The sequence below is a fragment of the Telluria sp. ZT3P25 genome, assembly GCF_059685895.1.
Window position 1 is genome coordinate 56211 of sequence record NZ_JCASIJ010000002.1, and the last position, 115343, is coordinate 171553.

A 115343-nucleotide genomic window follows, 5' to 3' on the forward strand; every position below is an offset into this window, starting at 1 on the left:
TGATCAACGGGATCATCATGCGCCCTGCCAAAACCGTATCACCGCTGCTGTGGGTCCCGACCGGCTACTTCACGATGGCGCTCGGCTACGTGATGCTCACCAGCGTCACCGCCATCATGTTCAAGAATCTGGGCATGGACAACGGCCGCGCGGCCCAGTATTCGAGCCTGTTGATCCTGGCCTATACGGTCAAGCCGCTGTTCGCGCCGTTCGTCGAGATGTACCGCACCAAGAAGTTCTTTGTCCTGTGTTCGCAGCTCGCCATCGGCGCCGGCTTTGCCGGCGTGGCGCTGCTGATGGAACTGCCCGGCTATATGACCTTCCTGATGGCGATCTTCTTTGCGCTGTCGTTCATCGGCGCGACGCAGGACATCGCCAGCGACGGCGTGTACGTCACGTCACTCGACGCGCGCGCCCAGTCGCTGTACTGCGGCATCCAGAGCCTGTCGTGGAATATCGGCCCGATCGTCGCTGCCGGCGGCATGGTCTACCTGAGCGGCTACCTGCACACCCACGTGTTCGGCCATGATCCGGGCGTGTTCGGCCCGGACTGGATCGATGCCTGGCGCATCATCTTCCTGCTCGTCGGCGGCCTGACGCTGCTGATGGCGCTGTGGCACTGGCGCTTCATGCCTGAGGGCGCGCGCGCTGCCGATACGCCATCGAGCGCGAAGGACGCCGGCCGCATCCTGGTCGACGCCTTCGTCACGCTGTTCCAGAAGCGCGGTGTGTGGCGCATGATCGCGTTCGCATTTCTGTTTCGCTTCAGCGTCGGCCTGCTGGAAAAGATCGGCCCGTTCTTCATGGTCGACCCGGCCTCGAAAGGGGGCCTGGGTCTGTCCAACGAAATGCTGGGCCTGATCTACGGCACCTATGGCCTGGCCGCGGTGCTGGTCGGCTCGCTGCTGGGCGGCCTGTATGTCGCCAAGCGCGGCCTGAAATCGACGCTGTTCGTGCTGTGCTGCGCGATCAACATCCCGAACGTCGCCTTCCTGGTCATGAGCATTTACACGCCATCGAGCCTGGTGCTGATCACGCTGGGCGTGGCCATCGAAAAGTTCTTCTTCGGTTTCGGCGCGGTCGGCTTCATGATCTACCTGATGCAGCAGCTCGCACCAGGCAAGTACACGACCACACACTACGCGTTCGGCACTGGCCTCATGGGTCTGTGCGGGATGGTCACGGGCGTCATCAGCGGCCACCTGCAAGAGATGATGGGCTACGTCGCCTACTTCGGCCTGGTGATGGTCGCGACCATCCCGTCGTTCGTGGCCACCTGGTACGCGCCGTTCTATCACGATGACGGCAGCACGCAGGCAGCGGGCGTCGGCACGGATGGCAAGACGGTGCCGGCATGAAACGCACCGTGCTCGCCATGGCGCTGCTGACGCTTGCTGCCGGCGCCGGGTCTGCGGAGATCAAGGTCAATGCAGTGGGCTTCCTGCCGCAATCGTACAAGCTGGCCGTCATCCCGCAGGCGCTCCGTGCGAACCGGTTCGAGGTCGTCGACGCTGACGGCAAGGTCGTGCTGGATGGCGCGCTGGGCGCGGCGAGCCGCTGGGCGCCGTCGGGCGAGACCGTGCGCGTGGCCGACTTCAGTGCACTGACGCAGGCCGGCGCCTACCGCGTGCGCGTGGGCGGCCTGGTCTCCGATCCGTTCACGGTCACCCAGGATGCCTACCGCGCGCTGGGCGACGCTGCCCTGAAGGCGTTCTACTTCAACCGCAGCGCGCTCGCCCTCACGCCGCAATTTGCCGGCCCGTGGGCGCGACCCGCCGGCCATCCGGACGACAAGGTGCTGGTGCACGCGTCGGCGGCGTCAAAAGCGCGCCCGCAAGGCACGGTCATCGCCAGTCCCAAGGGCTGGTACGACGCCGGCGACTACAACAAATATGTGGTCAACTCGGGCATCTCGACCTACACGCTGCTGGCCGCGCTCGAGCACTTCCCGGAAGTCTTCAAGCGCGACATCGGCATTCCCGAATCCGGCAACGGCGTGCCCGACATCCTCGACGAGGCAATGTGGAACCTCGACTGGCTGCTGACGATGCAGGACCCGGCCGATGGCGGCGTGTACCACAAGCTCACCAACCTGCGCTTCGACGGGATCGTGATGCCGCACGCGGCATCGACCACCCCGCGCTACGTGGTGGCCAAGAGCACGGCGGCGGCGCTCGATTTCGCCGCCACGATGGCCACCGCCAGCCGCGTGCTGGCGCCGTACGACGCAAAGTGGCCGGGCCTGTCGCAGCGCATGCTGACGGCGGCGCAGGCCGCGTGGCGCTGGGCCGAAGCGCATCCGAACGTCGTCTTCAAGAACCCGAAAGATGTCGTCACCGGCGAATACGGCGACGCGCAGCTGGCCGACGAATTCGCGTGGGCGGCGGCCGAACTGTTCATCGCGACCGGGCAGAATAACTATGCGCAGGCGTTCATGCGCCGTGACGCCGCCTTGAGCACGCCGGGCTGGGACAATGTGGCGGCGCTGGGCTGGATGTCGCTGGCGCACCACCGCAACCACCTGAAACCCGGCATCGACCGCGCCCTGATCGAACGCCGCATCGACGTGCTGGCCAGCCAGCTCGCGAAACATGCCGATGGCGGCTACCGGGTGCCGCTGGCATCAAAAGACATCGTCTGGGGCAGCAATGCGGTGATCCTGAACCAGGGCATGATGCTGCTGCAGGCCTACCGCATCAACGGCACGCCGGCCTATCTGCAGGCGGCGCAGTCGAGTCTCGACTATGTATTGGGCCGCAACGCCACCGGCTACACGTTCGTGACCGGCTTCGGCGCTCGTCACGTGATGCATCCGCACCACCGCCCATCGATGGCCGACGGCGTGGCCGCGCCGGTGCCAGGCTGGCTGGCCGGCGGCCCCAATCCGGGCCAGCAGGACGCCAGGGATTGCCCGCCGTATCCGAGCAAGCTGCCGGCGCTGTCCTATCTCGACCACGCATGCAGCTACGCCGCCAACGAGGTCGCCATCAACTGGAACGCGCCGCTGGTGTACGTCACGGCGGCGCTGTCCGCGCTCACGCCCCACCTCATGACTGACTCTGCCACCGTTTCGCTTGCCGCGCTGCTGCGCGAAGAACAGCAACTGCAATTCGACCGCTTCGACGACGATACCGCGCGGGCCGTCGGTGCGCAGCTGGTCGCGCGCGCCGAGCGCGAACGCAAGACGGTCACGATCCAGGTCACGCGTGGCGACACCGTGTTGTTCAAACAGGCGATGCCTGGCGCTTCGCCCGATCACGCCGACTGGATCCGTCGCAAGAACAACCTGGTCGGGCGCACCGGCCACAGCTCGTTCTATACCCACAATGAAGTGCGCCAGAGCGGGGGCGACCATGATGCGCTGCCGGGCCTGGACATGCGCGACTATGCCGCCCACGGCGGCGCGTTCCCCGTCATCGTGCGCGGCCAGGGCGTGGTCGGCACGGTCACTGTGTCCGGACTGCCGGGGCCGGACGACCATGCGCTGGTGGTCGCGGCGCTGAAGGATTACCTGACGCCCCCTTCGCCGTAACGGCGCGGCTTTATTCGTCGGTCAGGCTGCGCGCGACTTCCTGTCGGTACATCTGCCAGGCAAAGCGCCACACCACCACGGTCACGATGAACAGCTTGGTCCAGACCAGTAGCCAGATCACGGTGGTCAGGTCGATGCCAGGGTAGGCCGCGCGCACTGCAGCGGTGGCGATCATGATCAGCACGACCGGCGCCAGCGCCAGCAGTAGTGGTCGCACGAGCTGGCGCCGCGTGCGGGTAAAGGGAGACGTCATCGTGGCCGGGAATGGGTTGTTTGCATCGCCCGTGCAGGATTGACCGGGACGAGCCTGACATCCTACCAGCCTGCGTGTCGAACCAGGACGACTACCAGGAGGCCAGCTTTACGCCGCTTTACATTTGCCACCCTGTTGTGCAGTCAGTACCAGTCCGTTAAAGAGATACGACTCGCCACAGGACAAACATCATGGTTTCCAGTATCAGCAGCAGCACCGCAACCCAGGCCACCTACGCACCGGCCGCCAGGAAAACCCCCGATGAGACGGTTGCCACCCCCGGCCCGGTCGCCACGACCGAAGACCAGACAGCCGCCAGCGCACCGACCCAGAGCGCCGAATCGGCCGCCAGCGCGCGCCTGGGCGACCAGTTGAATGCCCAGGCCGACGCGTCGCGCGTGCAGCGCGCCGTGGACGAAGCAGGCACTGAAAGCGACACGACAGCGGCAACCGGGAGCGAAGCGTCGAGCGAGGCAGCCGCAGAGGCAGGGGTAGAGGCAGGGACAGCATCGGCCCCGACCGGCGGCGCGGCGCCCGCTGCATCGACGGCCACGTCCACCACGGCATCAACGACCAACGACTACGTCGCCGAAGCCGACACCGATTCGGACAAGACCGTCAGCGACGACGAACAGGCAGCCTACGAAACCAAGCTGCGCCAGCAGGGCGAGGCAGCTGCCGAAACGAAGGCAGCCGCCGCAAAAGAAGCCGATCCACAGGATGCGCTGACGGCCGAAGTGCGCGCCACGTATGGCGTCGACAAGGCCGCCGAACCGGCGCTGAATATTACTGCCTGATGCCGGATCATGCTGCACTGCACCCGAAGTTATCAGCAGTAAAATCGAAATAAACGACGAAACGCGTTGTAGTCAGGTCGTCAACTACGGTAGAGTGTCGCATTCCGAGAAGTATTTCACGAGGCGGCGCATGCCAGAATTCAGCCCAACTACGCCCCCCGGATCGTTGATTGCCAACCATCTGCACGCCTGCTCTGCCAGGCTGCCGGATGCAATCTGGCACGCAACCAACCAACAATCACCCCCGCTGGTAACCACAACTTTGCGCAACGCACTTGTGGCGCCGGCGGCGCTTGCCCATGGCGCGGCGCATCCACCACGGCTGCGCGCGCCGGAGAACACCATGAACCAGTTCCAACCTGCCCTGCGCCTGTGCGCGCGCCGTTACATGTCGCACTGCCCCGAAGGATGATGTCGATGACCTCACTGCCACTGATCCTCCTCGTCCTTCTCCCCTTCGCGGGCGCCATCATTTCCGCCTGCCTGCCCAACACGTCGCGCAACCGGCCCGCCGCTACCGCCGGCGTGTTCACCCTGGCGGCGCTCATCATCGCCATCTCCAAATTCGACGAACTCGGCGCCGGCCAGGTGGTATTGGAGCGCTATGAGTGGCTGCCGCTGTTCGGCCTGGACTTCATCGTGCGCATGGATGGCCTGGCCTGGCTGTTCTCGATCATGGTGCTGGGCATTGGCCTGCTGGTGATCCTGTACGCGCGCTACTACATGTCCAAGAAAGATCCGGTGGCGCGCTTCTACGCCTACATGCTGGCGTTCATGGGCTCGATGATGGGCGTGGTCCTGTCCGGCAACCTGATCCAGCTGGTGGTGTTCTGGGAACTCACCAGCCTTACGTCCTTCCTGTTGATCGGCTACTGGCAGGACAGCAACGACGCCCGCCGCGGCGCGCGCATGGCGTTCACCGTCACCACCGCCGGCGGCCTGTGCCTGCTTACCGGCGTACTGATCCTGGGCCACATCGTCGGCAGCTACGAGCTCGATGCGGTGCTCGCCGCCGGCGACCAGATCCGCGCCCATTCGCTGTACCTGCCGGCCCTGATCCTGGTGGCGCTGGGCGCGCTGACCAAGAGCGCGCAGTTCCCGTTCCACTTCTGGCTGCCCCATGCGATGGCTGCGCCGACGCCCGTCTCGGCCTACCTGCACTCGGCCACGATGGTCAAGGCCGGCGTGTTCCTGCTGATCCGCCTGTGGCCGGCGCTGGGCGGCACGCCCGAATGGACCTGGCTGATCGGCGGAGCCGGCGTCATCACGCTGCTGCTGGGCTCCTTCTTCGCGATCTTCCAGAACGACATGAAAGGGCTGCTCGCCTATTCGACCATCAGCCACCTGGGTCTGATCACGGTGTTGCTGGGCATCGGCTCGCCGCTGTCGGTGGTGGCGGCGATCTTCCACGTGATGAACCACGCGATCTTCAAGGCGTCGCTGTTCATGGCTGTGGGCATCATCGACCACGAAACCGGCACCCGCGACATGCGCGTGCTGCGCGGGCTGCGCCGTGCAATGCCCGTCACCGCTGCGCTGGCGATCGTCGCATCGGCCTCGATGGCCGGTGTACCACTGCTGAACGGCTTCCTGTCGAAAGAGATGTTCTTTGCCGAAACCGCGCATGTGGGCGGCACCGAAGACTGGAAGATGTCGTATGCGGCCGTGGCGATGGGCATCTTCAGCGTGGCGTATTCGCTGCGCTTCATCAGCGTGTTCTTCGGCCAGCTGGCCAAGGACCTGCCGCAGGAACCGCACGAGCCGGTACGCTGGATGCGCTTCCCGGTCGAATGCCTGGTGGTGCTGTGCATCGCCGTGGGCGTGATGCCCGAGCGCGTGGTGGGCGACATCCTGGCCGTGGCCTCGAGCTCTGTGCTGGGCGCGGCCATGCCGGCCTACGACCTGGCGATCTGGCACGGCTTCAACCTGGCCCTCGGGATGAGCGGCGCGGCGCTGGTACTGGGCGCCCTGCTGTACTGGGTGCTGCTGCGCCGTCACGATCTGCGTGAACGCACGCGGGTGCCGGTGCTGCACCGCCTGAAAGGCGCGCAAGCCTACGAGAGCACGATGCTGGCGCTGTCGCTGGGCGCGACCTGGATCATTCGCCTGACCGGCACCCGGCGCCTGCAGCCGCAGCTGCTGGTCCTGATGTCGTTCATGATCGTGGTGCCGCTGCTGCTGGTCGATCCCTGGTTCAGCCTGCCAGCGGTGAACCTGCTGAATATCGAACCGCTGTTCGCCGTGCTGTGGCTGATCGGCGCCGCCTGCGCCGCCGGCGCGGCCTACAAGGCCAAGTACCACCGTCTGGCGGCGCTGAGCATGGTCGGCGGCACCGGCATCGTCACCGCAATCACCTTCGTATGGCTGTCGGCGCCCGATCTGGCGCTGACCCAGCTGATGGTCGAAACCGTGACCACGGTGCTGATCCTGCTTGGCCTGCGCTGGCTGCCGCCGCGTCTCGTGCCGAAGGTACTCAAGCTCACGAAGGCGCCGCCAAGCACCTGGTTCCGGCGCTCGCGCGACAGCCTGATCGCCGTCGGCGGCGGCCTGGGCATCGCCGCGGCCAGCTACGCGGTGCTGATGCGCAGCCCGCCGCCGTCGATCGGTGAATTCTTCGTGCTGCGCGCCCTGACCGAAGGCGGCGGCTCGAACGTGGTGAACGTGCTGCTGGTCGACTTCCGCGGTTTCGATACGCTGGGCGAAGTAACCGTGCTGTCGGCCGTGGCGCTGACCGTGTACGCACTGCTGCGCCGCTTCCGCCCGGCGACCGAATCGATCGCGATTCCCGTGCAGCAGGCCAGCGACGTCGATCCGACCAAGGACCAGGCGCCGGCCGCGCAGGCGCGCAGCGGCTACCTGATGATCCCGGCCATCTATCTGCGCCTGCTGCTGCCGGTGATGGGCGTGATGGCGGCCTACTTCTTCATGCGAGGCCACAACCTGCCCGGTGGCGGCTTCGTCGCCGGCCTGATTTTTGCCACTGCGCTGATCGTGCAGTACATGGTCGCCGGCACCGACTGGGTCGAATCGCACCTGCGCCTGCGTCCGCACCGCTGGATTTCGTGGGGTCTGTTCTGCGCCTGCTTCACCGGCATCGGCGCCTGGTTCCTCGGCTACCCGTTCCTGACCAGCCACACCGCCCACCTCGACCTGCCCGTGCTAGGCGAACTGCACGTGCCAAGCGCGTTCATGTTCGACCTGGGCGTGTTCCTGGTCGTCGTCGGGTCGACCATGCTCACGCTCGTCGCGCTGGCCCACCAGTCGCTGCGCAGCCACCGCCTGGCGGCCGACGCCACGCGGGTCACCATTCCACCTGCCAAGGAGATCCTCTGATGGAGCTTGTTCTTTCGCTTGCCATCGGCATCGTGTTCGCCTCCGGCATCTGGCTTGTCCTGCGTCCGCGCAGCTTCCAGGTGCTGTGCGGCCTGATGCTGATGTCGTACGCCGTCAACCTGTTCATCTTCGCGATGGGACGCCTGTGGATCGACGCGCCGCCGCTCACCCCGGCCGGCACCCTGGCCAATCCGGCCATCCTGGCCGACCCGCTGCCACAGGCGCTGGTGCTGACCGCGATCGTGATCGGCTTTGCCACCACCGCCCTGTACCTGGTGGTGATGATCGGTTCGCGCGGCCTGACCGGCACCGACCACGTTGACGGCAAGGAGCCCGATCTATGAGTCTGCACTGGACCCAGCACCTGATCCTGGTGCCGGTAATACTGCCGCTGCTGGTCGGCGCCGCGCTGGCCCCGCTCACGCAGGGCTGGCACCGCCTGAAGTTCTGGCTCAGCTACGCGTCGATCCTGGGCCTGGTGGCCAACGCGCTGGCGCTGGTCCACATGACCGACGGCGGCGCCTGGCAAGACGGCATGGGCATCTACCTGGCCGGCAACTGGAGTGCGCCGTTCGGCATCGCGCTGCTGGCCGATCGCCTCAGCAGCATCATGCTGCTGCTCACTGCCCTGCTTGGCCTGGCCTCACTGCACTTCACCAAGCAGCGCTGGGGCCGGATCGGCGTGCACTTCCACACGCTGTTCCAGTTCTTGCTGATGGGCATCAACGGCGCCTTCCTGACACACGACCTGTTCAACCTGTTCGTGTTCTTCGAAGTGATGCTGGCCGCCTCGTACGGCCTGGTGCTGCACGGGTATAACGCCGAGCGCATCCGCGCCAGCATGCAGTACATCGCGATCAACCTGGCTGCCGCGCTGCTGTTCCTGCTCGGCCTGGCGCTGATCTACGCGACCACCGGCACGCTGAACATGGCCGATGTGGCGGGCCGCGTGCCGCTGCTGGCGGGCGACGATCTGGCGCTGTTCAAGATTGGTGCCACGCTGATGGCGCTGACCTTCCTGACCAAGAGCGCGATGTGGCCGCTGGGGTTCTGGCTGCCGACCACCTACGCTGCTGCATCGCCGCCGGTGGCGGCCATGCTGGTGCTGATGACCAAGGTCGGCGCGTATGTGGTGCTGCGCCTGTGGCTGCTGATTTTCTCGGACGACGCCGGCGCTGCTGCCGGCTTCGGCAAGGATGCGCTGCTGTATGGCGGCATGGCCACCATCGTGTTCGGCGCCGCCGGCATGCTCTCGACCGACACGGCCGGGCGCATGGCCGGTTATGCCGCAATCATCTCGTCCGGCACGCTGCTGGCAGTGATCGGCTACGGCCAGCCGAACCTCGTCACCGCAGGTATCTACTACCTGATCGGCTCGACGCTGGCGGTGGCCGCGTTCCTGCTGTTGATCGAGCTGATCGACCGTATCCGCACGCCGCGCTCGGCGATGCTGGCGCTGACCATGGAAGCCTACGCGGTCGAAGACGCACCGGCCGAACCGGTCGGGCGCGGCGTGCCGGCCGTGATGGCGTTCCTGTCGCTGGCCTTTGCCGCCTGCGCGCTGATGATCGCCGGACTGCCACCGCTGCCGGGCTTCATCGCCAAGTTCGGCATGTTCCATGCGGTGCTCCATCCGCAGGTCGTGGCCACAGCCGCGAATGGCGTCATGACGGGGCCGACGACGATCCCGACCGCCGGCTGGGTGCTGATCGCGCTGATCGTGCTGTCAGGCCTGATCGCCGTGATCTCGATGATGCGCTTCGGTGTGCGCACGTTCTGGGCCAGCGGCGTGCTGGTGCCGCCCAAGCTGCACCGTACCGAAGTGATGCCGATTATCTTCTTGCTGGGACTGGCGATCGGGATGACGATCCAGGCCAATGCGCTGTTCGGCTACCTGGCACGTGCCAGCGACGCGATCCATCGCCCGGCAACCTATATCGGCCGCGTGCTGTCCGAACCGAGCCTGCCCGGGCCAGCCTCGTCGCCCGCCCCCACCATCAACCTGACACCGGAGGCGCCATGAAGCGCTGGCTCCCCCACCCCGTCGTCTCGCTCCTGCTGTGCGGCCTGTGGCTGCTGCTGAACCAGACGTTCTACCCGGGCCACGTCCTGCTCGGCGCCCTGCTTGGCATCGCCGCGCCGATCCTGACGCGGCACCTCAACCCGCTCGGCTACCCGCGCATGCGCGCACCCGTCGTGGCGCTGCGCCTGCTCGGCTTTGCCTCGGTCGAGGTCGTGCGCTCGTGCTTCAACGTCAGCCGCGTGATCCTGTTTGCCGATTACGCCAACCTGAAATCGGAGTTCATCCGGGTGCCGCTGACGATGCGCGACGAGTACGGCCTGGCCGCGCTATCGTGCCTGATCAACATGACGCCGGGCACGGTATGGACCGAGATCCAGCCCGAAAACCATGAGCTGGTTCTGCACGTGTTCGACCTGCACGATGCGGCCTGGTGGATCGACACCATCCAGACCCGCTACGAGCAACCCCTGATTGAAATCTTCGAGAAGAAAGGCCCCCATGGCGACCCTGCTTGAACTGTCGATCGGCTACGCCCTTGTGTGCGCCATGGCGGCAATGCTGCTGTGCGCCATACGCCTGCTGATCGGGCCCTCGGCCCACGACCGCGTGCTGGCGCTCGATACCCTGTGGATGTGCGGCATGCTGCTCGCGCTGGTGCTGGGTATCCGCTTTGGCACGCAAATCTATTTTGAGGTGGCGATGCTCATCGTGCTGGTCGGCTTTGTCTCGACCATCGCGATCGCCAAGTTCCTGATGCGCGGGGAGATCATCGAATGAATGGCATCGAACACTTGCCCGACTGGGCTGCCCTCGTCGTCTCGCTGCTGCTGATCGTTGGCGCGAGCATCGTGCTGATCGGCGCTCTGGGCCTGCTGCGCCTGCGCACCTTCTACCAGCGCATCCACGGCCCGGCCATCACGGTCACGATCGGCGCCGGCAGCCTGCTGCTGGCCTCCATGCTGTACTTCACGGTCGCGCAATCGCGGCCCGTCGTGCATGAAGTGATCATCACGCTATTCATCCTGCTCACGGCGCCCGTGGTGTCGATGATGATCATGCGCGCCGCCGTCTACCGCGACCTGCGGGCCCGCAGGCCCGATGCCGGCGCCACCGCCGGCGACGTCTACTCGATCGTCGACGAAGAATAAGTCACGGGCCGGGGCCGATCTGCGCCCCGGCTTACCTCTTCCGTAGAGTAAATACAACACTCCTGTCATGACGTTGGCGCATCGCAGCAATGATAGCGCTATCAAGTCACGCCGTCGCGCTTCGAGTCAGCGGCCCTGCGCAACTTCGAAATTTCCTGCGAGACACCGGCGCCACGCCGCAAGATTGCATTGCGTTGCAACATCGATATCTGGTTTACAAATTTCATAAGCTCGACAACACTAAAAAAAAGCGTGATGTTAGCGCTAACGAATCGAGGAGAAATGATGTCGGCAAGCAGCACATCCCCCGCCCTGCGCTGGGTCGTCATGGGTGTCAGCGGATCGGGCAAGAGCACCGTGGGGGCCATGCTGGCCGCCCATGACGGCGTCCCGTTCCTCGAAGGCGATGCCTATCACCCGCCCGCCAACGTCAGCAAGATGAGCGCCGGCATCCCGCTCGACGATGATGACCGCGCCGGCTGGCTGGCCAGCCTGGCCGGCGAAATCCGCGCCGCGCGTGAACAGGGCCACGGCCTGGTGCTGTCCTGCTCGTCGTTGAAGCGGCGCTACCGCGACCTGCTACGCGACGCCGATCCGGCGTTGCGCTTCGTCCATCTGGCCGGACCGCGCGAGCTGATCGCCACGCGCATGACATTCCGCCCCGGCCACTACATGCCGCCGTCGCTGCTGGAGAGCCAGTTGCGGATTCTCGAGCCGCTGCAGCCGGACGAAGCCGGCCTGACTCTCGACATCACGCTGGTGCCGCAGGCGCTGGTGGAACGCATCACGGCCAGCACCTGATCAGCGCAGCCCTTACCCATTTGCCAGCAGGCGCAGCCACCCACCCATAGAGGCGGCGCGCTTTCATCCAACGAGCATCGAGGAGACAACCATCATGCGCACACCCGTTCAACGCACTCTCATCAGCCTGGCCGTGGCCAGCGCCTGCTGGATGGTCGGCGCCGCCGCCCACGCCCAGCAGGCGCAAACCGAGCCTGCCATCGACACCACACCCGAGGCTACCGCGCCGGATGCCAGCCTGGCTGGCCCAGCGACAGCGGCAGCGGCAGAACCGGCCTCCACGTCCGTGGTGCGCATCTCGGGCTCGCGCATCGCTGCGCGCGGCTTCTCCCAGCCGACGCCCACCACGAGCCTGAGCGCCGCCGACCTTGAAAAGGCGGCCAAGCCGAACCTGTTCAACACGCTGACCGAACTGCCGGCGCTGCAGGGCAGTACGGGTCGCACGACCAGCACCAACAGCACCAGCAGTGGCATCCAGGGCCTGAGCTCCCTGAGCCTGCGCGGCCTGGGCACGATCCGGACCCTGACGCTGCTCGATGGCCAGCGCGTCGTCGGCGCCAACGTCACGGGCGTGACCGATGTGAGCCAGTTCCCGCAACTGCTGGTCAAGCGCGTCGACGTGGTCACCGGCGGCGCCTCGGCGTCGTACGGCTCGGATGCGGTCGGTGGCGTGGTCAACTTCGTCACCGATAAAACCTTCACCGGCTTCAAGTCGAACGTCCAGGTAGGCCAGACCAAATACGACGACGACCGCGGCGCCACGGTGCAGGCAGCCTGGGGCCGGGCGTTCCTCGACAACCGGCTGCACGTGACGGCCAGCGGCGAATTCACGAAAGAAAACGGGATCGAATCGCCCGGCATCGGCGGCGTGGGCCCGAACGGGCGCACCTGGTACCAGAACCCGGCCTATTCGGTACGGCCCCTGAACCAGACCGGTGACGGCTTGCCGCAATATCGCGTGATCTCGAACGCGCAGCAGTACCAGTATTCGAAATACGGCCTGATCACGAACGGCCCGCTGCAGGGCACCGCATTCGGCGATGGCGGCGTGCCGTACCAGTTCCAGTATGGCTCCAATGGCCGGCCCACCGGCACGGGCGCCGTTACCAATTGCGTCAATCCGTTCTGCATCGGCGGCGACTTGAGCGGCAGCGTGGGCTCGGGCACCAACCTGGCCATGAACTTCAAGCGCCAGGTGGCCTACACCCGCGTCTCGTACGACCTCGATGCCGACAACCAGGTCTACTTCACCGCCAACTACGGTCAGGTGGCTTCGCGCTTCTCGCCCAACCCGGGCGCAGCCAAGAACGCCAACCTGACCGTCCAGTGCTCGAACCCGTTCCTGCCGGCCTCGATCCTGGCCGCCTGCGCGCAGAACAACATCACCAGCTTCCAGTACGGCACGGCGAACGCGATCTTCCCCGACAACATCGACGTGCAGCCGACCCGCACCCAGCGCCGCTTCGTCATCGGCGCCGAGGGCCGGTTCGACCTGTTCGGCAAGTCGTGGGCGTACGACGCGTATGTCACGCATGGCGAGAACAAGACCAATCTCGATGCGAACAACATGACGATCAACCGCCGCTACAACGCCGCGATCGACGCCGTGCGGGCGCCGAACGGACAGATCGTGTGCCGCAATCCGGTAGCCGCCGCGTCGGGCTGTGTGCCGCTCAATATTATCGGCAACAACCCCGTCGATCCGGCTGCCTGGGCCTATATCGCGCCCGAGAACGGCCCGCGTCAGCGCACCACGCAAAGCCAGGACGTCGGCAGCTTCAATATCAATGGCGAATTGTTCGAGGGCTGGGCCGGTCCGGTGTCGGTGGCCACGGGCGCCGAATACCGGCGCGAGAAATACCGCGTACGCGGCGACGCCTACGGCAACGGCGTGTCGCCTGCTTCGCCGAACAACGCCATGTATCCCGTCGACCCGCTGCTCGATACCACGGTCGGCAACAACTGGTACGCCGGTAACTTCCACAACGGCGAGGGCAGCTACAACGTCCGCGAAGCCTACGTGGAGCTGAACATCCCGCTGCTGAAATCGGCCACCTGGGGCGAAGCGAACCTGAACCTGGCCGACCGCGAAACCAAGTACAGCACCGCCGGCAGCGTGGGCAGCTGGAAGATGGGCGCGACCTGGCAAACACCGGTCGATGGCCTGCGCCTGCGCGGCGTGACGTCGAAAGACGTGCGCGCGCCGAACCTGAGCGAGCTGTATGCCGCGCCGGTCGTCGTCAACAACGTCGTTCAGTACCAGGGCAACACGATCAGCGTGCAGGAACGCACCGTCGGCAACACGGCGCTGCGGCCCGAGATCGCCCGCAACAACTCGTTCGGCATTGTCCTGAGCCAGCCAACGTGGGCGCCGGGCTTTTCAGTGTCGCTCGACTACTTCGACATCAAGGTCAAGGGCGTGATCGCGGCGCTGACAATCCAGCAGGAAGTCGACCTGTGCGTGGCCGGCAACCAGGAAATCTGCGCGGCGATGGTGCTCAACAGCCCGGGCAACAACTACGTCACGCTGCAGAACTTCAACCTCGCTTCGCTGCAGACGAAGGGCTTCGATATCGAGACCTCGTACAGAACAGGACTCGAACGAGTGAACCTGCCGGGGCGCTTCACGTTCCGCGCGCTGGGCACGCGCAACCTGCACTTCATCACCGATACGGGCGTGGTCGGCACGATCCCGGTGGACGCAGCCGGCTCGAACATGAGCAACACGCCGAAGTGGAAAGTGCTGGCGCAGCAAAGCTGGGAGCACGACAAGCTCAGTCTGACGCTGACCGAGCGCTGGGTCAGCGACGGCACCTACCGCAACGACTTCATCGAGTGCCAGACCGGTTGCCCGGTGTCGACGCTGATCCACCCGACCATCTACAACAACCGGATGAAGGGCGCGACCTACTTCGATCTCGGCGGCAGCTACAACGTGTCCAAGCAGTTGCAGCTGTACTTCAAGATCGACAACCTGGCCGACAAGGACCCGGAACCGGCGCCGCAGACCAATGCCAGCTACGGCATCAACCCCGCGCTGTATGACGTGGTCGGGCGCACGTACCGGGCCGGCCTGCGCTACGGCTTCTGACCGGCCGACGGCATGCTCGATATCGTCTCGGTACTGCTGGCGGTGGGCCTGCTCACGCTCTTGATCGCGTGGGGCAAGGTCCAGCCGCTGCTGGCCTTCGTGGCAGCGTCGCTGCTGGCGGCGCTGCTGCTGGGGGTGCCGCTGGCGCGCATCCCCGGCGCCATCGAAAAAGGCATCGGCGACCTGCTTGGCTCCCTGGTGGTGATCATCTGCCTGGGCGCCGTGTTCGGCAAACTGATCGCCGACAGCGGCGCGGCGCGCCGCATCGCCACCTGTCTGGTCGATGCGCTGGGGCCGCGCCGGCTGCCCATCGCATTGACGATCACCGGCTTCGTGGTTGGCATCCCGCTGTACTACAACGTCGGCTTCGTGCTGCTGGTGCCGCTGATCTTCTCGCTCGTCTACAGTTCGGGACGTCCCGCCGTGGCGCTCGCAATTCCGCTGCTGGCGGGCCTGTCGATCGCGCACGGCTTCCTGCCGCCACACCCATCGCCGGTAGCGCTGGTGGCCGCGATCCACGCCGACATGGGCACCACTCTGCTGTACGGGATCCTGGTGGCGGTGCCGACCCTGATCATCGCAGGGCCGGTGTTCGCCATGACGCTCACGCGCATTCAGGCCAAGCCGGCCGCCATCTTCCAGGAGAGCCAGCAGGCGCCGATTGCGCAGCTACCCGGCGCGTTCAACAGCTTCGCCACCGCGCTGCTGCCGGTGGTGCTGCTGGGCGCGACGACGCTGTTGACGATGGCGCGGCCTGACCTCAATGGCGTGCTGGCGTTCTTTGCCAATCCGCTGGTCGTGATGCTCGTGTCGTATGCGGTGGCGATCGTCTCGCTCGGCCTGGCGCAGGGCCGCTCGTTCGTCACCGTGATGCAGGGCCCGGCCGAGGCGATGCGCGAGATCGCGCCGATCCTCCTGATCATCGCCGGCGCCGGCGCGCTCAAGCAGGTGCTGGTTGAATCGGGCGTCAGCGCCGATCTTGGCGCGCTGCTCTCGGGCTTGCCGGTGTCTCCGCTGGTGCTGGGCTGGCTGGTGGCGACCGTGATCCGCATCTGTCTTGGTTCTGCCACCGTGGCCGGCGTGACGGCCGGCGGTATCGTCGCCCCGCTTGTCCAGAGTTCGGGCGTCGACCCGAACCTGATGGTGCTGGCCATCGGCGCCGGAAGCCTGATGTGCAGCCACGTCAACGACTCCGGCTTCTGGATGTTCAAGGAATATTTTGGCCTGTCATTGCAGGACACGTTCCGCTCATGGACGCTGATGGAAACGCTCGTCGGTGTCTTCGGCCTGCTGTTCGTCCTGCTGCTGTCCCAACTTTTATCGCTGTGATCCGTTTCAAGGAAACCACCATGATGACCAGGATGTTTGCACTGTCGCGCGCCCTCGCGTTTTTGCTGTTTCTCTCCGCCACCGCATCTGCCGCGTCGCTGTCGGCCTACCCTGCCATGCCGGTCGACCCGCGTGCGATCGTCGTGCGCGCCACCGGTGACGGCGTCACCGACGACAGCGCTGCGCTGCAGGCAGCGATCAACAGCGCGGCCAACGAGGGCCAGGGCGGCGTCGTATTCCTGCCGTCCGGACGCTATCGCGTCACACGCTCGATTTTGATTCCACTGGCGGTGCGTGTGTATGGCGTGGGGCCCACGCGCCCTGTGTTCGTGCTGGCGGCGAATACGCCCGGCTTCCAGAAGGGTGTCGCGAACATGGTGATCTTCACCGGCGGCGACCAGTACAGCGTGGGCAAGGTGCCGATGCCGGTGCCGAGTGCCGTGCCGTTCAGTGCTGAAGACGGCAAGGCGGTACGCAACGCCAATTCATCGACCTTCTATTCGGCGCTGTCGAACGTCGACTTCGAGATCAAGGACGGCAACCCGGCCGCTGCCGCCGTGCGCATGCACACGGCCCAACACTCGAACCTGAGCCACATCGATTTCCATATCGGCTCGGGCCTGGCGGGCGTTTATCAAGTCGGCAACGTGGCCTACAACCTGCGCTTTCACGGTGGCCGCTACGGCATCCTGAGCGAGAAGACCTCGCCCGCCTGGCAATTCACGCTGCTCGATTCGACCTTCGACGGCCAGCGCGATGCGGCGATCCGCGAGCATGAGGCGAGCCTCACGCTGATCAATGTCGACATCCGCAACACGCCAGTGGGCGTGGAGATCAACCGCGGTTATGGCGACTGGTTGTGGGGCAAGGATGTGCGCTTCGAGAACGTCAGCCGCGCCGCGCTCATCGTCAGCAACGAGAACAATGTGTACACGCAGGTCGGTATGGAAAACGCCAGCGCGCGCAACGTGCCGACGTTCGTGCGTTTTCGCGACAGCGGCAAGACGCTGGCCGGCAAGGGCCGCGACTATCTGGTGAAGGAATTCAACTACGGCCTGTTCATCAAGCAGATGGGCGAGCCGGGCCAGTTCTCGACCAACTACAAGACGGCGGCGCTGCCGGCCAATGCGGCGTCAACGCGTGCGTTGCGCGCGCTGCCCGCATCAAATGACTGGGCCAATGTGCTGGACTTCGGCGCGAAGGGCGACGGCAGCACCGACGATACGGCGGCGCTCCAGAAAGCCATCGACAGCAAGCGCACGGTGTACCTGCCGCTGGGCTTCTACGTCGTCAACGACACGATCCGCATGAAGCCGGACACGGTGCTCATCGCGCTGCATCCGGGCCTGACACAACTCGTAATTCCGAATGGCGCGTCGCAGTACCAGGGCATCGGCAGCCCGAAGGCGCTCCTGGAAAGCGCACGCGGCGGCGACGGCATCGTCTCGGGCCTGGGCCTGGCCACCGGTGAGGTCAACAACCGCGCCGTGGCGCTGCTGTGGCGTGCGGGCGAACAGTCGCTGGTAGACGACGTGCGCATCCAGGGCGGCCACGGCACGCGCCTGTACGACGGCAGCCGCGCCGACCCGTACAAGAAGGACGCCAAATTCGACACGACCGCGCACTGGGACCGTCAGTATCCGAGCGTGTGGGTGACCGACGGCGGCGGCGGCACGTTCTCTGGCATCTGGTCGCCCAGCGGCTATGCGCAGGCGGGCTTCTACGTCACCAATACCACCACGCCCGGCAAGGTCTACGAGCTCTCGGCGGAGCACCACATCCGCGCCGAGATCGTTCTGGATAACGTGCAGAACTGGGAATTTTTGGCGCCGCAGACCGAGGAAGAAGTGCGCGACGGGGCCGATGCGGTATCGGTCGAGATCCGCAACTCGAAGAACATCCTGTTTGCCAACTACCACGGCTACCGCGTGACGCGTTCGTACAAGCCAATGCCGGCCGCGATCCTAATCACCAATTCCAGCGACATCCGTTTTCGTAACGTGCACGTGAACGGCGAGAGCGGCTTTGCCAGCTGCGACGACGCGGGCTGCGCCACCTATCTGCGCGCCAGCAAGTTCGCCTACGAAAACGCGATCCGCGACGTGACCAACAAGCTCGATGTGCGCGAACGCGAGTTCGCCGTGTTCGACTACAGCGGCGCGCAGCGCAAGGCGCCTGCGCCGCTGGGCAAGGTCGCCAAGCTTGAAAGCGGCTTCTATTCGATCGCCGGCGGCGCTGTCGATGCGCAGGGCAAGCTGTACTTCGTCGACCGTCACTGGAAACGCATCTTCAGCTGGACGAAGGATGAGGGCCTGGTCGTGGTGCGCGATGCGCCGCTCGATCCGGTCAACCTGGCGATCGACAGCAGCGGCAACCTGATGGTGCTTTCGTCCTACGGCCCGCAGGCGAGCGTGTATGCGTTCGATCCGCGCAAGTCCGGCCTGGACATGACGATGATCCAGCCCACGCCGGTGGCCACGCGCAACGGTGGCCGCATCGCGGTGCCCGTCAACTTCTGGCAGAACGGCGAATTCAAGGACCAGCTCAATCCCGATACCTACGAATTCACGACGCTGGCCGAGATGTTCGCGCGTGACGTGGCGCTCCCGAAAGCGAATGAATACGTCTCGCCCGACGGCAGCCTGGCGCTGCCGGCCTACCGCGTGCTGCGCCAGGGCGCGGCAGACCACCTGGGCTGGCGCTGGGCCGATTCACTGCAGACGCACGGTTTTGTCACGGCCCCGGTGGGCGGCCGCGTGGTGTTTACCAACGGCTCGGAAAACCGCACCTTCAGCGGTGTGGTGGGCGCCGGCGGCGGCATTACTGACCTCAAGCTCGTGGCCAACCGCGGCGGTGAAGGCGCGGCAGTCGCGCCGAATGGCGACGTGTACGTGGCCAATGGCCAGGTCTTCATCTACGGCAAGGACGGCAAGCAAAAGGGGCGCATCGACGTGCCGGAGCGCCCGCTGCAACTGCTGTTTGGCGGCGCGAACAAACGCACGCTGTTCATCCTGACCCACCACGCGCTGTACGCAACGCAGATCAATTAAGGACACCACGATGAGACGCATCACCAGGGCGCTGGGCGCAGCGCTGCTGCTGGCAGCGGCAGCGGACGGCATGGCCGAGGACCAGTTCAAGCTGCTGGTGCTGGCCATGCCCGGCAAATACCACTACGAGTACATCCCGATTGCGCGGGACAGCCTGGAGCGCATGGCCAAGCTGCACGCGTTCGAACTCACCTACACCAACAAGCCGCAGGTGTTCGAGGGTGACCTGACCCAGTATGCGGCCGTGATGTTCCTGAACACACCGGGCGAAGAGCTGAACGCGGCGCAGCGCGCGAAGTTCGAGGCCTATATGCGCGGCGGGGGCAACGCGATCGTCGTGCATCGCGCCGCGATTACACCGCCGAATGACTGGGTCTGGTACGAAAAAATGGTGGGCCGCTCGGTCGGCCCGCACCCGAAACTGCAGACGGGTGTGGTCACGGTCATCGACCAGAACTTCCCCGCCACCTTCGGCCTGCCCGCGCGCTGGATCTGGAGCGACGAGTTCTACGTCACGACCAATCCGTATCAGGTGAAGATCGACACGGTGCTGAGCGTGGACGAATCGAGCTACGACACGACGAAGATCTGGCCGGGGCAAACCGTCAAGGGCATGGGCAAGGACCATCCGATCGCCTGGCACCACCGGCACGAACAGGGGCGCGTGTTCGTCACCACGCTGGGCCACAACGGCGAGATGTACCGCGATCCGCAGTACCTGAATCATCTGCTGGGTGGGATTTACTGGAGTGCGACGGGGTTGGGGCAGAAGCGCTGATCAGGCGTTCAAACCGAGCTCGCTTTTGTGGTGCAGTAACGAACGTTGGACGCGTGGATGGCGTAGCCATCCACCCTACATGGAACGTATCGTCCGCGTAGGGTGGACGGCTATGCCGTCCACGCGTTCAAACCAGACTCGATTGGCGGCGCAACAACGCACATCGGGGCGTCAGCGTCGCTCAGCATCGTCGTCATCGCCACACCAGGCCTAATCGCTCGCGCGCTGCGCAGCAGCAGTGCTCGCGGCAGCACGCTGGACACGGCGCCATCCTGCGCGCGCAGCAGCGTACGCACGGTGCGGCCCAGGGCGCTCAGGTACAGCGTGCCGCCCACGCGGCGCCATTCCAGTTCGAGCGTGCCGGGATGCGCGCGCAGCAATACGGCCGCATCGATTGCCAGGTCATCGCTGGCCAGCGCCCCGCCTGCAAACGCGAGGCTATCCTGCGCGGTCGCGCCGGGATCGGAAGGAAAGCCGAACGGGCCGGCCGACAGCCAGCCGCTGAACAGCCAGGTGATGACGAGCACACCGCCGCTCAGGCCCAGCCAGTGGTGCCAGCCTTGCCAGCCTTTGTACGGCGACATGCGCCCGCCCGCGTAGCGGCGTTGCACGCGCAGCCGCTGGACGCCCAGCACCATGCCGGTCACGGCCAGCAGCAGTGCGACGCCGGACGTCGACATCACGGCCAGGCGCCATGCTTCGTTCTGCTTGCGCAGCGGCGTGACGTAGATCCAGTGGACGACAGCGCCAACCCAGTTCCAGGCGCGCTCGCTGCGTATCGTGTCGCGCACCAATTCGCCGGTGCGGCTCGAGACGTACACCACGCTGCCAACGTCATCGTCGGTCGTGACGCGCAGCAGTGGCTGGTGCACGCGCACCGCGCCGAACGTCCACTGGTCCACGTCGATGGCTTCGAACGACAGCGAACGCGCATCCGGCGCCGCGCTGCGCGCACTGCTCGACGCTACCTGCTCGTCGACCACCAGCACTGCGCCGTTGTCGGCCCACACCGAATTCCAGGTGCCATCATGGCCAAAATGCCAGGCCGGGCGGCCCGCGACCGTATTCAGGCGCACCGCATCGGGCATGCCCTTCAATGCCATCTCGCGCCACGCCGCATCCGCGCTCACCTGGACACGTTCCGGATCGAGCGGCGCAAGCCAGGTCCGACGCTCCGCTTCCGTCAGCTCGGGATACGGGACATACATCATCACGATGCCCGAGCCAAACCACAGCAGCACCAGCAGGCCGATACCGATCCCAAGCCAGCGATGCCACAGGTGCAGCTGGCGCTTCATCGAAGCCATCGCAATCCCGATCAGTAGCGCCAGTGGACCGTCAGCTCGGCATGCAGTGCGTGCGACAAGGTTGTTTTCGTCATCTGCTCTACTTTTTTGCCGGGGTTTCCGTGGGCTCGATCAGCACCAGCTTGCCGGTCTTGGGATCGCGATAGACTTCGCCGACGCGGTCGTAACCGCTGCCGTCTTGCGTGACGCCGCTCGCCGGGCGCTCGATCTGGCGGCCTTTCTCGACCGGTTGCGGCGGTTTGATGGCGCCTTGCGAGCCGGCGATCGCCGCGATCAGACCGCAGGCAAAGACCAGCATCACGTCGACCAGATTGACCAGGCTCGCGCGCGGGTCTTCGTCGCTCTGGTCGAAGCGCGCGTCGAGATGGCGGTACAGGCGCAGACGGCCACGTGCCGGGGCGCTCATGCCAGCGGCTCCATCGCGTCGAGCGTCTCTTCGTACCAGCGGCGGCGCAGCTTTCCGATCACCAGGCCGGCAATGCCGGCAACGAGGCCCAGCACGGTCGCATCGAAGGCAACCGTCACGGCGCTGGCCAGCTTGGCCGGATCGCCTTCACCCAGCGCGGCCAGGCCAGGCCCGAGCGGAATGATCGTGGCCATCAGGCCCAGCATCGGCGGGATGCGCGCCAGCAGGTCGGCGCGTTCGAGGCGGTGACGGGCAAGCTTCTGCACGTGCTCGACGTTGCCGGATGCCCGCAGTCGGGCCAGCCCGTGAAAGCGCTCGCCGACGGCGATGCCCGATTCGACCAGCGCAATGGCGCAGCCGGCCAGCAGCGCCACCAGCGAAGGCGTGAGCAGCCAGCTGACGGCGTCGTGCAACCAGGCATAGGACAAGTGATCGATCATGGAGTACTCCTTACAGGTTGGGGGATGCTGCGGCCGCGCCACAGGCCGAGCGCAAACAGGGCGAAGCAGGCGGCCAGGATGACCAGGACCTGCACGATGCGCAGGCCAGGGAGCGGCGCGGGTTCGGGTTGTTGGTTGAGTTCATAGACGCGCATGGCTGGCGGGGCTGCCGGTGCGGGCGCAGAAGGCGCCTGGCCCTGCTGCGCGTCGGCGCGTGGTAGCGCCTGCGGGGCCGACGCCGGTCCCGGCGCGCCGGCAGGCGCCGGGACCGCAAGCGCCGGCAGCATCTCACCGCGCGCCTTCGCCAGCGTCACGCCGAGCTGCTGCGCATCGCCGCGATCGAGTTGCGGCGCCAGCCAGCCCCACATCGGGTGATCGGGCGACGTGTGGCCGCTGCCCGGCAAGCCGTTGGCGGCAACCAGGCGCGCCAGCTCGCCGCCCATCGTGCGGATCGTTTCCGGGTCGGTCTTCCAGAAGCCTTTTTCGGCAGCCACCATGAATACGGCCAGCATGTGCGCCTTGACGTGCGCGTTGTGGCGCTGACCCAGAAATTCGGGCAGGCCGAGCTTGTGCGCATCGTCGAAGTAGACGGCCTTGACTTCGTCCCAGGCCCAGTTCTTCACGAGGTCCGGGCGCGTGACCTGCCAGCCCCACAGGTTCTCGATGAATTCCTGGCCCATCGTGCGTGCGCCCGAGTAGCCGTTGTCCATCAATGGACGCAGCCACGCGGGATTCAAAAAGCGCCCGCGCAATTCGCCCAGCAGCGCGGTGGCCAGCGGCTCGACGTCGGCCTGGCCTGGCTGCCCGTGCTGCAGGATCAATGCGTCCGGCACGCGGCCGGTGCGCGTCTCGACGGCCAGCGACAGGCCGCCCAGATAGTCGAAGGCGTCGTTGTTGTCGAGCAGGCCGTACAGATTGCTGGCGCGGCCGTGGTAGGTGCGGTGGATGCCGTCCAGCGCCACGTCGAACGCGCGGTGCTGCGCGTCGCCGTCGGCGTCCAGGCCGTACGCGTGGCCCATGCGGTTGCGATACGCGCGGCCGATTTCCTCGCGCTCGCGCCAGGCGCCCGAGCGTTCGGTTAGGCGGTTCACGCCGGTACCGTACGCGCCCGGCGCGTCGCCGAACACGCGCAGCGCGGCGCCCTGCCCCGCTTCGATGGTCGATGCGCCACCGGCGACCAGCGCGCGCTGGCGCACCAGCCATTCTCGTGCAACCCGGTTGTCCTGCACGGCTTCACTACCCCATGCGGCGCCCTGGAGCGGCGCCAGCGCGGCTTGCAGCGCCTCGCGCAGGGCCGGGTCCTGGCGCGCCATCGTCTCGGCGGACGCCGCCAGCGCCAGCCGGCCGGCGCGGTCGATCAGGCGGATCAGGTTCGGGTACAGGTCGCGAAACAGGCCAGACGTGGTCACCAGCGCATCGCGCCGCACAGCGCCTGGCACCAGGCGCACATCGGTGACGATGCCGCGCGCATTCCAGACCGGCTCGGCGCCCATCATGGCCAGTGCGAAGCCGACCATCACGCCCTCATCACGCACGGCGTCCGACGCCCACAGGATGATGCCTTCGCTGCCCTGCTCCCGCGCGGCGTCGCCCTTGCTGCGCGCCATCGCCTTGGCCGCCATCTTTTGCGCCAGCCCGAAACCCAGGCGCGTGGGCAGGATATCGCCATCGACCGCGTGGAAGTTGCGGCCGGTCGGCAGCGCCTCGGGTGAGCGCAGCGGGTCGTTGCCCTTGCCCGGCTCGATGTAGCGGCCATCCAGGCCCGCGAGCAGGCCGACCATCTCGCGTCGTGGCGAGTCGCGCAGCTTGTCGGCGATGGACGGATCGTCGATGCCGCTCTTGGTCATCGAATCGAGCATCAGGTCGAGCGACTTCTGGTCCCACGGCCGGCCGAAGACGTGCAGGCCAAACGGCATGAACTTCTCCTGCAGCTTGGTCAGGTAGTGACCGACCTCGTGCGCCAGCAAATCGTCATCGGCGGCATCGAAGCCGATGCCGCGCACTTCGAGCACGTCGGACATCGACGCTTCGAGTTCGGCGCGCAGGTTCAGCGCCACGACGCGTTCGCGCATCAGCTGTGCGGCCTGCGTCTTGAGTGACTCGGACGACGCGGCTTCGAAACTCTCGACGATCTGACGCAGCGACAGCAGCTCGTCGTACAGCGGCGTCGTCGCCAGCGGGGGCGTCAGGTGGTCGACGATGATCGCCAGGCCGCGGCGCTTGGCCTGCGTGCCCTCGCCCACGCCGTCGACGATGTACGGGTAAATGCCCGGCAGGTCGCCTGCGATCAGGCTGGGATAATCGTCGCTCGACAGGCCCACCGCTTTACCGGGCAAAAATTCAAACGTCGAGTGGCGCCCCACGTGCACGACGGCGTCGGCCTTGAAGCGGTCGCGGATCCAGTGGTAGAAGGCCAGGTACTGGTGCGGCGGCGTGATGCTGGTATTCGCATGCAGCAGTTCTTCATCGACTTCCCAGCCGCGCGGCGGCTGCGGGCCGATGAACACATTGCCGAACGTGAGGCCCGGCACCAGCAGCTTGCCGCTGTCGACCATCACCTTGCCCGGCGTCGGGCCCCAGCCACGCATGCCTTCGATGCCGTAGCCGATCAGGCGCCGATACAGCGGCGCGAGCGCCTTGCACGGACTGGGTTTACTGTCATCGAGGCAGGCGCGGTAGCCGTCTTCGAGCGCATGCAGGTCGCGCGTGGCCTGCACGCGCTGCGGATGGTCGACACCCTCGACCAGGTGCAGCAATTCCTTGATGATCGTCTCGGCCTGCTTGCGGCCCGGCGCGCGCTCGCCCTGCGCTTCGGCGACCAGCACGTCGGCATGCAGGCGGCCCAGCATGCCGTCCTTCATCTCGCCCTGCACGCGCGGTGCAAGCGTCGCGAACCAGCGCGCGTAGTCGGCCGCGCTGACGCTATTGACGGTGGCGCTCATCTCGCGCAGCGCGGCGCGGTCTTCAGGCAAGTTCACGCCGTGCGCCATGATCATGTCGAGCAGCGCTTCAGGCGTGGCGGGTAAATCGCCGACCGTGTAGCCGGCTGCCTTGAGCGCGTGCAGCATGTCGAACAGCGACGCCGGCACGTTCAGGTTGTCGGCGCCGATGTTCTGGCGGCCCGGCGGGTGGTTGTAATAGACCATCGCGACACGCTTGTCGGCGTTGCGCTTGGCACGCAGCGCCAGCCAGCGGCTCACGCGCGCCGTCATGCGATCGACTTCGGCCGGCAGCAGCACCGGCGGGCGGTTCTCGATGCCGGTCAGGCGGTCGCGTTGCGACTGGCCCAGCGCCGCCACCACCATCGGCTGGCCGATGCCCTGCAGTTCGGGCAGCGCGACGCGGTACTGGACCGAGTCCGGCGGCAGGCCATCGGGCGAAAGCTGCCACTGAATGGCGGTGCGGTCCGACAGGCGGATCGCCTTGAACACGGGGATATCGAGGCGTTTGAAGGCTTCGCTGACGACTTCGCGCCCTTCGGCGGCGCCGACGACGAAGTCCTGCAGCACCACCAGCGCCGCGGGCTTCGCTGGCGCGATCAGCTCGGGCAGGCGCACCAGCGCTTCGCGCGAGGCGCCGCCCCAGCGCGTGAGCAGCTGCACGCAGGCCTGCCCTTGTTCTTCGATGCGGCGGCACAGGGCGGCCGGCACCATGCCATCCATGTTCGCCAGGTCGAGCACGACGACGGTCGGGCGGTCCTTCAGACCCAGCTTGGCGGCGTTGCCCCAGGCGGCGGCATCCTGCAGCTCGTTCTGGCCGACGCGCAGGCGCAGCGTCGGTTCTAGCAGCGGGGCGCCCAGCGCTGTCGACGGATGCAGCAGGTGGGCGATGAGGGCCGTGGTGTTGTCCACGCCGCCGGCTTGCCAGACGCGCCGCGCCGCGAGCCAGTGGCGGGCGGCGGGATTCGCCTCTGCCGCCTGCAGCGCGGCCGCGGCTGGCGCTTCGGCTGCGAGTTCGCGCAGCAGCTCCGGCGCGAAACCGGCCAGGCTGCCGTGCGCCGCGCGCGTCATCAGGTTCAGGCTTGCTTCACCATTGAACGCCAGCACTGCGGTGCCTGGCTTGGCGTGGCGCGCCAGCGCATCCTTCATGCGGCGCGCCGGATCGCCGAACAGCGACACCGCCAGCACCGTGTCTGCGCTCGCGATCCACTGGCCTACCTCGCGTTCACTGGCGGCCATCAACTGGGCCGGTGTGCGCAACTGAATGCGGTCGCGCGGTTGGCTGGCCAGGTGGCGGTGGGCGGCTTCGATCGCGCCCGGTGCGGCGCGCTCGGTGACCACGGCGAACATGGTGGCGGCGTGGCTGTGGGCGCAGGCAAGCAGGAACGCGAGCAAAAGCACCAGCGCAGTACAGGCGCGGGGGAGCGAAGCAGTGTTCATGTGAACGTCGACCTTTCAGCTGCGCGCCAGGGCGCGCATGACAACGGGCAGACGTCCTCCTTCCATGCTGAACGCAACAAGCCATGCGCACGCGTACGTGCGAGGCCTGCGCGAACGCATTGGCAACACAGAAGGAACGACGAACTACCAACCGGCACGCCCACACCCCGGGACGTACGCAATGCATCGTGATTGGCCGGTCTTCTGGCTTGCCGTCATCCTTCCCGGGTCCTGCCTTCCCGTGCACGGGGCACAGTGGCGTTCGACGAGGGTCGTCAGGCATACAGCAGCGGGGGCTGCGCCGGACTGGCGTGCGATGGATTCGCACACGTCACCGGCTTCCCGTTTCACCTTCCTGCAGACGAGCAGGATGGCACCATTCACTTGATTGGGCGCGATTCTACAGCCAGGGTGCGCCACTGTCACCGCATTCTTTGGCCTCTAGCCTAGAATGGCGGTATCGTCCGGCCAGGCCGGCACCCACTACTTCTTCGCGACCGTTCACATGATCACACGACAAGACTGCCTGGCCCTCGACGCGGCCGACCCGCTGGCTCCCCAGCGCAATGCCTTTGCGCTGCCGGACGGCGTGATTTACCTCGATGGCAATTCGCTCGGCGCCCGCCCCCGCGCGGCCCTGCAACGTGCGCAGGACGTGATCGCCGCCGAATGGGGCAATGACCTGATCCGCAGCTGGAACACGGCCGGCTGGTACGACCTGCCGCAGCGCCTGGGCACTCTGATCGCGCCGCTGATCGGCGCTGCGGCCGATGAAGTGGTGGTCACCGATTCGACCTCGGTGAACCTGTTCAAGGCGCTGGCTGCGGCGCTCAAGATGCAGGCCGACGCACCGGCGCACGCGGCCCGCCGCATCATCCTGACCGAGCGTGACAACTTCCCGAGCGATATCTACATGGCCGAAGGCCTGATCGGCTGGCTCGAACGCGGCTACGAGCTGCGCCTGCTCGACAGCTGGGCCGACCTGCCGGCCGCCCTCGAAGGCGACGCCGGCGGCCAGGTGGCGGTGGTGATGCTCACGCACGTGAACTACCGCACTGGCCGCATGCTCGACATGAAGACGATCACGGCGCAGATCCACGCCGCCGGCGCGCTGGCAATCTGGGACCTGGCCCATTCGGCCGGCGCCGTGGAGGTCGACCTGAATGGCGCAAACGCCGACTTCGCGGTGGGCTGCACCTACAAATTCCTCAACGGTGGACCGGGCGCGCCGGCATTCATCTGGGTACCGCAGCGCCACCACGCGCAGTTCACGCAGCCGCTCACAGGCTGGTGGGCGCACCGCCAGCCGTTCGCGATGCAACCGGCGTTCGCGCCGGTGGCCGGCATCAAGCGCGCGATGTGCGGCACGCAGCCGGTGGTGGCGCTGGCGCTGATCGAATGCGGGCTGGCCGTGTTCCAGGACGTGACGATGGCGGCGCTGCGCAAGAAGTCCCTGGCGCTGTCGGACCTGTTCCTGGCGCTGCTCGAACAGGAATGCGCCGCGCATCCACTGGAACTGATCACGCCGCGCAATCATGCGGACCGTGGCAGCCAGGTGAGCGTGACGCACCCGCATGGCTACGCGGTGATGCAGGCCCTGATCGCGCGCGGCGTGATCGGCGACTACCGCGAGCCGCAGGTGATGCGCTTTGGCTTCACGCCGCTGTACACGGGATATGACGATGTGTGGCAGGCGGTGATGGTGCTCAAGGATATCCTGGACCGCAGCGACTATCAGGTCGATGCCAAGCGCACTGCGGTGACCTGAGCGATTCTCGGTCTATTCTCAAGAGAGGACACGATGCCCTGCCCTGTTGACCCTGATTCGTCGGCCAGCAATGCCGATATGAGTGGCTGCCCGGTCTCGCAGCCCGGCTACCACGGCGCCAAGCTCGATTTCAGCAAGGACATGAGCTACGGCGACTACCTGTCGCTCGACACGATCCTCAACGCCCAGCATCCGCTGTCGCCGCAGCATAACGAGCTGCTGTTCATCGTCCAGCACCAGACCAGCGAACTGTGGATGAAGCTGATGCTGCACGAGCTGCACGGCGCGCGCGACAACATCGCACGGGGCCAGTTGCCGGCGGCGATGAAGATGCTGGCGCGCGTGGCCGCGATCATGAACCAGCTCGTGCATGCGTGGGATGTGCTGGCGACCATGACGCCCCCCGAGTACACGGCGATCCGCCCATACCTGGGCGCGTCGTCAGGGTTTCAGTCGCACCAGTATCGCGAGATCGAATTCATCCTGGGGAACAAGAACGTCACGCATTTGCAGGTGCATCAGCACAAGCCGGACGCGCATGCGGCGCTACAGGGCGTGCTGGATAAACCGTCGCTGTATGACGAAGCGATCATGGTGATGGCGCGCAGTGGATTGGCCGTGGATGCGGCGCGGCTTGCCGGGCCGTGGCATCAGGCGACGCGGTCGGATCCGTCGGTGAAGGCCGCGTGGATGGTCGTGTATCGCGATACTGACCAGTATTGGCCGCTGTATGAGCTGGGTGAGAAGCTCGTCGATATCGAGACGGCGTTTCGCTTGTGGCGCTTCCGGCATGTGACGACGGTGCAGCGCGTGATCGGTTTTAAAACCGGCACGGGCGGCACGGACGGTGTAGGGTATCTGCGCAAGATGCTCGATGTCGTGCTGTTCCCGGAACTGTTCGAGTTGCGCACCGAGTTGTAATCATCTTCATTCAAGGACCGCCTGCCATGATTTCCCATCTCGATCATCTGGTGCTGACCTGCACCGACCTCGATGCGACGAAGCATTTTTATACGAAGGTCATGGGCATGGGGATGGAAACCTTTGGCGCGGGGCGGATCGCCTTCACCTTCGGGAACCAGAAGATCAACCTGCATCAGCGCGGCGCCGAGTTCGAGCCGAAGGCGCACCTGCCGGTGCCGGGGGCGCTGGATCTGTGTTTCATTGCCTCTAGGCCGCTTGATCAGGTCATTGCACATCTTGGCAACTGCGACTGGCCGATTGTCGAAGGGCCGGTGGAGCGGACTGGGGCAACGGGCAGGATCCGCTCGGTGTATGTGCGTGATCCGGATCTGAATCTGATCGAAATTTCAGAGATGGTTGGCTGATAGAGTTGCTGCATCTTTCTCACCCGACGGGTGTAGACTGGTCTGCGCTTCAGATCCGAAGCGCTACCGGAGGGCATATGAAAGCAATATGGAATGGTGAAGTGCTGGCGCAGTCGAATGATACGGTCGTTGTCGAGAACAACCATTATTTTCCACCCGCCTCGTTAAATCGCCAGTTTTTCAGCGAGTCGAGTACGACGACCAACTGCCCCTGGAAGGGGACAGCGAGCTACTACAACGTCGAGGTAAACGGCAAGGTCAACAAGGATGCGGCCTGGTTATATGCGACACCAAAATCCGCTGCGGCAAATATTACTGGCCACATAGCGTTCTGGAAGGGTGTCGATGTGACGCCCTGAAACGGTGAACCGGGGCCTGCCAAAATCCAGCGCACATTCAGCCTGCATGTATTTCCGCGAGCACCTCACGCGCACCCGTCCACGCGTGCACGCCGTAACGATCGTTATCGAGCGGGTGCAGTTTGCCGCGCCCGCTCATCATGTCGCGTAGATATTGCATGCCCTGCCACGCAGGAAACGGCGCGTCACTTGCCGGCGACAGCTTCCGGGTAATCGCGATCATCGCCGACAACGCGCCAATGCCCCCAACGCGCAGTGTGGCGTAGCGCTGGCCCGTCACGTCGGTCATGATGCGGGCGAGGTCGACAGGCGACACGGTATCCCCGGCAATGCGAAGAATGCGCGGTGCGGTGTCGTCCATCGCTGCCGCCGCGGTGAACGTCGCGACATCGTCCTTGCTGGTGAAATCGAGCTGCTGTTGCGCATCGCCGAAGTGGATGACGCGCCGGATTCCTGTGGCAATAATGGGCGCCTGGCCAGCCAGCAGATCGATGAAGCCGCCATTCAGGACAGACGTGGCGCGGATGGGTGCTGCGTCCAGTGTCGCCATGAAACGGCGGCGGAGATCGAGGTTGCGATTGTCGCCGGGGATCGTTTTCGTGAAGTCGAGTGAATAGTCGCTTGGGATAAAGCGGGCGACGCCCTCGGCCACTGCCGCGTCGAGCAGACGTTGCTGGGTATCGATCACCACTGGCGCCAGGCCATTGAGTGCCGACACGATGCAACCCGACCCGCGCATTGCCGCGCGCAGCGCTGCTGCATCCCGCATCTCCACTGCCTTGACGTCGACGCCAAGCGCGCGCAGGGCTGCCAATGTGTCGGGCGCTGTGCCGGGGCGGACGATGGCGTTGACGCTGGCGCCCTGCGCTACCAGCGCTCTGCCGATTCGCGCACCGAGGTCGCCGGTGATGCCGGCGAGCGTGACACGCTGTGGCTGGGGACGTTCGTGAGGTGTGTTCTGCATGCGATCTCCTTGGTTGGGCCACATGATATGCCGTGCTTGATGCCACCATAAGGCTGGCGACAGGGAACATGCTGTTCCATTCAACGGAACAGCTAAACGCCGGAGATGGCGTCGGGCGCAACCCGCATGTGCTCTTGCAGCGCATCGATGAACAACCTTACTTTGGACGATACGCTGCGGTTCCTGGCATACAGGGCGTTGACTGGAATACCGTCGCTGTGCCACCCGGGCAGCAGGCGAACCAGATCGCCGGACTGCAGGTGCGGCCTCGCCAGAAAATCAGGCAGCCGCCCTACCCCGGCACCGCCCAGCACCACTGCCTGGAGTACCGCCGGCTCGGCCACTGCAGTTCCCGGCGCGACCGCACAATGCTCTTCGGCGCCGTCGTCCGTGTGGAATGTCCAGCTTGTTTCCCCTGCGCGGCAAGCGATGAGGCGATGGACCTCCAGTTCGGCCACCGTGGCCGGCACGCCGCGCCCGTCGAGGTAGGCCGCACTGGCGCAAGGCCACAGTGCGATGACGCCGAGGCGACGCACCATCAGGTCGGAGTCGGCCAGCGCACCGAGCCTGATCGCAACATCCGCATCGCCCCGCGCAAGGTCGATGACGCGGCTGTCGCTGTCGAGTACGACCGACACATCGGGATACTGCGCCAGGAACGATGGCAGCATCGGCGCAACGACGCCGAGTGCGAACGTGAAGGCCGCATTCACCCGCAACACACCCTGTGGCTGGCCTGCCAGTCCGTCCACTGCCAGTTGCGCTTCCTCGGCACTGTCAAGCAAACGACGCGCGTGCGGCAGGAACAGCTGGCCTGCGTCGCTGAGCCGCAGGCCGCGCGTCGAGCGCTCGAGGAGCACGACACCGAGTTTGCCTTCAAGCCGCACCAGTGCCCGACTGATCGTCGATTTCGGCATGGCTCGCAAACGCGCCGCAGCAGACAGCCCGCCCGCATCGACGGCCTGGACAAAGATTCGGACGTCGGTCAGGTCAAGCATCGTGGCAGCGTGCCGTTATGGATGTCGTGGTGGTGTCAGTTTTCAAATGTGTTGCCATGGCGAAGAAAGCGCGTGCCGTAGCCGACCAACGCCACCTGGCGCAGGATTGATCGTTCATCCAAGTGTTTCTCCGAATCGTTACGCAATCAGTGGCTGACAGGCATCGCATGTCAGCCGCGCTACGCGACAGTTTATCGCGCCCCCTGCGCGGATAAAAAAACGCCGTGAGTCACAGACCCACGGCGCTTCGATCGCTGCAACAACATTCGGTCTTAGAACGGAATGTCGTCATCCATATCCGAGAAGTTCGGGGCCGGCTTCGGCTGCGGACGTGCTGCCGGTGCCGGTGGCGCCTGGCGTGGCGCTTGCTGGCGTGGCTGCTGTGGCGCCGAGTAGTCGTCGTCCATGCCGCCACCGCCCATACCACCACCCATGCCGCCGCCGTCGCCGCCCATGCCCTGGCGACCGCCCAGCATCTGCATGTTTTCAGCGATGACGTCGGTTGCGTAGCGCTCGATGCCGTCCTTGTCGGTGTACTTGCGGGTCTGCAGGCGGCCTTCGACGTAGACCGACGAGCCTTTTTTCAGGTATTGCGCAACGATCTCGGCCAGGCGGCCGAAGAACGAAATACGGTGCCACTCGGTCAGCTCTTTTTGCTCGCCGGTGTTGCGGTCTTTGGATTTGTACGAGGTGGCGACCGCGATGTTCGCGATGGCGTCGCCGCTCGGCATGTAGCGCACTTCTGGGTCGCGGCCGAGGTTGCCAACGATGATGACCTTGTTAACTGATGCCATTTGATTACTCCTGCTGGGTATGATCCACCCTGACTCTGCATGGTTCTAGGCGTCAGGGAACGTGGTAATACAGCTCACCATTATGAGGCCGATATCGGCTTTTGCCATAGCGTTTTATTGGCGCGTGTCAGCCGCAATGCTGGCGTCATGTCGCACTTTTTGTTGTCAATCCGACCTCGTCCATAGCTCAACAGGGAAATTTATTTTGCGAATCTGAACGCTTTGTCATTGAACCGTTCCGAGGGCGACCCACATACGGCGGACATGTCGTTGTCCAGGCCATCGCGCCACCCGGATGCGCTTGCCGATCCGGCAATGCGCACATTAGAACCACTGGACAAATATACAGCCGTAACAAAAACCAGCTACACTAACGGGTTCTCCCCGATTGGCCCGCTGACCCGGTCGCTTAGCGTTCGCGGCTCCGCCACGGTGGCCCACATAAACTAATAGAAAGTCTGCCCAACTTAATGGAAGAAATTCGCATTCGTGGTGCCCGCACGCACAATCTGAAGAACATCAACCTCGACCTGCCGCGCAACAAGCTGATCGTGATCACGGGTTTGTCGGGCTCGGGCAAGTCGTCGCTCGCTTTCGACACCTTGTACGCCGAAGGCCAGCGCCGCTATGTCGAGTCGCTGTCGGCCTACGCGCGCCAGTTCCTGCAACTGATGGAAAAGCCCGATGTCGACCTGATCGAAGGCCTGTCCCCAGCTATTTCCATCGAGCAGAAGGCGACCTCGCACAATCCGCGCTCGACCGTCGGCACCGTCACCGAAATCCACGATTACCTGCGCCTGCTGTACGCGCGCGTTGGCACGCCGTATTGCCCTCAGCACCCGCACCATCCGCTGGCCGCGCAGACCGTGTCGCAGATGGTCGACTCGGTGCTGGCCATGCCGGAAGGCACCAAGCTGATGATCCTGGCGCCGGTCGTGGCCGGCCGTAAGGGTGAGCATGGCGACCTGTTCCTGGCGATGCAGGCCCAGGGCTTCGTGCGGTTCCGTATCGCCAGCGGTGTGGCCCCGGCCAAGATCTACGAGATCGACGAGCTGCCCAAGCTGAAGAAGACCGAGAAGCACACGATCGACGTCGTGATTGACCGTATCAAGGTCAATCCGGACATCAAGCAGCGCCTGGCTGAAAGTTTCGAGACCGCACTGCGCCTGGCCGATGGCCGCGCGGTCGCGTACGAAATGGACACCGAGAACATGACGGTGTTCTCGAACAAGTTCGCCTGTAATGTCTGCGGCTACTCATTGCAAGAGCTGGAACCGCGCCTGTTCTCGTTCAATAACCCAATGGGTGCCTGCCAGGAATGCGACGGCCTGGGCCACATCGAATTCTTCGATCCGAAACGGGTCGTGGCCTTCCCGCACCTGTCGCTGGCGTCCGGCGCCGTGAAGGGCTGGGATCGCCGCAACCAGTTCTATTTCCAGATGCTGCAAAACCTGGCGTCGCACTACGACTTCGACCTCGACGTGCCGTTCGACAAATTGCCGGCGGCATCGCAGGATGCCGTGCTGTTCGGCTCGGGCAAGACGGCAATCCCGTTCAGCTATGTGAACGAACGCGGCCGCACCGTGATTCGCGAGCACACGTTCGAAGGCGTCGTCAACAACCTGCAGCGTCGCTATCGCGAAACCGATTCGATGGCCGTCAAGGAAGAGCTGGCGAAGTTCATCAACGAAAAGAAGTGCCCGTCGTGCGAAGGCGCGCGTCTGCGCACCGAAGCGCGGTACGTGAAAATCGGCCAGGGCGCCCAGCAGCGCGCGATCTATGAAGTGTCCGACAAGCCGCTGCGCGATACGCTCGAGTTCTTCGAAACGCTCGAACTGACCGGCGCCAAGAAGGACATCGCCGAGCGCGTGATCAAGGAAATCATTTCGCGCCTCAAGTTTTTGAACAACGTTGGCCTGGATTACCTGTCGCTCGACCGCAGCGCGGACACCTTGTCCGGCGGCGAAGCGCAGCGTATTCGCCTGGCGTCGCAGATCGGCTCGGGCCTGACGGGTGTCATGTACGTGCTCGACGAGCCGTCGATCGGCCTGCACCAGCGCGACAACGATCGCCTGATCGCGACGCTGAAACACCTGCGCGACATCGGCAACAGCGTGCTGGTGGTCGAGCACGACGAAGACGCGATCCGCACCGCCGACTACATCGTCGACATGGGGCCGGGCGCGGGCGTGCACGGCGGGCAGATCATCGCCGAAGGCACGCTCGAGCAGATCATGAAGAACGAGCATTCGGTCACGGCCCAGTACCTCGATGGCCGGCGCCGGATCGAAGTGCCGAAGAAGCGTACCAAGGCCGACCCGGCGCGCCAACTGGTGATCACGGGCGCCAAGGGCAATAACCTGAAGGATGTGACCCTGACGCTGCCGGTGGGCCTGATGACCTGCATCTCGGGCGTTTCGGGTTCGGGCAAGTCGACCTTGATCAACGACACGCTGTACCCGGCGCTGTCGCGTCACCTGTACGGCTCGCAGACCGAGCCGGCCGAGCACACGTCGATCCACGGCCTGGAACACTTCGACAAGGTGATCTCGGTCGACCAGGCGCCGATTGGCCGCACGCCGCGCTCGAACCCGGCGACGTACACGGGCCTGTTCACACCGATCCGCGACCTGTTCTCGACGGTACCGACGGCCAAGGAACGCGGCTACAGCGCGGGCCGATTCTCGTTCAACGTCAAGGGCGGGCGCTGCGAAGCGTGCCAGGGCGATGGCGTGATCAAGGTCGAGATGCACTTCCTGCCGGACGTGTATGTGCCGTGCGATGTCTGCCATGGCAAGCGCTACAACCGCGAAACGCTGGAAGTCAATTACAAGGGCAAGAACATCACCGAGGTGCTGGAACTGACCGTCGAGGATGCGCACGAATTCTTCAAGCCGGTGCCGGTGATTGCGCGCAAGCTGCAGACGCTGCTGGACGTGGGCCTCGGCTACATCAAGCTGGGGCAGAGTGCGACGACCTTGTCGGGCGGTGAAGCGCAGCGCGTCAAGCTCTCGCTCGAGCTGTCCAAGCGCGACACGGGCCGCACGCTGTATATCCTGGATGAGCCGACGACCGGCCTGCACTTTGCCGACATCGACCTGCTGCTGAAGGTGATCCACCGCCTGCGCGACCAGGGCAATACGCTGGCAATCATCGAGCACAACCTGGACGTCATCAAGACGGCGGACTGGGTGGTCGACCTGGGGCCGGAAGGCGGCGCCGGCGGCGGCGTCATCGTGGCGACGGGTACGCCGGAAGACGTGGCCAAGAACAAGGGCAGCGCCACCGGCAAGTATCTGAAGCCGTTGCTGAAGGTGTCGGCAAAGGCGTAATACGCCGCTTCAGGCAGCACGATCAAACAGGGGCAACGCCAGCGGCGCTGCCCCTGTTTTTTTATGCGCGCAAGGCCTGCATTGCCGCGCTGATAAACGCCCGCATGCGCTCGTCGACCATCCCCGATTGCTGCAGTGCCGGCTCGTTCTGCAGCGCTTGCCGGATCTTTTGCTGGGTTGCCGGCTGGTCGCCTGCAAACGAGCGGAACAGATCGAACCACGCCAGCGCCAGCGCGCGTGCCTGCGGGGAGTCGGGCGCATGGCCTTCGTCCATGGCCGTGCGGACCTGTGCCACCAGTGGCGGCCACTCGGCGTCGCGCTTGCTGAAGTTGGCGCGCATGAAGGCAAATTCGTCGTCGTCGAGATAATTCCGGTAGATCGACAACTGGCGCGCTTTCGATGCCGCCAGGATGAACGTCATCATCTGCGGCGAAATACCGGTGCGCTCCTGCACACTGGGCTCGTGTTCGTGCATCGCGTTCAGCTTGGCGAACAGGATCGGATTGTCACCGGTATCGCGCCGGACCATGTCCATCCACTGCGTTGCCAAAACCTGCGCCTGGGGATTACCAGGATCGGTGCCGGCATCCATCAGCGCCTGCACTTGCGCAACCAGTGCCTGCCACTCGGGCTCGACATCATCGGCCTGGCTATAGATCGGTAATTGCGTGAGTTCTTCCTGCGAAAAATACTTGTCGTACATGGTCATGTGCTCCAGTGTTGTCAGCCAATCGGCCAGATCCGGTTCCTGTCCGTCGGACAGCTGACCCTGCAGTTGGGACAGGCGGCTGCGCAAGGCTTTGGCCTGCTGGATCTGCTCGGTCAGCAGGCCGATCTGGCGCGCGACGACCGTGGCCAGTGACAGGTCGGCTCTGGTGAGGGTGGTTCCGATGTCGGCCAGCGCCAGCCCGAACCTGCGCAATGCCAGAATGCGGTGCAGGCGGGCGATGTCGGCTTCGTTGTACAGCCGGTAGCCGGCATCGGAGCGCGCAGAAGGCGATAGCAACCCGATCGCGTCGTAATGGTGCAAGGCACGGACCGTCAAGCCAGTACGTTTTGCCAGTTCACCAATTTTCAGCAGCATCGTCGTCATCCTTTCTTCATGCGTGAAGACAGGATGGAGCCTGACGCCACGTGAGGGTCAAGCCTACAATGAATCAGGGGCAGCGCCACCGGCGCTGCCCCTGTTCTTTTTTTTATGTTTTCACCGTCACGAAGACGGCGCCTCCCCCACCAGGCAGCTTAAGCTCAAGCAGCCAGTTGTTTCTCCAGCCGGTCACGCGTGGCCACCAGCTCTTGCGGCAGGTGGTAGGCCAGCTTCTCGAACAGCTCGGTATGCAGTTTCAGTTCTTCGCGCCAGGCGTCCTTGTCGATGGACGTGATCTGCGCAAATTGCTCTTCGCTGAAGTCCACGCCTTCCCAGTTCAGGTCGGTGTAGTTCGGCGTGGTGCCGAACAGGTGCTCGGTGCCGCCGGTGGCGCCGGCGGTGCGGTCCAGGATCCACTTCAGCACGCGCATATTATCACCGTAACCTGGCCACACGAAGTTGCCCTGCGCATCGGTGCGGAACCAGTTGACGCAGAAGATCTTCGGCAATGCCGCCGGATCAATTGCTTCGACCTTCTTGCCCAGATCGAGCCAGTGCTGGAAGTAGTCGCTCATGTTGTAGCCGATGAATGGCAGCATCGCGAATGGATCGCGGCGCACGACGCCCATCTGGCCGGCAGCGGCGGCGGTGGTCTCCGAACCCATCGCGGCGGCCATGTAGACGCCTTCCACCCAGTCGCGCGCTTCGGTCACCAGCGGCACGGTCGTCGAACGACGGCCACCGAAGATGAACGACGAGATCGGCACGCCGGCCGGATCGTCCCAGGCAGCATCGATCACCGGATTTTGCGTAGCGGCGACCGTGAAGCGCGCGTTCGGATGCGCAGCTTTGGTGCCCGATGCCGGCGTCCAGTCCTTGCCCTGCCAGTCGATCAGGTGGGCCGGTGCTTCCTTGGTCATGCCTTCCCACCAGACGTCGCCGTCGTCGGTCAGCGCGACGTTGGTGAAGATGACGTTTTCACGCAGCGAGGCCATGCAGTTCGGGTTGGTCTTGTCGTTGGTGCCCGGGGCCACGCCGAAGTAGCCGGCTTCCGGGTTAATGGCGACCAGCTTGCCATCGGCGCCCGGCTTGATCCAGGCGATGTCGTCGCCGATCGTCGTGACTTTCCAGCCGTTGAATGCCTGTGGCGGGATCAGCATCGCGAAGTTGGTCTTGCCGCAGGCCGACGGGAACGCGGCGGCGATGTATTTCTTGTCGCCTTGTGGCGATTCGACGCCCAGGATCAGCATGTGTTCGGCCAGCCAGCCGGTGCCGCCCTGCTGCGCTTCCTGGTACCCCATGTTCGAAGCGATGCGCAGTGCGAAGCACTTCTTGCCCAGCAGCGCATTGCCGCCGTAGCCGGAACCGAACGACCAGATTTCGCGGGTGTCCGGATAGTGAACGATGTACTTGGTGGCATTGCATGGCCACGCGACATCGGCCTGGCCGTCGACCAGCGGCATGCCGACCGAGTGCACGCACGGCACGAAGTCACCATCCTGGCCCAGCACGTCGTACACGGCGCGGCCCATGCGCGTCATGATGCGCATGTTGACGGCAACGTAAGGCGAGTCGGACAACTCGACGCCAATGTGGGCGATCGGCGAACCGAGCGGGCCCATCGAGAACGGCACGACGTATAGCGTGCGGCCGGTCATGCAACCGTCGAACAGGCCGTGCAGCGTATTGCGCATTTCGGCCGGTTCCATCCAGTTGTTGGTCGGGCCGGCTTCTTCTTTCGTGGCCGAGCAGATATAGGTGCGGTCTTCGACGCGCGCCACGTCCGACGGATCGGACCAGGCCAGGTAGGAATTTGGACGCTTGGCCGGGTTCAGCTTTTTCATCGTGCCAGCGGCAACCATCTCGGCGCACAGGCGGTCGTATTCGTCTTCCGAACCGTCGCACCAGTAAATGCTGTCAGGCTTGGTCAGCGCAGCAATCTCAGCCACCCAATTGATGAGTTTTTGATGTTTGATGTAAGCTGGGACGTTCAGTGCGGCGACGCCGCCCATCACAGGTTGGTTCATGGGGATACCTCCAAATGCCAATTAAGAATTCGGGTGGACCGTTACCTTGCATCGTTTTCAGCCGGGGCGCCCTGCGGTCGATCACGACGTTGGGCAAGCACTCTGCGGCAGAAGCAGGCGTCAACACTTGACGATACAGCGGGCAGGTCGGCAGCTTCGATTGAAGCCTTGCGGTGCGTCTCGTGAGCACCGTTGGATACGTGTCATTCGCTTAAGTTCTGCGCCGATTGTACACCCGCAAAACGGCGTTTCGACGGCTTTCACTACAAAAAAGTAGGAAAAATGCCCGACTAATGTAGTAGGCTATTTGGGCATTTGCCCTATCGTGTTATTTGTTTACAGGCAGATCATACAATTGTGACAACACCACTGAAAATCGCGATTCTTGATGACTATCAAGACGCTGCGCGACGTCTCGCGTGCTATCCCTTGCTCGACGGCCATGAGGTCAAGGTCTTCCAGAGCTCGACCCGTGGCCTGGGCCAGCTTGCCATCCGGCTGGCGCCGTTCGATGCGCTGGTGCTGATCCGTGAACGCACCGCCTTCCCTGCGGCCCTGCTGGCCAAGCTGCCCAACCTGAAACTGATTTCGCAAACCGGCAAGGTCAGTGGCCACATCGACGTCGCCGCTGCGACCGCGCGCGGCATCGCAATTGCCGAGGGCGTCGGCTCGCCGGTTGCCCCGGCAGAATTGACCTGGGCACTGATCATGGCAGCCAGCCGCAAGATCGTGCCGTATGCCACCAATCTGAAAGAGGGACTGTGGCAGACGGCCTCGACCAATCCGGTGCTCAATGGCGTGGGCCGCGTGCTGCACGGTCGTACGCTGGGCCTCTGGAGTTACGGCAAGATCGGCAAGCTGGTGGCCGGCTATGCGCGGGCGTTCGGGATGCGCGTGGTGGTGTGGGGCAGCGAAGCGAGCCGGCAGGCGGCAGTCGCCGATGGCTTTGAAGCGGCGCCATCGCGCGAGGCGCTGTTCGAGATGGCCGATGTGCTGAGCCTGCACTTGCGCCTGGCCGAATCGACCCGTGGCATCGTCACTGCAAGCGATCTGGCGCGGATGAAACCGGACGCACTGTTCGTCAATACCAGCCGCGCCGAACTGGTGGCCGATGGCGCGCTGGAAAGCGCCTTGAAGAAAGGCCACCCTGGCATGGCCGCGCTGGACGTGTTTACCAGCGAGCCGCTGGGACCGGATTCACCATTGCTGCGCATTCCGACCGTGCTGGCGACACCGCACCTGGGGTATGTCGAGCAGGACAGTTACGAGTTGTATTTCAGCGCGGCGTTCGAGAATATCGTGCAGTTCGCGCAGGGTACGCCGACCAATATTCTCAATCCAGAGGCGTTGAACAAACGCTGAGCACAAGACGCCGCAGGCTCAGCGCAGTTCGGGCTCGCCGGTGATATTGATCTTCGGCGCCGGCAGCACATGCGTGCCGGTCCAGAGGCCAGCCCAGCCCGGCGGCCAGCCAATATCCGGCCCCGCGTACGGCTTCAGGCCCGCGCGCACCGGCACGATCGGCACCGGTGGCGCTTCGATCAGGCCGCCACCCGGTGGCCGCTCCATGTTCAGGCTATACATATACCCGGGCAGCAGCAGGTCACATGCCTGCGCGAACCACGCGGTGTGATCTTCGTCGCGGCCCAGCGCCTCGGCCAGCCCTTGCGGATCGAATTTCGCCAGTGCATGGATCAGCTCATCGGTGCTCGCGCCCGGCACATCGTTCCAGCCCATGACCGGGTTGTTGTTGTACTCGGCGCCCGAGCCATACCAGCCTTCGCGCCAGGTGCGCTGCATCCAGTTGCGCGGCCCCGTGAACAGGTGCCAGCGCCAGTGCAGGCCGGATGGCTTGGGCCACGAGTACAGATACAGTTTCTGGTAACCGGCCTCGTGCAGCGCACGCACGACGGCCATCAGGCGCGCGTGCGGCATGCGGTCGGGCGGCGCGCGCCGGAACAGGATCGGCTCGCCGTCGGCGTGCTGCACCTCGTCGTTCGACAGGTTCAGGTCTTGCGCGCGCGACTCGTTGCCGAAGCGCGCCGACACCCACCCGGTGAGCAGGTTGACATGCGTGATCACACCATAGCCGCGATGGCGCTGGAAGATCACGGTTCCGGGGGCAACTGCTTTCATGGCAAATATGGAAATAGACAGAAGAAAAGTAAAACGGTGGAAGAAGTACTCATCCGATCCGGACGATTCTAGCGCAGTCGCCTGGAGATCGCCGGTGGTTTGGCGATATCATGGGGACCTTTTTTCAGCGAGTGGATAAACCAACATGACTTTGCGACTCATCGCCACCGGCGGCACTTTCGACAAGCATTACAACGAACTCAATGGCGTGCTGGGCTTCGCCGAAAGCCATTTGCCAGAGGTCATCAAGCGCAGCCGCATGACGGTGCCGGTGGCACTGGACGTGCTGCCGCTGCTCGATTCGCTCGAAATGGGTGACGCCGACCGCGAGCGTGTACTGACGACCTGCCAGGCCGTATCCGAGAAGGCCATCGTGATCGTGCATGGCACCGACACGATGCGCGAGACGGCCGCTGTGCTGGGGGCGGCGGGCCTGGGCCAGACCATCGTGCTGACCGGCGCCATGATCCCTTACTCGATCGCCAATTCCGACGCGCTGTTCAACCTGGGCTTTGCCTGCGGCGTCGCACAAGTGCTGCCGGCCGGCGTCTACGTGGCGATGAACGGTCAGGTGTTCCCTTGGGATAACGTGACCAAGAACCGCAGCGCCGGCGTGTTCCAGGGATTATAAATATAGTCGAAAAACGGAAACGAAAAACGACAACGGCCGGACGCCATGTCCAGCCGTTCGATCCGGCCGGCGCCCGCTCGGGCGCCGTGTGTCTGACGCCTGATTACGCCTTGGCTTCGCCGCCCAGTGCTTCGACCACATCGGCCAGCATCTTCGACAGCTCGCCCGTCATCAGGACGATATCGTTGTCGAAACGTTCGTCGTCATTGTGGGTCGCGCTTTCGCCTTCCTTGATCACGTCCAGCGGCTTGATGCCCTTGATCGCCAGCGACTCGGTCAGCACGAAGCTGACGCGGTCGTTCCAGGTCATGGCCAGGCGCGTGCACTGCTTGCCGGCGGCGATGTGGCGGCGGATGTCGTCCGGCTCCAGCGTGTGCTTCACGTAGCGCACTGCGGCGCGGCTCTCGCCCGTGGCGCGCAGTTCGGTGTCCTGGTCGATCGTGAAGCCGTACGGCGCTTCATCGGCTTCGAGCCAGCCGGTCATCACGGCCACTGGCGAGCGTTGCACACGGAGCGACTCCAGCGGCATCTTGTCGACGGCCTTGAGCAGCAGCTTGACGACATCGTCGGCCTTGGCCGGGCTGGCCGCATCGACCACGAGCCAGCCATTGACCGGGTCGATCCAGGTCCAGACATTGCTGCGCAGCGTGAAGGCGCGCGGCAGCAGTTCGTCGGCCACGCGCTCCTTCAGTTCCTTCATGGCTTTTTTGCCTGGCGGGAAGCCCTGCGCTTCTTCCATCTCGGCCGCCTTGGCCTTGGCCACCTGGTTGATGACCGATGCCGGGAGCAGTTTCTTTTCGGTGCCCAGCATGATCAGCATCTGCTTGTTCACGACATGGACCAGGCCGCCGTTCGGGCGCGGTGCGTCCCAGCCCTGGCGCAGCAATTCGTTGCTGTTGGCAGGCACGAAGCTGCCCGGCTCGAGGGCCTTTTCCAGCTGTTCAGGGGTGTAGGCCCAAGGGGCCGGCAGGCGGTAGATCTGGAGATTCTTGAACCACATAGGCTTAATCCGATTGTTTCACTAATACAAGGGAACGACATTCTACGCTGCACAGCAGCCGCAGCGTCAAAAATGTCAGGGGGTTGTCGCGTCATCCAGAGAATCGTCGAACAGCCGTAACTGCTCGACAATCTCGGTGTCGCCCAGGCGCACGCCGACGCCCAATAATCGCACCGGCCGGCTGGCGCGCGCCCAGCCGGTCTCCAATAAACGCGCATAGGTCGGGATGTGTGGCGCGTACCCGACGCATTCGACGGTTGTCTGCTGGAAATCCGAAAACTTGATCTTCACGAACAGCTTGTTGATGAATTTTTCAGCATTTGCCCGCTTGATACGGCCCAGCAAATGCTCGTGCAAATCGGGCAGCAGCTTCAGGCAGGCGGCCAGGTCGGGCACGTCCGGCGTGTAGGTTTCCTCGGTGCTGATCGACTTGCGCTCACGCGAGGTATTTACTTCGCGATGGTCGATCCCGCGGCTCAGGTCATACAGCCGCACGCCGAAGCTGCCCATATGCTCTTGCAGCTTGTCCAGACTCCAGCCGCGCAGATCGGCGCAGGTCTGGGCGCCGAGCCGGTTCAGTTTCTCGGCCGTGACCTTGCCGACGCCGTGCAGCTTCTTGACCGGCAGCGCCGCGACAAACGCATCGACTTCTTCGGGCCGCACCAGGAACAGGCCGTCGGGCTTGTTCCAGTCGCTGGCGATCTTGGCGACGAACTTGTTCGGCCCTACGCCGGCCGAGGCCGTGATGCCCACTGTCTCGACGATGCGGCGCCGGATCTCCTGCGCGATCAGCGTCGCGCTGCCCTTGCAGTGCGGCGAATCGGTCACGTCCAGATAGGCTTCGTCGAGCGAGAGCGGCTCGACGATCTCTGTGTAATCCTGGTAGATGGCCATGATCTGGCTGGACGCGATGCGGTATTTTTCCATCGCCGGCGGAATCACCACCAGCTCCGGGCACAGCTTCATCGCCTGGGCCGTAGCCATCGCCGAATGGATGCCGAAGCGGCGCGCCTCGTAATTGCAGGTGGCAACCACGCCACGCTGGTCGGCGCGCCCGCCCACCGCCAGCGGCCGGCCGCGCAGCGATGGATCGTCGCGCATCTCGACCGATGCATAAAAGCAGTCGCAATCGCAGTGGATGATTTTTCGGGCTGGGGCGTTCACGCTGGCGGGGCCGCCCCATGCGGTCACACACTGCCGGGGTCGATGACTGTAATTGCATACAGTATCTTCTAAAAATCTCCCCCGTGCAAATCTTGCTTATTTCTTGCCAGACTTCTCGGTGAATCCGTTCTTCACCTTGCTGAAGTCGGCCTTGTGGATCATCCCGTGCACGCCCTTGGTGCCGTCGACCACCTGGCTGACCTGGAAGTCGCTGGCCGCGCTCAGATAGGCAAATGCGGTGGGGCGGTCCATGCCCAGCATCTCGGTCAGGAAGCGAATCGATTCGCGCGTGGCGTCCTTCATCGCCTCATCCAGATCGGGGTTCAGGCCGATCGTCACCCAGTGATCGGCCGTCTCGCCCAGCGGCCTGGCCAGGCTGCCCGAGCGCGATGGAATGCCGGGGTCGCCTTTTTTCAGCACCGTGATGCGGAAGGTCGGACGCATCGAATGCTCGAGCGCGGTCAACGCCACCTCGCCGTCGCCCTGCGCCATGTGCGGGTCACCCGTGTAGAAATTGCCGCCCTTGACCAGCACCGGCAGATAGACGGTCGAACCGACGCCCAGGTCGTTGATGTCCATATTGCCGCCGTACAGGCCGGGCGGCACCGAATGCACCGGCCTGGTCGTGTCTGCCGCGACGCCCATCACGCCCATGAACGGCGCGGTCGGGAACGTCACTTCGGTGCCGTTGGCGGTCTTCATCACGGCCTCCCACTTGCCGGCCTTGGTGCGCCGGATCGGGGTGAACACCGATACGTTGTTGTAGGCGCTCGGGTTGGCGGCCGAGGCATCTGCTGTCGGCTTCGGCGTTTCCGGGAATTCGCCGGGCAACGCCCCCTTGCCGTGGCGATTGGAAATCACGCCATACGGCACGCGCGGCACGGCCGACAGCAGCTCCACCTTGAGCACGTCGCCCGGCTCGGCGCCGTCGATCGCCACCGGCCCCGTCACGATGTGCGGCCCATCCTTGAAAAAATCATGGGCCATCGACGAGCCCGTGATGGCGATGCCATCCTTGAGGACCATATTGGCGGGAATGCCCTTGCTGCCAAAATACGCCAGCGGATTGCGGCCCTGGTCTTCGACCAGGCCTTCATGCGACAGCGTATCGAAGACAATCGTCGCGCCGGACGGCACCGACAGCACCGGTTTGGTGGCCGCGTTCGGCAAGTAGCCCCAGGTGACCGTCTCCACCGTTGAGGGCACGTAATACACCTCGTGCCTGGTGCCGGGGACAACGACCCGCCCCGGCTTGTCGGCCAGCGGTTGCAGCGGGAGCTTGTCGGCAGTCTGGGCGAACACCGCCGTTGCGGGTGCCAACACGGCCAGGGCAAGGGCGGTCGCGAACGTAATGGTGCGCAATTTCATGATGGACTCCGGTCGATGGCTGCTTGGCAGGGAACCCTGTATGAATGCAATCAACGTGCCATGTGAAATAACGCAGATCATGCTGCCAACCTGGCCGCGCACGCACCGGCAAGGTGCGAACCCGCAGCTTACCGTGTCAACGATAGCGCATACCGACCGTTGCTCGCGCCGGTGCCGCCGCTGACATAACGTACCTGCAGATAGAAGACCGCCGTGCCGGTGCCGATATAGGTCAGCCCAATGGCGTCAGCCATGCCCGCCCGGTTCAGGCTGCCGCCCAGTTGCCTGCCTGCGCTGTCGTACACGTACAGATCGTAGTTGGCCGTGGCCAGCACCGCGCTCAGACTGACCTTCAATGTCTTGCCGGCTGGCAGATCGACCCGGAAGTAATCGGTATCCGTCGTCGCACCGATGTTGCCGGTGATGTTGCCGTTGATCGGATTGGCCGTGGCGACCGTGTTGTTCGCTTCGCTTTCGGCAACCACGACGGGCGCAGGACTGCTCCTGGCCCCTGTCAACGCGGCGGCCGCATCGACGATGCCGGCGCCGCACCCGGCGCAACTGGCCGGGAACGCGCGTGCCGTCGACTTCAGCCTTGTTGCGATCTCATCCGGTGTCAGCTTGGTGTTGGTTGCCAACATCAGTGCGGCCACGCCGGCCACGTGCGGCGCGGCCATCGACGTGCCCTGGTAGACCGCGTAGGTATCCGCCAGCGGTCCGCTCCTGCCGCTGTTGAGCGTGGACAGCACGCCCGACGCGCCATCCCCGCCCGGCGCGGCCACCGCGACCTGGGCGCCGAAGTTGGAATAGCGTGCCCGCCCGCCAGTACGGCCTGTGGCGGCAACCGCGATCACGCCGGCGCAGTTGGCCGGGCTGGCGTTGCTGACGTCCATGGCCGAATTACCGGCCGCAGCCACCACGACCGCGCCGCGCGAGCGGGCCCCGTTGATGGCATTCTGCATCGTCGCACTACAGGCACCGCCCCCGCCCAGTGACAGGTTAAGCACGCGCGCCTTGTTGGGATTGGCTGGCACGCCCGCGACCGTACCGCCGGACGCCCAGGTAATGGCATCGGCAATGTCGGATGTGTAGCCGCCGCACTTGCCCAACACGCGTACCGGCAGGATTTTGGCGTTGTAGGCCACGCCCGCCACGCCGGCGCCGTTGTTGGTGCGCGCCGCCACCGTGCCGGCCACGTGCGTGCCGTGCCAGCTGGATGGCTGGTCAGAGAATGGCTGGCCGCCACCGCAGGCACCGGCCGTGATGCCGTCACCCGGGTCGCTCGCATCGCTGTCGCGACCGTTGCCGTCGTTGCCGATGGCGGCGGTGCTGATGAAATCGTAGCCAGGCAGGATCTGGCCAGCCAGATCGGCGTGCGGACGGTAGCCGGTGTCGATCACGGCGACCACCACCCCGGCGCCCGTGGAGATATCCCAGGCCGCCGGCAGGCGCAGCCCGCCAACCGTATCGTAGTAGTGCCACTGGTCGGTATAGCGCGGATCGGTCGGCGTGGCCGCATGCGTCATGATGCGGTCCGGCTCGGCATACTCGATCGATGCATCGCGCATCATCATCTCGGTCGCCAGCGAGCGCACCTCGGCCAGATTGTGCCGGCGATCGAGCTTGAACACTTTCGCGCCGTTCGAGAGCGCATGGCTCTCCCGGACCAGTACACCAAACTGCTGGCCGGCGCGATCGAGCCTGGCCTTGCGCGCACTGCTGCCACCCTCGACGATCACCGTTGTTCCGTTGGGGGCGGGCTGGGCGTCGCGGTACTTCACGATGACGCGGTCGGTTTCCAAGATGGACTGCGGCTCCTGGGAGCCTGCGGCGGCAGCGGCCGCACATAGCGGGAGGGACGCCAGCGCCAGCCAGAATGTGGCGCGCTGCGTCAACGCTGCAGTGTGCATCGAATGTGTGTGCTTCATGATCTTCCCGTTCAAGTTATGCATCAGGCATATCGATGCGCCTGAGTCATGACGAGACCAGCTGCACCGGCGCCGCTCCATAGCAGCAAAACCAGAGTAGCCTGAGGGAAACATTGTGTCGCGTGGAAAATCACACCCTTTCGGCATAGTTACAACACTTGCACCACACGTTTCCTCAATAACATTTTTTCTTTGGAGTAACTTTTTGAACGCGAAATATGTAACGGCTCATTTCAGTTAATTAACAATCATGAACAGAGAATGCAGAGCCCAAAAAAAACACGCGCGAACGAATCGCGCGTGTTTCGGGTCCAAAGCGACCCTGGCCATGAAAATGGCGCAGGGTCACTGGCTTACCAGCTCAGTTTCAGCGAGTAACGGCCATTGGTCGCGCCAGTACCGCCCCCGTAATACGTCACACGGACATAACGGATTGCCGTGCTGCTGGTGGTATTGGCCGAATTAACGGTATCGGTCGCGCCGGCGCCATTCTGGCTGGTGCCCAGTTGCGCGCCGGTGCTGCTGTACACGTACAGGTCGTAGTCGGCCGTCGTCGAGGTCGGGGTCAGGCTGGCTGCCAGCGTCTTGCCGGCTGGCAGATCGACGCGGAAATAATCGGTGTCGGTCGTGCTGCCCAGGTTGCCGGTGACGGTCGTGTTGCTGACCGTGACCGGGTCTGCCGTGGCCATCGTGTTGTTCGACTCGCTCTCGGCCAGCGTGGTGACAGGCGTGCCGCCACCGCCGCCCGTCGCCGACGCCACGGCAGCGGCCGCATCGACGATGCCGGTGCCGCAACCCGAGCAGCTGGCCGGGAACGCGCGCGCCGTCGACTTCAGTTTCGACTCGATCTCGTCCGGCGTCAGGTTGGTGTTTACCGCCAGCATCAGCGCTGCCACACCGGCCACGTGCGGCGTGGCCATCGACGTGCCCTGGTAGGCCGCGTAGCTGTCCGCGGCCGGTGCGCCGGTGCCGCTGTTGAGCGTCGAGAGCACGCCCGAAGCGCCATCGCCGCCAGGCGCTGCCACGTCCACCAGCGTGCCAAAGTTTGAGTACGACGCGCGTCCACCGGTACGGCCGGTGGCCGCCACCGCAATCACGCCCGAGCAGTTGGCAGGGCTGGCGTTGCTGACGTTGACGGCGTCGTTGCCGGCAGCAACCACCACCACCGCACCACGCGAGCGGGCACCGTTGATGGCGTTTTGTGTGGTTGCATCGCAGGCACCGCCGCCGCCCAGCGACAGGTTCAGCACGCGCGCCTTGTTGGCGTTGGCCGGCACGCCCGACACCGTACCGCCCGACGACCAGGTGATCGCGTCGGCGATGTCGGACGTGTAGCCGCCGCACTTGCCCAGCACGCGCACTGGCAGGACCTTGGCGTTGTAGGCCACGCCTGCGACGCCGGCGCCGTTGTTGGTGCGCGCTGCCACCGTGCCGGCCACGTGCGTGCCGTGCCAGCTCGATGCCTGATCACGGGTTGGCTGGCCACTGCCGCAGGAACCGGCGGTGACGGCGTCGCCCGGATCGCTCGCGTCGCTGTCGCGGCCGTCACCATCGTTGCCGATGGCGGCAGTGCTGATGAAGTCATAGCCGGCCAGTTGCTGGCCGCTCAGGTCGGCATGAGGGCGCGAGCCGGTGTCGATGACGGCCACGATCACGCCGGCGCCGGTCGAGACATCCCAGGCAGCCGGCAGGCGCAGGCCACCCGCCGTTTCATAGTAATGCCACTGATCGGTATAGCGCGGGTCGGTCGGCGTGGCCATGTGCGTCATGATGCGGTCCGGCTCGGCGTATTCGATCGACGGGTCGCGCGCCATCATTTCGGCGGCCAGTGACTTCACTTCGGCAAGATTGCGCTTGCGGTCGAGCTTGAACACTTTTGCGCCGGTGGAAATAGGATGGCTTTCCTGGACCACCATGCCGAACTGCTGGCCGGCACGGTCGAGCTTGGCCTTGCGCTCGCTACTGGTACTGGCCACGCGCGCAGCGATGCCATTGACGGCCGGTTGCGCGTCGCGGTACTTCACGATGATCCGGTCGGTTTCCACGATGAACTGTGGCCCCGGGGACGCCGCATCGCCCGCGGCCGCCAGCGCCGCGCTCGAGGCCAGCGCCAGGGATACCGCGGCGCACATCTTCAATACGACAGGACGAATCGAATGCGTTTGCTTCATTTTTCTTCCTTGTTCAAGGTTTTCCGTCGGGCGAAAGGGCTCGCCCGTATCGTTGTAGTCCGGACTTCGCCGGCGCCGCATCGAGGCGGCTGAGCCAGCGTAGCGCGAAAGAAAGATTTAACGGAACGCAAACCTGAGAGAGTGAAGCGTGCATACAACGGTTACATCGCTAAATTTTGCAAAAACATGTTTTGTTCGGCAAAGCCTAAATTCTGCCGAATACTTGACACCTAAAATTTGTTGACGAAGGTTTATCGCATCGTTCCCAGATGCAAAAAAGGGCCGCGCAGTGCGCGGCCCTTTTTGTTTGTGACATGCCTGCCTCTTGCGAGGCCGGTCAATTCTTAGAAATTACCCTTGAATTGCATGCCCCACTGGCGCGGCTCGTTGGTGAAGCCGGTCAGGTTGTTGAAGTCGATCGCACCGGTAATACGGCGCTGGTCGAGCACGTTGCGGCCGAAGGCAGCCACTTCATACTTGCCATTGCCGAAGATGTAACCGACGCGCACGCCGCCTTCGGTCAGTGGTGCACCGGTGAACTCGGTCGACTCGTACAGGAAGAAGTTCACCTTGCTGCGGTACGACCAGTCGGTGTAGAAGTACAGCTCGCCGTCACGGAACGGCACGCCATAGCGGGCGGTTGCGTTGAAGGTCCAGCGCGGTGCCTGTGGCAGTGCATTGCCATCGATCACGACACGGCCGGCGCCGTTGATCGGATCGGTGATCGTGCACTGCGCGCAGCGGTTGACCGACAGGCTGCCGTCGCGGATCTGCGTGTAGTTGTAGCTCGCGCCGGCGCTCATGCGCAGGGCAGTGCTGATCGCTGCTTCGAAGTCGAACTCGGCGCCGCGGCCCTTGGTCTTGTCGGCGTTGATCAGGCGGTTGACGTTCGAATTGCCACCCACCACGGTCAGCTGCTGGTCTTCGATCGTGTAGTCATAGATCGAGAACGAGCCACGTGCGCGGCGCTCAAACAGGTCAGCCTTGATGCCCAGCTCGACCGACTTGATGGTCTCGGCATCGGCCACGGTGATCGGCACCGACGCCGAGGCAGCAGCGATACTCGGGGCGCGGAAGCCCGTTGCGGCGCGGCCATACACGTTCACGTCAGGCGTGAGCTTGTAGGTGGCCGACAGATCCCAGCTGACCTTCTTCTTGTCCGCTTCGACCGACGACGGGCCGATCTGGACGACGTTGGTCGCTTCGATGGTGCGGAACTCTTTCTCGTCCTTGGTGTAGCGCACGCCGCCGCGGATGGTCCAGTCAGGCGTCAGGTTGTACGTTGCTGAAGCGAACGCAGCCCAGGCCTTGTTCTTCTGGGTCGACACCAGGCGCGAGGTGCGCGCGTAGGTGGTGCTGTCGAAGTTGTCGCTGCCGCCGGTGACGTCTTCATCGAAGAAGTAGACGCCGGTCTGCCAGTTGAACGGGCCGGTGTTCTGCGATTCGACGCGGAATTCCTGGCTGTACTGGTCGAGGTTGTTGATGTAGCCGTTGGTTTCGACCTGGAACGGGATGAAGCCCGGGCCGGTTGGCGTGCCGCCGTCGATGTCGCCGCGGCTCGAGTAGCCGATGATGTGCTCGTAACCGGTGATCGACGACAGCTTGTAGCCGCCCAGATCCCATTCCAGACGCAGGTTGATGCCGTTGGTTTTCAGGTCCTGGTCATTCTGGGCATTGGTGACGATCTGGTCCAGATCGGTGCCGTCGGCGAAGGTGTTGCTGCCCTTCTTGATCAGGTTGGCGCGGAACAGACGTGCGCTGCCATTGGTCTGACGCTGGTGGAAGCCCAGGAGGCCGGTAACGCCATCTTTGCTGTACAGGAACTGCACGCGCTCGGCGTGTTCGTTGTAGCCGTCGAGCTCACCGCGCTTGGTGGTCTTGGCCGGGGTGCTGTAGTTGTCGACGTAGTCGTCGCGGTGCTGGCCGACGGCCGATACGCGCATTGCCACGTTGCTCGACAGCGGCACGTTCACGGCGCCTTCGGCATTGAACGTGTAGTGCGATGCCGCCGACACGTTGTAGTAGCCTTCGGTGCTGTTCAGGCGTGGCTTTTCGGACTCGAACTTGACGACGCCGGCCGGGGTATTACGGCCGAACAGCGTGCCCTGCGGGCCGCGCAGCACTTCGACGCTGGCCAGGTCGAAGATCGGGAAGCCCTTCAGGATCGGGTTCTCTTGCACGATGTCGTCGTACACGAGCGAGACCGGCTGCGAGGCGAAGGTGTTGAAGTCGGTATTGCCGTAGCCGCGGATGTAGAAGCGCGGGAAGGTACGGCCGTTCGACGATTCCACGTTCAGGCTCGGCACTTTGCCGGCCAGCAGACGGATGTCATCGCCACCGGAGACCAGGACATCCAGCTTGTCACCCTTCAGGGCCGTCACCGACACCGGCACGTCGCGGATGTTCTCGGTACGGCGCTGTGCGGTCACGGTGACCGATTGCAGCTGCAGGGACTCGGGTGCCGGTTGGGCCGGGGCCGCCGTCTGGGCTGCAGCCTGGGCGATCGGCAGCAGGACGAGGAACGCCAGCGCTGCGCCATGGGAGCAGGTGACGCGCTTGTGCATCTTGGACATCTTGGTCATGGAGTATTTTCCTGGTGATGATAAAAGAACCGGTGTCTCCGTTCTTCTTTTCCAACGCCCCCCCGCCGGGTGCGCGGGCGGTGCTACCCCGCCCTCGGCAACGCGCATCTGTGGCGCCCATCTTTGCGATGTTTTAAGGTTGCCGACTTGCTAAAGGCGGTATTGTCCGTGATGGTTATCAGCCGGGCAAGTAAATAACGCCATGACGCCATGATTACAACACATGCATATCGTTGGCTGCGGCCGGGGGTCATGACCAGAAAAAATAGCGCTTTCGATATTTTTTCGAAAAACCTCTTGCGGACCCTCAAACGCACCCTCTATAATTCGGTCCTCTTCGACGCAATGACAAGCGTCAGTAGACATCAACGAGATGGGCGCTTAGCTCAGTTGGTAGAGCGGATCCCTTACACGGATTAGGTCGGGAGTTCGAGCCTCTCAGCGCCCACCAAACATCTCGACGATGGATCGAAGGCTGATCTTAGTAAAACGGAGTGGTAGTTCAGTTGGTTAGAATACCGGCCTGTCACGCCGGGGGTCGCGGGTTCGAGCCCCGTCCGCTCCGCCAGCATCACTGAAAAAGGGTCCGATTCGTCGGGCCCTTTTTCTTTTTCTGCGCGTGTCTGTGTGCCAGCTTGCGCCGCACTTCCCCGCTACGCCCGCTTGCGCACCAGTTCCCCGATTTCCACCCGATCCCGCCCCGCGCGCTTGGCCGCATACAGCGCATGGTCGGCACGCGCCATCGCCCCGCCCAGATCCTCATGCGGATCGAGCACCACCACGCCGATGCTGACCGTCATCCGGTAGGTCGGGCCGCTGGTGATGACCGTGGCTTCGCGGATCGCCCGGCGCAGCCGCTCGGCGGCCTGCACCGCCCCATCAAGATCGGCGCCGGGTAGCAGCAGGGCGAATTCTTCGCCGCCCAGGCGGCCGATCGTTTCGTGCTCGCGCAGAAGATGCCGCACGGTACGGGCGAACACAACCAGTGCCTCGTCGCCGGACGCATGGCCCCAGCGGTCATTGATCTGCTTGAAGTGGTCGATGTCGATCATCAACAGGCCCAGGCCGGTGCGCTGGCGCTGGGCCAGCAGGCGTGCGCCATCGGCCTGTTCCAGGAACGCATGGCGGTTGGGCAGCCCGGTCAGGCAATCGGTCGAGGCCAACCTGGCCATGCGCTGATCGTCCTTCTGCTTGCACAGCAACAAAAAACCGAAACCGTTGACGATCATGAGCAGGTAGCCCGTCAGGTATGCCACCTGCTGGGCGATGCTGTGGTCGAGCGGGCCCTCACCCAGCCATCCCGACACGACCCAGATGGCGACGGCCGTGGCGAACAGCGCATCGTTGACGCCGATGATCCGCTGCAGCAGCGAGGCGCTGCGCCGGCGCAGCAGCGCCCACGCCATGGCGGCGGCAAAGAACGCCACCACGGCGCCCACGAGCGCACTGAGCTGGACGTGATCGGCCCCACGCGCTGCGCCGGCCAGAACGATGGCAGAAGAGAGCAGCGTGATCGGCAACAGCACCCGGCCCCAGCGTGCGAAGCCGAAGAAAACACAATAGGCCGCCATTTCAAGCGACATCGCCAGAATCCAGACGAGGCCCTCCAGGCCGACGACCAGCGGCCAGCCCAGCAACGGACTGGCCCAGCCGATCAGCTGGCTCACGCCCATGCCGAGCCGCGCCCACATCCACAGGCGCAGCCCGGGACTGGGCGCCGCGCCATGGGTGTATCCCGCCATCAGAATCGCAAAACCGACGTTGCCGATACCAAGTGCAAGAAGAAAAGTCTGTATATCAATCACTGCCTGTCCTTGAAAAGGCACTTGCGATCCGCCTCGCCTGCCAGCGCCTGCGGCAATTACAAAAAGACCATTTATGTTGCTTTATGGAATTATGTTACACGTTTTTTAATGCGGGCGAGCGCACGCTTGACGCCGGCTATGGACACGCCGCCACACCGCCGTGCGCACGCGACGCTTTTTGATGCGTGGCAGCATACGATCGCGGATAATCAAACAGACAACAGACCGCACCACCCTGGAGCACGCCTTGATTTTTCGTTTTCTCAAACCGCCGCGCATGTCGCCGCGCCTGCATCGACTCAAGAGTTCATCACTGTTTGCGGCACTTACGCCGCTGGAACTCAAGATCGTCGATGGCCTGCTGCACGAGCGCCGCTATCTGAAAGACGAAATCATGTTCGACGAGGGCGAAGAAGGCCAGGCGCTGTACCTGTTGATGAGCGGCCGGGTGCGCATCAGCCGCCTGCACGAGGGCATGACGCAGGTCGTGGCCGAACTCGAGCCGGGCGGCTTCTTCGGCGACCTGGCGCTGCTCGACAACTCGCCCCGCAATGCCCAGGCGCGCGCCCTCGAACCATGCGAAGTGGCCGTGTTCTTCCGCGCCGACTTCCTGGGCCTGATGGAAACCGACGCCGTCATCGGCTACAAGATCTCGCTGGCACTGGCGCGCCACATCGGCCTGCGCCTGCGTGAATGGATGGGCACCGGCCGGCCGCAGCTGGAAGCGCTGTGAGCACCCACCTCGACCCTGCCCACGGCCCCGAGCGGGCCGGCCCGGTCGTCTGGACCGGCATCATCGGCGGCACCTGCCTGCTTTTGCTCGTGGTCCAGAAGCTGCTGTGGCTCGCCCTGCCCTTCATCTTCGGCGCCGTCCTGTATTACATCCTGCTGGGCCCGATGCAGCGCATGGTGCGTTCAGGCTTTGGCCGCAACGCTGCCGCGTTGTGGGTCTGCACGCTGTTCTTTGCGCTGACCGCGCTGGCGCTGACGGCGGCCATGGCCTGGGGCGACGGCCCCGAAGAAGATTCGTGGGAAGCGACGATCAGCCTGTATCTCGACGGCGGCGTCGCCTTCGTGCGCAACTCCATGGGTTTGCTGGAAGCGAAATTCCCGCTGCTGGCCGAGATGCGCCTGACCTCGACCGTCAACCGCGCGTTCACCAACTACACGAGCGACTTCGCGCAGAACCACCTGGGCGACATCGTTGTCGGCATCGTGACCTGGGTGCCGTCGCTGTTCCTGGCGCCATTCCTCAGCTTCTTCCTGCTGCGCGACGGTGTGCGCTTCAAGAAGTTCCTGGCGCGCGCGGTGCCGAACGCCTACTTCGAGCCGGCGCTGTACCTGCTGCACGAAGTCGACCAGACCGCGCGCCGCTACTTCGAGGGGCTGCTCAAGCTGACGGTACTCGACACGATCGTGCTGGCGCTGGGCCTGTGGATCATCGGCGTGTCCTCGCCCCTGCTGCTGGGCCTGATCTCGGCGGTGCTGGCCTGGGTGCCGTTCGTCGGCTCGATCGCCGGCTGCGCGCTGGTGGTCATCGTCGCCTCGACCGATGCGCCGGGCAACCCGCTGATGGCCTACGGCGCGATTGGCGTGTTCGTGCTGGTGCGGCTGCTGGATGACTTCATCTTCATGCCAGCCACGCTGGGGCGCAGCCTGCACATCCATCCGCTGGTGACGGTGCTGATGATCTTCGTCGGCGGCATGCTGGCGGGCGTGGTGGGACTGATGCTGGTGCTGCCGCTGCTGGGCGTGGTGATGGTGATCGGCGAGACGCTGGGCGTCCTGGTCACGCACCCGCGCTTGCGAGCGCGCCACCGCTATGCCAATTCATTGCGTACGCGGCAAGCCAGCATGGATCTGGACATCGCGCGCGAACGGCGCGGGGCGCCGACGCCGAATGCGAAATTGAAGACCAAACCGTAACGGACAACATTGCACTGCCCAAAAAAAACCGGCGCCTGGGGCGCCGGTTTTTTTATCCCTTCAATCGTGTTTATTTGCGCACGGTCTTGGGCTTGGCCTTGATGGTCGACAGGATCGACGGCTTGACCTTCGACGGCGGCGCCATGAACGGCGTGGTGGCCGGCGTGCGGTCGGTGCGCCCGCGTGGTGCGCCGGCGCCCATCGTGCGCTTCGGTGCGCCATCGGCTGGCCGCCCTTTCGGCGCCATGCCCGGGCCGCGGCGCTCTTCGCGCAGCGAACCGCTGGCCATCTCGCCACCCGGGGCCGGGATCAGGTGCCGGTCGCTGTTACCGATCAGGTCGCCACGACCCATGCGATACAGGCCTTCGCGCAGGATCGGCCAGTTCTCCGGGTCGTAATAGCGCAGGAACGCCTTGTGGAGTTTACGCGTCTTGCCGCTCTTTGCCGTCTCGACGATTTCCGAATCCTCGGTCACCTTGGCCAGCGGGTTGCGGCGCGAGTGGTACATCGTCGTGGCCATTGCCATTGGCGTCGGCGTGAACGTCTGCACCTGGTCGAGCTTGAAGTTGTTTTTCTTCAGCCACAGCGCGAGGTTCAGCATGTCTTCGTCGGTCGAGCCCGGGTGGGCCGCGATGAAGTACGGGATCAGGTACTGCTTCTTGCCGGCTTCGAGCGAGTACTTGTCAAACATCCGCTTGAACTCGTCATAGGCGCCGATGCCCGGCTTCATCATCTTCGACAGCGTGCCCGCTTCGGTGTGCTCCGGTGCGATTTTGAGCAGGCCGCCCACGTGGTGGGTGACCAGCTCTTTGACGTACTCGGGCGAGCGCACGGCCAGGTCGTAGCGCAGGCCCGAACCGATCAGGATCTTCTTGATGCCCGGGATCGCGCGCGCCTTGCGGTACAGCGAGATCAGCTTGCTGTGGTCGGTGCCCAGGTTGCTGCAGATGGTCGGGTACACGCACGACAGGCGGCGGCAGCTTTCCTCGATCGTCTTTTCCTTGCACGCCAGGCGGTACATGTTCGCAGTCGGGCCACCGAGATCGGTGATGGTGCCGGCGAAGTTCTTGGTCGTGTCGCGGATCAGTTCGATTTCGCGCAGGATCGACGGCTCGGAGCGGCTCTGGATGATGCGGCCTTCGTGCTCGGTGATCGAGCAGAAGGTGCAGCCACCGAAGCAGCCGCGCATGATGTTGACCGAGTAGCGGATCATTTCCCAGGCCGGGATGTGCGCCTTGCCGTAGCTCGGGTGCGGCGCGCGGGCGTAGGCCATGTCGTAGACATTGTCCATCTCGTCCATTGCCAGCGGCAGCGGCGGCGGGTTCAGCCAGACGTCGCGGTCGCCGTGCGCCTGCACCAGCGCGCGCGCATTGCCCGGGTTCGATTCGAGGTGGAACACGCGCGACGTGTGCGCGTACATCACCGGGTCGACGCTGACCGTTTCAAAGCTCGGCAGGCGCACGACGGTCTTGGCCGCTTTTTCGCGGGCCGCGGCCTGGCGCTGCTCGCGCGTCATGATCATGATCGGCTTGACCTCGGGCTCCGGCGCGGCGTTGTCGAGCGCGCAGGCCGTCGGGTCTTCCAGCGCCATCGCGTACGGATTCGGCTGCTTGTCGATGCGGCCCGGCACGTCCACGCGGGTGGAATTGTGCACGCTCCACTCTTCGTCCGGCAGCCAGCCCAGCGGCACCAGGAACGCCGTGCCGCGCAGGTCGCGGATGGTCTTGATGTTTTCGCCGGCGGCGATGCGGCGCGTCAGGTCGACCAGCGCGCGCTCGGCGTTGCCGAAGATGAGCAGGTCGGCCTTCGATTCGAACAGCACCGAGCGGCGCACCTTATCGGACCAGTAATCGTAGTGGGCGATGCGGCGCAGCGAGGCTTCGATACTGCCGGCGATCACCGGCACGCCCGGGAACGCTTCACGGGCGCGCTGGCAATATACGGTCACGGCGCGGTCGGGGCGCTTGTTCGGTGCGCCTTCCGGCGTGTAGGCGTCGTCGGAGCGGATCTTGCGGTCGGCCGTGTAGCGGTTGACCATCGAATCCATATTGCCGGCGGTAACGCCCCAGTACAGATTGGGTTTGCCCAGTGCGCGGAACGGCTCGACCGAGGTCCAGTCGGGCTGGCTGATGATGCCGACCCGATACCCCTGCGCTTCGAGCAGCCGGCCGACCAGCGCCATGCCGAAGCTCGGGTGGTCGATGTAGGCGTCACCCGTGATCAGGATGATGTCGCACGAATCCCAGCCCAATGCGTCCATTTCGGCGCGGGACATCGGGAGGAAGGGTGCGGTCGGGGCGCGGCTGGAGCGCTTGGCGACCGTCGCAAAGAGATTGGCAGGGGAGTTCATTGCCCGGCATTGTACCGGAAAACCATTTACGGAGCATGGAAGGCCCCGAAAAATGGCTTAAAATCAATGACTTGTGGCTATTAGCCTACTATTTCAGCAGCGCAGGTCAAATGCCCATGTTCGACAGGATCTGGCCCAGCTCGCGCAAGCCGTGCTCGACGCGCGGGTGGCGGGCGGCAAAACTGGCTGCCAGCTCCTGTGTGCGCGAGCCCAGTCCATAGGTATTCGCATCGAGTTCCTGCTCGGCGCGGCGCTCGAGGACTTTCTCAATGTCGCCATCGAGCTGGCGCAGCAGCGTTTCCAGTTCGACGTCGGTGTCGCCGGTTTCCTGCAGTTCGCGGTGCAGGGCTTTCAGGCGTGCCTTCAGGTCGGCATCGTGTTCGGGTTGCATCGTGGTCTCCGTGGATTGGTCGATTTCATTGTAAGGCATGGGGGGCGTGGGAGAGAACACGGCTGTGTGGAAAACAAAATGAACGGGGCCCCCGCCTGCGCGGGAGCCCCCTTTGTCCGGCAACGCGGAAGCCGTTAGTTACCCGTCAAGCCGCGACGCTCCAGCAGCGGCTTGATATCCGCATCCTTGCCGCGGAAGTTACGGTACATCTGCATCGCGTCCAGCGTACCGCCACGCGACAGCAGCGTCTTGCGGAAATGGTCGCCGTTCTTGCGCGTCAGGCCGCCGTTGGCCTTGAACCACTCGACCGTGTCGGCGTCGAGCTTTTCGGCCCACAGGTAACCGTAGTAACCGGCCGAGTAGCCGCCCGAGAACGTGTGCGAGAAATACGTGCTGCGATAACGCGGCGGCACCAGGGCGAAGTCAACCCCGGCCTTTTTCAGCGCCTGCGCTTCGAACGCCAGCACATCGGTCGGGATCTGGTTCGGCGCCAGCTGGTGCCAGGCCTGGTCCAGCAGCGCGGCGGCCAGGTACTCGGTGGTGCGGAAGCCTTCGTTGAACTGCGACGACGCCTGCACCTTGTCCAGCAGCGCTTTCGGCATCGGCTCGCCGGTCTGGTAATGCTTGGCGTAGTTGGCCAGCACTTCCGGCCAGGCCATCCACATCTCGTTGACCTGCGACGGGAACTCGACGTAGTCACGCGGCACGCGCGAACCCGAGAAGCGCGGGTACTGCACGTCCGAGAACATGCCGTGCAGCGCGTGGCCGAATTCGTGGAACGTGGTGCGCACTTCGTCGTAGGTCAAGAGCGTCGGCTCGCCGGCGGCCGGCTTCGGGATGTTCAGGTTGTTGGCAATGACGGGCTTCGTGCCCAGCAGCTTGCTCTGGCCGACCCAGGCGTTGGCCCAGGCGCCGCCACGCTTGTTCGAGCGGGCGTACGGGTCGAACGTGAAGATTGCCAGTTGCTTGCCGTCGACGTCGAACACGTCGAACACGCGCACGTCTTCGTTGTAGCCCGGCAGGTCCTTGCGTTCCTTGAAGGTGATGCCGAATTCCTTGGTCGCGGCAAAGAACACGCCATCGACCAGCACGCGGTTCAGTTCGAAGTACGGGCGCAGCTGGCTGGCATCGAACGCGTAACGTTCGGCGCGCACCTTGTCGCTGTAGAAGCTCCAGTCATACGCGGCGGCCTTGAAGCCACCCTTCTCCGCATCGATCACCTTCTGGATATCGGCCGCTTCCTTCTTCGCGTTGTTCACGGCAGGCGTGGCCAGTTCGGCCAGCAGGCTGTTGACGGCGTCGGTGGTCTTGGCGGTCTGCTCTTCCAGGTTATAGGCGGCGTGGTTCGGGAAGCCCAGCAGCACGGCGCGTTCGGCGCGCAGCTTGGCGATCTGCAGCACGGTGTTGCGGGTGTCGAATTCACCGCCACGGCTGCCGCGCGCCATCGAGGCGGCCAGCAGTTTTTCGCGCGTGGCGCGGTTGGTCAGCACCGACAGCGATGCCTGCTGCGTGGTGTTGACGACCGGCAGGACGAACTTGCCATCCATGCCGCGTTTTTTTGCTTCCGCAGCGGCAGCGTCGATGGCCTTGTCGCTCATGCCCGCCAGTTCGGCGCGCGAATCGACCACCAGCGCCGAGGCGTTGGCTTCTTTCAGCGTGTCTTGTGCGAACTTGGTCTGCAGGGCGGCCAGCTGGCTGTTGAAGGCCTTCAGCTTTTCCTTGTCGGCGTCCGACAGCTTGGCGCCGGCGCGCTCGAAGTCATTGTTGTAGCGGTCCAGCAGGTAGGCCGATTCGCTGTCGAGCTTCAGGCTGGCGCGCTTGTCGTACAGTGCCTTGATGCGGGCGTACAGCTTGCCGTTCAGGCGGATCGCATCGCTGTGCTGCGACAGCTTCGGCGCCATATCGCGGCCCAGCGCGATCAGCGTGTCGTTGGTGTAGGAACCCGACAGCGTGCCGAAGGCGGTGCTGACGCGATTGAGCATGCGGCCCGAGCGCTCCATCGCCACGATGGTGTTCTCGAACGTTGGCGCCGCCTTGTTGTTGGCGATCTTCTCGATCTCCGCCGCATGCTGGCGCATGGCTTCCGCGTAGGCTGGGGCGAAGTCCTCGTTCTTGATCTTGTCCCAGGCCGGGTAGTTGTATTGGAGGCTGCTCTCTTTGGCGAACGGATTGCTCGCGCTGAACGGTGCCGCGGCGCTCATTGGCGCGGCGGTCGCTGGTGCCGGCGCCGCGAATGCGAAGTTGGCGACGGCGGCGCTGATGGCGGCGGCCAGGATGATATGGGTACGTTTCATGTTCTTGTGCTTTTCACGGTAATGGTTGGGCTTGCTGGCATCAGTTCAGGCCGCGGCGCTCGAGCAGCGGCTGGATGACCGGATCGCGGCCACGGAAGGCGCGGTACATCTCCACCGCATCGACGGTGCCGCCCTTCGACAGCACCATGGTGCGGAAGCGGTCGCCGTTCTTGCGCTGCAGGCCGCCGTTTTCCTTGAACCACTCGCCGGCATCGGCGTCGAGGCGCTCGGCCCACAGGTAGCTGTAGTAGCCGGCCGAATAACCGCCGCCCATCGCGTGCGAGAAGTACGTGCTGCTGTAGCGCGGCGGGACCGGCGCGAAGTCCAGGCCCGCGTCCTTCAGCGCCTGCCGCTCGAACGTCTTCACGTCGGTCGGGATCGCTTTCGAGCCCAGCTGGTGCCAGCGCTGGTCGAGTACGGCCGCAGCCAGGTATTCGGTGGTGCGGTAGCCTTCATTGAACTTCTGCGACGCGCGCAGCTTGTCCAGCAGTTCCTTCGGCATCACGGCGCCGGTCTGGTAGTGCCTGGCGTAGCTGGCCATTACTTCGGGCCAGGCCATCCACATTTCATAGACCTGCGATGGCAGCTCGACGTAGTCGCGCGGCACGCTGGTGCCCGAGAAGCGCGGGTACTTCACCTTCGAGAACCAGCCGTGCGTTGCGTGGCCAAATTCGTGGAATGTCGTGCGCACTTCGTCCCAGGTGAGCAGGGTCGGCTCGCCTGCGGCCGGCTTGGTCAGGTTCAGGTTGTTGGTGATGACCGGTTTCTTGTCGAGCAGGAAGCTCTGGTCGACCAGAGAACTCATCCATGCGCCGCCGCGCTTGTTCGGGCGCGCGTACGGATCGACCACGAAGATGGCCAGGTGGGCGCCGTTTTCTTCGAACACGTCATACACGCGCACGTCGGCATCGTAGGTCGGCAGGTCGGTGCGGCGCTTGAAGGTGATGCCCCACAGTTTGGTCGCAGCGAAGAACGTGCCTTTTTCGAGCACGTTGTCGAATTCGAAGTACGGCTTGAGCTGGTTGGCGTCGAACGCATACTTGGCGGTGCGCACCTTGTCGCTGTAGATCGCCCAGTCCTGCGCGGCCAGCTGGAAGCCGCCCTTCTCCGCATCGATCACGGCCTGGATCTCGACCGCTTCCTTCTTTGCGTTGCGCACGGCCGGCGCGGTCAGGTCGCCCAGCAGCTTGTTGACCGACGTGGTGTTCTTCGCAGTCTGGTCTTCGAGCGAGTAGGCGGCGTAGTTCTCGTAGCCCAGCAGCTCGGCGCGTTCGGCGCGCAGCTTGGCCAGTTGCAGCACGACGTCGCGGTTGTCGAATTCGCCGCCGCGGCTGCCGCGGATCATCGACGTGGTGAGCAGTTTTTCGCGCGTGGCGCGGTTGGTCAGCACGGCCAGCGGCGCTTGCTGCGTGGTGTTGACGACCGGGATGACGAACTTGCCTTCCAGGCCGCGCTTGGTCGCTTCGGCGGCCGCCGCATCGATGGCTTTCTCGGACAGACCGGCCAGTTCGGCGCGGGTGTCGACAACGAAGGCCGAGGCGTTCACTTCCTTGAGCACGTTCTGGCTGAACTGGGTCTGCAGCGCGGCCAGCTTGCCGTTGTAGTCCTTCAGCTTGATCTTGTCGGCAGCGGACAGGTTGGCGCCGGCGCGCACGAAGTCCTTGTAGTAGCGCTCGAGCAGGAATGCCGATTCGGCGTCCAGGCCGAGCGTGGCGCGCTTGTCGTGCAGCGTCTTGATGCGGGCGAACAGGGCCGGGTTCAGGCGGATCGCGTCGCTGTGGGCCGCGAATTTCGGCGCCAGGTCCTTGTCCAGCGCCTGCAGCGTGTCGTTGGTGTACGAACCGGTCAGTGTGTAGAACACGGCGCGCACGCGGCCCAGCAGCTGGCCCGAGCGCTCCATCGCCACGATCGTGTTGTCGAACGTCGGCGCAGCCTTGTTGTTGGCGATCTTGCCGATTTCAGCGGCCTGCTCGCGCATGCCTTCGTCGAACGCCGGCGCGAAGTGCTCGTTCTTGATCTTGTCGAAGGCCGGGTAGCCGTACTGCAGGGTGCTCGGCTTGGCGAACGGATTCGAGGCTGGCAGCGCAGCGCTGGCCGACTTGGAAAACGCGAGAGTGGCAAGGGCAACGCCGGCTGCGATCAGCAGCAGTTTTGGACGGTTCATGGAGTCTCTTGTACGAAGGGAGAAAAAGGCAGGTCAGTCGCGCAGCGCCCCGCCGGCGCCGCTCGTGACGGTGCAGACGGGATGCTGGCATGGCATCAGTCGTTCGATGGCGTCGCGGTCAGGCCGCGGCGTTCCAGCAGTGGGCCGATGACCGGATCGCGGCCACGGAAGTTGCGGAACAGGTCCATCGCTTCTTGCGTGCCGCCACGCGAGAGCAGCGTCTTGCGGAAATGGTCGCCGTTCTTGCGCGTCAGGCCACCGCTTTCGGTGAACCACTTGACCGTCTCGGCGTCCAGACGCTCGCTCCACAGGTAGGCGTAGTAGCCGGCCGAATAGCCGCCGCCCATCGAGTGCGAGAAGTACGCGCTGCGGTAGCGCGGCGGCACCGGGGCGTACGCGACGCCCGCATCGGCCAGCGCCTTCGCCTCGAAGCTCAGCACGTCGGTCGGCACCTGGTTTGGCGTGATCTGGTGCCAGCGCTGGTCGAGCAGCGCCGCCGCCAGGTAGGCGGTGGTGGTGTAGCCCTGGCCGAACTTCTTCGACGCCACGACCTTGTCCAGCAAGTCCTTCGGCATCGGCGCGCCGGTCTTGTAATGCTTGGCGTAGTTGGCCAGCACTTCAGGCCAGGTCACCCACATTTCATTGACCTGCGACGGATACTCGACGAAGTCGCGCGGCACATTCGTGCCCGAGAATTTCGGGTATTTCACGTCCGAGAACATGCCGTGCAGCGCGTGGCCGAATTCGTGGAATGCAGTGACCACTTCGTCGTACGTCAACAGCGTCGGCTCGCCATTTGGCGGCTTTGGAATGTTCAGGTGGTTGCCGATGACGGGTTTCTGACCCAGCAGGTGCGATTGCGAGACGTACTCGTTCATCCAGGCGCCGCCCTGCTTGTTGCTGCGTGCGTACGGGTCGAAGATGAAGATCGTCAGCAGCTTGCCATCGACGTCGTACACGTCGAAGGTGCGCACGTCAGGATCGTAGGTCGGCAGGTCCTTGCGTTCCTTGAACGTGACGCCGTATTCCTTGGTCGCGGCGAAGAACACGCCATCGACCAGCACGCGGTTCAGTTCAAAGTACGGGCGCAGCTGGCTGTCGTCGAAATTGAATTTCTCGGCGCGCACCTTGTCGGCGTACAGCGGCCAGTCCCAGCTTGCCACTTCGAATTTACCGCCGTCCTTGTTGATTGCAGCCTGGATCTCGACGGCTTCCTTCTTCGCGTTGGTGACGGCCGGCTTGGCCAGGTCGCCCAGCAGCTTGTTGACAGCGGCCGGGTTGCGCGCGGTTTCCAGCTCTTGCGAGTAGGCCGCAAAGTTCGGGTAACCCAGCAGCACGGCGCGTTCGGCGCGCAGCTTGGCCAGGCGCAGCACCTGCTTGGTGGTGTCGAATTCGCCGCCCTTGGTGCCGCGCTCGAGCGAGGCTTTCATCAGGCGCTCGCGCGTGGCGCGGTGCGTCAGCACCGACAGGCCAGGCTGGATCGACGTGTTGACGATCGGGATCGCAAACTTGCCCTTCTGGCCGCGCTTGGTTGCTTCAGCAGCGGCGGCATTGATCTCGGCGTCGGACAGGCCCGCCAGTTCTGCGCGGGTGTTGACGATCAGGGCGGCGGCATTCGCGCCCTTGAGCACGCGCTGCTGGAAGTCGGACTGCAGCGAGGCGATCTCGCCGTTGTAGGCCTTCAGCTTGGCCTGGTTGGCCGCCGACAGATTGGCGCCGGCGCGCACGAATTCCTTGTAGTAGCGCTCGAGCAGGTGCGTCGATTCGGCGTCCAGGCCCAGCGAAGCGCGCTTGTCGTGCAGCGCCTTGACGCGCGCGAACAGCTTCGCGTTCAGGTGGATCGCATCGGTGTGCGCCGCCAGCTTGGGCGACATCTCGCGATCGACTGCGTCGAGCGTGTCGTTGGTGTTGGCGCCGTGCAGATTGCTGAAGGTCGCGTTCACGCGCGCCAGCAACTGGCCGGATTTTTCCAGCGCCACGATCGTGTTGTCGAACGTCGGCGCCGCCTTGTCATTGGCGATCGCCTCGACTTCGCGCAGTTCTTCGCGCATGCCGGCAGCGAATGCAGGCAGGTAGTGCGCGTCCTTGATCTTGTCGAACGCCGGGTATTGCAGCGGCAGGCTGCTGGGCTTGGCGAACGGATTGGAAGCGTCGAGGGCGGGTGCGGCAGGTGCTGCGATGGCGGAACACGCCAGCGCGACGCTGGCTGCCACGATGAGCAGTTGAGGACGGATCATGAGGTCTTTCGCTAACACTGAGGAAGGGCGCTGTCGCCAACGGCTCGACAGCAGTGCGCTGAAGATCATAGCAGGCTTGCATGGCGCTTGTAACAATTAAAAAGTACCGCAATGTATCAATCCGCAGCCCCTGTATTGACGTGCATATGGTGAGCGCCGTGCTAGCATCGAAGCCCTTTTGCGGTCCCTTCGCGGCCCCTTTCCATGACCCTTTCTTCCTCTTCCTTTGACGCCATCGTGGTCGGCACCGGCCCTGGCGGGGCCAGCGTCGCGCGCGAACTGGCGCGTGCCGGCAGCCGGGTCCTGCTGCTCGAACAGGGCGGCGGCGCGCCGCTCGCCGGCACCGTCACGCAGATGGCGTCAATGGCGGCCGTGCCCGGGCGCGGCGCCTTCATCCACCGCGATGCGTCGCTGCTGGTAGGTGGCACGACGCTGGGCGGTAGCTCGGCCGTCAACTTCGCCACGGCGGCCGCGCCACCGGCGGCGTACTTCGCCGCGTACGGCATCGACCTGGCCCCGAGCCTGGCCGAACTGCGCGCGGAATTGCCGCTCGCCCCCCTGCCCGATACGCTGGTCGGCCCCATGGCCACGCGCATCATGACGGCGGCGCATGCGGCCGGCATCGACTGGAAAAAACTCGACAAGATGATCCGGCCGGCGCTGTGCCGCAGCGGCTGCTGGCGTTGCACCTATGGCTGCCCGTACGGCGCCAAGTGGAGTGCCCGCGATTTCGTCGAACAGGCGGTGGGGCTTGGCGCCGTGCTGCAAACAGGCAGCCGCGTCACGCGCGTGCTGCTGGAGGCAGGCCGCGCCAGCGGCGTCGAGGTGAAGCATGGCGGGCAGTTGCAGACCATCCATGCGCCGCTGGTGATTCTGAGTGGCGGCGGCATCGGCAGCCCGCGCATCCTGCATGCGTCAGGCCTGGGCCCGCGCGATGCGCCGTTCTTCAGCGATCCGGTGGTGGCCGTGATGGGCAGCGTGGCGGACATCGATGGCGGCGCCGAAGTGCCGATGGCGGCCGGCTGGCATGACCCCCAGGCCGGCATCGCGCTGGCCGACCTGACCTTGCCGCGCCCGATGTACCAGGCCTTCGCAACGCAGGTCGGGCGCGTGGACCGCTTGTTTGCGCACCGGCGCACCCTGAGCATCATGGTCAAGATTCGTGACGATATCAGCGGACGCGTCGGACCGCGCTGGGCCGACAAGCGCCTGAGCGATGGCGACCGCGCGCGCCTGCAGCAGGGCGAACGAATTGCGCGCACGATCCTGGAGGCGGCCGGCGCGCGGCACGTGTTCAAGAGCTGGCATTTCGCGGCGCACCCGGGCGGCAGTGTGCGCATCGGCGCCGGGGTCGATGCGCACCTTCAAACGAAGGCGCCGGGTCTGTATGTGTGCGATGCGTCGGTGATCCCGCAGCCATGGGGCTTGCCGCCGACACTCACCCTGCTGTGCCTGGGCAAGCGCCTGGGGCAGCACCTGGCGCAAGTCGGGTGACTCAATAGTGTGGGGGCCGTTCGTTGAGTGGTGCCTGGCCGGCGTCGCGCAGGGAGCGCAGGTGGTCGGCAAGCTTGCCGACCATTGCCTCGAGCTCGTCGATACGGCGCTCCTGGCGGTAGATGGTCTTGTTCAGCTCATCGAGCAGGTCTTCCTGCTGGGAGAGCTTGATTTCAAGATTGACGAAACGTTCTTCCTGGTCCACGGCGCACTCCGGTAAAGCCGGCATTATGCCAGCATCGACGCGAGCAGGACCGTGGACCCGGTTAGCCGATCAAACCGTCCACAGCCCGTCGTCAGCGACGGCGGCAGTACCGATCACCGCAACCGGCGTGGTTGGTGTGACTGGTTCTTTCCAGGGTTCGAACTCCATACCGCTGGACGTCACTTGATAGACCTGGATCTTGTTTTCGATACTCTCACTAAACTCAAGCATGACCTGGGCCCGGCTCGAGTCTTCTACCGTGTTGGTAAGACGGTACATCCAGTAGGCAAAGCCTTCGGCGTCTGGCTGGCGATGCAGGACATTTTCATACAGCTTGCCGAGAAACACTTCGTTGCTCGATTCTTCGCCATAAATCCGGTAGAACTCTTTTTGGGTCAGGAATTCTTCGGCAATCGTGCGCATTGAAGCGCCTTTGTCCACACGGTCGATCCAGTAACCGAGGCCCCAGGCATCCGATGCACGGCCGAGAGAAGCCTGATAGAGGCGGAACACCTGGGCCGTTCCCTCATCGATCGCATACGAGCTGTCGCTGAATTCGAGACGCTCTACATTGTACAAACCATCAACGCCACCGCTGGCATCGGATACGGCGTGTCCCCACGCACCCTTTACCACCTTGTACTCGTTGCGCGCGCCGCTGAATACGGCAGTATCGATACCCGCACCGCCGTCGATTGCATTATTACCGGCCTGCATGACAAATTTGTCCGTGCTGCTGCTGCCAGTGATGTTGGCAGCGTTATTCACGGTGAACGATGCATTTTGCGCCAGACTCGCGGCGTTGCCCGCCACATCGACCGACGAACCGATCACATTGTAGACACCGTTCGGAAGTGGCGCGGAATCGATTTTCCAGGTGCCGTTTGTGCCGACCGTGGCGCTGGCGATCATGATGAAATCGCCTGTCCGATAGAGTTCGATGGTAGTCCCGCTCTCACCGGTGCCGCTGAATACCGGCTGGTTGCTGCCAGCATTGAACGCCACGTTCATCGTCGGTGTCGATGGCTGAGTTGCATCGACATGGAAGATGGCCTGCTGACTCGCTGCCGAGATGTTGCCCGCAGCATCGATCGCCAAGGCGTAGCCTCGGTAGTTCAAGCCATCGGCCAGCGGCACGGACGACACGGCGCTCCACAGGCCGTTGGCGCTGACCGTGGTAGTGGCCACCAGGATGTCGTTGACATACACCTTAATTGTCGAATTTGCTTCTCCCGAGCCATTCATCAACGGCCGGGCACCTCCGGTGGAATACATCGCCGCATTTTTGGCAATGGCCATTTGCGGCGCGGTTGGCGGCGTCGTGTCGCTCAAGCTGGCGCGTGAGACAGCCATATCGGCGAATTGCAGCATTTCGATCGATTGCAAGGTCGTGGTTCCTGATGTGCCCGTCACTGCGAGCGAACCATCCTGCAGCACGCTGAAATTGAATGCGTTGCGGTTGCCGTTAAATATTGTTGTGTCAAAGCCATCTCCGCCATTAATCATGTCACTTCCTCCGTTGCCCTGCAATGTATCGTTAAATTGGGTACCCACCAGGGTGTCTGCCTTGAAGCTGCCGGTGATGTAGCGTCCGCCTGTTGTGCTGTTGATGCCGAGCGCGCCGCGCAGGCCGTCGCCGCCATACAGCCAGTTCAGTGCGGCGATGTCATAAGGGCTGTAGGTACTGTGCCAGCCGCCAGCGCTGGTGTACGACATGATCGTGTTGTTCGTGTTGTCTTCGTTGCCTGACAGAACGGCCTGCCCTTCTTCACCCGGTTCCGGGAACGGGTGCTTCAGGCCAAGGGCGTGACCCAGTTCGTGCAGCAGGGTTTCGTAACCCTGGGTGCCGACCTTCAGGTTCTGCGTCATGCCACGCCACTCGGCATTGTCCAGATACACATAGGCATTGGCGTTGTACGAGGTCAGCGTGGTCTCGGTGCCACTGCGTTGCGATATCCAGCTGTTCAGGCCCGTCGTGTAGGCGCCTTCCAGGTCAAGATTGGCCAGATGGAACTGGGCGCTCGTGCCGGATGCCGTCTCCTGGAACTGAATCCCGGTCACTTGCTGCAGATAGCTGAACGCCGTCCGCGCATTGGTTTGCTGGGATGCGCTGAACGCTTCCTGGCCAGTCCGGTCGCTTTCATTGCCCGAGGAGATCGAAAACGTGTAGAACAGGACATTGGCGTTGTTATTGCTGAGGAAGTTCCAGTCGGGGCCCTTGTCCAGCAAGGCGTCGATGTGGTTCAGTCCGGTAAGCGGCGTGACGGTGATGTCGGAAGGAGTAGCCATGAATCAGTCGAAAATTATTGCAGCAAGGTAAATGCCGTGGGAATTTAGATATCAAAATCTCGTTATTCCGGCAAGTATTTCTTGAGCGACACATGAAGTCAAATAGCATTTCAATCGTGCGCACGACTTGCCGATTCATCAAGGCTTACGCACAACGGTTTACTCCGGAACCGGCCTTGGTGTTGCCAACAAAGCTTTCAAACTCGCCAATCTTGCCTTTGGACTCAGTATTTCCGACTCCATTGGCGCGGCCTCACCAACGTCCAGCGCCATTTCCTTGATGAAGCGCGACGGATCGCAATTGACCAGCTCGCCCGCACGCTTGCGCCGCTTGCACCAGCTCACGTGCAGCGTGCGCTGGGCGCGCGTGATGCCCACGTACATCAGGCGCCGTTCTTCCTGGATGCGCGCCGAGATCGTCTCGATGGAGGCATCCGGGTCGCCCTTGTGCGGCAGGATGCCTTCTTCCACGCCGACCAGATACACGTGCGGATACTCCAGCCCTTTCGAGGCGTGCAGCGTCGACATGCGCACCGCGTCCTGCTCCTCATCCTGGCCTTCGAGCATCGACATCAGCGCCACCATCTGCGTCAGTTCCAGCAGGTTCTTTTCTTCGCCATCGCGGTCGCGCCCGCCACGGCCGCGGTCCTTGAGCCAGTTGGTAAATTCGAGCACGTTCTGCCACTTGGCCTGGGCCGCGCGGTCGTCGAAGCCCTCGTACAGGTAATGCTCGTAATTCATTTCCTTCATCATGTCGTCGAGCACCTCGGCCGCATGGTCGCCGGCGCCCAGCGGCCCGGGCCGCGTCGCGCGGTCTTCCAGCTCGCTGATGAAGTGGCAGAAGTTGCGCACCGATCCCAGTTGCCGTTCGGCCAGCTTGGCCTCGATGCCGCCCTTGCGCGCCGCCTCGAACAGCGAGCAATTCCACTGCTTCGAAAATTCGCCCAGCACTTCGAGCGTGGCCATGCCGACCCCGCGCTTGGGCGTCGTGATGGCGCGGATGAAGGCCGGGTCGTCGTCCTGGTTGGCGATCAGGCGCAGGTAGGCAATGATGTCCTTGATCTCGGCCTTGTCGAAGAAGCTCTGGCCGCCCGACATCGTGTACGGGATGCGCTCCTTGCGCAGCGCCTGTTCCATCACGCGCGCCTGGTGATTGCCGCGGTACAGGATGGCGAAATCGGACCAGTTGTTCTTGCGCTGAAAGTGCTCAGACGAAATCAGCATCGCGATCTGGTCGGCTTCCTGGTCGTCGTTCTGCATGCCCATCACCTTGATCGGCTCGCCCAGGCCGTGCTCGGACCACAGCGACTTCTCGAAGATTTTCGGGTTGTTGCCGATCACGGCATTGGCCGCCTGCAGGATGCGCGTGGTAGAGCGGTAGTTCTGCTCGAGCTTGATCACGCGCAGGTCGGGGAAATCGACCTGCAGCGTTTTCAGGTTTTCGACGGAAGCGCCGCGCCAGGCATAGATCGCCTGGTCGTCGTCGCCCACGGCGGTAAACATCGGCTTCTTGCCCAGGCCCGTCACCAGGAGCTTGACCAGCTCGTACTGGCAGGTGTTGGTGTCCTGGTATTCGTCCATCAACAGGTAACGCAGGCGGCGTTGCCAGCGGTCGCGGATCGGCTCGTTGTTGCGGAACAGTTCTACCGGCAAGCGGATCAGGTCATCGAAGTCGACTGCCTGGTAGGCCTGCAGCGTGGCCACATAGCTGCGGTAGACGCGCCCGGCCTGCGCCTCGTCTTCGTCGCGCGCGGCGTTGATCGCGTCTTCCGGGTCGACCAGGCCGTTCTTCCACAGCGAAATCGTGTTCTGGATGCGGCGGATTTCCTGTTTATCGGTGCTCAGCGCCAGATCGGACACGATCGTGTAGCAATCGTCGCTGTCCATGATCGAAAACTTGTCCTTCAGCCCCACCCCGGCCGCTTCCTGGCGCAGGATGCGCACGCCCAGCGAGTGGAAGGTGGACACGGTCAGTTGCTTGGCCTGCTTCGGCTGCTTGAGCAGCTTGGCAATACGCTCCTGCATCTCGAGCGCCGCCTTGTTGGTAAAGGTCAGCGCGGCAATGGTGCGCGGATCGTAGCCGCAGTGCTCGATCATGTAGGCGATCTTTTGCGTGATCACGCGCGTCTTGCCGGAGCCGGCGCCAGCGAGCACCAGGCAAGGGCCGTCCAGGTACAGCGCGGCTTCGCTCTGCGGCCCGTTGAGGCCGAACTTTGGTGCGTTTGACATGGGGAAGTTTTCGGTGGGACAGAGAGCGATTGTAACAATCTGGCGGGTGCAGCGGGCGATGGCGCGTTGCAGGCTACGCCGGATTGCAACAAGCCGCTGCCAGGGTTTGCTTACCGGCACGCTCCTGCGAGTCAGCCGGGGATCGGGTACCATGCGACCTTTGCAGCGCGCGACGCCACGCGCTACGCTGACGCCCTATTTTTCTGGAAATTTGCCCCATGAAATTCGAACATCTCGTCGAAATCAACGATCCGATGAACCCGCTTCTCGACACGCTCAGCCGCGAGCAGCTGTGGCACGGCCTGGTGCTGCGCGCCGAGCAGCCGAAACTGTTCATTCCGCACCTGGACACCTGCGAAATTCTTGAGCGCGATGCCGGCATCATGCGCCGCCGCCTGACCTTCGGCAAGCTGGTGATCGAAGACACGGTAACCTTGACCCCGCTGCAAGAAGTGCATTACGACGTGCCGGCCCAGGGCGACATCGCCGCCTCGACGCTGCGCATGGTCATCGAAGCGCCCACCAGCGCCATGCTGCTGGTGCGCTTCTGCTACGACGACGGCATGGGCGAACACGTCGACCAGGCCAATGCGATGTACGACGAATTCAAGAAGTCGGCCTACGAAGAAGCCGACATCGACACGGTACGCATCCTGCGTCAGCTGGCCGGTCAGGGCAAGCTGGCCACCACCCTGCTCAACTGATCCGGCGGTCCGGCGATCCGGCGGCGCGGTTTAGAGACCCGGCTGGGTTTCGGCTGCGAAGGTGGTGCTCTCGCCCTGCGACAGGTTGGTCGCCAGGTCGCGCAGCGCCGTGCGCACGCCCTCTTCGATCACCGGATGATAGAACGGCATCTCCAGCATCTGGTCGACCGTCAACCGCATCTGGCATGCCCATGACAGCAGGTGCGCCAGGTGCTCGGCGCGCGGCGCGATCATCTCGGCGCCCAGGAACAGGCGCGAGCCGTATTCGGCATACACCCGCAGCATCCCCTTGTTCTGCAACATGACGCGGCTGCGGCCCTGGTTCTCGAACGACACGCTGCCCACGGCGAACTTGCGTTGCCCGCCCGCGCACAATTCCCGATAGCTCTTGCCCAACGTGGCGATATTCGGCTCGGTGAAGGCCACCGCGATCGGCGTGCGGCGCAGACCCGGGCGCACGTCGGGGTAGCGGCCCGCATTGTCGCCGGCGATCTTGCCGTGATCGGCCGCGTCGTGCAGCAACGGACGCTCGTCGTTGGCGTCGCCCGCGATAAAGATATGGCTGGTGCCGCACTGCATGGTGCGCGTATCGAAGGTCGGGATGCCGTCGGCGCCCCGCTCCAGGCCGGTCAGTTCCAGACCCAGGTCATGCACGTTCGGCGTGCGCCCGGCCGCCATCAGCACGTACTGGAAGCGTTCGCTGCTTTCCTCGCCCAGCGCATCGCGCACGCGCAAGACCACCTCGTCGCCCTCCTGCTCTGCACCCATGATCTGGCTCTGAAACGCGATGTCGACTTCTTCGCCCAGCACGTGCGCCGCGCAGCGCAGCACTTCGGGGTCGCTGATATTGGCGATGGAGCCGCCGCGCGCGTAGAAACGCACGCGCACGCCCAGACGGCTCAGGGCCTGGCCCAGTTCGAGGCCGATCACGCCGGTGCCGATCACGGCCACCGAGGCCGGCAGGTCGTTCCAGTAGAACACGTCGTCGCTGGTAACGATGCCGGGGCCGACGTTCTCGAGCTGCGGCAGGCGCAGCGGTGTCGAGCCGGTGGCGATGACGACGCGCCCGGCGTGGATTTCGGTATGGTCGTCGACCTGCAGCGTGCACGGACCGGTAAAGCGCGCATGGCCCTGCAGGCGGTCCTGGGCGGGTATGGCTTCCACGGCCTCGAGCACGAAACCGACGAAACGGTCGCGTTCGCGCTGGACGCGCGCCATCACGGCCGGACCATCGATCCGCACTTCGCCGGCATGCACGCCAAACGGAGCGGACGAGTGCAGCGTGTGCGCCACCTCGGCCGCGGCGATCAGGAGCTTGCTTGGCATGCAGCCGACCCGGGCGCAGGTGGTGCCGTAGTGCGCGCCCTCGATGACCACGGTGCGCGCGCCCTGCGCCTTGGCCGCGCGATAGGCCGTCATGCCGGCGGTGCCGGTGCCGATGACGGCGACATCCACGTTCAGTTGTTTCATGGGGCTCTTTCGCTGTGTCTTCGCAATTAACAGGCAAAACGATACGCTATTTCACGTGCGCAGGTGGCGTTTCAGGCGGGACGCCACGCCAGCGCGCCCCGGCATTGCAACCAACAGTGCAGAAAACGATGTCGACCACTTTTACAGATTCCGAACGCCAATTTATATTGCTTTAATTTTTCCCAACGGAATCAACAAGATGGATGAGTTCTTCACTGCGGCACGGTATTTGCATACACCTCGGGCTCAACCCCAACCCAGGAGATGTCATGTCACTCGCTTCGCTGAACAAATTGCTTGTTAGCCTGTCGCTGTTCGCTTGCTCATCCGTGTTTGCCGCACCGCTGGTCGTCAACGTGGCGGGCATTACCAGTTTTGGGGAATACGGCGACGCCAGCAACACAGTGCTGAGCTATAACGTCGGCGCCAATTCGATCATCACCAGCGTCTCCTTTTCGGCCAACCTGACCGCCTTCTCGCCGAGCTGGTTGTCCGAACTGACCCTCTCGTTCGAAAACGCCGACCAGACCGATGGCGTGTTCTTCAACCCCGGTTTCAATGATGACAGCCCGGGCACCGCCACGTATAACGGTTTCGCCGACCTGGTCGACCTGGACCTGAGTTTCGCTGTCGGCGCCGACGGCATCCTGCGCCTGGAATTCTTTGAAGGGTTCGATGATTTCGATGGCCCGGACGGCATCTGGAACTTCGGCACCATCACGTTTGGCGTGGAAACAGTCGGCGGTGAAGTGCCACCGGGTGAAGTGCCTGAACCGGCCACCGGCCTGCTGCTGGGCGCCGGCCTGGGCATGATGGGCTATGCCAGCCGTCGGCGCCAGGCAGCGCGCAAGGCTGCCAGCGCAGCTTAAATATCGAGCGGGTCGACTTCGAGCGACCACTTCACACGGGCCTTCATGGCCCGCAACGCTTCCATCCACTCGCGCAGGAACGCCTGCAAGGCCGGGCGCGAGCTGGACTCCACCAGCAACTGGGCGCGGTCCATATTGTGCACGCGCGTCATCGTCATCGGGATCGGGTCGTTGATCAGGATGCCGTCATGCGCCAGGCAGTCGCGCGCGGTCTCCAGAAATGCAATCGCAATCGGCAGCTCGCGCGCTTCGGCCCGCAGCAAGGCCTGGTACATGTACGGCGGCAGCCCCGCTTCACGCCGTTCGTCGAGCAACTGGCCGGCAAAGCGCTCGTAATCGTGGCGCATCACCGCGCCGTACAGCGGATGCTGCACGTAGCGCGTCTGCACCAGCACCTCGGACGGCGCGCCGGCACGCCCTGCCCGCCCCGCCACCTGCATCAACTGCGCGAACAGGCGCTCGCTGGCGCGGTAGTCCTGCGAGAACAGCGCCGTATCCGGGTTCAGGATGCCCACCAGCGTGAGCTTCTTGAAGTCGTGGCCCTTGGCGACCATCTGGGTGCCGATCAGGATATCCACCTCGCCCCGGTGCACGCTGTCGAACGCCGCCTGCGCGCTGCCCTTCAGGCGCGTGGAGTCGGCATCGATGCGCAGGATGCGCGCCTCGGGGAACATCGCCCGCAAGCCCTCTTCGACGCGCTGCGTGCCCCGGCCCAGCGGCTGGATGTCGACGTTGCCGCAGGTAGGGCACGAGCGCGGGATGCGCAGCTCCAGGCTGCAGTGGTGGCAGCGCAGCCGGTTCTCGGGCTTGTGCAGCACCATGAAGGCGGTGCAGCGCGTGCAGTCGCTGATCCAGCCGCACGCGTCGCACGAAATCACGGGGGCGTAGCCGCGCCGGTTCAGGAACAGCAGTGACTGCTCACCGCGCTCCAGGCGCAGGCGCAGCGCGGCGACCATCTCGGCGGTCAGGCCGTCGCGCCCGCGATCGCGCTCCATGTCGATCAGGCGCACGCGCGGCAGCACGGCATCCTGCACGGCGCGCTCGCGCAGGTCGAGCCTTGTATAGCGCCCCGAGCGGGCGTGGTGCCACGATTCGAGCGACGGCGTGGCCGAGCCCAGCACGATCGGAATGCCCAGCTGGTGCGCGCGCCAGACGGCCAGGTCGCGCGCCGAATAGCGCAGGCCTTCCTGCTGCTTGTACGACGGGTCGTGCTCTTCATCGATCACGATCAGCTGCAAGTGAGGCAGCGACGCCAGCAGCGACAGCCGCGTGCCGAGCACGATGCGCGCCTGCCCCAGGTGCGCCGCCAGCCAGTGCAGCATGCGCTCGCCCTCGGACAGGCTGCTGTGCAGCGTGGCGAGCATCATGCCCGGGAAGCGCGCCCGGATATTGCCTTCGAGCTGCGGCGTGAGGTTGATCTCGGGGACCATGATCAGGATCTGCGCCTGCGGGTCGCGCGCCAGCACCTGGGCGCAGGCTTGCAGATAGACCTCGGTCTTGCCGCTGCCGGTGACGCCCCATAACAGGAACGGTTTGAAACCGGTGGCACCGCCGATGGCGTCGGCCGCCTCTTGCTGGGCCGTGTTCAGCACCGGCATGCCCACTGCAGTGGCGTCCTGCCCGGCATCGAGCTTGGCCAGCTTTTTCAGCGCGCGCCCCAGCGCGACTGTTTTGGGCACCCGCAGATTCTTTGGCAAGCCGGGCAACGCCACTTCACCGAGCGGGCGCTGGTAGTACTCGGCGGCAAACCGCGCCAGCGCGAGCCAGCGCCCGGACAGCGGCGCCAATTCACTGCGCACGGCCAGGGCATCCTTGAGTTTCTCGGGCGGCACGTCGCTGGTGGACTTGACCGCGACGATCAGGGCCATCACTTCGCGCCGTGCAAATGACACGAGCGCCAGCTGGCCAGGCAGCGGTTCATCACCCGGTTGGCAGGGCCAGCGGTAGTCGAAACTGCTGTTAAGCGGCGTATCGATCACGACTTCGAGGAAGCAGTACGGTTCGGCCGGTGCGTGCGTGCTGGTTGACAATCTGGGCCCTGTGCAAATCTGTGGAGAACTTTGTGAATAGTGGGGGACTTGACCCCATCAAAGGTTTACGTTAGATCAAGTCAAAGACGAAAATTCTTCAATTCAAGATAATTTTAGTCTTCATAATCAACGACTTGCAAAATCACTCGAAAACCTGTTAACAACCTCGACCACATTTCGCGCCTTGTGCATAACTCTGCAATTTTCCGTGGAAAACTCGCTGCGATGCGTCATAAAGTTAAGGCAACACATGAAGTTTCACGCTAAGTCTCGGTAAACCAAGCACTTTTCCCCATCCTTGCAAGGCCTGTTGATAACTTTGTGAACAAGGCGCCAAATCAGACTGAATTCCACTGGACAACGTTCATCGACAAGACAGCCAGATCGCATAAGCCAGGAAGAAAACACTTATGAATCATTGACTTGCGCGTAAACACGAAAAATCGAGATGTCCACAGGAACGTTTATCGGATTTACGGAAGTTGTGAACAAGTGAGGAAGTCGGCTTGCAATCGCGCTCTTGCGAGTGCGCAGCAAGCCGGGGACAAGATTACGCGGCGCGCTGCTTGCGGCTGAAGCTGTGCACCGCTTCGACCATTGCGGTGACCGATTCCGGCGGGGTAAATTGCGAGATGCCATGGCCCAGGTTGAACACGTGGCCATGGCCATCCGACGGTGTGCCGTAGGCAGTCAGCGAGCGCTCGACTTCGGCTGCAATCTGGTCCGGCGCGGCAAACAGGATTGCCGGATCGAGGTTGCCCTGCAGCGCCACGCGGTCGCCGACCAGCGCGCGCGCCGTGCCCAGATTGACGGTCCAGTCCAGGCCCAGCGCGTCGGCGCCGATGTCGGCCATCTGGTCAAGCCAGATGCCGCCACCCTTGGTGAACACGACGGCCGGGATGCGCACGCCATCCTTTTCGCGCTGCAGGCCGGCCAGGATCTGCTGCATGTATTGCAGCGAGAAGGTCTGGTAGGCGCCGTCGGCCAGCGCCCCGCCCCACGAATCGAAGATCATCACGGCCTGCGCGCCGGCGTCGATCTGCGCGTTCAGGTAGGCGGTGACGGCCTTGGCATTGATGTCGAGGATGCGGTGCATCAGGTCCGGCCGGCTGTACAGCATCTTCTTGACGGTGTGGAACTCGCGCGAACCGGCGCCTTCGACCATGTAGCAGGCCAGCGTCCATGGGCTGCCCGAGAAACCGATCAGCGGCACGCGGCCATTGATGGCGCCGCGGATCTGCGTGACGGCCTTGAACACGTAGTCGAGCGAGGCCATGTCGGGCACTTCCAGCGCATGGACCTGCTCTTCGGTGCGCAGCGGACGCTCGAACTTCGGGCCCTCGCCGTCGGCGAAATACAGGCCCAGGCCCATCGCGTCCGGCACGGTCAGGATGTCCGAGAACAGGATCGACGCGTCCAGCGCGAAGCGGTCGAGCGGCTGGAGCGTGACTTCGGTGGCGTAATCGGGATTTTTTGCCAGGCCCAGGAACGAACCGGCGCGCGCGCGGGTGGCGCGGTATTCCGGCAGATAGCGGCCCGCCTGGCGCATCAGCCATACCGGGGTGTAGTCGGTCGGCTGGCGCAGCAGCGCACGCAGGAAGGTGTCGTTCTGGAGCGGGGCAAATTGTGGCATGGGAGGCATCGGTTTTATAGGCAGACGCCTATTATCGCATTCTTGGGGGCGCACTATAATGCTCGTCCACCCTTCGAAAAAGCCCCTCTATGACCGTTGCCACCAGCAAACAAGCCACGCCATGCGGCGCCTGGACTTCCCCGATCACTGCTGCCGTCGTTGCTGCCGGCGCCGTGCCACTGGCGCAGCCGATGCCCGACGGCGCCGCCATCGGCTGGCTCGAGGGGCGCACCAGCGAAGGCGGACGCATGACGCTGATGGTGCACGACGCCGACGGCACGCGCGAACTGACGCCGGCGCCGTTCAATGTGCGCAGCCGCGTGCATGAATACGGCGGCGGCGCGTACCTGCTGAGCGGTGGCGGCGCCTGGTTCTCGCACCATGCGGACAATCGCCTGTACCGGGTCGAGAACGATGGCCAGCCGGTCGCCGTCACGGCCGCCGACACCGGCCACCGCTTTGCCGACTTCGTGCTCGACGCCGGGCGACGTCGCCTGGTGGCGGTGCGCGAAGACCATTCGCTGGGCGCGACCTACCCGGTCAACACGCTGTGCGCGGTGGGCTTTGATGGTACCGAGACCGTGCTGGTCGAGGGCAGCGACTTCTACGCCGCGCCGCGCCTGTCGCCCGATGGCCGCCAGCTGGCCTGGCTGTGCTGGGAGCTGCCGCACATGCCGTGGGAAGGCACGGCACTGTGGCTGGGCGACGTGGCCGCCGACGGCACCATCGTCAACCGGCGCCTGATCGCCGGCGGGGCAGACGAAGCGATCTGCCAGCCCGAATGGTCACCGGGCGGCGTGCTGCACTTCGTGTCCGATCGCAGCGGATGGTGGAATCTGTACCGTTACGCCGCTGACGCTGTCGACGCCCTGTGCGAGCGCGCGGCCGAATTCGGCGTCCCGCAGTGGAACTTCGGCGGTTCACAGTACGCCTTCCGTTCCGAAGAACAGATCGTGTGCGCGTATATCGAGATGGGCGTGAGCCACCTGGGCATCGTCTCCACCCACGACGGCAGCCTGACGCCGCTGGAAACGCCCTATGAAGACATCCGCGACGTGAAGGTCAGCGGCGACATCGTGACGCTGCTGGGCGGCGCGCCGACCATCGCGCCCGAACTGGCGCGCATCGACCTGGCCGGCGCGCCGCTCGAAGTGCTGGCGCACTCGATCCCGCAACTGCCGGCCACGTCGTACCTGGCCGTGCCGCTGGCGATCAGCTATCCAAGCGCGAACGGCCGCACCGCGTACGCCTTCTACTATGCGCCGGCCAACCCCGACCACGCGCCGCTGCCGGACGAACTGCCACCGCTGATCGTGATCGGCCACGGCGGCCCGACCAGCATGGCGACCAGCACGCTCAAGCTCTCCACCCAATACTGGACCAGCCGCGGTTTCGCGGTGCTGGACGTGAACTATGGCGGCAGCACGGGCTTCGGACGCGAGTACCGCAACCTGCTCCAGCACCAGTGGGGCGTGGTCGATGTCGAGGATTGCGTGGCCGGTGCACGCCACCTGGCGGCCATCGGGGTGGTCGACCCGGAACGCCTGCTGATTCGCGGCAGCAGCGCCGGCGGCCTGACGGTGTTGTCGGCGCTGGCCTTCCACGACGTGTTCAAGGCCGGCGCCAGCTACTACGGCGTGTCCGACCTGGCCGGGCTGGATGCAGATTCGCACAAGTTCGAGTCGCGCTACAACGCCTACCTGACCGCGCCGCCCGAGCGCGCCCAGGCCGTGTACCGCGAACGCTCGCCGATCCACCACAGCGACAAATTGCGCAGCCCGATGATCTTCTTCCAGGGTCTGGACGACAAGGTCGTGCCGCCGCAGCAGTCCGAAAGCATGGTCGACGCCCTGCGCGCGCAAAAGCTGCCGGTCGCCTACCTGACGCTCGAAGGCGAAGGCCATGGCTTCCGCAAGGCCGACAGCGTGGTGCGCACGCTCGAAGCGGAGCTGTATTTCTACCTGCGCGTGTTCGGTATTGCGGTGCCGGCCGACCTGCCCGCGATCGAGATCGAGAATCTCGCCGCATGAAGGGTGGCCCACTGCTTGAAGACGTACGGGCGCAGCTGGCTGCCTGCAGCGCCGAAGAACACGCGATCCTGACGCTGCTGGCGATCGCCGGCGAGCCGATGGGCCGCCAGCGCATCCTCGAGCACATGCGGGCGCTCAATGCCCCTTTGCCGGCCGCGCAGTGGGCCGATGAACTGGCGCGCCTGAAGGCCGAAGGGCTGCTGGTCGACGCCAACGAACGCGGTCTGGCACTGGCCCCGGCGGCCAGCTGGCCCGTGCTCGACTTCGCCCTCGACAGCGGTTTGTTCGACGTCGTCGCGGGCGCGTATGGCGCGGTATCGACCGTGCGCCGTGACTGGCAGGGCCACCTGATGCTGCGCAGTTACCGCCAGGGCCTGGCCCTGCTGCGCATCGCGCTGCTGACGCGGCAAGACATCGACGTCGTCACGCCGCTGCTCGACGCCTGCCTGGCCTGCCATGAGGCGAGCTACCTGCATCCGCTGGTCGACGTCTGCGCGCGTCCTTTCACGCCGGCGCTGATCGAGCGCATCCACCCGCGCCTGCGCGAGACCGTCCTGCACGTCCTGGTCGTGCATGTGCGCAGCGAGCCGGCGCTGGCCCCGGCGGTGCGCGCCTGCGCCGAGGGCTACATCATGCATAGCAGCCCGGAAAGCCTGCTGCGCCGCGCGCTGGGCGAGCACTACATCCTGTGCGGGCGCCTGGACGATGCGCTGGCGCTGGTGGCCGAGATGACCGATTCGCCGGGCCTGTTCCTGCGCAGCGTCGTGCAGCTGCTGCGCGACGACGTGGACGGCGGCCTGGCAGGCGTCGAGGCGGCCCTGAAGCAGTTGCGGCGCGAGACCGGCAAGCGCAAGGCCACCTTCAGCGGCCACTGCGCGCACATTGCGGTGGCCGCCCTGCTGCGCAGTACCGAACCGGCGCACCGCAAACTGGCCGATGCCTGGCTCGAGATCGAAACCCGCGCCGTGCAGCGGCCCGACAACGCAGTCTGGTTCCAGCTCGGCATGCTGCACGAAATCCGGCGCGGCACCGTCGACGCCAGCCTGTTCGCCACCCGCAGCTGGGAACTGTCGCTGGAGCCGACCGTGTTTCGCGCGCTGATCCACTACTGGCTGGCGCTGCCCGCCTTGAACAGCCAGCGGGCGCGGCTGGAAGACATGCTCGCCCAATCCGAACTGGCCGGGTTCGACCTGTGGTCGGCCCAACTGGCCGGCGTGCTGGCGCAGATGGGCCAGGCGGGTTATCTGATGCACGAGGCGCGCGCGAGCGAGCTGCGCCAGCGCCACCGCTTGCCCGACATGGCGCTCTGGTTCACGCGCGAAGAGCCGTGGGAGCGCCAGCTCAATGCGCTGATCAACCTGCAGCCCGCCCTCACGGTGGAGCAAGTCAAGGAATCGCGCCTGGTCTGGCTGATCCGCCACGACCCGCACCTGGGCGTGCAGGAGATCGAGCCGCGCGAGCAAAAGCGCGATGCGCAAGGCGCGTGGAGCCGCGGGCGCGCGCTGGGCCTGAAACGCCTGGCCGAAGAAGGCGCGCAGCTCGAGTTCCTCACGGCGCAGGACCTGCAGGCGATCAATGCGATTGCCGGGCGCCGTTACTACGCCGGCAGCGGCATCCGTTTCGAGCTCGAAGTACACAAGGCGCTCGCTGCCCTGGTCGGCCATCCGCTGCTGTTCTGGATGGCCTCCCCCGGCACGCGCGTCGAGCTGCTGCCGGGCGAGCCGGAACTGCTGGTGAAAAAACAGGGCGACAAGGTGTCCATTGCGCTGCACCCGCCGATCGACAACGAGGACGGCGACGTGGTCATCACGCTCGAGACGCCCACGCGCCTGCGCCTGGTGCGCATCAACGACGAACACCGCCGCATCGCCGCCATCGTCGGCGCCGGGCTGGAGGTGCCGCTGTCGGCCGAGCGGCGCGTGCTGCGCGCCATCGGCGCGGTGGCATCCAGCGTCACCGTGCAGTCGGACATCGGCGCGAGCAGCGCCGATATCGAGACCGTGCCGGCCGACGCGCGCATGCACATTCACCTGCGTCCCTACCAGCAGGGCCTGCGCATGCAGTTGCTGGTGCGCCCGCTGCCCGGCGGCGCCTACTACGGCCCGGGCGAAGGTGCGGCCAGCGTGATTGCCGATGTCGACGGCATCCGCACCGAAGCGCAGCGCGACATGAACGCCGAGCGCGAGGCCGAACGTCAGCTGGTCGGCGCCTGCCTCGTGCTGGAACAGGGCGAGCAGGAACACGGCGAATGGCTGCTCGGCCAACCGATGCTGGCACTCGAACTGGTCGAAGAACTCAGGACACTGGACCCGGCCTCGATCGTCGTCGCCTGGCCCGAGGGCGAATCGTTCCGCGTCACCAAAAAAGCGACCTCGAAATCGGTGCGGGTGCAGATCCGGCGCGAGCGTGACTGGTTCGCCGCCAGTGGCGACATCGTCATCGACGAAGGCCGCGTGATGAGCCTGCGCACGTTGCTGGAAAAGCTGCGCGAGAGCGGCAGCCGGTTTGTCGCGCTGGGCGAGAACGATTACCTGGCCCTGTCCGACGAACTGCACCGGCGCCTGATGGAGCTGGGCGCGTATGGCGAACTGCATGGCGACGGTATCCGCACCCACGCGCTGGCCAGCTTTGCGCTGGGTGAACTGGCGGGCGAAGCCGGCAGCGTCGACGGGGACAAGGCCTGGCAAGCGCACCTGACGCGCATGGCTGACAGCGCCGCCTTCACGCCCACGCTGCCGTCGACGCTGCAGGCCGAGTTGCGCGACTATCAGCTCGAGGGTTTTGACTGGCTGGCGCGTCTGGCCCACTGGGGCGTGGGCGCTTGCCTGGCCGACGATATGGGTCTGGGTAAAACGCTGCAGGCGCTGGCGCTGCTGCTCACGCGCGCCAAGGATGGCCCGGCGCTGGTGGTCGCACCGACGACCGTGTGCCTGAACTGGATCGACGAAGCGGCGCGCTTTGCGCCGACGCTGAACCTGAAATTGTTCGGGCCGGGTGAGCGCGCGGCGACGGTGGACGACGCCGGGCCGTTCGACGTCGTCATCGTCAGCTACGGCCTGCTGCAGCAAGAGGCCGCGCGCTTCAAGGGCCGCCGCTGGCACAGCATCGTGCTGGACGAGGCGCAGGCGATCAAGAACATGCACACCAAGCGCTCGCAGGCCGTGATGGCACTGCAGGGCGACTTCCGGATGGCGGCCACCGGCACGCCGCTCGAAAACCACCTGGGCGAATTGTGGAACCTGTTCCGCTTCATCAATCCGGGTTTATTGGGCAGCGCCGAGCAGTTCCAGCTGCGCTTTGCCGGCCCGATCGAGAAAGCCCAGTCCGAGAAGGTGAAGGACCGGCGCGCCGAAGTGGCCGCCCGCGCGCGCCTGCGGCGCCTGACCGCGCCGTTCATCCTGCGCCGCACCAAGGCACAGGTGCTGGCCGAACTGCCGCCGCGCACCGAGATCGTCATCCCGGTCGAACTGAGCGCCGAAGAAAGCGCGCTGTACGAATCGCTGCGGCGCCAGGCGCTTGACAAGCTGGCCGCGCTCGAGGCGCCCGAAGGCCAGAAGTCGATCGAGATTCTGGCCGAGATGATGCGGCTGCGCCGCGCCTGCTGCAATCCCGAGCTGGTCGCGCCTGGCGCCGGCATCATCAGCAGCAAGCTGGCCGCGTTCGCGCGGCTCACGGCGGACCTGATCGAGAACCGCCACAAGGTGCTGGTGTTCAGCCAGTTCGTCGGCCACCTGAGCCTGATCCGCCAGTATCTCGACGCCCAAGGCGTGCGCTACCAGTACCTCGACGGGTCCACGCCGATGCAGGAACGCAAAAAGCGGGTCGACGCATTCCAGGCCGGCGACGGCGACATGTTCCTGATCAGCCTGAAGGCGGGCGGCGTGGGCATCAACCTGACGGCGGCCGACTACGTGATCCACATGGACCCGTGGTGGAACCCGGCGGTGGAAGACCAGGCCTCGGACCGCGCGCACCGGATGGGGCAGCAGCGGCCCGTGACGATCTACCGGCTGGTCGCGCGCGGCACGATCGAAGAAGGCATCGTCGACCTGCACCGCCACAAGCGCGACCTGGCCGACAGCCTGCTGGAAGGCACCGAGATGGCCGCGCGCATGTCGCCAGCGGATATGCTCGACATGCTGCGCACCGGACTGGGCAGATAGCGCTGCCTTAATAGAACAGTAATATTGCACTTTGTCCCGTTCGTGTCGGAATGTTTCATCCGTCCGCAAACGGCGGGTTTGGTGCTAACCTGCACGCGATTCGCGCCGTTGCGGATCACGAATTCACACTTGTTACAGGGCCGAATACGATGATAAAAACGAAAATCGCGCTGGCAGCCTTGCTGGCCTGCTTCGCACTGGCGCCGGCCAGCGCCGCCACCAAGCCAGCCAAGAGCAAGGCGAAATCGACGAAGGTCGTCAAGAAGTCGACCAAGGCCAAGAAGGCCGTCGTCGGCGCCGCCGCCATTGGCGCGACCACCGCTGCCGCCAGCACGAGTGCAAGCGCCAGCACCAGCGACAGCGCCGCGCCGGCTCGGACCAGCGAAGGCCGCCTGGATCGCCGCATGTCCACGCTGAGCATGCAGTACCTGACCGCGCTGTGGCGCGTCGACCCGGAAGGCGGAATCTACGTCGGCAAGTTCGACCAGGCCGCGAACCTGACGCTGCCCGACCCTGCCACCCGCGCCAAGCAGCTGGCCTTTGCCAACGAATGGCTGGAAAAGTTCGGCAAGCTCGATCCGAAACAGCTCTCGCCGCGCTACCGCACCGACCTGGTGCTGCTGCTCAACAAGCTGGAAAAAGACCGCTGGGCCTTAAGCACCTGGCGCGAGTTCGAGTGGAACCCGTCGGCCTACAACATCGCCGCGCCGCTCGACCTGATCCTCAATACCGATTACGCGGCCAAGCCGCAGCGCCTGCGCACGATCCTCAAGCGCCTGACCGACGTGCCGGCCTATTACGCGGCCGCGCAGGCGTCGATCAAGACGCCGACGCGCGAGCACACCCAGCTGGCGATCAGCCAGGCGCCGGGCACGCTGGCGGTGCTGGCCGACCTGGGCAAGGCGGCCCAGGAATCGATCCTGACCACGCAGGAAAAGACCATCTTCGCGCAGCGCATCGCCAACGCCGGCACTGCAGTATTGGGCTACGTCGACTTTTTGAGCGACATGGAAAAGCGCCAGGCCGCCAATGGCCAGGCGCGGCCGTTCCGCATCGGCAAGGCGCTGTACGAGCAGAAGTTTGCGCTCGACATCCAGTCGTCCAGCAGCGCCGAGCAGACCTACCGCAAGGCCCTGGCCACGCGCGAAGAGCTGCTCACGCACATGGACAAGATCTCGGACGAACTCTGGCCGCGCTACATGGCCGGCGTGACCAAGCCAGCCGAGCGCTTCCAGAAGATCGGCATGATGATCGACAAGCTGTCCGCACGCCACGTCAAGCGCCAGGACTTCTTCACCGAGATCCGGCGCCAGATCCCGCTGCTGCAGGACTGGGTCATCAAGCATGACCTGCTGACGCTCGACCCGAGTAAACCCCTCGAAGTGCGCGAGACGCCGATGTACCAGCGCGGCGTGGCCGGCGCCAGCATCGATGCGCCGGGTCCGTACCGCTCGAAGGACAAGACGTACTACAACGTCACGCCGATGGACAGCCTGACGGATGCCCAGGCCGAGAGCAGCCTGCGCGAGTACAACGAGTGGATCCTGCAAATCCTGAACATCCACGAAGCGATTCCAGGCCACTATGCGCAGCTGGTGCACGCGAACCGCTCGCCGTCGCTGATCAAGTCACTGTTCGGCAATGGCGCGATGGTCGAAGGCTGGGCGGTCTACGGCGAGCGCATGATGCTCGAATCGGGTTATGGCGACAACGCACCCGAGATGTGGCTGATGTACTCGAAGTGGAACCTGCGCAGCGTGACCAACACGATCCTCGACTACAGCGTGCACGTGAACGGCATGAACCAGGCGCAGGCGATCGACCTGCTGACGCGCCAGGCCTTCCAGACGCGCCAGGAAGCCGATGAGAAATGGCGCCGCGCCACGCTGACGTCGGTCCAGCTGACCAGCTACTACAGCGGCTACGAGCAGATCATGGAACTGCGCGAACGTCGCAAGGCGCAACTGGGGGAGCGCTTCAATCTGAAGGCGTTCCACGATCAGTTCCTGAGCTACGGCAATGCGCCGGTCAAGATGATTTCGGAGTTGATGCAGTAATTGGGAGAAGGGGGCGGCGCCTCAAGGGGCCGCCCCCATATTGGAACGAGGCGTTTGTTACGCCGTTTCTTCGGGTGCGCGCGTGGCGCGGGCGAACATCGGTGCGACCATCAGGCCCAGCTCGTAGAGCAGGCACATTGGAATGGCCAGCGCCAGCTGGCTGACCACATCCGGCGGTGTGACGATCGCCGAGATGACGAACGCGCCAACGATGACATACGAGCGCACTTCGCGCAGCTTCTCGATCGGCACGATGCCCATGCGCACCAGGATCACGACGACCACCGGCACTTCGAACGAGGCGCCAAACGCCAGGCACATCGACATCACGAAATCGAGGTAGTTTTCAATATCCGGTGTGACGGCAATCGACGTCGGCGCAAACGCGCTGATGAAGTGGAACACGCGCCCGAACACGAAGAAGTAACAGAACGCCACGCCGCCGATGAACAGCAGCGACGATGAAATCACGAGCGGCATCACCAGGCGTTTTTCGTGGGCGTACAGACCCGGCGCGATGAAGGCCCACGCCTGATAGAACACCCAGGGCAGCGCCAGGATGAAGGACAACAGCAGCGTGACCTTCATCGGTACCAGGAACGGCGAAATCACGCCGGTGGCAATCATGGTCGAGCCTGGCGGCAGCGACGCAATCATTGGCGCGGCGATCAGGTCATAGATGTGCGACGGGCCAGGCCACGCCATCAGCGCGGCGCACACGATCGCAATGCCGATCGAGGCCTTGACCAGGCGGTCACGCAGCTCGACGAGGTGCGAGATGAAGGTATCTTCGCCGGCGGCTTGTTCAGTCATCAGCTAGGCGATCAGAAAAAAGAGGAAGTGGAATTCGTGCCGGCACCGGGACGGTACTTGCGCACGCGGGCCGCGCCCGACATCACATGGCGCTTGGTGCCATGGCGGTTCTTGTACCAGGCCGGCACGCTGGAGGTGCGCACCAGCTTCTTGCGGCGGAAGTCCTTGGCCTTGCGGTCGATGTCGGCCACGGTGGGCGTGATCACGTGGGCAGCTGCATCCGAGCCGCGCTCGTCCCACAGTGCCTCGACTTCATCGACGTGGCTGGTGACGGACGAGCCGAATTCGCTCGTTGCCGATTCGACGTCGTTCTTGAACGACTGCGCACGGTCCTGCACTTCCTTGTGCAGGTTGCGCAGTTCGTCGAGTTCGATTTCACGGCTGACCTCGGACTTGATGTCATGCAGGTAACGCTGGGCACGCCCATAGAGCGTGCCAGCCATGCGCGCCACCTTGGGCAGCTTTTGCGGCCCGATCACGATCAGCGCGACAACGCCGATGATCGCGATTTTTGACAGTCCAAGATCGATCATGAGGACGCCGGATTACAGGCGGGTCTTGTCGCGGGCTTCCACGTCGATGGTCGACTTGTCGGCCACCTGCTGCGTTGCCTGGACACGGGCGGCTTCTGCTTCGGCAGCGCGCTCTTCGTCACCCTTGACGCCATCCTTGAAGCCCTTGACGGCCTTGCCCAGATCGGAACCCATATTGCTGATCTTCTTGGTGCCGAAAATCAGCATCACGACCACCAGCACGATGACCCAGTGCCAAATACTCAATCCACCCATGTTGTTCTCCTGATGGCGCCTGGCGCCTGAAAAATTAGTGAAGCGCAAACTGCATAGACATCGAGTATATGCGATGCGGGAGCCCGTTGCTCCCAATCGAACTTAACCCGAACTTAACCCAAACTTAGACGCTGCCTAAAGCCCCAGCCCGCGCCATGGACGCGGACCGCCGTACATGTGCAGATGCAGGTGATACACCTCTTGCCCGCCATCCGGACCGGCGTTGATCAGCGTCTTGAAACCGCCAACAGGCTTGCCAGCGGCGTCCATCTTGACCGCAATACCATTTTGCTCGGCAAGTTTTGGCGCCAGCGCCAGCATCTTGCCCAACAACGCCGCATGCTCGTCGGTGCAATCGGACAACGTGGCCACGTGCACCTTCGGAATCACCAGCAAATGCACGGGCGCTGCCGGATTGATGTCCTTGAACGCCAGCACGTCGTCGTCTTCATAAACGATGGCAGCCGGAATCTGCTTGGCAACGATCTTGCAAAAAATGCAGTTATCCATTCGGTCTCCAGATGATTACATTGCATGACACGCAAGCGAGCACGGGCATCCTACCAAGGCTCCATGACATCGCCATGACGACGAGGGACTGATTATGACACCGGTTCGGCGGGTTGGCACGCCAGCCCTGCACGCGGGCCGGCGTGCAGGCTCAGGCGTCGGTGCGCGCGGCTTTCTCGTCCAGCCCGGACACACCTTCGCGCCGCGCCAGCTCGTCGAGCACCTGCTGCGGCGTGAGGTCGAACTTGGCCAGCAGCACCAGCGAGTGGAACCACAGGTCGGCGCATTCATACAGCACCTTGGCAGCATCGCCATCGACGCGGGCATCCTTGGCGGCCATCACCAGTTCGGTGGCTTCCTCGCCGATTTTCTTGAGGATGGCGTCGTCGCCCTTGGCGAACAGCTTGGCAACATAGGATGCAGCCGGGTCGCCGCCATTGGCGGGTTTGCGCGATTCGATCACGGCCGCGACGCGGGCCAGGGTAACGCTCATGGGGTCTTCTTGTCTTTTGAGTAAATCGTGTCGGGGTCCTGCAGCACCGGCTCGACGCTGTGCCAGTCGCCGTTGTCGTACTTCTGGAAGAAGCACGAGTGGCGCCCGGTATGGCAGGCAATCCCGCCGACCTGCTCGATCTTGAGCAGGACGACGTCTTCGTCGCAGTCCAGGCGGATCTCGCTCACCTTCTGGATGTGGCCGGACTCTTCGCCCTTGTGCCACAGCTTCTTGCGCGAGCGGCTCCAGTACACCGCTTCGCCCGATTCGACGGTGCGGGTGAGCGCTTCACGGTTCATCCAGGCGAACATCAATACATCGCCGCTGGTCGCCTCTTGCGCGATGACGGGCACCAGGCCCTGTTCATCCCAGCGCACCTTGTTGAGCCATTTGGCATTCGTTGTCATTGCGTTACTCCAGGCGCATCGGGATACCGCGGTCATGCATGAAGCGCTTGGCTTCTCCGACCGTGTGCTGCCCATAGTGGAAAATGCTGGCCGCCAGCACCGCGTCGGCGTGGCCCTGCAGAATGCCGTTGGCCAGGTCTTCCAGGCCGCCGACGCCGCCCGAGGCGATCACCGGGATGCCTACGGCATCGGATACGGCGCGGGTCAGGCCCAGGTCGAAGCCCGATTTGGTGCCGTCGCGGTCCATCGACGTGAGCAGTAACTCACCGGCGCCGAGGCTTTCCATCTTGCGCGCCCATTCGACGGCGTCCAGCCCCGTCGCATTGCGCCCGCCGTGGGTAAAGACTTCCCAGCGGCCGGGGGCGATCTGCTTGGCGTCGATCGCCACCACGATGCACTGCGAACCGTGCTTGTGGGCGCAGTCGAACACCAGTTGCGGGTTGGTGACGGCCGACGTGTTCATGCTGACCTTGTCGGCGCCGGCGTTGAGCAGCCGGCGCACGTCTTCCACCTTGCGCACGCCGCCACCGACGGTGAGCGGAATGAACACGGTCGAGGCGACGGCTTCGATGATCGGCAGGATCAGGTCGCGGCCATCGCTCGAGGCGGTGATGTCGAGGAAAGTGATTTCGTCGGCGCCTTGCGCGTCATAGCGGCGCGCGATTTCGACCGGGTCGCCGGCGTCGCGCAACTCGTTGAAATTGACGCCCTTGACGACCCGGCCGCCGGTGACGTCCAGGCAGGGGATGATGCGTTTTGCGAGCATGGAATCAGGCGCCAGCGCCTTCGGTCAGTTCATCGGCGCGGTCCTGGGCCGAGGCCAGGTCGAGCGTGCCTTCGTAGATCGAACGGCCGCAGATCACGCCCTCGATGCCTTCGTCCTGCACTGCGCACAGCGCTTCGACGTCGGCCAGCACGTGCACGCCGCCCGAGGCGATCACGGGGATCTTCACCGCGCGCGCCAGCTTGACGGTCGCGTCGATGTTCACGCCGCCCATCATGCCGTCGCGGCCGATATCGGTGTAGACGATCGATTCGACGCCGTAGCCTTCGAATTTCTTGGCCAGGTCGATCACTTCGTGGCCCGACATCTTGCTCCAGCCGTCGGTGGCGACCTTGCCGTCGCGCGCGTCCAGGCCAACGATGATGTGGCCAGGGAAGGCGCCGCAGGCGTCGTGCAGGAAGCCCGGGTTCTTCACGGCGGCGGTGCCGACGATGATGTAGCTGATGCCGTCATCCAGGTAGCGCTCGATGGTGTCGAGGTCGCGGATGCCGCCGCCCAGCTGGACCGGGATCTCGTCGATGCCATTGTCTTCAGCGTATTCCTGCACGATCTGCAGGATCGACTTGATGGCCGACTCGTTCTTCGGTTTGCCCGCGAATGCGCCGTTCAGGTCGACCAGGTGCAGGCGCCGCGCGCCCTGCTTGAGCCAATGCAGCGCCATTTCGGCGGGATCTTCGGAAAACACGGTGGCGAGTTCCATATCGCCTTGTTGGAGGCGAACGCAGTGACCGTCTTTCAGGTCGATGGCGGGGATCAGCAGCATGGTCGTTGTCGGTAGAGTTAACGGGTTGAAAACAAAGGGTGAATCAAGGATTCCAATGGATGAAATTACGGTACAGGCGCAAGCCCGCTGCCGCACTTTTCTCCGGGTGGAACTGGGTGGCGACGATATTATCGCGGCCGACAGCGCAGCAGAAGGGGCCGCCGTAATCGGCTTCGCCGATCACATCATGCGCGTTTTCGGGCGCTGCGTAATAACTGTGCACGAAATAGAAGTAGCTGTTGTCGTCGACGCCGTCCCACAACGGGTGGGCGCGCGACTGACGCACGCGGTTCCAGCCCATTTGCGGGACCTTGAAGCGCGAGCCGTCGTTCTGCAGTTTGCCGTCGAGTTGAAAGCGCACGACCTTGCCCGGCAACAGGCCCAGGCCCGGCGTGCCGCCGTTTTCTTCGCTGGCATCGAACAGCATCTGCTCGCCCACGCATACGCCCATGATCGGGCGCGTTTTTGCGGCGCGCAGCAATGCGTCCTCCAGGCCCGATTCGCGCAGGCTGCTCATGCAGTCGCGCATCGCGCCCTGCCCCGGCAGCACGATGCGGTCGGCCGCATCGAGGTCGGCGGCCGAGCTGGAAACGAGCACGTCGGCTTCAGGCGCGGCGGCGCGCAGCGCCTGGACCACCGAGCGCAGGTTGCCCAGTCCGTCGACCACAACAATTTTATTGGCCATGTCGCGTCTCGCCTTACAGGCTGCCCTTGGTCGACGGGATGATGCCGGCGGCGCGCTCATCGAGCTCGCTGGCCATGCGCAGCGCGCGGCCAAACGCCTTGAACACGGTTTCGCACTGGTGGTGCGCGTTCACGCCGCGCAGGTTGTCGATGTGCAGCGTCACGCCGGCGTGGTTGACGAAACCGCGGAAGAATTCGCCGGTCAGGTCGACGTCGAACGTGCCGATCATGGCGCGCGTGAACGGGATGTGCATTTCCAGACCCGGGCGGCCCGAGAAGTCGATTACGACGCGCGACAGGGCTTCGTCCAGCGGCACGTAGGCGTGGCCATAGCGGCGGATGCCCTTGCGGTCGCCAATGGCCTTGGCCACGGCCATGCCGAGCGTGATGCCGGTGTCTTCGACCGTGTGGTGCGCGTCGATGTGCAGGTCGCCCACGGCCTCGACTTCGAGGTCGAACATGCCGTGACGCGCGATCTGGTCGAGCATATGGTCGAGGAACGGCACGCCCGTGTTGAGCTTCTGGCGGCCGGTGCCGTCCAGGTTGATCGAGACGCGGATCTGCGTTTCGTTGGTATTGCGGGTAATGTCGGCGGTACGGGTCATTGCTCGGGCGCTTTTCAAGGTACGTAACTACGGGACGCTACTACAGGGAAGCCTTCAGGGCGGTCAGGAACTGGTCGTTTTCTTGCGGCGTGCTGACCGTGACGCGGATGCAGTTGGCCAGCAATGTGTGCATTTTACTCAAATTTTTGATCAGGACCTTCTCGCCGTGGAGAAGCTTGCAGGCGCGCTCGGCATCGGGCACGCGCAGCGCGATGAAATTGGCAGCCGACGGGAACACTTCCACACCCGGCAGGCCAGCCAGTTCCGCGGCCAGGCGGGTACGCTCGACATTGAGCAGCTCGGCCTGGCGGTCCAGCACATCCAGATGCTCGAGGGCGAATTCGGCCGCCACCTGGGTCAGGATATTCACGTTGTAGGGCGGGCGCACCTTCTCGAATTCGGCCAGCAGCGGCGCGGCCGCTGCCATGTACCCGAGGCGGATGCCGGCCAGGCCGAGTTTGGACAGCGTGCGCATCACGATCAGGTTCGGATGCTGCGGCAGGCGGTCCATGAAGCTGACCTTGGCGAACGGCTGGTAGGCTTCGTCGACGACGACCACGCCATGCTCGCCCAGCGCCGTGATGATCGCTTCCATGTCGGCCGCGTCGTACAGGTTGCCGGTCGGGTTGTTCGGGTAGGCGAGGAAGACCAGCGACGGCTTGTGCTCGTCGATGGCCGCCAGCATGGCCGGCAGGTCCAGCGAAAAGTCGGGCTTGATCGGCACGCCGACAAAATCGGCGCCGGCAAACTGCGCCGAGCGCGAAAACATCACGAACGCCGGCACCGGCGCCATGACCACGGCGCGCTTCGAACCGTCGCGTTCCTGGCGCGCGATCGTGGTCGCCAGGATCGTGATCAGCTCATCCGAGCCATTGCCGAGCAGGACGTCGTAGCCGGCCGGGATGCCCAGCTTGGCGCAGATGGCGTCCTTCAGCGTGCGGTACGACGGCACCGGATAGCGGTTCAGCGCCGCATCGGCCAGGCGCGCGCCGAGTTGCGTGCGCAGCGCGTCCGGCAGCTGGTACGGGTTTTCCATCGCGTCGAGCTTGACGTAGCCAACCGAGTCCGGCACGTGGTATCCGCCCACGGCGCGCACGTCGGCGCGGATGGTGTTCTCGATCAGTTTGGCGATGTCGGTCATGAAGTTTCTTCCGTGGAGAGTGTGGCCATGGCGGCCTTGGCCGCCTTGCGTTTTTTTGCCCCGGTCAGCGGCACCTCCGGCGCCGCCAGGCGCTCGTGGATGATGGCGCAATACGCGGGATTGAGTTCGAAGCCGGTGAACTGGCGCCCCAGGCGCTTGGCGGCGATGGCCGTCGTGCCGCTGCCCATGAACGGGTCGAGCACGATGCCGCCCGGCGGGCACGAGGCCTTGACCATGCGCTCGATGATCTCGAGGGGCTTTTGCGTCGGGTGGTCGGCGCGCTCCGGATGCTCGCGGTGCAGGCGCGACACGCTCCAGACGTCCTTCGGGTTGTAGCCCACTTCGAGCCACTTGGCGCCGATGAAGATCGAGCGCGAGCGGGCCTTCTTGGTCGCGGCGTCATACGGAATGCGCACGGCGTCCAGGTCGAAGTAATAATCCTTGCGGTTGGCGAAAAAGCCGATCGTGTCGTGCACCGACGAGAAGCTGCGCACGCTGCCGCCCATCGACGGCACGCGGCGGTCCCAGATGATCTCGTTCATCATCGTCATGCGTTTTTTCAGCATCACGAAGATCTCGGGCGTGAAGCGCCACGTGAGAAAAATGTACAGGCTGCCGTTGGGCTTGAGCTTCGGCACCGCCGCGTCGATCCACTGCTCGGTCCAGGCCAGGTAGGCCTCGACGCTTTGCTGGTCCGAGGCGTTACCGTAGTCCTTGCCCAGGTTGTACGGCGGGTCAGTCAGGATCAGGTCGATGGACCCGTCCGGGATGCGCGCCAATCCTGACAGCGCATCCTCGCAGAATACCTGGTTGACCCAGTCGCTCATGATGCCTGGGGTGGGACTGGGTCCAGTCGTAGTTCCGCGCTGCGCGCGTGCGCCTGCAGGCCTTCGCCATACGCCAGCGTGGCCGCGACCTTGCCCAGCGTTTGCGCACCCGCTTCGCTGACCTGGATGATCGACGAGCGTTTCTGGAAATCGTACACGCCCAGCGGCGAAGAGAAGCGCGCCGTGCGCGACGTCGGCAGCACGTGGTTCGGGCCGCAGCAATAGTCGCCCAGCGATTCGGACGAGTAACGGCCCAGGAACATCGCGCCGGCGTGGCGGATTTTATCGGCCCACTGTTGTGGATCTTCAGCCGAGATCTCGAGGTGTTCGGCCGCGATGCTGCTGGCGATCTCGCATGCTTCATCCATGCTGCGCACCTTGATCAAGGCGCCGCGGTCGCCCAGCGACGTGGTGATGGTGGCTGCGCGCGGCATCGTTGGCAGCAGCTTCTGGATGCTCGCTTCGACCTTGGCGATGTAGTCGGCGTCGGGGCACAGCAGGATTGCCTGCGCCAGTTCGTCGTGCTCGGCCTGCGAAAACAGGTCCATCGCGATCCAGTCGGGATCGGTCGTGCCGTCGCACAGCACGAGGATTTCGGACGGACCCGCGATCATGTCGATACCCACCGTGCCGAACACGCGGCGCTTGGCGGCGGCGACATACGCGTTGCCGGGGCCGACGATCTTGTCGACGGCTTGAATGGTCTCGGTGCCATACGCGAGCGCGCCGACGGCCTGCGCGCCGCCAATGGTGATCACGCGCGTGACGCCCGCAATTGCCGCCGCAGCCAGCACCATCTGGTTCTTCACGCCGTCCGGCGTCGGCACGACCATGATGATTTCCTTGACGCCAGCCACGTGGGCGGGAATCGCGTTCATCAGGACCGACGACGGATACGCTGCCTTGCCACCCGGGACATAGATGCCGACCCGGTCCAGGGGCGTCACGCGCTGGCCCAGCACGGTGCCGTCAGGCTCGGTGAAGGTGAAGCCGGTGGACGATTCTTTCTGACGCTCGTGGTACACGCGCACACGGTCGGCCGCCACCTGCAGCGCGGCGCGCTGGTCGTCGGGCAGTGCAGCCAGTGCGGCTTCGAGCTCGGCCTGACCAATGTCGAACTGCGCCATGCTCGTGGCGCCGCCGTTCGGGATGCGGTCGAATTTGTTCGTGTAGTCGAGCACGGCGGCGTCGCCCCGCGCTTTTACATCGCGCAGGATGCCGGCCACGGCCAGTTCGATGGCGTCGTCGGTTTCGGCTTCAAACGCGAGCAGCGCGCTTAGCGTGGTGGTGAAGTCGGGTGCGGTCGAATCGAGCTTGCGGATCTGTACTGCCATTTTGGGTCTAGCCTTTTGCTTTGGATGCGCGTTCAAACGCGTCCAGGATCGGTTGCAGGCGCTCGCGCTTGAGCTTGAGCGCAGCCTGGTTGACCACCAGGCGCGAGGAGATGTCCATGATCTTTTCGACTTCGACCAGGTTGTTGGCGCGCAGCGTGCCGCCGGTCGAGACCACGTCGACGATGGCGTCGGACAGGCCCACCAGCGGCGCCAGCTCCATCGAGCCATACAGCTTGATCAGGTCGACGTGCACGCCCTTGCGGGCAAAGTGCTCGCGCGCCGTGTTGACGAACTTGGTCGCCACGCGCAGGCGCGCGCCCTGGCGCACGGCGCTTTCGTAGTCGAAGCCCGCGTTGACCGCGACCGACATGCGGCATTCGGCGATGCGCAGGTCGATCGGCTGGTACAGCCCCTCGCCGCCATGCTCGAGCAGCACGTCCTTGCCGGCCACGCCGAAATCGGCAGCGCCGTACTGGACGTAGGTCGGCACGTCCGAGGCGCGCACGATCAGCACGCGCACGCCCGGGTCATTGGTCGGCAGGATCAGCTTGCGCGAAGTCTCTGGGTTTTCCAGCACCTCGATCCCGGCGGCCGACAACAGCGGCAGGGTGTCCTCGAAGATGCGGCCCTTGGACAGCGCCAGGATCAGCTGGGTCTCGTCCGTATTGCTGGTAAAAGTCATGGTGATTCGATGTGATTACTTGATGCGGACGATGTCGGCGCCCACCGCCGACAGCTTCACTTCCATGCGGTCGTAGCCGCGATCGAGGTGGTAGATGCGGTCGATCAGCGTCGTGCCTTCGGCCGCCATGCCGGCAATGACGAGCGAAGCCGAGGCGCGCAGGTCGGTTGCCATGACCGGTGCGCCGATCAGGCGCGTGACGCCGTCGATGAACGCGGTATTGCCGTCGGTCGTGATCTGCGCGCCGAGACGGTTCATCTCTTGCACGTGCATGAAGCGGTTCTCGAAGATCGTTTCGGTCACGCGCGAGGCGCCGCCGGCGATGGTGTTCACAGCCATGAACTGCGCCTGCATGTCGGTCGGGAAGCCCGGATACTCGGTCGTGCGGAACGACACCGGCTGCGGGCGGCCATCCATCTTCGCGCGGATGGTGTCCGCGCCAACAGTCAGCTGCAGGCCGATTTCGCGCAGTTTATCGAGCGCCACGTCAAAGATGTCGGTGCGGGTATTGGTCAGCTGGATGTCGCCGCCGGTGGCCGCGACGGCGCACAGGAAGGTCGCCGCTTCGATGCGGTCCGAGATCACCGCGTGGCTGGCGCCATGCAGTTCCGGCACGCCCTGGATCACCAGGCGGTCAGTGCCGATGCCCTCGATCTTCGCGCCCATGGCCACCAGCAGATTGGCCAGGTCGGTCACTTCCGGCTCGCGCGCGGCGTTTTCGAGCACCGTCTCGCCGTCGGCCAGCGTTGCGGCCATGAGCAGGTTCTCGGTGCCGGTCACGGTGATCATGTCGGTGCGGATGCGCGCGCCCTTGAGCTTCGTGGCCCTGGCGTGGATGTAGCCGCCTTCGATCGTGATCTCGGCGCCCATCGCGCGCAGGCCCTGGATGTGCTGGTCGACCGGGCGCGAACCGATGGCGCAGCCACCCGGCAGCGAGACCTTGGCTTCGCCGAAGCGCGCCAGCAGGGGGCCCAGCACCAGGATCGAGGCGCGCATGGTTTTCACCAGTTCGTACGGCGCGACCAGGTTGTCGATCGCGCTGCCGTTCATGGTGACGTGTTCGTCGTCCAGATCGATTTTCAGGCCGGTGGTTTCCAGCAGCTTGAGCATCGTGCGCACGTCATGCAGGCGTGGCACGTTGGACAGGTGCAGGTCACCCGCGGTGAGCAGGCCCGCGCACAGGATGGGCAGCGCCGCATTCTTGGCGCCGGAAATCGCGATGTCACCTTGCAGGCGTTTGCCGCCGACGATCTGGAGCTTGTCCATGATTAGCCTTTGAATTCTTCAGGGGTCAGGGTTTTCATCGACAGCGCGTGGATTTCCTCGCGCATGCGGTCGCCCAGCGCGGCGTACACGATCTGGTGGCGCTGGATCGAGCGCTTGCCGAAGAACGCCGGCGAGACGATCACCGCCTCGAAGTGCTGGCCGTCGCCATTGACGGTCAGGTGGGTGCATTCAAGGCCGGCGCTGAGATAGCCGTGTATCAGTTCGGGTGTGGTGGCCACGATAACTCCAAAAATTTTTAGTGGCGCAGCTTGTAGCCGCGCTTGAGCAGGTTGATCGCCATGGCCGTCAGCACCGCGAAGAACACGGACACGATGGCCAGGCTGGTCCACGGCGACACGTCGGACTGGCCGAAGAACCCGTAACGGAACCCGTCAATCATATAAAAGAACGGGTTGAAATGCGAGACGGCCAGCCAGAATGGCGGCAGTTTTTGTACCGAATAGAACACCCCGGCCAGGAACGTGGCCGGCATGATCAAAAAGTTCTGGAACGCGGCCAGCTGGTCGAATTTTTCGGCCCAGATGCCGGCGATGACGCCCATCGTGCCGAGAATGGCTGCGCCCAGGATCGCGAACACGACGATCCACACGGGCGCGACGAACGTCAGGTGCGCGAACCACGCGGTAATCGCGAACACGCCGGCGCCGACGGCGATCCCGCGCAGCACCGCCGCGCCGACATACGCCGCCAGGATCTCGGCGTGCGACAGCGGCGCGAGCAGGATGAACACGAGGTTGCCACTGATCTTGGACTGGATCAGCGACGACGACGAATTGGCGAAGGCATTTTGCAGCACGCTCATCATCACGAGGCCAGGAATCAGGAACGACGTGTAGGCCACGCCCTGGAGCATCTCGACCCGGCCATCGAGCACATGGCCGAAGATGACGAGGTACAGCATGGCGGTGACGACCGGCGCGGCGACGGTTTGCGTGGCCACCTTCCAGAAGCGCAGCGACTCTTTGTAGAACAGGGTACGGAACCCGATGGAGAACAGATTCATTGTTTGCCCTCTTCCATGATCTGGATGAAGATGTCTTCCAGGTCGGCCTGCTGCAGTTGCATCTCGTCGATGATGGCGCCGGCTTCGCGCAGGCGCGCCAGGATCGGTTCGACGTCGGCGTAGTCGTTCACGCGCAGCGTGTATTTGTTGTTGCCGTTATTGGGTTCGTCATGCGACACGAGCGGACGCAGTTCAGCCGGCAGCGTGCCGGACTTCAGATGCACGACCAGCTGCGAACCCGAGACGCGGCGCAGCAGGGTGCTCATCGTGTCGAGCGCCACCACATTGCCCTGCTTGAGCATCGCCACGCGCTGGCACATGGCCTGCGCTTCTTCGAGGTAGTGGGTGGTGAGCACCACCGTGTGGCCGCCTTCGCGGTTCAGGCGCGCGATGAACTTCCACAGCGTCTGGCGCAGTTCGACATCGACGCCGGCGGTCGGTTCATCCAGCACGATGACCGGCGGACGGTGCACGAGCGCCTGCGCCACCAGGACGCGCCGCTTCATGCCGCCCGACAGCGCGCGCATGTTGACGTCGGCCTTGTCGGTCAGGTCGAGGTTGTGCATCACTTCGTCGATCCAGCCATCGTTGTTGCGGATGTCGAAGTAGCCCGACTGCAGGCGCAGCGTTTCGCGCACCGTGAAGAACGGATCGAACACCAGCTCCTGCGGCACGACGCCCAGGCGCTTGCGCGCTTCGCGAAAATCGGTCACGACATCGTGGCCATGGATTTTCACGCTGCCGGCGTCGGGCCGGATCAGGCCCGCAATGGTGGAAATGAGGGTGGTCTTGCCGGCGCCATTCGGGCCCAGCAGGCCAAAGAACTCGCCCTCTTCGATGGAAAGGGACACGCCCTTGAGCGCCTTGAAGCCTTTGTAGCTCTTCTCGACACGGTCAATCTGGATTGCAGTCATGCGTAATGGGAGGCGCGACGCGCGATAGTCAAAACAAAACGGAGGCCGGCTGGGGAACGCACCAGGACCGTGCAGGGAAACAGTCCATTATAGGTGAAATCGCCATGTCAAGCGGGCCAGGCGGAGAAACCCGGCGGGACGCCGTGCAGGCGCCCATGGTGAAACGCGCAAAAAAAAACGGGCAGCCGAAGCTGCCCGTATTCATGCTGGTGCGACCAGCGTGTCGACCCCGTACAGGGCCGCGAGCTTGCGCACGTTGTCCGGCACGTTGATGAACGTGAGCCGGTGCCCGGCGCTCAGTGCGCGGCGCTGCCAGGCCAGCAGCAGAGCCACGCCCGACGAATCGGCCGACTTCACGCCGGCCAGGTCGAACACGGTTTCGCCAGCGCTGATCGCTGCCTCACCCTGCGCCAGCGCTAGACTGGCGCTGTCGAAGGTCATGGCGTCGATCGTCAGCATGGGGTTTGCCTCAGCCATTCGTTGCCGGTGCGGCCAGCGGCTTGGACGCCAGTTGCGCGTTGCGGTCAGCCAGGCGCTTGATCAGGCCATCGACACCGGTCTTGCTGATCTCGCTGTTGAAGGTGCTCTTGTAGGTCTCGACCAGCCAGGCGCCCAGGATGTTCACGTCGTAGATCTTCCAGCCGTTGCTGCCCTTGGCCAGGCGATAGTTCAGCGTGATTGGCTCGCCGCGTGCGACGTTGACCTGCGAGCGCACTTCGACATCGGTATCGGTGGCGGCGGCGCGCATAGGCTTGAACTCGACGGTTTCGTTCTTGATGGTCGACAGCGCACCGGAGTACGTGTAGACCAGCAGGTTACGGAACTCGGTGGTCAGGCGCTTTTGCTGGTCCGGCGTGGCGGTGCGCCAGTGGCGGCCAGCGGCTTGCTGCGTCATTTTTTCGGCATCGACGTATGGCAGGATCTTGGTATTGACCAGACCCATGATCTTGCTGCGGTCGCCCGACTGAATGGCCTTGTCGTTCTTGACGCTGTCGATCACTTCGGCGCTGATGCGCTTGACCAGCACGTCCGGCGCTTCGGCGCTGGCGGCAGGCTGGGCGATCACGCTCGTGGAAAAGGCAGCGGTGACTGCGGCGGCGGCGATCAGGTGCATGAATGGTTTCATCGTATTCCTTTCAACTTACTTCGTTTCGGAAGGTGCTGGCTCGGCGACGTCATCAGCCTGGCGCGGCACATTGCCGTCATAGACCTGGCTCTGGCGGCGCTGCAGGTAGCCGTCGCGCAGGAACTCGTAGCGGTCCAGTGCGGCGTCTTCCATCAGGCCCGAGGCGTCGAGCAGCGTGGCACGTTTGTCGATGATGCGAACGCCCGTACCCACATTGCGCCAGTTCACCGGCGTCTTGTAGGTCCAGATGTCGCCCGCGAAATCGGCTGGCAATGCTGCGGTATCACGTACCGTAGATGGGCCCAGCAGCGGCAAGATCAAGTACGGACCGCTCGGCACGCCCCATTTTCCCAGCGTTTGGCCGAAATCTTCGTTGTGCTTCTGCATGCCGGCTTCGGACGCGATGTCCAGCAGACCGAAAATACCGAAGGTCGAGTTGATCGCCACGCGGCCGAAATCGGTCGCGCCGGCTTCGCCCTTGCCTTGCAGCAGGTTGTTGATCGAACTCCAGGCATCCGACAGGTTGCCAAAGAAATTGTTTACGCCGGTCTGGGCAAAGCCCGGTACGACCTTCTTGTAGGCGGTCGCGGTCGGCTTGAGAACGGTGCGGTCGACAGCGTCGTTGAACGAATAGACGGCGCGGTTATAGCCTTCGAGCGGATCCTGCGGATTGTTCGCGGTGGTCGCGCAACCGGTCAGAACCAGGACAGCAGCGGCGGCGGCACAGAGACGCACGTGCGAAAGCGTGTTGGTGTAGTTCATTGACTACCTTCCTTTCCATCAGCAGCCTTGCTGTAGATAAATTGATTAATTAAGTCTTCGAGGACGGTTGCCGACTGCGTGCGAATGATGCGGTCGCCTTCAGCCAGATTGTTCGTGTCACCACCGGCTTCGATACCGATGTATTGCTCGCCAAGCAGACCTGCGGTCAGAATCTTCAACGAACTGTCTTTTGGGAATTTATAGTCAGTGTCCAGATCGAGGCGCACAGATGCCTGGAAGCTCTTGTCGTCAAAGGCGATCTCGCCCACGCGACCGACCACCACACCGGCGCTCTTGACTGGCGCCTGTGGCTTGAGGCCACCGATATTGTCGAACCGGCCGCTGACGGAATACGTCTGCCCGAACGACATGGACTTCAGATTGCCGGCCTGGAAGGCCAGGAACAGCAGTGCAGCCAAACCCAGCAGCACGAACAGGCCAACCCAGACGTCGATAGTTTTGCGATGCATTTTATTACCCTAAAACCGTGTTAGTTATTTATTGAACATCAGGGCGGTCATGACGAAGTTCAGCCCCCAGACCAGCAGCGATGCGATCACGACAGTACGCGTGGTCGCACGCGAGACGTCTTCCGGCGTCGGCTGGGCCTGGTACCCCTGGAACAGAGCAGTAAAGGTCACGGCGATGCCAAAGATAAAGCTTTTAATCACGCCGTTCAGTACGTCAGCGCGCACATCGACGCCAGATTGCATCTGCGCCCAGAAAGAACCTTCATCCACGCCGATCAATTTCACGCCAACGAGATAGCCGCCCATCACGCCGACGGCCGAAAACACCGTCGCCAGCACTGGCATGGCGATCACGCCTGCCCAGAAACGCGGCGCCAGCACCCGTTGGACCGGATTAATCGCCATCATTTCCATGGCCGACAATTGCTCGCCTGCTTTCATGAGGCCAATCTGCGCCGTCAGCGACGTGCCGGCACGGCCGGCAAACAGCAGCGCGGTGACGACCGGACCCAGTTCGCGCACGAGCGACAGCGCGACCACCTGGCCCAGCATCTGCTCGGCGCCATACTGGTTCAGCGTGTAGTAACCCTGCAGGCCCAGCACCATGCCGACAAACAGGCCGGACACGGCAATGATCACCAGTGAATAGTTACCGATGAAGTGAATCTGCTCAGAAATCAAACCCGGGCGGCGGAACGCGCCGGGCGACACGCGCAGGATGCTGAAAAACGAGCGAATGGCAAAACCGAGCGCGGCGAGGCCTTCGCGCACCGAACAACCGACATAACCAAGGAAGCGGGCGATCATGTGCGCGCTCCCAGGCCCAGGTCATCAGCCAGCGTCTTGCCAGGATAATGGAACGGCACCGGACCGTCCGGTTCGGCGTTGACGAACTGGCGCACGTACGGGTCAGTCGACACGCGCAGTTCGGTCGGCGTGCCTTCCGCGACGATCTTGCCAGCGGACATAAAGTAGACGTAATCGGCAATCGCGAAGCACTCTTGCACATCGTGCGAGACGAGGATCGAGGTCGAGCCGAGGGCGTCGTTCAGGTTGCGGATCAGGTTGGCAGTCACGCCCATCGAGATCGGGTCGAGGCCGGCGAACGGCTCGTCGTACATGATCAGTTCAGGATCGAGTGCTACAGCGCGTGCAACAGCCACGCGGCGCGCCATGCCGCCCGAAATCTCGGCCGGTTTGAGGCGATGCGCATTGCGCAGACCCACGGCGTTGAGTTTCATGAGCACGAGGTCGCGGATGAGTTCTTCGGACAGGTCGGTGTGCTCGCGCAGCGGAAACGCCACGTTATCGAACACCGACAGGTCGGTAAACAGCGCGCCAAACTGGAACAGCATGCCCATGCGCCGGCGCAGGCGGTACAAGCCCTGCGTATCGAGGCTGTGCACGACTTCGCCGCCAATGCGGACTTCGCCACGCTGGGGGCGAATCTGGCCACCGATGAGACGCAACACTGTCGTCTTGCCACAACCGGACCCGCCCATGACAGCAATGAGCTTGCCACGTGGGAAATCCATGCGCAGATTCGACAGAATGGAACGCTCACCGTAAGCAAAATGCAGATCGCGGATTTCGACTAGGTTCGACACAGCATCATTTGAGGTTAGGGAATCCGGTATTGTAGTGCAGAAAGCTATTTACCCGCTTGAGGGACCTGATTTTACCCCCGGCTGGCGACGTGACATTACAACACTAATAACTGTTCAGTCAGCTATTTAACGTTGTAAGCGATTGTTTTCATTGGATTATGCATACATGACAATATTGCGATTCCTTGTTAGGAATCAATATAATTGAAACATATTTACATAAACCGCGTGATACAGGCCGCGTGATAGGACGACAGCGTGTCAGGCTATTTTGCATCGCAGCATCCAATTGGGGATAGCTTTACGAATTAGCAAGTGACAGTTTATAAATAGTTTGTCATGCATTTGTCGCCGGATTGTCTGCAAGCCGGCGAACATGGCGGTCGCATTGCACGACCGCCATTGACCATATGTCTTACCGTGGCAAGACCGATGCGCCCATCAGGAACTCATCGACTGCCCGCGCGCATTGACGGCCTTCGCGAATCGCCCACACCACCAGCGACTGCCCACGACGCATGTCGCCCGCCGTAAATACTTTCGGGTTCGATGTCTGATAGGCCAGGTCGCCCTCGGTGGTGGCGCGCGCATTGCCGCGTGGGTCTTTCTGCACGCCAAACGCGTCGAGCACCTGCTGCACCGGCGAGACAAAGCCCATCGCCAGCAGCACCAGGTCGGCTTTCAGTTCGAACTCGGAATCCGGCACTTCCGTCATCTTGCCGTCCTTCCATTCGACGCGGCAGGCGATCAGCTTTTCCACCTTGCCGCCCTTGCCTTCCAGGCGCTTGGTCGCCACCGCCCAGTCGCGCTCGCAGCCTTCTTCGTGCGACGACGAGGTGCGCAGGCGCGTTGGCCAGTAAGGCCAGACCAGCGGCTTGTTTTCGTGTTCCGGTGGTTGCGGCAGCAGTTCGAATTGCGTCACCGACGCCGCGCCGTGGCGGTTCGAGGTGCCGACGCAGTCCGAGCCGGTGTCGCCGCCGCCGATGACGATCACGTGCTTGCCGGTGGCTTTCAGCTGGTCCTTCAGCTTGTCGCCGGCATTGACGCGGTTTTGCTGCGGCAGGAAGTCCATCGCAAAGTGCACGCCCTTGAGCTGGCGGCCCGGTACCGGCAGGTCGCGTGGCTGTTCGGCGCCGCCGGCCATGATCACGGCGTCGAATTCTTTTTCCAGGTCTTCCGGGAAGATGGTGTCGCGCGCCATATTGCTCACGCTCGCCGGGAAATCCTTGCCGATCAACACGCCGGTGCGGAACGTGACGCCTTCGGCCTGCATCTGCTCGACGCGACGGTCGATCAGGTCCTTTTCCATCTTGAAGTCGGGGATCCCGTAACGCAGCAGGCCGCCCAGGCGGTCGCTCTTTTCGAACACCGTCACGTCGTGGCCGACGCGCGCCAGTTGCTGGGCTGCAGCCAGGCCGGCAGGCCCGGAGCCGACGACGGCGACCTTGCGACCCGTACGATGTTCAGGCGGCTGCGGCACCACCCAGCCGTGCTCCCAGCCGGTATCGATGATCTTGCGCTCGATCGACTTGATGCCGACCGGGTCGTCGTTGATCCCGAGCGTACAGGCCGACTCGCACGGCGCCGGGCAGATGCGGCCGGTGAACTCGGGGAAGTTGTTCGTCGAGTGCAGGTTTTCCAGCGCGTGGCGGTAGTTGCCATGGAAGACCAGGTCGTTCCAGTCCGGGATGATGTTGTTGACCGGGCAGCCCGTATTACAGAACGGGATGCCGCAATCCATGCAGCGCGCGCCCTGCACCTTCGCCTGCGCGTCGGTCAGCGTGATGACGAATTCCTTGTAGTTCTTCAGACGCGCGACCGGTTCGAGATGATCCTCTTCCTGCCGTTCGAATTCCATGAAGCCGGTAATTTTGCCCACAATATTTTCCTTGGTCGTTGGTCCGCGGCTGCTTACGCGGCCTGATCGATCTTGTCGTTCGCTTCTTCCATGCTCGAGAAGTGCATCTCTTCGAGCGCGCGCTTGTAGTCGGTCGGGAACACCTTGACGAACTTGCTGCGGCTGTTGGCCCAGTCGTCAAGCAGGTTGCGTGCGCGCGTGCTGCCGGTGTACTTGAAGTGGCGCTCGATCAGGCGGCGCAGGATCGCTTCGTCCGACTCGCGCTCGCTGGTGCGCGACTGGCTGTGCCAGGCTGCCGGGTCGGTCTGGTCCTTCGACGCCAGCACGCGCTCGAGATTGACCATCGTCGTGTTGCAGCGCGCCTCGAATTCGCCCTTCGGGTCGTACACGAAGGCCACACCGCCCGACATGCCGGCGGCGAAGTTGCGACCGGTATCGCCCAGCACCGCCACGGTCCCGCCGGTCATGTATTCGCAACCGTGGTCGCCGCAGCCTTCGACGACGGCCGTGGCGCCCGAGTTACGCACCGCGAAGCGCTCGCCGGCCACGCCGTTGAAGAAGGCTTCGCCCGAGATCGCGCCATACAGCACCGTGTTACCGACGATGATGTTGTCGACTGCCCAGCCACGGAACTCGGTGTTCGGCCGCACGATGATGCGCCCGCCCGACAAGCCCTTGCCGACGTAGTCGTTGCCTTCGCCGACCAGGTCCATCGTGATGCCGCCGGCCAGGAAGGCAGCAGCCGACTGGCCCGCCGTGCCTTGCAGCTGGATGTGGATCGTGTCGTCCGGCAGGCCGGCATGGCCGTAGCGCGTGGCGACTTCGCCCGACAGCATGGCGCCGACGGTGCGATTCAGGTTCTTGACCGGCGAGATGAACGAGACGCGCTCGCCCTTCTCAAGGGCCGCCTTGGCTTGCGCGATCAGCTTGTGATCGAGCGCTTTATCCAGGCCATGGTCCTGTCCTTCGGTGTGGAACAGGGCGCGCTGGCTCTCGACTTTCGGCTGGTAGAAGATGTTCGAAAAGTCCAGGCCCTGCGCCTTCCAGTGCCCGATCGCCTTGGATTTGTCGAGCAGGTCGGCGCGGCCAATCAGTTCGTCATAGGTGCGAATGCCCAGCTGCGCCATGATCTGGCGCGCTTCTTCGGCGACGAAGAAGAAGTAGTTCACGACGTGTTCGGGTTTGCCCTGGAATTTCGCGCGCAGCACCGGGTCTTGCGTGGCCACGCCCACCGGGCAGGTATTGAGGTGGCACTTGCGCATCATGATGCAACCCTCGACCACCAGCGGCGCGGTGGCAAAGCCGACTTCATCGGCGCCCAGCATCGCCGCGATGACGACGTCGCGGCCGGTGCGCATCTGTCCGTCCGCTTGCAGGCGGATACGGCTGCGCAGGCCATTGAGCACCAGCGTCTGCTGGGTCTCGGCCAGGCCCAGCTCCCACGGCGTGCCGGCGTGCTTGACCGACGACAGGGGCGAAGCGCCCGTGCCGCCATCGTGGCCGGCGACGACGATGTGATCGGCCTTGGCTTTCGAGACACCGGCAGCGACCGTGCCGATGCCCACTTCCGACACCAGCTTGACCGAGATCGAGGCGCGCGGATTCACGTTTTTCAGGTCGTGAATCAGCTGGGCCAGGTCTTCGATCGAATAGATGTCGTGGTGCGGCGGTGGCGAAATCAGGCCGACACCCGGCACCGAGAAGCGCAGGGACGCGATGTACTCGGACACTTTATGGCCCGGCAGCTGGCCGCCTTCGCCCGGCTTGGCGCCCTGCGCCATCTTGATCTGGATCTGATCGGCCGAGTTCAGGTATTCGGCAGTGACGCCAAAGCGGCCCGACGCCACCTGCTTGATTTTCGAACGCAGCGAGTCGCCGTCTTCGAGCGGGATGTCGACCACGACGCGGCCATCGCCCAGGCGCGACGCCAGCGACTCGCCCTTCTTGATCGCGATGCCTTTGAACTCATTCATGTAGCGCGCCGGATCTTCGCCGCCCTCACCCGTATTGCTCTTGCCGCCAATGCGGTTCATCGCGATGGCCAGCGTGGCGTGGGCTTCGGTGCTGATCGAGCCGAGCGACATGGCGCCGGTGGCAAAGCGCTTGACGATGTCCTTGGCCGATTCGACTTCTTCGATCGGGATCGCCTTGTCGCGGTCGATCTTGAATTCGAAGAGGCCACGCAGCGTCAGGTGACGGCGCGTCTGGTCGTTGATCAGCTGCGCGTATTCCTTATAGGTCGAGAAGTTGTTGGCGCGCGTTGCGTGCTGCAGCTTGGCGATCGTGTCCGGCGTCCACAGGTGGTCTTCGCCGCGCACGCGGAAGGCGTACTCGCCGCCGACGTCCAGCGCATTGGCCAGCACCGGATCGGCGCCGAAGGCCAGCGCGTGCAGGCGCAGCGCTTCTTCGGCCACTTCGAACAGGCCAATGCCTTCGATGTTCGACGAGGTGCCCTTGAAGTACTTGTCGACCAGCGACTTGTTCAGGCCCACGGCCTCGAAGATCTGCGCGCCGCAGTACGACATGTAGGTGGAGATGCCCATCTTCGACATCACCTTCATCAGGCCTTTGCCGACGGCCTTGATGTAGTTGTAGCTCACCGTCTCGGCCGACAATTCCTGCGGCAGGCCATGCGCCAGTTCGGCCAGCGTTTCCAGGGCCAGGTACGGGTGCACGGCTTCGGCGCCATAGCCGGCCAGCAGCGCGAAATGGTGGGTCTCGCGCGCCGAACCGGTTTCGATTACGAGGCCGGCGGAGGCGCGCAGGCCGCGCGCCACCAGGTGCTGGTGCACGCTGGAGGTGGCCAGCAGCGCAGGGATCGCGACCAGGTCGGGCGACATGCGGCGGTCGGACACGATCAGGATGTTGTGGCCCGACTTGACGGCATCGACCGCTTCGGCGCACAGCGAGGCCAGCGAGGCTTCGATGCCTTCCTTGCCCCAGGCGACCGGGTAGCAGATGTTGAGCTCATAGGCCTTGAACTTGCCGCCCGTGTGCTGGCTGATATTGCGCAGGCGCGCCATGTCGTCGAAGTTCAGGATCGGCTGCGCGACTTCGAGGCGCATCGGCGGGTTGACGTTGTTGGTGTCGAGGATGTTCGGCTTGGGGCCGATGAACGAGACCAGCGACATGACCATGCTTTCTCGGATCGGATCGATCGGCGGATTGGTCACCTGCGCGAACAGCTGCTTGAAGTAGTTATACAGCGGCTTGAGTTTGTTGGACGTGACGGCCAGCGGCGAGTCGTTGCCCATCGAGCCGGTGGCTTCTTCACCCAGCACGGCCATCGGCGCCATCAGGAACTTCAGGTCTTCCTGCGTGTAGCCGAACGCCTGCTGGCGGTCGAGCAGCGTCAGCGGCGGCTTTTCGCCCTGAGCATCCTTCGCGCGGCCGGCGGCCAGCTGCGATTCGGTCAGCTTGATTTCATTGAGTTTGATGCGCACCGACTTGATCCAGGCCTTGTATGGCTTGGCGTTGGCGTAGGTGTCCTTCAGTTCCTTGTCGTCGATGATGCGACCCGCTTCGAGGTCGATCAGGAACATCTTGCCCGGCTGGAGGCGCCACTTCTTGACGATGCGCGATTCGGGAATCGGCAGCACGCCCGATTCGGACGCCATGACGACCAGATCGTCCTCGGTGATGACGTAGCGCGCCGGGCGCAGGCCGTTGCGGTCGAGCGTACCGCCGATATGGCGGCCATCGGTGAAGGCCATCGCAGCCGGGCCGTCCCACGGCTCCATCATCGCGGCGTGGTATTCGTAGAAGGCGCGGCGGTTGTCGTCCATCGACGCGTGATTTTCCCAGGCTTCCGGGATCATCATCATCATCGCCTGGGCGATCGGGTAGCCGGCCATGATCAGGAGTTCGAGCGCGTTGTCGAAGCAGGCGGTATCGGACTGGCCTTCATAGATCAGCGGGAACAGCTTGTTCAAGTCGTCGCCCAGTACGGCCGACTTGAGGATGCCTTCGCGCGCGCGGGTCCAGTTGAAGTTGCCCTTGACGGTATTGATCTCGCCGTTGTGGGCGATCAGGCGGTACGGGTGGGCCAGCGGCCACTCGGGGAAGGTGTTGGTCGAGAAGCGCTGGTGGACCAGGGCCAGCGCCGAGATGCAGCGCGGATCCTGCAGATCCTTGTAGAACACGCCCACCTGGTCGGCCAGCAGCAGACCCTTGTAGACGACGGTGCGCGCCGACATCGACGGCACGAAGAATTCCTTGCCGTGCAGGAGTTTGAGGGCCTGGATCGCGTGACCGGACGATTTGCGGATCACATACAGTTTGCGCTCGAGTGCATCGGTGACCATGATGTCCGGGCCGCGGCCGATGAAGATCTGGCGGATCACCGGCTCCTTGGCGCGCACGAACGGCGACATCGGCATCGTCGCATCGACCGGCACGTTGCGCCAGCCAAGAACGACCTGGCCTTCGATGCGCACGGCGCGTTCGATCTCTTGCTCGCAGGCGATGCGCGACGCATGCTCTTTCGGCAGGAACACCATGCCGACGCCGTACTCGCCAGGGGGCGGCAACTCGACGCCCTGACGCGCCATCTCGTCGCGGTAGTACTGGTCCGGAATCTGGATCAGAATCCCCGCCCCGTCGCCCATGAGCGCATCGGCGCCCACCGCGCCCCGGTGGTCGAGGTTCTTCAGAATCAACAGACCCTGTTCAACAATCGAATGACTCTTGTTGCCCTTGATATGGGCGATGAAGCCAACACCGCAAGCATCGTGTTCATTGGCGGGATCATACAAACCTTGGGCAATCATGCGACATTCTCCACATCTTTACGGGATCGAATGCCGAGAATAGTGCAATGCAAAATCCCCCGTCAACCTCAATAATTAGGGTCAGAGTCGAATTGTTTGACAACTTTTTGAGAAACGCGATAATTGGGGACAGAGTCATTATGCTGTGTCGATATGCTCTTCATTGGCAATTAAGCCATTGAATATAAAAGGTTTTTACAATAAAAAACGGCACGAATAACCGTGCCGTTGTGTCGGGAATTGCCCTTTTTTAAGCTTGTACGAGCGGTGGAAGAGGCAGATTAAATGGTCGCCCACGCTTGGCTGGCAAGATCTGGCGTTGTGTTTTTTGCTCCAGCTGGCTTTTGAAGGTGTCCGAGCCCAGTGGCTTGTTTCTCAGAATCGAGGTGGTAATGAAATCAACCTCTTCGGATGACAAACCTTGCTGGACCATGTCCATGTAAGCCGCCTCGCGCTGGAATGGCGTGTTGCCCAGTGCCCAGAACAGGCTATGGTCGCTGACGAGCGTATCGAGGCGCGCCCCCGCATGGTGAGCATAGCTCGACCATGGATAGTCGCCCGGGCCTGCCGACAACTGCGCGCGCACGGGATTGAGCTCGATATAGCGGCTGCAGGTCATGAAATACCGGTCCGAGTCGATCAGCGACGTGCGAAAACGGCCCTCGAACAAGCCACCGCTGCGCTCATACTTGTGGTTAAACCATGGAACATAGAGTCGGCCGACCTTCTGCATCATCAGCGCCAGGCCGGTGGCGTCGCTTGGTGTTGCCAGCAAGTGGACATGGTTCGGCATCAGGACATAGGCATGGATTGCCACGTCATAAAACCGCGCAGCTTCCTTGAGCCAGACGAGAAAACGCTGGTAATCCGTTTCGTCCCTGTAAATGATCTGGCGGTTATTGCCGCGTTGGATTACATGGTGCGGTTGCGCGGGAACGATGAGTCGGGGTTGGCGTGCCATGGCGTCGTATGTGTGCGATGAGCCAGAATTCTACAATGGAAAATGACTCTGTCCCTAATTAAACGCAAGCACCGTCAAAATCGGCCTGACTCTGTCCCCAATTATTCGGGCGAAAGCCCAGGCGCAATTTCTGCCGCGACTTTCAGCGCCAATTTGATTCGTGCAGACAATTGACCAAAGAAAATTGGCCAATAATTCGACTCCGACCCTAATTGTCTGAGTGGAAATTGGCCAATAATTCGACTCTGACCCTCATTGTGGGAGGGCAGAGGCGGGTCAGGAGAGAGTGAAGCCGGCGGAGAGGCTGTAGCCTTCGCCGTAGGCGCTGCGCAGGGGGAGGTCCTGGCCGAGGCCGGAGCGGGCTTTCTTGCGCAGGCGATAGACGAGCATGTCGACGCGGCGGCTGGCGTCGGGGTCGTCGCCACCCATGCCGGCCACGATGACGTGGCGCGGTACCGGGCGCGTGTTGATCGTCAACAGGTGCAGGAAGTTGCATTCCTTTTCGGTCAGATCGACCACTTTGCCCATCAGCTCGAGCTGGCGTGCGCTCACGCGCAGCATCCACTTGCTTGGTGCCGGCGCCGGATCCTGCGGGCGCACCCGACGGTCCAGTGCCTCGATGTGGGCGGCCAGTTCCGGGAACTTGATCGGCTTGGTCAGATAATGGTCGGCGCCCAGGCGCAGGCCCAGGATGCGGTGGTCGAACGCCACCCGACCGGTCAATACCAGCAGCCCGATTTCCGGGTACAGCTGACGCATGCGCGGGATGACATTGAAGCCATCTTCATCTGGCAACCCGAGGTCGAGCACCACGACCGCAGCCGGCGTGCGCGTCAGCGCCGCCCACATTTCACTGGCGGTCCTGGCGATCGTGACGTCGTGGTCCAGCTCCTTGAGGAACTCGGCCATGTCGTCGGCGTATTCGCCATTGTCTTCAACTATCAGTATCTGCGTCATGCCTTTGCCATATTAGTCACCTGTCCGTCGTTGATACCGATGGTAGCGTTATCCACGCGGAAGCGCGGTCCCGATTATCACTGCTGAGGCTACCCGAAGCAAGGAGTTATTCCTCTATAACCTCTATAAGACCAGCGCCGGCATCCAGAGCCGGAACTCTGCGCCGGCGCCCTGCTGCCCTGGCGCCAGGCTCATTACACCGCCGTGGACTTCGATGATCGAGCGCGCCATGTACAGTCCCAGGCCACTGCCGGACAGGCCAGCGGCGTTACGGCCGCGATAGCCCTTGTCGAAGACCCGCGACGCATCGTCCGGCGGCACGCCCGCGCCGCCATCGAGTACGGCGATCTCGACACCGCCACCGCTGCGTCGCACGCGCACCGTGATGTCGGTGGCGGGCGGCGAAAACGCCAGCGCATTGTCGATCATGACCTTCAGCGCCAGCCGCAGGCCTTCCGGTTCACCGCGCAGGATCGACGCGACATCATCGAGCTGCAACACGGCCTCGCGTCCGGCGGCGCGGATCTGGGCAGCACCGGTCTCGATCAGTTCACCGACCGTGATCGTGTTGGGCTGGCGGGTGCGCCCGAGCGTGGCCATGCGGTCCGGCGACAGGTATTCGTCGAGCATCCCGATCAGGCGGTCGACCGCAGCGCCGATCTTGCGATAGCGGGCGCGCACCGATTCCTCGGCATGGGTGGACGTGGCTTCCAGCCGCTGGATCGCGCCATCGATCGTCGCCAGGGGCGTACGAAATTCGTGATTGAGCATGCTGGCGAACCGTTTGTGTTCGCTGTCATGGCCGCGCCGGACCGACAGGTCGCGCAACAGGCCGACCAGCGTCGAGGCATCGTCCGGCGGCACGATGGCCAGCGCTTCCAGCGCCAGCGGGCGGCGCTCGGCGTCGAACAGATCGAATTCACGCCGGTTGCGTACCCCCGGCGTGCCGGCTGCCGTCGTGCGCAACCACGCTGCCAACGATGCCAGCGGCGAGGCACTGTCGCCGTCGAGCGCGCACTGCAGCGTCGCGACGTCATAGCCGCTAAGAACGGCAAACGCCGGACTCAGATAGCGCACGCGCCCCGCCGGCAGCGCAATGGCAAAGGCCACGTCATCTCCCAGTTCGGCGATGGTGCACAGTTGCCGGGCCGTGAGCATGTCATCCTCGCTGACAGGAGCGGGAATGGGCGGCGCGGTGGCGGCAATCGGACTGGACTTCATTCAGACTCTTTCTTCACCAACAGTTACAAGCAAGATATTGACCAGATAGTATATCTCTACCGTCACATTTTTGTGACATATTGCTGGTAAAAGGAAAAAAATGGTGTTACCGAAGAACACCGACAGACCGCGCATCCTGACCGGCATACCAGCTGCAAGCGAAACAAATGCGCCACATCGGCAGGGTTTGGGCGATAATTTCACTACCATGAACGATACCGCTACCCGCCCCCCACTCCCAGACCGGCTCTCGATCGATCCGAGCAGCCCATTCCACAACCGTGACGTCTTCCAGCACGACGTCGGCATCCGCTTCAACGACAAGGATCGCACCGACGTCGAAGAGTATTGCATCAGCGAAGGCTGGATCAAGGTCGCCGCCGGCAAGACCCTCGACCGCAAAGGCCGCCCGATGCTGATCAAGCTGAAAGGCACAGTCGAAGCGTATTACGCGTAATCCTTCGGTCGATACAACAATGGCGGGCTCGCGAGCCCGCCATTTCTTTATATATATACCAGCGCCAGCTTGCGCTGCGCTTACTAGCATTCCCGACTCGATTACTCCGCCAGCGGTGCAAAGATCGCCTGCAGGTCTTCCTGCGTCAGCGCCATCTTCTGCGACTCGCCTTCGGACAGGATCGAGTGCGCCAGCTCCGACTTCTTGTGCTGCAGCAGCTGGATCTTTTCTTCCAGCGTGCCCTTGGCAATCAGCTTGTAGACGAACACCGGCTTGTCCTGCCCGATGCGCCAGGCGCGGTCGGTCGCCTGATTCTCGGCCGCCGGGTTCCACCACGGATCGTAGTGGATCACGGTATCGGCCGCGGTCAGGTTCAACCCGACGCCGCCCGCTTTCAGGCTGATCAGGAAGATCGGCACTGCGCCCTGCTGGAACGCGGCCACCTGCGCCGAGCGGTCGCGCGTCTCGCCGGTGAGCAGCGCATACGGGATCTTGCGCAGCGTGAGTTCTTCTTCGATCAGCGCCAGCATGCTGGTGAACTGCGAGAAGACGAGGATCTTGCGGCCTTCGCCCAGCAGGTCTTCGACCATCTGCATCAGGTCGGTCAGCTTGGCCGACACCGCCGCCGTGTTCTTTTTAGACGGCATCGACTTGACCAGGCGCGGATCGCAGCACACCTGGCGCAGCTTGAGCAGCGCCTCGAGGATCACGATCTGGCTGCGCGCCACGCCTTTGCGATCGATCTCGTCGCGCACTTTCTTGTCCATCGCCAGGCGCACCGTTTCGTACAGGTCGCGCTGCGGGCCGGAGAGCTCGATGCGGCGCACCATCTCGGTCTTTTGCGGCAGCTCTTTGGCCACATTGTCCTTCGTGCGGCGCAGCAGGAACGGCCGGATGCGGCGATTGAGCAGCGTGCGGCGCACCGGATCGTCCTGGCGCTCGATCGGGTGACGGAACTGGGTGTTGAAGGTTTTCTCGTCGCCGAGCAGGCCCGGGATCAGGAAGTGGAATTGCGACCACAGCTCGCCCAGGTGATTTTCAAGGGGCGTGCCGGACAGGCACAGGCGGTGGCTGGCGTCGAGCGAGCCGGCCGTCTGCGCTGCCTTGGAACGGGTGTTCTTGATGTAGTGCGATTCGTCCAGGATCACCAGGTGATAGTGGTGCTTGCGCAGTTCTTCTTCGTCGCGCGGCAGCAGCGCGTAGGTAGTCAGCACGATGTCGGCGCCGTCGATCTGGTCGAACGACTCCATGCGCTCCTTGCCCTGCAACAGCAGCACTTTCAGGCTCGGGGCAAAGCGCGCGGCTTCGTCGAACCAGTTGGCCATCAGGCTCGTTGGCGCAATCACCAGCGCGGGACTGGTCAAGCGGCCCGCTTCTTTTTCGACCAGAATGTGCGCCAGCGTCTGCACCGTCTTGCCCAGGCCCATATCGTCGGCCAGGATGCCGCCCAGGTCATACTCGCGCAGGAACTGCATC

General features: G+C 64.0%; 91 protein-coding genes, 2 tRNA genes and 1 riboswitch (2 of these 94 cut by a window edge). Of the genes, 34 read left to right on the plus strand and 59 right to left on the minus strand.

From position 1 onward, the window contains the following. The 3 genes in view from AC56LY_RS18800 to AC56LY_RS18810 are tightly spaced (at most 14 nt apart) and all read left to right on the plus strand, a layout consistent with a single transcriptional unit that may run on beyond the window. Positions 1-3, plus strand: the end of a protein-coding gene (locus tag AC56LY_RS18800; RefSeq protein WP_499582197.1) for a GH1 family beta-glucosidase. It extends 1341 nt beyond the left edge of the window; 3 of the gene's 1344 nt are visible here — the last part of the coding sequence; the start codon falls outside the window, past its left edge; its stop codon occupies positions 1-3. A gap of 14 nt (positions 4-17) precedes the next feature. Beyond that, positions 18-1358: an MFS transporter gene (locus tag AC56LY_RS18805; RefSeq protein WP_499582199.1), complete on the plus strand. Its 1341-nt coding sequence runs from the start codon at positions 18-20 to the stop codon at positions 1356-1358. Then, positions 1355-3532, plus strand: coding sequence for a heme-degrading domain-containing protein (locus AC56LY_RS18810; RefSeq protein WP_499582201.1), 2178 nt, complete (start codon positions 1355-1357; stop codon positions 3530-3532). The genes AC56LY_RS18805 and AC56LY_RS18810 overlap by 4 nt, the downstream gene beginning before the upstream one ends. A gap of 10 nt (positions 3533-3542) precedes the next feature. Here AC56LY_RS18810 and AC56LY_RS18815 read toward each other — a convergent pair whose 3' ends face one another. Beyond that, a complete protein-coding gene (locus tag AC56LY_RS18815) occupies positions 3543-3785 on the minus strand; it encodes a hypothetical protein (protein WP_499582202.1) in 243 nt (80 codons plus the stop codon). Positions 3786-3976: 191 nt separating this feature from the next. Here AC56LY_RS18815 and AC56LY_RS18820 point away from each other — a divergent pair, with 191 nt between their 5' ends. The 13 genes from AC56LY_RS18820 to AC56LY_RS18880 all read left to right on the plus strand — a co-directional run bounded on the left by AC56LY_RS18820 (position 3977) and on the right by AC56LY_RS18880 (position 20135). Continuing rightward, positions 3977-4582: a hypothetical protein gene (locus AC56LY_RS18820; protein WP_499582204.1), complete on the plus strand. Its 606-nt coding sequence runs from the start codon at positions 3977-3979 to the stop codon at positions 4580-4582. 130 nt (positions 4583-4712) lie between these two features. Next, the gene (locus AC56LY_RS18825) at positions 4713-4994 is read left to right on the plus strand and encodes a hypothetical protein (protein ID WP_499582206.1); all 282 of its coding nucleotides are present in this window, start codon (positions 4713-4715) and stop codon (positions 4992-4994) included. 5 nt (positions 4995-4999) lie between these two features. Further along, positions 5000-7915 carry a monovalent cation/H+ antiporter subunit A gene (locus AC56LY_RS18830; RefSeq protein ID WP_499582208.1) on the plus strand — a complete coding sequence of 972 codons (2916 nt, stop codon included), beginning with the start codon at positions 5000-5002 and terminating at the stop codon, positions 7913-7915. Further along, the gene (locus AC56LY_RS18835; RefSeq protein WP_499582210.1) at positions 7915-8259 is read left to right on the plus strand and encodes a Na+/H+ antiporter subunit C; all 345 of its coding nucleotides are present in this window, start codon (positions 7915-7917) and stop codon (positions 8257-8259) included. Before AC56LY_RS18830 ends, AC56LY_RS18835 begins: the two co-directional genes overlap by 1 nt. After that, positions 8256-9938: a monovalent cation/H+ antiporter subunit D gene (locus AC56LY_RS18840; RefSeq protein ID WP_499582211.1), complete on the plus strand. Its 1683-nt coding sequence runs from the start codon at positions 8256-8258 to the stop codon at positions 9936-9938. The genes AC56LY_RS18835 and AC56LY_RS18840 overlap by 4 nt, the downstream gene beginning before the upstream one ends. After that, positions 9935-10453 carry a Na+/H+ antiporter subunit E gene (locus AC56LY_RS18845; RefSeq protein WP_499582213.1) on the plus strand — a complete coding sequence of 173 codons (519 nt, stop codon included), beginning with the start codon at positions 9935-9937 and terminating at the stop codon, positions 10451-10453. The genes AC56LY_RS18840 and AC56LY_RS18845 overlap by 4 nt, the downstream gene beginning before the upstream one ends. Next, on the plus strand, positions 10437-10715 hold the full coding sequence (locus tag AC56LY_RS18850) for a K+/H+ antiporter subunit F (RefSeq protein WP_183555197.1): 279 nt from the start codon (positions 10437-10439) through the stop codon (positions 10713-10715). Before AC56LY_RS18845 ends, AC56LY_RS18850 begins: the two co-directional genes overlap by 17 nt. Beyond that, entirely contained in the window at positions 10712-11086 is a 375-nt protein-coding gene (gene mnhG / locus AC56LY_RS18855; protein WP_183555196.1) for a monovalent cation/H(+) antiporter subunit G, read from the plus strand. The genes AC56LY_RS18850 and mnhG overlap by 4 nt, the downstream gene beginning before the upstream one ends. A 285-nt stretch (positions 11087-11371) precedes the next feature. Beyond that, complete coding sequence (locus tag AC56LY_RS18860) at positions 11372-11887, plus strand: gluconokinase (protein WP_499583446.1); 516 nt, start codon at positions 11372-11374, stop codon at positions 11885-11887. Positions 11888-11981: 94 nt separating this feature from the next. Then, positions 11982-14978: a TonB-dependent receptor domain-containing protein gene (locus AC56LY_RS18865; RefSeq protein WP_499582215.1), complete on the plus strand. Its 2997-nt coding sequence runs from the start codon at positions 11982-11984 to the stop codon at positions 14976-14978. 12 nt (positions 14979-14990) lie between these two features. After that, positions 14991-16307, plus strand: a complete 1317-nt coding sequence (locus tag AC56LY_RS18870) for a gluconate:H+ symporter (protein ID WP_499582217.1) — start codon at positions 14991-14993, stop codon at positions 16305-16307. Between the two features lie 20 nt (positions 16308-16327). After that, positions 16328-19357 (plus strand): glycosyl hydrolase family 28-related protein, encoded by a 3030-nt coding sequence (locus AC56LY_RS18875; protein WP_499582219.1) that lies wholly within the window; start codon positions 16328-16330, stop codon positions 19355-19357. 10 nt (positions 19358-19367) lie between these two features. Next, on the plus strand, positions 19368-20135 hold the full coding sequence (locus AC56LY_RS18880) for a ThuA domain-containing protein (protein ID WP_499582220.1): 768 nt from the start codon (positions 19368-19370) through the stop codon (positions 20133-20135). A gap of 110 nt (positions 20136-20245) precedes the next feature. Here AC56LY_RS18880 and AC56LY_RS18885 read toward each other — a convergent pair whose 3' ends face one another. From AC56LY_RS18885 to AC56LY_RS18900, 4 genes are all read right to left on the minus strand, one after another. Then, positions 20246-21442: a PepSY domain-containing protein gene (locus AC56LY_RS18885; protein WP_499582222.1), complete on the minus strand. Its 1197-nt coding sequence runs from the start codon at positions 21440-21442 to the stop codon at positions 20246-20248. Between the two features lie 79 nt (positions 21443-21521). Continuing rightward, positions 21522-21848 carry a DUF2149 domain-containing protein gene (locus tag AC56LY_RS18890; protein WP_343025948.1) on the minus strand — a complete coding sequence of 109 codons (327 nt, stop codon included), beginning with the start codon at positions 21846-21848 and terminating at the stop codon, positions 21522-21524. Next, complete coding sequence (locus AC56LY_RS18895; RefSeq protein WP_499455973.1) at positions 21845-22288, minus strand: MotA/TolQ/ExbB proton channel family protein; 444 nt, start codon at positions 22286-22288, stop codon at positions 21845-21847. Before AC56LY_RS18895 ends, AC56LY_RS18890 begins: the two co-directional genes overlap by 4 nt. Beyond that, positions 22285-26667 carry a cobaltochelatase subunit CobN gene (locus AC56LY_RS18900; protein WP_499582224.1) on the minus strand — a complete coding sequence of 1461 codons (4383 nt, stop codon included), beginning with the start codon at positions 26665-26667 and terminating at the stop codon, positions 22285-22287. The genes AC56LY_RS18895 and AC56LY_RS18900 overlap by 4 nt, the downstream gene beginning before the upstream one ends. Positions 26668-26844: 177 nt before the next feature. Then, a riboswitch (cobalamin riboswitch) is annotated at positions 26845-27063 on the minus strand. Positions 27064-27172: 109 nt separating this feature from the next. On the opposite strand from AC56LY_RS18900, the gene kynU reads away from it, so the two are divergent. The 4 genes from kynU to AC56LY_RS18920 all read left to right on the plus strand — a co-directional run bounded on the left by kynU (position 27173) and on the right by AC56LY_RS18920 (position 30122). Beyond that, positions 27173-28435, plus strand: coding sequence for a kynureninase (gene kynU / locus AC56LY_RS18905; protein WP_499504112.1), 1263 nt, complete (start codon positions 27173-27175; stop codon positions 28433-28435). Between the two features lie 33 nt (positions 28436-28468). Continuing rightward, positions 28469-29356, plus strand: coding sequence for a tryptophan 2,3-dioxygenase (gene kynA / locus AC56LY_RS18910; protein ID WP_499582226.1), 888 nt, complete (start codon positions 28469-28471; stop codon positions 29354-29356). A gap of 26 nt (positions 29357-29382) precedes the next feature. Then, positions 29383-29763, plus strand: a complete 381-nt coding sequence (locus AC56LY_RS18915; protein ID WP_499582228.1) for a VOC family protein — start codon at positions 29383-29385, stop codon at positions 29761-29763. A gap of 77 nt (positions 29764-29840) precedes the next feature. Further along, positions 29841-30122: a DUF427 domain-containing protein gene (locus AC56LY_RS18920; protein ID WP_499582230.1), complete on the plus strand. Its 282-nt coding sequence runs from the start codon at positions 29841-29843 to the stop codon at positions 30120-30122. A gap of 37 nt (positions 30123-30159) precedes the next feature. Here the strand turns inward: AC56LY_RS18920 and AC56LY_RS18925 are convergent, their stop codons facing one another. The 3 genes from AC56LY_RS18925 to ssb form a co-directional block, all read right to left on the minus strand. Beyond that, complete coding sequence (locus tag AC56LY_RS18925) at positions 30160-31086, minus strand: NmrA family NAD(P)-binding protein (protein WP_499582232.1); 927 nt, start codon at positions 31084-31086, stop codon at positions 30160-30162. 92 nt (positions 31087-31178) lie between these two features. Then, positions 31179-32084, minus strand: coding sequence for a LysR family transcriptional regulator (locus tag AC56LY_RS18930; RefSeq protein WP_499582234.1), 906 nt, complete (start codon positions 32082-32084; stop codon positions 31179-31181). 272 nt (positions 32085-32356) lie between these two features. Further along, on the minus strand, positions 32357-32878 hold the full coding sequence (ssb, locus tag AC56LY_RS18935) for a single-stranded DNA-binding protein (RefSeq protein ID WP_258836787.1): 522 nt from the start codon (positions 32876-32878) through the stop codon (positions 32357-32359). A 470-nt stretch (positions 32879-33348) separates the two neighbouring features. Here ssb and uvrA point away from each other — a divergent pair, with 470 nt between their 5' ends. Continuing rightward, positions 33349-36210 carry an excinuclease ABC subunit UvrA gene (gene uvrA / locus AC56LY_RS18940; RefSeq protein ID WP_499582236.1) on the plus strand — a complete coding sequence of 954 codons (2862 nt, stop codon included), beginning with the start codon at positions 33349-33351 and terminating at the stop codon, positions 36208-36210. A gap of 61 nt (positions 36211-36271) precedes the next feature. On the opposite strand, the gene AC56LY_RS18945 is transcribed toward uvrA, so the two are convergent. Together AC56LY_RS18945 and AC56LY_RS18950 are read right to left on the minus strand one after the other, a co-directional pair. Beyond that, on the minus strand, positions 36272-37294 hold the full coding sequence (locus AC56LY_RS18945; protein ID WP_499582238.1) for a MerR family transcriptional regulator: 1023 nt from the start codon (positions 37292-37294) through the stop codon (positions 36272-36274). Positions 37295-37458: 164 nt separating this feature from the next. Beyond that, positions 37459-39324: a phosphoenolpyruvate carboxykinase (GTP) gene (locus tag AC56LY_RS18950; protein ID WP_499582240.1), complete on the minus strand. Its 1866-nt coding sequence runs from the start codon at positions 39322-39324 to the stop codon at positions 37459-37461. A 369-nt stretch (positions 39325-39693) separates the two neighbouring features. Between AC56LY_RS18950 and AC56LY_RS18955 the strand changes: the two genes are divergently transcribed. Next, positions 39694-40686, plus strand: a complete 993-nt coding sequence (locus AC56LY_RS18955; protein ID WP_499583447.1) for a D-2-hydroxyacid dehydrogenase family protein — start codon at positions 39694-39696, stop codon at positions 40684-40686. A gap of 18 nt (positions 40687-40704) precedes the next feature. Here the strand turns inward: AC56LY_RS18955 and AC56LY_RS18960 are convergent, their stop codons facing one another. Beyond that, a complete protein-coding gene (locus AC56LY_RS18960) occupies positions 40705-41460 on the minus strand; it encodes an L-asparaginase (protein ID WP_499582242.1) in 756 nt (251 codons plus the stop codon). Between the two features lie 145 nt (positions 41461-41605). Here AC56LY_RS18960 and AC56LY_RS18965 point away from each other — a divergent pair, with 145 nt between their 5' ends. Beyond that, entirely contained in the window at positions 41606-42091 is a 486-nt protein-coding gene (locus AC56LY_RS18965; RefSeq protein ID WP_499582244.1) for an asparaginase domain-containing protein, read from the plus strand. Positions 42092-42194: 103 nt separating this feature from the next. Here the strand turns inward: AC56LY_RS18965 and AC56LY_RS18970 are convergent, their stop codons facing one another. From AC56LY_RS18970 to AC56LY_RS18995, 6 genes are all read right to left on the minus strand, one after another. After that, positions 42195-43091 carry a recombination-associated protein RdgC gene (locus tag AC56LY_RS18970; RefSeq protein WP_499582246.1) on the minus strand — a complete coding sequence of 299 codons (897 nt, stop codon included), beginning with the start codon at positions 43089-43091 and terminating at the stop codon, positions 42195-42197. 75 nt (positions 43092-43166) lie between these two features. Then, on the minus strand, positions 43167-44255 hold the full coding sequence (gene dinB / locus AC56LY_RS18975; RefSeq protein WP_499583448.1) for a DNA polymerase IV: 1089 nt from the start codon (positions 44253-44255) through the stop codon (positions 43167-43169). 96 nt (positions 44256-44351) lie between these two features. Next, positions 44352-45623, minus strand: coding sequence for an acetamidase/formamidase family protein (locus tag AC56LY_RS18980; RefSeq protein ID WP_499582248.1), 1272 nt, complete (start codon positions 45621-45623; stop codon positions 44352-44354). Positions 45624-45751: 128 nt separating this feature from the next. Beyond that, the gene (locus AC56LY_RS18985; protein WP_499582250.1) at positions 45752-47551 is read right to left on the minus strand and encodes a S8 family peptidase; all 1800 of its coding nucleotides are present in this window, start codon (positions 47549-47551) and stop codon (positions 45752-45754) included. Positions 47552-47904: 353 nt separating this feature from the next. Beyond that, the gene (locus tag AC56LY_RS18990) at positions 47905-49722 is read right to left on the minus strand and encodes a S8 family peptidase (RefSeq protein ID WP_499582252.1); all 1818 of its coding nucleotides are present in this window, start codon (positions 49720-49722) and stop codon (positions 47905-47907) included. Positions 49723-50066: 344 nt separating this feature from the next. Beyond that, complete coding sequence (locus AC56LY_RS18995; RefSeq protein ID WP_499582254.1) at positions 50067-52304, minus strand: TonB-dependent receptor; 2238 nt, start codon at positions 52302-52304, stop codon at positions 50067-50069. Positions 52305-52679: 375 nt separating this feature from the next. On the opposite strand from AC56LY_RS18995, the gene AC56LY_RS19000 reads away from it, so the two are divergent. Both AC56LY_RS19000 and AC56LY_RS19005 read left to right on the plus strand, forming a co-directional pair. Further along, positions 52680-52755 (plus strand) — tRNA-Val (locus AC56LY_RS19000). Positions 52756-52795: 40 nt separating this feature from the next. Beyond that, positions 52796-52872: transfer RNA gene (locus AC56LY_RS19005), tRNA-Asp, on the plus strand. 85 nt (positions 52873-52957) lie between these two features. Here the strand turns inward: AC56LY_RS19005 and AC56LY_RS19010 are convergent. After that, complete coding sequence (locus AC56LY_RS19010; RefSeq protein ID WP_499582256.1) at positions 52958-54109, minus strand: GGDEF domain-containing protein; 1152 nt, start codon at positions 54107-54109, stop codon at positions 52958-52960. A gap of 247 nt (positions 54110-54356) precedes the next feature. On the opposite strand from AC56LY_RS19010, the gene AC56LY_RS19015 reads away from it, so the two are divergent. Further along, complete coding sequence (locus AC56LY_RS19015; RefSeq protein WP_221290483.1) at positions 54357-54842, plus strand: cyclic nucleotide-binding domain-containing protein; 486 nt, start codon at positions 54357-54359, stop codon at positions 54840-54842. Beyond that, complete coding sequence (locus tag AC56LY_RS19020) at positions 54839-56035, plus strand: AI-2E family transporter (protein ID WP_499455989.1); 1197 nt, start codon at positions 54839-54841, stop codon at positions 56033-56035. Before AC56LY_RS19015 ends, AC56LY_RS19020 begins: the two co-directional genes overlap by 4 nt. A gap of 70 nt (positions 56036-56105) precedes the next feature. Here the strand turns inward: AC56LY_RS19020 and AC56LY_RS19025 are convergent, their stop codons facing one another. The 5 genes from AC56LY_RS19025 to AC56LY_RS19045 form a co-directional block, all read right to left on the minus strand. After that, complete coding sequence (locus AC56LY_RS19025; protein WP_258836799.1) at positions 56106-58385, minus strand: YgiQ family radical SAM protein; 2280 nt, start codon at positions 58383-58385, stop codon at positions 56106-56108. A 106-nt stretch (positions 58386-58491) separates the two neighbouring features. Beyond that, positions 58492-58776, minus strand: coding sequence for a DUF4404 family protein (locus AC56LY_RS19030; RefSeq protein ID WP_183555162.1), 285 nt, complete (start codon positions 58774-58776; stop codon positions 58492-58494). A 134-nt stretch (positions 58777-58910) separates the two neighbouring features. Further along, positions 58911-61070, minus strand: a complete 2160-nt coding sequence (locus tag AC56LY_RS19035; protein WP_499582259.1) for a M3 family metallopeptidase — start codon at positions 61068-61070, stop codon at positions 58911-58913. Between the two features lie 40 nt (positions 61071-61110). Beyond that, positions 61111-63234: a M3 family metallopeptidase gene (locus tag AC56LY_RS19040; RefSeq protein ID WP_499582261.1), complete on the minus strand. Its 2124-nt coding sequence runs from the start codon at positions 63232-63234 to the stop codon at positions 61111-61113. 95 nt (positions 63235-63329) lie between these two features. After that, positions 63330-65471, minus strand: coding sequence for a M3 family metallopeptidase (locus AC56LY_RS19045; protein ID WP_499582263.1), 2142 nt, complete (start codon positions 65469-65471; stop codon positions 63330-63332). A 204-nt stretch (positions 65472-65675) separates the two neighbouring features. Here AC56LY_RS19045 and AC56LY_RS19050 point away from each other — a divergent pair, with 204 nt between their 5' ends. Continuing rightward, positions 65676-66965, plus strand: a complete 1290-nt coding sequence (locus tag AC56LY_RS19050) for a GMC family oxidoreductase N-terminal domain-containing protein (protein WP_499582265.1) — start codon at positions 65676-65678, stop codon at positions 66963-66965. Between the two features lies 1 nt (position 66966). On the opposite strand, the gene AC56LY_RS19055 is transcribed toward AC56LY_RS19050, so the two are convergent. The 3 genes from AC56LY_RS19055 to AC56LY_RS19065 form a co-directional block, all read right to left on the minus strand. Then, positions 66967-67170: a SlyX family protein gene (locus AC56LY_RS19055; protein ID WP_183555154.1), complete on the minus strand. Its 204-nt coding sequence runs from the start codon at positions 67168-67170 to the stop codon at positions 66967-66969. Positions 67171-67239: 69 nt separating this feature from the next. Next, positions 67240-69459: a DUF4214 domain-containing protein gene (locus tag AC56LY_RS19060; protein ID WP_499582267.1), complete on the minus strand. Its 2220-nt coding sequence runs from the start codon at positions 69457-69459 to the stop codon at positions 67240-67242. Positions 69460-69618: 159 nt separating this feature from the next. Continuing rightward, positions 69619-71688 (minus strand): UvrD-helicase domain-containing protein, encoded by a 2070-nt coding sequence (locus AC56LY_RS19065; protein ID WP_499582269.1) that lies wholly within the window; start codon positions 71686-71688, stop codon positions 69619-69621. A gap of 218 nt (positions 71689-71906) precedes the next feature. On the opposite strand from AC56LY_RS19065, the gene AC56LY_RS19070 reads away from it, so the two are divergent. Then, positions 71907-72392 (plus strand): SRPBCC family protein, encoded by a 486-nt coding sequence (locus AC56LY_RS19070; RefSeq protein ID WP_499582271.1) that lies wholly within the window; start codon positions 71907-71909, stop codon positions 72390-72392. 30 nt (positions 72393-72422) lie between these two features. On the opposite strand, the gene AC56LY_RS19075 is transcribed toward AC56LY_RS19070, so the two are convergent. Beyond that, a complete protein-coding gene (locus AC56LY_RS19075) occupies positions 72423-73862 on the minus strand; it encodes a dihydrolipoyl dehydrogenase (protein ID WP_499582273.1) in 1440 nt (479 codons plus the stop codon). A 269-nt stretch (positions 73863-74131) separates the two neighbouring features. On the opposite strand from AC56LY_RS19075, the gene AC56LY_RS19080 reads away from it, so the two are divergent. After that, positions 74132-74731 carry a PEP-CTERM sorting domain-containing protein gene (locus tag AC56LY_RS19080; protein ID WP_499582275.1) on the plus strand — a complete coding sequence of 200 codons (600 nt, stop codon included), beginning with the start codon at positions 74132-74134 and terminating at the stop codon, positions 74729-74731. Here the strand turns inward: AC56LY_RS19080 and AC56LY_RS19085 are convergent. After that, positions 74728-76761: a primosomal protein N' gene (locus AC56LY_RS19085; RefSeq protein WP_499582277.1), complete on the minus strand. Its 2034-nt coding sequence runs from the start codon at positions 76759-76761 to the stop codon at positions 74728-74730. The genes AC56LY_RS19080 and AC56LY_RS19085 overlap by 4 nt on opposite strands. A 550-nt stretch (positions 76762-77311) precedes the next feature. Beyond that, on the minus strand, positions 77312-78394 hold the full coding sequence (gene hemE / locus AC56LY_RS19090; RefSeq protein WP_499582279.1) for a uroporphyrinogen decarboxylase: 1083 nt from the start codon (positions 78392-78394) through the stop codon (positions 77312-77314). An 89-nt stretch (positions 78395-78483) separates the two neighbouring features. On the opposite strand from hemE, the gene AC56LY_RS19095 reads away from it, so the two are divergent. From AC56LY_RS19095 to AC56LY_RS19105, 3 genes are all read left to right on the plus strand, one after another. Further along, complete coding sequence (locus AC56LY_RS19095) at positions 78484-80424, plus strand: dipeptidyl-peptidase 5 (protein WP_499582281.1); 1941 nt, start codon at positions 78484-78486, stop codon at positions 80422-80424. Further along, on the plus strand, positions 80421-84587 hold the full coding sequence (locus AC56LY_RS19100) for an SNF2-related protein (RefSeq protein WP_499582283.1): 4167 nt from the start codon (positions 80421-80423) through the stop codon (positions 84585-84587). The genes AC56LY_RS19095 and AC56LY_RS19100 overlap by 4 nt, the downstream gene beginning before the upstream one ends. Before the next feature lie 149 nt (positions 84588-84736). Next, entirely contained in the window at positions 84737-86644 is a 1908-nt protein-coding gene (locus AC56LY_RS19105) for a DUF885 domain-containing protein (protein WP_499582285.1), read from the plus strand. Positions 86645-86701: 57 nt separating this feature from the next. Here AC56LY_RS19105 and tatC read toward each other — a convergent pair whose 3' ends face one another. The 29 genes from tatC to AC56LY_RS19250 form a co-directional block, all read right to left on the minus strand. After that, a complete protein-coding gene (gene tatC, locus AC56LY_RS19110) occupies positions 86702-87457 on the minus strand; it encodes a twin-arginine translocase subunit TatC (protein ID WP_183555141.1) in 756 nt (251 codons plus the stop codon). 11 nt (positions 87458-87468) lie between these two features. Next, positions 87469-87990 carry a Sec-independent protein translocase protein TatB gene (gene tatB, locus AC56LY_RS19115; RefSeq protein WP_499582287.1) on the minus strand — a complete coding sequence of 174 codons (522 nt, stop codon included), beginning with the start codon at positions 87988-87990 and terminating at the stop codon, positions 87469-87471. A 12-nt stretch (positions 87991-88002) separates the two neighbouring features. After that, positions 88003-88245 (minus strand): Sec-independent protein translocase subunit TatA, encoded by a 243-nt coding sequence (tatA, locus tag AC56LY_RS19120; protein WP_183555135.1) that lies wholly within the window; start codon positions 88243-88245, stop codon positions 88003-88005. A gap of 135 nt (positions 88246-88380) precedes the next feature. After that, on the minus strand, positions 88381-88755 hold the full coding sequence (locus AC56LY_RS19125; protein ID WP_499582289.1) for a histidine triad nucleotide-binding protein: 375 nt from the start codon (positions 88753-88755) through the stop codon (positions 88381-88383). Between the two features lie 151 nt (positions 88756-88906). Then, entirely contained in the window at positions 88907-89248 is a 342-nt protein-coding gene (locus AC56LY_RS19130; RefSeq protein ID WP_258836813.1) for a phosphoribosyl-ATP diphosphatase, read from the minus strand. Further along, entirely contained in the window at positions 89245-89655 is a 411-nt protein-coding gene (gene hisI / locus AC56LY_RS19135) for a phosphoribosyl-AMP cyclohydrolase (protein ID WP_183555129.1), read from the minus strand. The genes AC56LY_RS19130 and hisI overlap by 4 nt, the downstream gene beginning before the upstream one ends. A 4-nt stretch (positions 89656-89659) precedes the next feature. Then, positions 89660-90421, minus strand: a complete 762-nt coding sequence (gene hisF / locus AC56LY_RS19140) for an imidazole glycerol phosphate synthase subunit HisF (protein WP_183555127.1) — start codon at positions 90419-90421, stop codon at positions 89660-89662. 4 nt (positions 90422-90425) lie between these two features. Further along, positions 90426-91202: a 1-(5-phosphoribosyl)-5-[(5-phosphoribosylamino)methylideneamino]imidazole-4-carboxamide isomerase gene (hisA, locus tag AC56LY_RS19145; protein WP_258836814.1), complete on the minus strand. Its 777-nt coding sequence runs from the start codon at positions 91200-91202 to the stop codon at positions 90426-90428. 43 nt (positions 91203-91245) lie between these two features. Continuing rightward, a complete protein-coding gene (gene hisH / locus AC56LY_RS19150; RefSeq protein WP_183555123.1) occupies positions 91246-91887 on the minus strand; it encodes an imidazole glycerol phosphate synthase subunit HisH in 642 nt (213 codons plus the stop codon). Positions 91888-91900: 13 nt separating this feature from the next. Then, positions 91901-92491 carry an imidazoleglycerol-phosphate dehydratase HisB gene (hisB, locus tag AC56LY_RS19155; protein WP_183555121.1) on the minus strand — a complete coding sequence of 197 codons (591 nt, stop codon included), beginning with the start codon at positions 92489-92491 and terminating at the stop codon, positions 91901-91903. 40 nt (positions 92492-92531) lie between these two features. Beyond that, complete coding sequence (hisC, locus tag AC56LY_RS19160; protein WP_499582291.1) at positions 92532-93632, minus strand: histidinol-phosphate transaminase; 1101 nt, start codon at positions 93630-93632, stop codon at positions 92532-92534. Continuing rightward, positions 93629-94459 carry a DNA-methyltransferase gene (locus AC56LY_RS19165; protein ID WP_499582293.1) on the minus strand — a complete coding sequence of 277 codons (831 nt, stop codon included), beginning with the start codon at positions 94457-94459 and terminating at the stop codon, positions 93629-93631. Before AC56LY_RS19165 ends, hisC begins: the two co-directional genes overlap by 4 nt. Continuing rightward, positions 94456-95793: a histidinol dehydrogenase gene (gene hisD, locus AC56LY_RS19170; protein WP_499582295.1), complete on the minus strand. Its 1338-nt coding sequence runs from the start codon at positions 95791-95793 to the stop codon at positions 94456-94458. Before hisD ends, AC56LY_RS19165 begins: the two co-directional genes overlap by 4 nt. A 7-nt stretch (positions 95794-95800) precedes the next feature. Continuing rightward, positions 95801-96475: an ATP phosphoribosyltransferase gene (gene hisG, locus AC56LY_RS19175; RefSeq protein WP_183555113.1), complete on the minus strand. Its 675-nt coding sequence runs from the start codon at positions 96473-96475 to the stop codon at positions 95801-95803. A 15-nt stretch (positions 96476-96490) separates the two neighbouring features. After that, positions 96491-97741, minus strand: coding sequence for a UDP-N-acetylglucosamine 1-carboxyvinyltransferase (gene murA, locus AC56LY_RS19180; RefSeq protein WP_499582297.1), 1251 nt, complete (start codon positions 97739-97741; stop codon positions 96491-96493). A 2-nt stretch (positions 97742-97743) separates the two neighbouring features. Beyond that, entirely contained in the window at positions 97744-97980 is a 237-nt protein-coding gene (locus tag AC56LY_RS19185; RefSeq protein WP_499582299.1) for a BolA family protein, read from the minus strand. A gap of 17 nt (positions 97981-97997) precedes the next feature. Beyond that, positions 97998-98765 (minus strand): ABC transporter permease, encoded by a 768-nt coding sequence (locus AC56LY_RS19190; RefSeq protein ID WP_499582301.1) that lies wholly within the window; start codon positions 98763-98765, stop codon positions 97998-98000. Further along, the gene (locus tag AC56LY_RS19195) at positions 98762-99679 is read right to left on the minus strand and encodes an ABC transporter ATP-binding protein (RefSeq protein WP_499582303.1); all 918 of its coding nucleotides are present in this window, start codon (positions 99677-99679) and stop codon (positions 98762-98764) included. The genes AC56LY_RS19190 and AC56LY_RS19195 overlap by 4 nt, the downstream gene beginning before the upstream one ends. Before the next feature lie 201 nt (positions 99680-99880). Next, entirely contained in the window at positions 99881-100138 is a 258-nt protein-coding gene (locus AC56LY_RS19200) for an STAS domain-containing protein (protein ID WP_499582305.1), read from the minus strand. Positions 100139-100148: 10 nt separating this feature from the next. After that, the gene (locus tag AC56LY_RS19205; RefSeq protein ID WP_499582307.1) at positions 100149-100805 is read right to left on the minus strand and encodes an MlaC/ttg2D family ABC transporter substrate-binding protein; all 657 of its coding nucleotides are present in this window, start codon (positions 100803-100805) and stop codon (positions 100149-100151) included. A 15-nt stretch (positions 100806-100820) separates the two neighbouring features. Further along, positions 100821-101567, minus strand: a complete 747-nt coding sequence (locus AC56LY_RS19210; RefSeq protein ID WP_499582309.1) for an MlaA family lipoprotein — start codon at positions 101565-101567, stop codon at positions 100821-100823. Next, the gene (gene mlaD / locus AC56LY_RS19215; RefSeq protein ID WP_183555097.1) at positions 101564-102037 is read right to left on the minus strand and encodes an outer membrane lipid asymmetry maintenance protein MlaD; all 474 of its coding nucleotides are present in this window, start codon (positions 102035-102037) and stop codon (positions 101564-101566) included. The genes AC56LY_RS19210 and mlaD overlap by 4 nt, the downstream gene beginning before the upstream one ends. A 24-nt stretch (positions 102038-102061) precedes the next feature. Beyond that, complete coding sequence (mlaE, locus tag AC56LY_RS19220; RefSeq protein ID WP_499582311.1) at positions 102062-102844, minus strand: lipid asymmetry maintenance ABC transporter permease subunit MlaE; 783 nt, start codon at positions 102842-102844, stop codon at positions 102062-102064. Continuing rightward, a complete protein-coding gene (locus AC56LY_RS19225; protein ID WP_258836823.1) occupies positions 102841-103644 on the minus strand; it encodes an ABC transporter ATP-binding protein in 804 nt (267 codons plus the stop codon). The genes mlaE and AC56LY_RS19225 overlap by 4 nt, the downstream gene beginning before the upstream one ends. Positions 103645-104059: 415 nt before the next feature. Beyond that, positions 104060-105523, minus strand: a complete 1464-nt coding sequence (locus AC56LY_RS19230; protein WP_499582314.1) for a glutamate synthase subunit beta — start codon at positions 105521-105523, stop codon at positions 104060-104062. Between the two features lie 32 nt (positions 105524-105555). Further along, positions 105556-110271: a glutamate synthase-related protein gene (locus tag AC56LY_RS19235; RefSeq protein WP_499582316.1), complete on the minus strand. Its 4716-nt coding sequence runs from the start codon at positions 110269-110271 to the stop codon at positions 105556-105558. 250 nt (positions 110272-110521) lie between these two features. Next, entirely contained in the window at positions 110522-111232 is a 711-nt protein-coding gene (locus AC56LY_RS19240; protein WP_499582318.1) for a transposase, read from the minus strand. 276 nt (positions 111233-111508) lie between these two features. Further along, on the minus strand, positions 111509-112189 hold the full coding sequence (locus AC56LY_RS19245) for a response regulator transcription factor (protein WP_183555085.1): 681 nt from the start codon (positions 112187-112189) through the stop codon (positions 111509-111511). A gap of 123 nt (positions 112190-112312) precedes the next feature. Next, complete coding sequence (locus AC56LY_RS19250) at positions 112313-113410, minus strand: sensor histidine kinase (protein WP_499582320.1); 1098 nt, start codon at positions 113408-113410, stop codon at positions 112313-112315. A 208-nt stretch (positions 113411-113618) separates the two neighbouring features. Between AC56LY_RS19250 and AC56LY_RS19255 the strand changes: the two genes are divergently transcribed. After that, the gene (locus tag AC56LY_RS19255) at positions 113619-113867 is read left to right on the plus strand and encodes a DUF3297 family protein (protein ID WP_499570941.1); all 249 of its coding nucleotides are present in this window, start codon (positions 113619-113621) and stop codon (positions 113865-113867) included. 101 nt (positions 113868-113968) lie between these two features. Here the strand turns inward: AC56LY_RS19255 and AC56LY_RS19260 are convergent, their stop codons facing one another. Further along, on the minus strand, positions 113969-115343 hold the 3' portion of the coding sequence (locus AC56LY_RS19260; RefSeq protein WP_499582322.1) for a DEAD/DEAH box helicase. 1739 nt of this gene lie beyond the right edge of the window; the window shows 1375 of its 3114 coding nt (coding positions 1740-3114); its start codon lies beyond the right edge, outside the window — the gene reads right to left on this strand; it ends in the stop codon at positions 113969-113971.

Coding starts and splice junctions, on each gene's coding strand:
- AC56LY_RS18805 (WP_499582199.1), top strand. CDS start 18: ATGCGCCCTGCCAAAACCGTATCACCGCTGCTGTGGGTCCCGACCGGC.
- AC56LY_RS18810 (WP_499582201.1), top strand. CDS start 1,355: ATGAAACGCACCGTGCTCGCCATGGCGCTGCTGACGCTTGCTGCCGGC.
- AC56LY_RS18815 (WP_499582202.1), bottom strand. CDS start 3,785: ATGACGTCTCCCTTTACCCGCACGCGGCGCCAGCTCGTGCGACCACTA.
- AC56LY_RS18820 (WP_499582204.1), top strand. CDS start 3,977: ATGGTTTCCAGTATCAGCAGCAGCACCGCAACCCAGGCCACCTACGCA.
- AC56LY_RS18825 (WP_499582206.1), top strand. CDS start 4,713: ATGCCAGAATTCAGCCCAACTACGCCCCCCGGATCGTTGATTGCCAAC.
- AC56LY_RS18830 (WP_499582208.1), top strand. CDS start 5,000: ATGACCTCACTGCCACTGATCCTCCTCGTCCTTCTCCCCTTCGCGGGC.
- AC56LY_RS18835 (WP_499582210.1), top strand. CDS start 7,915: ATGGAGCTTGTTCTTTCGCTTGCCATCGGCATCGTGTTCGCCTCCGGC.
- AC56LY_RS18840 (WP_499582211.1), top strand. CDS start 8,256: ATGAGTCTGCACTGGACCCAGCACCTGATCCTGGTGCCGGTAATACTG.
- AC56LY_RS18845 (WP_499582213.1), top strand. CDS start 9,935: ATGAAGCGCTGGCTCCCCCACCCCGTCGTCTCGCTCCTGCTGTGCGGC.
- AC56LY_RS18850 (WP_183555197.1), top strand. CDS start 10,437: ATGGCGACCCTGCTTGAACTGTCGATCGGCTACGCCCTTGTGTGCGCC.
- mnhG (WP_183555196.1), top strand. CDS start 10,712: ATGAATGGCATCGAACACTTGCCCGACTGGGCTGCCCTCGTCGTCTCG.
- AC56LY_RS18860 (WP_499583446.1), top strand. CDS start 11,372: ATGTCGGCAAGCAGCACATCCCCCGCCCTGCGCTGGGTCGTCATGGGT.
- AC56LY_RS18865 (WP_499582215.1), top strand. CDS start 11,982: ATGCGCACACCCGTTCAACGCACTCTCATCAGCCTGGCCGTGGCCAGC.
- AC56LY_RS18870 (WP_499582217.1), top strand. CDS start 14,991: ATGCTCGATATCGTCTCGGTACTGCTGGCGGTGGGCCTGCTCACGCTC.
- AC56LY_RS18875 (WP_499582219.1), top strand. CDS start 16,328: ATGATGACCAGGATGTTTGCACTGTCGCGCGCCCTCGCGTTTTTGCTG.
- AC56LY_RS18880 (WP_499582220.1), top strand. CDS start 19,368: ATGAGACGCATCACCAGGGCGCTGGGCGCAGCGCTGCTGCTGGCAGCG.
- AC56LY_RS18885 (WP_499582222.1), bottom strand. CDS start 21,442: ATGGCTTCGATGAAGCGCCAGCTGCACCTGTGGCATCGCTGGCTTGGG.
- AC56LY_RS18890 (WP_343025948.1), bottom strand. CDS start 21,848: ATGAGCGCCCCGGCACGTGGCCGTCTGCGCCTGTACCGCCATCTCGAC.
- AC56LY_RS18895 (WP_499455973.1), bottom strand. CDS start 22,288: ATGATCGATCACTTGTCCTATGCCTGGTTGCACGACGCCGTCAGCTGG.
- AC56LY_RS18900 (WP_499582224.1), bottom strand. CDS start 26,667: ATGAACACTGCTTCGCTCCCCCGCGCCTGTACTGCGCTGGTGCTTTTG.
- kynU (WP_499504112.1), top strand. CDS start 27,173: ATGATCACACGACAAGACTGCCTGGCCCTCGACGCGGCCGACCCGCTG.
- kynA (WP_499582226.1), top strand. CDS start 28,469: ATGCCCTGCCCTGTTGACCCTGATTCGTCGGCCAGCAATGCCGATATG.
- AC56LY_RS18915 (WP_499582228.1), top strand. CDS start 29,383: ATGATTTCCCATCTCGATCATCTGGTGCTGACCTGCACCGACCTCGAT.
- AC56LY_RS18920 (WP_499582230.1), top strand. CDS start 29,841: ATGAAAGCAATATGGAATGGTGAAGTGCTGGCGCAGTCGAATGATACG.
- AC56LY_RS18925 (WP_499582232.1), bottom strand. CDS start 31,086: ATGCAGAACACACCTCACGAACGTCCCCAGCCACAGCGTGTCACGCTC.
- AC56LY_RS18930 (WP_499582234.1), bottom strand. CDS start 32,084: ATGCTTGACCTGACCGACGTCCGAATCTTTGTCCAGGCCGTCGATGCG.
- ssb (WP_258836787.1), bottom strand. CDS start 32,878: ATGGCATCAGTTAACAAGGTCATCATCGTTGGCAACCTCGGCCGCGAC.
- uvrA (WP_499582236.1), top strand. CDS start 33,349: ATGGAAGAAATTCGCATTCGTGGTGCCCGCACGCACAATCTGAAGAAC.
- AC56LY_RS18945 (WP_499582238.1), bottom strand. CDS start 37,294: ATGCTGCTGAAAATTGGTGAACTGGCAAAACGTACTGGCTTGACGGTC.
- AC56LY_RS18950 (WP_499582240.1), bottom strand. CDS start 39,324: ATGAACCAACCTGTGATGGGCGGCGTCGCCGCACTGAACGTCCCAGCT.
- AC56LY_RS18960 (WP_499582242.1), bottom strand. CDS start 41,460: ATGAAAGCAGTTGCCCCCGGAACCGTGATCTTCCAGCGCCATCGCGGC.
- AC56LY_RS18965 (WP_499582244.1), top strand. CDS start 41,606: ATGACTTTGCGACTCATCGCCACCGGCGGCACTTTCGACAAGCATTAC.
- AC56LY_RS18970 (WP_499582246.1), bottom strand. CDS start 43,091: ATGTGGTTCAAGAATCTCCAGATCTACCGCCTGCCGGCCCCTTGGGCC.
- AC56LY_RS18980 (WP_499582248.1), bottom strand. CDS start 45,623: ATGAAATTGCGCACCATTACGTTCGCGACCGCCCTTGCCCTGGCCGTG.
- AC56LY_RS18985 (WP_499582250.1), bottom strand. CDS start 47,551: ATGAAGCACACACATTCGATGCACACTGCAGCGTTGACGCAGCGCGCC.
- AC56LY_RS18990 (WP_499582252.1), bottom strand. CDS start 49,722: ATGAAGCAAACGCATTCGATTCGTCCTGTCGTATTGAAGATGTGCGCC.
- AC56LY_RS18995 (WP_499582254.1), bottom strand. CDS start 52,304: ATGACCAAGATGTCCAAGATGCACAAGCGCGTCACCTGCTCCCATGGC.
- AC56LY_RS19025 (WP_258836799.1), bottom strand. CDS start 58,385: ATGAACTCCCCTGCCAATCTCTTTGCGACGGTCGCCAAGCGCTCCAGC.
- AC56LY_RS19030 (WP_183555162.1), bottom strand. CDS start 58,776: ATGCAACCCGAACACGATGCCGACCTGAAGGCACGCCTGAAAGCCCTG.
- AC56LY_RS19035 (WP_499582259.1), bottom strand. CDS start 61,070: ATGAAACGTACCCATATCATCCTGGCCGCCGCCATCAGCGCCGCCGTC.
- AC56LY_RS19040 (WP_499582261.1), bottom strand. CDS start 63,234: ATGAACCGTCCAAAACTGCTGCTGATCGCAGCCGGCGTTGCCCTTGCC.
- AC56LY_RS19045 (WP_499582263.1), bottom strand. CDS start 65,471: ATGATCCGTCCTCAACTGCTCATCGTGGCAGCCAGCGTCGCGCTGGCG.
- AC56LY_RS19050 (WP_499582265.1), top strand. CDS start 65,676: ATGACCCTTTCTTCCTCTTCCTTTGACGCCATCGTGGTCGGCACCGGC.
- AC56LY_RS19060 (WP_499582267.1), bottom strand. CDS start 69,459: ATGGCTACTCCTTCCGACATCACCGTCACGCCGCTTACCGGACTGAAC.
- AC56LY_RS19065 (WP_499582269.1), bottom strand. CDS start 71,688: ATGTCAAACGCACCAAAGTTCGGCCTCAACGGGCCGCAGAGCGAAGCC.
- AC56LY_RS19070 (WP_499582271.1), top strand. CDS start 71,907: ATGAAATTCGAACATCTCGTCGAAATCAACGATCCGATGAACCCGCTT.
- AC56LY_RS19075 (WP_499582273.1), bottom strand. CDS start 73,862: ATGAAACAACTGAACGTGGATGTCGCCGTCATCGGCACCGGCACCGCC.
- AC56LY_RS19080 (WP_499582275.1), top strand. CDS start 74,132: ATGTCACTCGCTTCGCTGAACAAATTGCTTGTTAGCCTGTCGCTGTTC.
- hemE (WP_499582279.1), bottom strand. CDS start 78,394: ATGCCACAATTTGCCCCGCTCCAGAACGACACCTTCCTGCGTGCGCTG.
- AC56LY_RS19095 (WP_499582281.1), top strand. CDS start 78,484: ATGACCGTTGCCACCAGCAAACAAGCCACGCCATGCGGCGCCTGGACT.
- AC56LY_RS19100 (WP_499582283.1), top strand. CDS start 80,421: ATGAAGGGTGGCCCACTGCTTGAAGACGTACGGGCGCAGCTGGCTGCC.
- AC56LY_RS19105 (WP_499582285.1), top strand. CDS start 84,737: ATGATAAAAACGAAAATCGCGCTGGCAGCCTTGCTGGCCTGCTTCGCA.
- tatC (WP_183555141.1), bottom strand. CDS start 87,457: ATGACTGAACAAGCCGCCGGCGAAGATACCTTCATCTCGCACCTCGTC.
- tatB (WP_499582287.1), bottom strand. CDS start 87,990: ATGATCGATCTTGGACTGTCAAAAATCGCGATCATCGGCGTTGTCGCG.
- tatA (WP_183555135.1), bottom strand. CDS start 88,245: ATGGGTGGATTGAGTATTTGGCACTGGGTCATCGTGCTGGTGGTCGTG.
- AC56LY_RS19125 (WP_499582289.1), bottom strand. CDS start 88,755: ATGGATAACTGCATTTTTTGCAAGATCGTTGCCAAGCAGATTCCGGCT.
- AC56LY_RS19130 (WP_258836813.1), bottom strand. CDS start 89,248: ATGAGCGTTACCCTGGCCCGCGTCGCGGCCGTGATCGAATCGCGCAAA.
- hisI (WP_183555129.1), bottom strand. CDS start 89,655: ATGACAACGAATGCCAAATGGCTCAACAAGGTGCGCTGGGATGAACAG.
- hisF (WP_183555127.1), bottom strand. CDS start 90,421: ATGCTCGCAAAACGCATCATCCCCTGCCTGGACGTCACCGGCGGCCGG.
- hisA (WP_258836814.1), bottom strand. CDS start 91,202: ATGCTGCTGATCCCCGCCATCGACCTGAAAGACGGTCACTGCGTTCGC.
- hisH (WP_183555123.1), bottom strand. CDS start 91,887: ATGGCCAATAAAATTGTTGTGGTCGACGGACTGGGCAACCTGCGCTCG.
- hisB (WP_183555121.1), bottom strand. CDS start 92,491: ATGACCCGTACCGCCGACATTACCCGCAATACCAACGAAACGCAGATC.
- hisC (WP_499582291.1), bottom strand. CDS start 93,632: ATGACCGACATCGCCAAACTGATCGAGAACACCATCCGCGCCGACGTG.
- AC56LY_RS19165 (WP_499582293.1), bottom strand. CDS start 94,459: ATGAGCGACTGGGTCAACCAGGTATTCTGCGAGGATGCGCTGTCAGGA.
- hisD (WP_499582295.1), bottom strand. CDS start 95,793: ATGGCAGTACAGATCCGCAAGCTCGATTCGACCGCACCCGACTTCACC.
- hisG (WP_183555113.1), bottom strand. CDS start 96,475: ATGACTTTTACCAGCAATACGGACGAGACCCAGCTGATCCTGGCGCTG.
- murA (WP_499582297.1), bottom strand. CDS start 97,741: ATGGACAAGCTCCAGATCGTCGGCGGCAAACGCCTGCAAGGTGACATC.
- AC56LY_RS19190 (WP_499582301.1), bottom strand. CDS start 98,765: ATGAATCTGTTCTCCATCGGGTTCCGTACCCTGTTCTACAAAGAGTCG.
- AC56LY_RS19195 (WP_499582303.1), bottom strand. CDS start 99,679: ATGACTGCAATCCAGATTGACCGTGTCGAGAAGAGCTACAAAGGCTTC.
- AC56LY_RS19200 (WP_499582305.1), bottom strand. CDS start 100,138: ATGCTGACGATCGACGCCATGACCTTCGACAGCGCCAGTCTAGCGCTG.
- AC56LY_RS19205 (WP_499582307.1), bottom strand. CDS start 100,805: ATGAAACCATTCATGCACCTGATCGCCGCCGCCGCAGTCACCGCTGCC.
- AC56LY_RS19210 (WP_499582309.1), bottom strand. CDS start 101,567: ATGAACTACACCAACACGCTTTCGCACGTGCGTCTCTGTGCCGCCGCC.
- mlaD (WP_183555097.1), bottom strand. CDS start 102,037: ATGCATCGCAAAACTATCGACGTCTGGGTTGGCCTGTTCGTGCTGCTG.
- mlaE (WP_499582311.1), bottom strand. CDS start 102,844: ATGATCGCCCGCTTCCTTGGTTATGTCGGTTGTTCGGTGCGCGAAGGC.
- AC56LY_RS19235 (WP_499582316.1), bottom strand. CDS start 110,271: ATGATTGCCCAAGGTTTGTATGATCCCGCCAATGAACACGATGCTTGC.
- AC56LY_RS19240 (WP_499582318.1), bottom strand. CDS start 111,232: ATGGCACGCCAACCCCGACTCATCGTTCCCGCGCAACCGCACCATGTA.
- AC56LY_RS19245 (WP_183555085.1), bottom strand. CDS start 112,189: ATGACGCAGATACTGATAGTTGAAGACAATGGCGAATACGCCGACGAC.
- AC56LY_RS19250 (WP_499582320.1), bottom strand. CDS start 113,410: ATGAAGTCCAGTCCGATTGCCGCCACCGCGCCGCCCATTCCCGCTCCT.
- AC56LY_RS19255 (WP_499570941.1), top strand. CDS start 113,619: ATGAACGATACCGCTACCCGCCCCCCACTCCCAGACCGGCTCTCGATC.